103 protein-coding genes and 2 pseudogenes (2 of these 105 running past the window's edge) are annotated in these 114,066 nt (G+C 70.5%); 64 read left to right on the top strand and 41 right to left on the bottom strand.

Translation table 11 applies throughout. The features are described from left to right. The 8 genes from AB0I98_RS11380 to AB0I98_RS11345 form a co-directional block, all read left to right on the top strand. Positions 1-344, top strand: the 3' portion of a protein-coding gene (locus AB0I98_RS11380; protein WP_362938741.1) for a family 2B encapsulin nanocompartment shell protein. It extends 1,060 nt beyond the left edge of the window; only the last 344 of its 1,404 coding nucleotides appear in the window; its start codon lies off the left edge, out of view; its stop codon occupies positions 342-344. A gap of 111 nt (positions 345-455) precedes the next feature. Next, complete coding sequence (locus tag AB0I98_RS11375; RefSeq protein WP_362938738.1) at positions 456-1,595, top strand: family 2 encapsulin nanocompartment cargo protein polyprenyl transferase; 1,140 nt, start codon at positions 456-458, stop codon at positions 1,593-1,595. Between the two features lie 253 nt (positions 1,596-1,848). After that, a complete protein-coding gene (locus AB0I98_RS11370; protein ID WP_362938735.1) occupies positions 1,849-2,457 on the top strand; it encodes a GNAT family N-acetyltransferase in 609 nt (202 codons plus the stop codon). 292 nt (positions 2,458-2,749) lie between these two features. Beyond that, on the top strand, positions 2,750-2,974 hold the full coding sequence (locus tag AB0I98_RS11365; RefSeq protein ID WP_362938732.1) for a hypothetical protein: 225 nt from the start codon (positions 2,750-2,752) through the stop codon (positions 2,972-2,974). Between the two features lie 87 nt (positions 2,975-3,061). Then, positions 3,062-3,475: a YciI family protein gene (locus AB0I98_RS11360; RefSeq protein WP_362938729.1), complete on the top strand. Its 414-nt coding sequence runs from the start codon at positions 3,062-3,064 to the stop codon at positions 3,473-3,475. Positions 3,476-3,477: 2 nt separating this feature from the next. After that, positions 3,478-4,677 carry a sigma-70 family RNA polymerase sigma factor gene (locus AB0I98_RS11355; protein WP_362938726.1) on the top strand — a complete coding sequence of 400 codons (1,200 nt, stop codon included), beginning with the start codon at positions 3,478-3,480 and terminating at the stop codon, positions 4,675-4,677. 9 nt (positions 4,678-4,686) lie between these two features. Continuing rightward, positions 4,687-5,010 carry a DUF952 domain-containing protein gene (locus AB0I98_RS11350; protein WP_362938723.1) on the top strand — a complete coding sequence of 108 codons (324 nt, stop codon included), beginning with the start codon at positions 4,687-4,689 and terminating at the stop codon, positions 5,008-5,010. Further along, on the top strand, positions 5,007-5,246 hold the full coding sequence (locus AB0I98_RS11345) for a hypothetical protein (RefSeq protein ID WP_362938720.1): 240 nt from the start codon (positions 5,007-5,009) through the stop codon (positions 5,244-5,246). Before AB0I98_RS11350 ends, AB0I98_RS11345 begins: the two co-directional genes overlap by 4 nt. Here the strand turns inward: AB0I98_RS11345 and AB0I98_RS11340 are convergent. Further along, positions 5,243-5,977: a VOC family protein gene (locus AB0I98_RS11340; RefSeq protein WP_362938717.1), complete on the bottom strand. Its 735-nt coding sequence runs from the start codon at positions 5,975-5,977 to the stop codon at positions 5,243-5,245. The genes AB0I98_RS11345 and AB0I98_RS11340 overlap by 4 nt on opposite strands. A gap of 147 nt (positions 5,978-6,124) precedes the next feature. Between AB0I98_RS11340 and AB0I98_RS11335 the strand changes: the two genes are divergently transcribed. The 5 genes from AB0I98_RS11335 (at position 6,125) to AB0I98_RS11315 (ending at position 11,171) form a co-directional block, all read left to right on the top strand. Beyond that, positions 6,125-7,276, top strand: a complete 1,152-nt coding sequence (locus AB0I98_RS11335; protein ID WP_362938714.1) for an inorganic phosphate transporter — start codon at positions 6,125-6,127, stop codon at positions 7,274-7,276. Between the two features lie 15 nt (positions 7,277-7,291). Beyond that, the gene (locus AB0I98_RS11330; RefSeq protein WP_362938711.1) at positions 7,292-7,525 is read left to right on the top strand and encodes a hypothetical protein; all 234 of its coding nucleotides are present in this window, start codon (positions 7,292-7,294) and stop codon (positions 7,523-7,525) included. A gap of 27 nt (positions 7,526-7,552) precedes the next feature. Continuing rightward, positions 7,553-8,440, top strand: a complete 888-nt coding sequence (gene ppk2 / locus AB0I98_RS11325; protein WP_362938708.1) for a polyphosphate kinase 2 — start codon at positions 7,553-7,555, stop codon at positions 8,438-8,440. 164 nt (positions 8,441-8,604) lie between these two features. Next, a complete protein-coding gene (locus AB0I98_RS11320; protein ID WP_362938705.1) occupies positions 8,605-10,371 on the top strand; it encodes a histidinol-phosphate transaminase in 1,767 nt (588 codons plus the stop codon). Further along, positions 10,368-11,171 carry a phosphatidate cytidylyltransferase gene (locus tag AB0I98_RS11315; protein ID WP_362938702.1) on the top strand — a complete coding sequence of 268 codons (804 nt, stop codon included), beginning with the start codon at positions 10,368-10,370 and terminating at the stop codon, positions 11,169-11,171. The genes AB0I98_RS11320 and AB0I98_RS11315 overlap by 4 nt, the downstream gene beginning before the upstream one ends. Before the next feature lie 211 nt (positions 11,172-11,382). On the opposite strand, the gene AB0I98_RS11310 is transcribed toward AB0I98_RS11315, so the two are convergent. Then, entirely contained in the window at positions 11,383-12,408 is a 1,026-nt protein-coding gene (locus AB0I98_RS11310; RefSeq protein WP_362938699.1) for an Lrp/AsnC family transcriptional regulator, read from the bottom strand. Positions 12,409-12,523: 115 nt separating this feature from the next. On the opposite strand from AB0I98_RS11310, the gene AB0I98_RS11305 reads away from it, so the two are divergent. The 3 genes from AB0I98_RS11305 to AB0I98_RS11295 all read left to right on the top strand — a co-directional run bounded on the left by AB0I98_RS11305 (position 12,524) and on the right by AB0I98_RS11295 (position 16,375). Beyond that, positions 12,524-14,077, top strand: a complete 1,554-nt coding sequence (locus AB0I98_RS11305) for an AbgT family transporter (RefSeq protein WP_362938696.1) — start codon at positions 12,524-12,526, stop codon at positions 14,075-14,077. Positions 14,078-14,134: 57 nt separating this feature from the next. After that, positions 14,135-15,322: a M20 family metallopeptidase gene (locus tag AB0I98_RS11300; protein WP_362938693.1), complete on the top strand. Its 1,188-nt coding sequence runs from the start codon at positions 14,135-14,137 to the stop codon at positions 15,320-15,322. A gap of 234 nt (positions 15,323-15,556) precedes the next feature. Further along, the gene (locus AB0I98_RS11295) at positions 15,557-16,375 is read left to right on the top strand and encodes a class I SAM-dependent methyltransferase (protein WP_362938690.1); all 819 of its coding nucleotides are present in this window, start codon (positions 15,557-15,559) and stop codon (positions 16,373-16,375) included. A 114-nt stretch (positions 16,376-16,489) separates the two neighbouring features. Here AB0I98_RS11295 and sodN read toward each other — a convergent pair whose 3' ends face one another. After that, complete coding sequence (sodN, locus tag AB0I98_RS11290) at positions 16,490-16,885, bottom strand: superoxide dismutase, Ni (RefSeq protein WP_020123534.1); 396 nt, start codon at positions 16,883-16,885, stop codon at positions 16,490-16,492. A gap of 145 nt (positions 16,886-17,030) precedes the next feature. Between sodN and sodX the strand changes: the two genes are divergently transcribed. Then, on the top strand, positions 17,031-17,465 hold the full coding sequence (gene sodX / locus AB0I98_RS11285) for a nickel-type superoxide dismutase maturation protease (protein WP_328371928.1): 435 nt from the start codon (positions 17,031-17,033) through the stop codon (positions 17,463-17,465). On the opposite strand, the gene AB0I98_RS11280 is transcribed toward sodX, so the two are convergent. Further along, positions 17,369-17,998 carry a CGNR zinc finger domain-containing protein gene (locus AB0I98_RS11280; protein ID WP_210572423.1) on the bottom strand — a complete coding sequence of 210 codons (630 nt, stop codon included), beginning with the start codon at positions 17,996-17,998 and terminating at the stop codon, positions 17,369-17,371. The genes sodX and AB0I98_RS11280 overlap by 97 nt on opposite strands. Positions 17,999-18,112: 114 nt before the next feature. Here AB0I98_RS11280 and AB0I98_RS11275 point away from each other — a divergent pair, with 114 nt between their 5' ends. Continuing rightward, positions 18,113-18,886: a class I SAM-dependent methyltransferase gene (locus tag AB0I98_RS11275; protein WP_362938687.1), complete on the top strand. Its 774-nt coding sequence runs from the start codon at positions 18,113-18,115 to the stop codon at positions 18,884-18,886. A gap of 79 nt (positions 18,887-18,965) precedes the next feature. On the opposite strand, the gene AB0I98_RS11270 is transcribed toward AB0I98_RS11275, so the two are convergent. Genes AB0I98_RS11270 through AB0I98_RS11260 form a run of 3 tightly spaced genes read right to left on the bottom strand, consistent with a single transcriptional unit; the run spans position 18,966 to position 21,656 of the window. Next, a complete protein-coding gene (locus AB0I98_RS11270; protein ID WP_362938684.1) occupies positions 18,966-19,733 on the bottom strand; it encodes an amino acid ABC transporter ATP-binding protein in 768 nt (255 codons plus the stop codon). Positions 19,734-19,736: 3 nt separating this feature from the next. Continuing rightward, the gene (locus AB0I98_RS11265; protein WP_362938681.1) at positions 19,737-20,666 is read right to left on the bottom strand and encodes an amino acid ABC transporter permease; all 930 of its coding nucleotides are present in this window, start codon (positions 20,664-20,666) and stop codon (positions 19,737-19,739) included. 33 nt (positions 20,667-20,699) lie between these two features. Beyond that, positions 20,700-21,656, bottom strand: a complete 957-nt coding sequence (locus AB0I98_RS11260; protein ID WP_362938678.1) for an ABC transporter substrate-binding protein — start codon at positions 21,654-21,656, stop codon at positions 20,700-20,702. Between the two features lie 559 nt (positions 21,657-22,215). Here AB0I98_RS11260 and AB0I98_RS11255 point away from each other — a divergent pair. The 4 genes from AB0I98_RS11255 to AB0I98_RS11240 all read left to right on the top strand — a co-directional run bounded on the left by AB0I98_RS11255 (position 22,216) and on the right by AB0I98_RS11240 (position 25,481). Next, the gene (locus tag AB0I98_RS11255) at positions 22,216-23,439 is read left to right on the top strand and encodes an NADP-dependent malic enzyme (RefSeq protein WP_362938675.1); all 1,224 of its coding nucleotides are present in this window, start codon (positions 22,216-22,218) and stop codon (positions 23,437-23,439) included. A gap of 194 nt (positions 23,440-23,633) precedes the next feature. Continuing rightward, positions 23,634-24,599: a zinc-binding dehydrogenase gene (locus AB0I98_RS11250; protein ID WP_362938672.1), complete on the top strand. Its 966-nt coding sequence runs from the start codon at positions 23,634-23,636 to the stop codon at positions 24,597-24,599. A gap of 106 nt (positions 24,600-24,705) precedes the next feature. Beyond that, the gene (locus AB0I98_RS11245; protein WP_210572430.1) at positions 24,706-24,915 is read left to right on the top strand and encodes an HTH domain-containing protein; all 210 of its coding nucleotides are present in this window, start codon (positions 24,706-24,708) and stop codon (positions 24,913-24,915) included. Further along, positions 24,915-25,481 carry a Clp protease N-terminal domain-containing protein gene (locus tag AB0I98_RS11240; protein WP_362938669.1) on the top strand — a complete coding sequence of 189 codons (567 nt, stop codon included), beginning with the start codon at positions 24,915-24,917 and terminating at the stop codon, positions 25,479-25,481. Before AB0I98_RS11245 ends, AB0I98_RS11240 begins: the two co-directional genes overlap by 1 nt. A 121-nt stretch (positions 25,482-25,602) precedes the next feature. Here the strand turns inward: AB0I98_RS11240 and AB0I98_RS11235 are convergent, their stop codons facing one another. After that, complete coding sequence (locus AB0I98_RS11235) at positions 25,603-26,664, bottom strand: helix-turn-helix transcriptional regulator (RefSeq protein ID WP_362938666.1); 1,062 nt, start codon at positions 26,662-26,664, stop codon at positions 25,603-25,605. Between the two features lies 1 nt (position 26,665). After that, complete coding sequence (locus AB0I98_RS11230; protein ID WP_362938663.1) at positions 26,666-27,715, bottom strand: hypothetical protein; 1,050 nt, start codon at positions 27,713-27,715, stop codon at positions 26,666-26,668. A 146-nt stretch (positions 27,716-27,861) separates the two neighbouring features. Between AB0I98_RS11230 and AB0I98_RS11225 the strand changes: the two genes are divergently transcribed. The 9 genes from AB0I98_RS11225 (at position 27,862) to fxsT (ending at position 40,705) form a co-directional block, all read left to right on the top strand. Further along, the gene (locus AB0I98_RS11225; protein ID WP_362938660.1) at positions 27,862-28,695 is read left to right on the top strand and encodes a hypothetical protein; all 834 of its coding nucleotides are present in this window, start codon (positions 27,862-27,864) and stop codon (positions 28,693-28,695) included. 150 nt (positions 28,696-28,845) lie between these two features. Next, positions 28,846-29,028: a DUF6104 family protein gene (locus tag AB0I98_RS11220; protein WP_362938657.1), complete on the top strand. Its 183-nt coding sequence runs from the start codon at positions 28,846-28,848 to the stop codon at positions 29,026-29,028. 89 nt (positions 29,029-29,117) lie between these two features. Beyond that, a complete protein-coding gene (locus AB0I98_RS11215) occupies positions 29,118-29,528 on the top strand; it encodes a CU044_2847 family protein (protein ID WP_362938654.1) in 411 nt (136 codons plus the stop codon). Continuing rightward, a complete protein-coding gene (locus AB0I98_RS11210; protein WP_362938651.1) occupies positions 29,525-31,597 on the top strand; it encodes a trypsin-like peptidase domain-containing protein in 2,073 nt (690 codons plus the stop codon). Before AB0I98_RS11215 ends, AB0I98_RS11210 begins: the two co-directional genes overlap by 4 nt. A gap of 157 nt (positions 31,598-31,754) precedes the next feature. After that, entirely contained in the window at positions 31,755-32,771 is a 1,017-nt protein-coding gene (locus tag AB0I98_RS11205; protein ID WP_362938892.1) for a MoxR family ATPase, read from the top strand. 7 nt (positions 32,772-32,778) lie between these two features. Beyond that, the gene (locus tag AB0I98_RS11200; RefSeq protein WP_362938648.1) at positions 32,779-35,967 is read left to right on the top strand and encodes an SAV_2336 N-terminal domain-related protein; all 3,189 of its coding nucleotides are present in this window, start codon (positions 32,779-32,781) and stop codon (positions 35,965-35,967) included. Between the two features lie 91 nt (positions 35,968-36,058). Beyond that, complete coding sequence (locus AB0I98_RS11195) at positions 36,059-36,334, top strand: hypothetical protein (RefSeq protein ID WP_362938645.1); 276 nt, start codon at positions 36,059-36,061, stop codon at positions 36,332-36,334. Then, positions 36,331-37,626 carry an HEXXH motif-containing putative peptide modification protein gene (locus AB0I98_RS11190; RefSeq protein ID WP_362938642.1) on the top strand — a complete coding sequence of 432 codons (1,296 nt, stop codon included), beginning with the start codon at positions 36,331-36,333 and terminating at the stop codon, positions 37,624-37,626. Before AB0I98_RS11195 ends, AB0I98_RS11190 begins: the two co-directional genes overlap by 4 nt. Before the next feature lie 76 nt (positions 37,627-37,702). Beyond that, positions 37,703-40,705: an FxSxx-COOH system tetratricopeptide repeat protein gene (gene fxsT / locus AB0I98_RS11185; protein WP_362938639.1), complete on the top strand. Its 3,003-nt coding sequence runs from the start codon at positions 37,703-37,705 to the stop codon at positions 40,703-40,705. 96 nt (positions 40,706-40,801) lie between these two features. Here fxsT and AB0I98_RS11180 read toward each other — a convergent pair whose 3' ends face one another. The 4 genes from AB0I98_RS11180 to AB0I98_RS11165 form a co-directional block, all read right to left on the bottom strand. After that, positions 40,802-44,575 (bottom strand): multifunctional oxoglutarate decarboxylase/oxoglutarate dehydrogenase thiamine pyrophosphate-binding subunit/dihydrolipoyllysine-residue succinyltransferase subunit, encoded by a 3,774-nt coding sequence (locus AB0I98_RS11180; RefSeq protein ID WP_362938637.1) that lies wholly within the window; start codon positions 44,573-44,575, stop codon positions 40,802-40,804. A 281-nt stretch (positions 44,576-44,856) separates the two neighbouring features. Continuing rightward, positions 44,857-45,963, bottom strand: a complete 1,107-nt coding sequence (locus AB0I98_RS11175; RefSeq protein ID WP_362938635.1) for an ATP-binding protein — start codon at positions 45,961-45,963, stop codon at positions 44,857-44,859. Then, positions 45,960-46,700, bottom strand: coding sequence for a response regulator transcription factor (locus AB0I98_RS11170; RefSeq protein ID WP_155056874.1), 741 nt, complete (start codon positions 46,698-46,700; stop codon positions 45,960-45,962). Before AB0I98_RS11170 ends, AB0I98_RS11175 begins: the two co-directional genes overlap by 4 nt. Before the next feature lie 124 nt (positions 46,701-46,824). After that, positions 46,825-47,502, bottom strand: a complete 678-nt coding sequence (locus AB0I98_RS11165; protein WP_362938632.1) for a spermidine synthase — start codon at positions 47,500-47,502, stop codon at positions 46,825-46,827. 229 nt (positions 47,503-47,731) lie between these two features. Between AB0I98_RS11165 and AB0I98_RS11160 the strand changes: the two genes are divergently transcribed. Both AB0I98_RS11160 and lon read left to right on the top strand, forming a co-directional pair. Further along, positions 47,732-48,460: a rhomboid-like protein gene (locus AB0I98_RS11160; RefSeq protein ID WP_362938629.1), complete on the top strand. Its 729-nt coding sequence runs from the start codon at positions 47,732-47,734 to the stop codon at positions 48,458-48,460. A gap of 255 nt (positions 48,461-48,715) precedes the next feature. Further along, complete coding sequence (gene lon, locus AB0I98_RS11155) at positions 48,716-51,130, top strand: endopeptidase La (RefSeq protein WP_362938626.1); 2,415 nt, start codon at positions 48,716-48,718, stop codon at positions 51,128-51,130. A 76-nt stretch (positions 51,131-51,206) separates the two neighbouring features. On the opposite strand, the gene AB0I98_RS11150 is transcribed toward lon, so the two are convergent. Next, positions 51,207-52,049 carry a lysozyme gene (locus AB0I98_RS11150; protein ID WP_362938623.1) on the bottom strand — a complete coding sequence of 281 codons (843 nt, stop codon included), beginning with the start codon at positions 52,047-52,049 and terminating at the stop codon, positions 51,207-51,209. A gap of 260 nt (positions 52,050-52,309) precedes the next feature. On the opposite strand from AB0I98_RS11150, the gene AB0I98_RS11145 reads away from it, so the two are divergent. Next, positions 52,310-52,801, top strand: coding sequence for a MarR family transcriptional regulator (locus AB0I98_RS11145; protein ID WP_362938620.1), 492 nt, complete (start codon positions 52,310-52,312; stop codon positions 52,799-52,801). 33 nt (positions 52,802-52,834) lie between these two features. On the opposite strand, the gene AB0I98_RS11140 is transcribed toward AB0I98_RS11145, so the two are convergent. Continuing rightward, the gene (locus AB0I98_RS11140) at positions 52,835-53,620 is read right to left on the bottom strand and encodes a protein phosphatase 2C domain-containing protein (protein WP_362938617.1); all 786 of its coding nucleotides are present in this window, start codon (positions 53,618-53,620) and stop codon (positions 52,835-52,837) included. 392 nt (positions 53,621-54,012) lie between these two features. Between AB0I98_RS11140 and AB0I98_RS11135 the strand changes: the two genes are divergently transcribed. From AB0I98_RS11135 to AB0I98_RS11115, 5 genes are read left to right on the top strand one after another with little or no spacing between them, the layout of a single operon-like run. Next, positions 54,013-56,826, top strand: coding sequence for a nitrate- and nitrite sensing domain-containing protein (locus AB0I98_RS11135; RefSeq protein WP_362938614.1), 2,814 nt, complete (start codon positions 54,013-54,015; stop codon positions 56,824-56,826). Further along, on the top strand, positions 56,823-57,335 hold the full coding sequence (locus AB0I98_RS11130) for a roadblock/LC7 domain-containing protein (protein ID WP_362938611.1): 513 nt from the start codon (positions 56,823-56,825) through the stop codon (positions 57,333-57,335). The genes AB0I98_RS11135 and AB0I98_RS11130 overlap by 4 nt, the downstream gene beginning before the upstream one ends. Further along, on the top strand, positions 57,332-57,754 hold the full coding sequence (locus AB0I98_RS11125; protein ID WP_328438591.1) for a DUF742 domain-containing protein: 423 nt from the start codon (positions 57,332-57,334) through the stop codon (positions 57,752-57,754). The genes AB0I98_RS11130 and AB0I98_RS11125 overlap by 4 nt, the downstream gene beginning before the upstream one ends. Continuing rightward, positions 57,735-58,385, top strand: a complete 651-nt coding sequence (locus AB0I98_RS11120) for an ATP/GTP-binding protein (RefSeq protein ID WP_362938608.1) — start codon at positions 57,735-57,737, stop codon at positions 58,383-58,385. Before AB0I98_RS11125 ends, AB0I98_RS11120 begins: the two co-directional genes overlap by 20 nt. A 48-nt stretch (positions 58,386-58,433) precedes the next feature. Beyond that, positions 58,434-59,681, top strand: coding sequence for a styrene monooxygenase/indole monooxygenase family protein (locus AB0I98_RS11115; protein WP_362938605.1), 1,248 nt, complete (start codon positions 58,434-58,436; stop codon positions 59,679-59,681). Here AB0I98_RS11115 and AB0I98_RS11110 read toward each other — a convergent pair. The 4 genes from AB0I98_RS11110 to AB0I98_RS11095 all read right to left on the bottom strand — a co-directional run bounded on the left by AB0I98_RS11110 (position 59,678) and on the right by AB0I98_RS11095 (position 62,894). Then, complete coding sequence (locus AB0I98_RS11110) at positions 59,678-60,790, bottom strand: NlpC/P60 family protein (protein WP_362938602.1); 1,113 nt, start codon at positions 60,788-60,790, stop codon at positions 59,678-59,680. The genes AB0I98_RS11115 and AB0I98_RS11110 overlap by 4 nt on opposite strands. Before the next feature lie 103 nt (positions 60,791-60,893). Then, the gene (locus AB0I98_RS11105) at positions 60,894-61,196 is read right to left on the bottom strand and encodes a hypothetical protein (RefSeq protein WP_362938599.1); all 303 of its coding nucleotides are present in this window, start codon (positions 61,194-61,196) and stop codon (positions 60,894-60,896) included. A gap of 10 nt (positions 61,197-61,206) precedes the next feature. After that, complete coding sequence (locus AB0I98_RS11100; protein WP_362938596.1) at positions 61,207-61,851, bottom strand: helix-turn-helix domain-containing protein; 645 nt, start codon at positions 61,849-61,851, stop codon at positions 61,207-61,209. A 104-nt stretch (positions 61,852-61,955) separates the two neighbouring features. Then, positions 61,956-62,894: a diiron oxygenase gene (locus AB0I98_RS11095; RefSeq protein WP_362938594.1), complete on the bottom strand. Its 939-nt coding sequence runs from the start codon at positions 62,892-62,894 to the stop codon at positions 61,956-61,958. An 89-nt stretch (positions 62,895-62,983) separates the two neighbouring features. On the opposite strand from AB0I98_RS11095, the gene AB0I98_RS11090 reads away from it, so the two are divergent. Continuing rightward, positions 62,984-64,093 carry a ferritin-like domain-containing protein gene (locus tag AB0I98_RS11090; protein ID WP_362938592.1) on the top strand — a complete coding sequence of 370 codons (1,110 nt, stop codon included), beginning with the start codon at positions 62,984-62,986 and terminating at the stop codon, positions 64,091-64,093. On the opposite strand, the gene AB0I98_RS11085 is transcribed toward AB0I98_RS11090, so the two are convergent. From AB0I98_RS11085 to AB0I98_RS11055, 7 genes are all read right to left on the bottom strand, one after another. Beyond that, a complete protein-coding gene (locus AB0I98_RS11085; RefSeq protein WP_362938590.1) occupies positions 64,090-64,599 on the bottom strand; it encodes a DUF3291 domain-containing protein in 510 nt (169 codons plus the stop codon). The two genes, AB0I98_RS11090 and AB0I98_RS11085, sit on opposite strands and share 4 nt — an antisense overlap. A gap of 66 nt (positions 64,600-64,665) precedes the next feature. Next, entirely contained in the window at positions 64,666-66,123 is a 1,458-nt protein-coding gene (locus AB0I98_RS11080) for a penicillin-binding transpeptidase domain-containing protein (protein ID WP_362938587.1), read from the bottom strand. Beyond that, positions 66,120-67,484, bottom strand: a complete 1,365-nt coding sequence (locus AB0I98_RS11075) for an FtsW/RodA/SpoVE family cell cycle protein (protein ID WP_362938584.1) — start codon at positions 67,482-67,484, stop codon at positions 66,120-66,122. The genes AB0I98_RS11080 and AB0I98_RS11075 overlap by 4 nt, the downstream gene beginning before the upstream one ends. A gap of 43 nt (positions 67,485-67,527) precedes the next feature. Next, a complete protein-coding gene (locus AB0I98_RS11070) occupies positions 67,528-67,965 on the bottom strand; it encodes an SH3 domain-containing protein (protein ID WP_362938581.1) in 438 nt (145 codons plus the stop codon). Positions 67,966-68,167: 202 nt separating this feature from the next. Continuing rightward, positions 68,168-69,403: an ATP-binding protein gene (locus AB0I98_RS11065; protein WP_362938578.1), complete on the bottom strand. Its 1,236-nt coding sequence runs from the start codon at positions 69,401-69,403 to the stop codon at positions 68,168-68,170. Beyond that, on the bottom strand, positions 69,400-70,116 hold the full coding sequence (locus AB0I98_RS11060) for a hypothetical protein (protein ID WP_362938889.1): 717 nt from the start codon (positions 70,114-70,116) through the stop codon (positions 69,400-69,402). The genes AB0I98_RS11065 and AB0I98_RS11060 overlap by 4 nt, the downstream gene beginning before the upstream one ends. Before the next feature lie 139 nt (positions 70,117-70,255). After that, a complete protein-coding gene (locus AB0I98_RS11055; protein WP_362938575.1) occupies positions 70,256-70,762 on the bottom strand; it encodes a dual specificity protein phosphatase family protein in 507 nt (168 codons plus the stop codon). A gap of 98 nt (positions 70,763-70,860) precedes the next feature. Here AB0I98_RS11055 and AB0I98_RS11050 point away from each other — a divergent pair, with 98 nt between their 5' ends. Next, complete coding sequence (locus tag AB0I98_RS11050; protein ID WP_362938572.1) at positions 70,861-71,664, top strand: nuclease-related domain-containing protein; 804 nt, start codon at positions 70,861-70,863, stop codon at positions 71,662-71,664. A gap of 78 nt (positions 71,665-71,742) precedes the next feature. On the opposite strand, the gene ligD is transcribed toward AB0I98_RS11050, so the two are convergent. Beyond that, positions 71,743-72,627 carry a non-homologous end-joining DNA ligase gene (gene ligD / locus AB0I98_RS11045; protein ID WP_362938569.1) on the bottom strand — a complete coding sequence of 295 codons (885 nt, stop codon included), beginning with the start codon at positions 72,625-72,627 and terminating at the stop codon, positions 71,743-71,745. A gap of 138 nt (positions 72,628-72,765) precedes the next feature. On the opposite strand from ligD, the gene AB0I98_RS11040 reads away from it, so the two are divergent. The 4 genes from AB0I98_RS11040 (at position 72,766) to AB0I98_RS11025 (ending at position 78,769) form a co-directional block, all read left to right on the top strand. After that, positions 72,766-73,734 carry a glycosyltransferase family 2 protein gene (locus AB0I98_RS11040; protein ID WP_362938566.1) on the top strand — a complete coding sequence of 323 codons (969 nt, stop codon included), beginning with the start codon at positions 72,766-72,768 and terminating at the stop codon, positions 73,732-73,734. Then, on the top strand, positions 73,725-75,122 hold the full coding sequence (locus tag AB0I98_RS11035) for a polysialyltransferase family glycosyltransferase (RefSeq protein WP_362938563.1): 1,398 nt from the start codon (positions 73,725-73,727) through the stop codon (positions 75,120-75,122). The genes AB0I98_RS11040 and AB0I98_RS11035 overlap by 10 nt, the downstream gene beginning before the upstream one ends. Before the next feature lie 95 nt (positions 75,123-75,217). Beyond that, positions 75,218-77,296: an arabinofuranosyltransferase gene (locus AB0I98_RS11030; RefSeq protein WP_362938560.1), complete on the top strand. Its 2,079-nt coding sequence runs from the start codon at positions 75,218-75,220 to the stop codon at positions 77,294-77,296. Between the two features lie 174 nt (positions 77,297-77,470). Further along, positions 77,471-78,769, top strand: a complete 1,299-nt coding sequence (locus AB0I98_RS11025; RefSeq protein ID WP_362938557.1) for an ArsB/NhaD family transporter — start codon at positions 77,471-77,473, stop codon at positions 78,767-78,769. 18 nt (positions 78,770-78,787) lie between these two features. Here the strand turns inward: AB0I98_RS11025 and AB0I98_RS11020 are convergent, their stop codons facing one another. From AB0I98_RS11020 to AB0I98_RS10985, 8 genes are all read right to left on the bottom strand, one after another. After that, positions 78,788-79,534: a DUF4142 domain-containing protein gene (locus AB0I98_RS11020; RefSeq protein ID WP_362938554.1), complete on the bottom strand. Its 747-nt coding sequence runs from the start codon at positions 79,532-79,534 to the stop codon at positions 78,788-78,790. 112 nt (positions 79,535-79,646) lie between these two features. After that, a complete protein-coding gene (locus AB0I98_RS11015; RefSeq protein ID WP_362938551.1) occupies positions 79,647-80,123 on the bottom strand; it encodes a CBS domain-containing protein in 477 nt (158 codons plus the stop codon). Between the two features lie 105 nt (positions 80,124-80,228). Next, positions 80,229-81,287, bottom strand: a complete 1,059-nt coding sequence (locus AB0I98_RS11010; RefSeq protein ID WP_362938548.1) for a helix-turn-helix domain-containing protein — start codon at positions 81,285-81,287, stop codon at positions 80,229-80,231. Positions 81,288-81,513: 226 nt separating this feature from the next. Next, positions 81,514-82,173: a DUF305 domain-containing protein gene (locus tag AB0I98_RS11005; RefSeq protein ID WP_362938546.1), complete on the bottom strand. Its 660-nt coding sequence runs from the start codon at positions 82,171-82,173 to the stop codon at positions 81,514-81,516. 96 nt (positions 82,174-82,269) lie between these two features. Next, positions 82,270-82,698 (bottom strand): hypothetical protein, encoded by a 429-nt coding sequence (locus tag AB0I98_RS11000; RefSeq protein WP_362938543.1) that lies wholly within the window; start codon positions 82,696-82,698, stop codon positions 82,270-82,272. A 59-nt stretch (positions 82,699-82,757) separates the two neighbouring features. Next, the gene (locus tag AB0I98_RS10995; protein ID WP_362938540.1) at positions 82,758-83,804 is read right to left on the bottom strand and encodes an ABC transporter ATP-binding protein; all 1,047 of its coding nucleotides are present in this window, start codon (positions 83,802-83,804) and stop codon (positions 82,758-82,760) included. Beyond that, entirely contained in the window at positions 83,801-85,369 is a 1,569-nt protein-coding gene (locus AB0I98_RS10990) for an iron ABC transporter permease (protein WP_362938537.1), read from the bottom strand. Before AB0I98_RS10990 ends, AB0I98_RS10995 begins: the two co-directional genes overlap by 4 nt. 14 nt (positions 85,370-85,383) lie before the next feature. Continuing rightward, complete coding sequence (locus tag AB0I98_RS10985) at positions 85,384-86,403, bottom strand: iron ABC transporter substrate-binding protein (protein WP_362938534.1); 1,020 nt, start codon at positions 86,401-86,403, stop codon at positions 85,384-85,386. 267 nt (positions 86,404-86,670) lie between these two features. Here AB0I98_RS10985 and AB0I98_RS10980 point away from each other — a divergent pair, with 267 nt between their 5' ends. The 8 genes from AB0I98_RS10980 to AB0I98_RS10945 all read left to right on the top strand — a co-directional run bounded on the left by AB0I98_RS10980 (position 86,671) and on the right by AB0I98_RS10945 (position 97,814). Continuing rightward, positions 86,671-89,259: an AMP-binding protein gene (locus tag AB0I98_RS10980; protein WP_362938531.1), complete on the top strand. Its 2,589-nt coding sequence runs from the start codon at positions 86,671-86,673 to the stop codon at positions 89,257-89,259. Between the two features lie 63 nt (positions 89,260-89,322). Beyond that, entirely contained in the window at positions 89,323-90,546 is a 1,224-nt protein-coding gene (locus AB0I98_RS10975) for a cytochrome P450 (protein ID WP_362938528.1), read from the top strand. A 204-nt stretch (positions 90,547-90,750) separates the two neighbouring features. Then, on the top strand, positions 90,751-91,392 hold the full coding sequence (locus tag AB0I98_RS10970) for a choice-of-anchor M domain-containing protein (protein ID WP_362938525.1): 642 nt from the start codon (positions 90,751-90,753) through the stop codon (positions 91,390-91,392). Between the two features lie 50 nt (positions 91,393-91,442). Beyond that, the gene (locus AB0I98_RS10965; protein WP_362938522.1) at positions 91,443-93,044 is read left to right on the top strand and encodes a choice-of-anchor M domain-containing protein; all 1,602 of its coding nucleotides are present in this window, start codon (positions 91,443-91,445) and stop codon (positions 93,042-93,044) included. A 100-nt stretch (positions 93,045-93,144) separates the two neighbouring features. After that, entirely contained in the window at positions 93,145-94,677 is a 1,533-nt protein-coding gene (locus AB0I98_RS10960) for an anchored repeat ABC transporter, substrate-binding protein (RefSeq protein ID WP_362938519.1), read from the top strand. Next, entirely contained in the window at positions 94,677-96,185 is a 1,509-nt protein-coding gene (locus tag AB0I98_RS10955) for a TIGR03773 family transporter-associated surface protein (RefSeq protein WP_362938516.1), read from the top strand. The genes AB0I98_RS10960 and AB0I98_RS10955 overlap by 1 nt, the downstream gene beginning before the upstream one ends. 37 nt (positions 96,186-96,222) lie before the next feature. After that, positions 96,223-96,945, top strand: a complete 723-nt coding sequence (locus AB0I98_RS10950) for an anchored repeat-type ABC transporter ATP-binding subunit (protein WP_362938886.1) — start codon at positions 96,223-96,225, stop codon at positions 96,943-96,945. Further along, a complete protein-coding gene (locus AB0I98_RS10945; RefSeq protein WP_362938513.1) occupies positions 96,942-97,814 on the top strand; it encodes an anchored repeat-type ABC transporter permease subunit in 873 nt (290 codons plus the stop codon). Before AB0I98_RS10950 ends, AB0I98_RS10945 begins: the two co-directional genes overlap by 4 nt. A gap of 22 nt (positions 97,815-97,836) precedes the next feature. Here AB0I98_RS10945 and AB0I98_RS10940 read toward each other — a convergent pair whose 3' ends face one another. The 4 genes from AB0I98_RS10940 to AB0I98_RS10925 all read right to left on the bottom strand — a co-directional run bounded on the left by AB0I98_RS10940 (position 97,837) and on the right by AB0I98_RS10925 (position 100,263). After that, on the bottom strand, positions 97,837-98,157 hold the full coding sequence (locus AB0I98_RS10940; RefSeq protein ID WP_362938510.1) for a transcriptional regulator: 321 nt from the start codon (positions 98,155-98,157) through the stop codon (positions 97,837-97,839). Beyond that, complete coding sequence (locus AB0I98_RS10935; protein WP_362938507.1) at positions 98,154-98,645, bottom strand: hypothetical protein; 492 nt, start codon at positions 98,643-98,645, stop codon at positions 98,154-98,156. The genes AB0I98_RS10940 and AB0I98_RS10935 overlap by 4 nt, the downstream gene beginning before the upstream one ends. A 201-nt stretch (positions 98,646-98,846) precedes the next feature. Then, entirely contained in the window at positions 98,847-99,713 is an 867-nt protein-coding gene (locus AB0I98_RS10930; protein WP_362938504.1) for a GNAT family N-acetyltransferase, read from the bottom strand. A gap of 76 nt (positions 99,714-99,789) precedes the next feature. Continuing rightward, the gene (locus AB0I98_RS10925; protein WP_362938501.1) at positions 99,790-100,263 is read right to left on the bottom strand and encodes a pyridoxamine 5'-phosphate oxidase family protein; all 474 of its coding nucleotides are present in this window, start codon (positions 100,261-100,263) and stop codon (positions 99,790-99,792) included. Positions 100,264-100,797: 534 nt separating this feature from the next. Here AB0I98_RS10925 and AB0I98_RS10920 point away from each other — a divergent pair. The 7 genes and pseudogenes from AB0I98_RS10920 (at position 100,798) to AB0I98_RS10890 (ending at position 106,783) form a co-directional block, all read left to right on the top strand. Further along, the gene (locus AB0I98_RS10920) at positions 100,798-101,001 is read left to right on the top strand and encodes a cold-shock protein (RefSeq protein WP_014670069.1); all 204 of its coding nucleotides are present in this window, start codon (positions 100,798-100,800) and stop codon (positions 100,999-101,001) included. A gap of 405 nt (positions 101,002-101,406) precedes the next feature. Next, on the top strand, positions 101,407-101,988 hold the full coding sequence (locus AB0I98_RS10915; RefSeq protein WP_362938498.1) for a hypothetical protein: 582 nt from the start codon (positions 101,407-101,409) through the stop codon (positions 101,986-101,988). Between the two features lie 420 nt (positions 101,989-102,408). Beyond that, positions 102,409-103,314: a nuclease-related domain-containing protein gene (locus AB0I98_RS10910; RefSeq protein ID WP_362938495.1), complete on the top strand. Its 906-nt coding sequence runs from the start codon at positions 102,409-102,411 to the stop codon at positions 103,312-103,314. A gap of 45 nt (positions 103,315-103,359) precedes the next feature. Further along, a pseudogene (locus AB0I98_RS10905) lies at positions 103,360-103,572 on the top strand (site-specific integrase); the annotation flags it as partial. Positions 103,573-103,914: 342 nt separating this feature from the next. Further along, positions 103,915-104,589 carry a DUF2637 domain-containing protein gene (locus AB0I98_RS10900; RefSeq protein WP_362938492.1) on the top strand — a complete coding sequence of 225 codons (675 nt, stop codon included), beginning with the start codon at positions 103,915-103,917 and terminating at the stop codon, positions 104,587-104,589. Positions 104,590-105,140: 551 nt separating this feature from the next. Then, the gene (locus tag AB0I98_RS10895; RefSeq protein ID WP_362938883.1) at positions 105,141-106,424 is read left to right on the top strand and encodes a recombinase family protein; all 1,284 of its coding nucleotides are present in this window, start codon (positions 105,141-105,143) and stop codon (positions 106,422-106,424) included. Further along, positions 106,313-106,783, top strand: coding sequence for a hypothetical protein (locus tag AB0I98_RS10890; protein WP_362938489.1), 471 nt, complete (start codon positions 106,313-106,315; stop codon positions 106,781-106,783). The genes AB0I98_RS10895 and AB0I98_RS10890 overlap by 112 nt, the downstream gene beginning before the upstream one ends. Positions 106,784-107,124: 341 nt before the next feature. On the opposite strand, the gene AB0I98_RS10885 is transcribed toward AB0I98_RS10890, so the two are convergent. Both AB0I98_RS10885 and AB0I98_RS10880 read right to left on the bottom strand, forming a co-directional pair. Beyond that, positions 107,125-108,252 (bottom strand): DUF4185 domain-containing protein, encoded by a 1,128-nt coding sequence (locus AB0I98_RS10885; protein ID WP_362938486.1) that lies wholly within the window; start codon positions 108,250-108,252, stop codon positions 107,125-107,127. Positions 108,253-108,394: 142 nt separating this feature from the next. After that, a pseudogene (locus AB0I98_RS10880) lies at positions 108,395-108,601 on the bottom strand (ISKra4 family transposase); the annotation flags it as partial. A gap of 344 nt (positions 108,602-108,945) precedes the next feature. Here AB0I98_RS10880 and AB0I98_RS10875 point away from each other — a divergent pair. From AB0I98_RS10875 to AB0I98_RS10860, 4 genes are all read left to right on the top strand, one after another. Then, entirely contained in the window at positions 108,946-109,632 is a 687-nt protein-coding gene (locus tag AB0I98_RS10875; protein WP_362938483.1) for an alpha/beta hydrolase, read from the top strand. Positions 109,633-109,701: 69 nt separating this feature from the next. Continuing rightward, complete coding sequence (locus AB0I98_RS10870) at positions 109,702-110,928, top strand: acyl-CoA dehydrogenase family protein (RefSeq protein ID WP_362938480.1); 1,227 nt, start codon at positions 109,702-109,704, stop codon at positions 110,926-110,928. A gap of 78 nt (positions 110,929-111,006) precedes the next feature. Next, entirely contained in the window at positions 111,007-111,651 is a 645-nt protein-coding gene (locus AB0I98_RS10865; RefSeq protein ID WP_362938477.1) for a TetR/AcrR family transcriptional regulator, read from the top strand. Between the two features lie 679 nt (positions 111,652-112,330). Continuing rightward, on the top strand, positions 112,331-114,066 hold the 5' portion of the coding sequence (locus AB0I98_RS10860; protein WP_362938474.1) for an AAA family ATPase. 1,018 nt of this gene lie beyond the right edge of the window; 1,736 of the gene's 2,754 nt are visible here — the first part of the coding sequence; its start codon is at positions 112,331-112,333; the stop codon falls past the right edge of the window.

Raw genomic sequence — 114,066 nt, 5'->3', positions numbered from 1 at the left:
GCGAGCTGAACAAGCGCGGACTGGTGCCCGAGACCATCGACATCGGCGGCAACCGCATCCCCACCTGGCGTGGTGTCCCGGTGTTCCCGTGCAACAAGATCCCGGTCACCGACGCCCGTACGACCTCGATCATCGCGATGCGTACCGGCGAGTCCGAACAGGGCGTCGTCGGTCTGCACGCGACCGGGATCCCGGACGAGATCGAGCCGAGCCTGTCCGTGCGCTTCATGGGCATCAACGAACAGGCGGTCATCAACTACCTGGTGACGGCGTACTACTCGGCCGCGGTCCTGGTGCCGGACGCGCTCGGCGTCCTGGAGAACGTCGAGATCGGCCGCTGGTGACCGTCCCCGTCCGCACGCGGTGTCCCCGCCCGCCAGGGCGGGTACACCCTCGGGGTACGCGCCCAGCCGTAGCGGAAGCGCCACCGCCCGCAGACTCTCCGAGGCGATCCCATGGGTGAGTTCATGACGGAGGCGAAGCAACGCGCCCCTGGACCAAGGCGGTTCACCGAGACACCGGAAAGGCAAGGGCCCATCGCGAAGCGGACGGACTCCGGGCCCGACCGGCTCGACGGGCACGAGGCGCCGGCGATCCTGGAGCGCGCCCGGACCTCGGTCGACCCCGAACTGCGCGCCGCCGTCGAGTCGCTGCCCGGCTCCATGCGCCGTATCGCGCTCTACCACTTCGGGTGGGAGCACGCGGACGGCACACCGGCGGCGGGCAACGGGGGCAAGGCGATCCGTCCCGCACTCGTCCTCACTGCGGCCGCCGCGCTCGGCGGACCCGCGGCCCGGACGGCGGCCGTGCGGGCGGCCGCCGCGGTGGAGCTGGTCCACAACTTCACGTTGCTGCACGACGACGTGATGGACCGGGACACCACCCGACGGCACCGACCCACCGCCTGGACCGTGTTCGGCGACGCGGACGCGATCCTCGCCGGGGACGCCCTCCAGGCGCTCGCGCTGCGGCTGCTCGCCGAGGACCCGCATCCGGCGTCCGCGGCGGCCGGGGCCCGGCTCGCGGACTGCGTCGTCGAGCTGTGCGAAGGCCAGCACGCGGACGTGGCCATGGAGCGGCGCGGCCCCGACGAGGTCGGCCTCGACGAAGTGCTCGCCATGGCCGAGGCGAAGACGGGCGCGCTGCTCGGGTGCGCCTGTGCGCTGGGCGCGCTGTATGCGGGGGCGGCGAAGGAGGACGTCGAGGCGCTGGACGCGTTCGGTCGGGAGGCCGGGCTCGCCTTCCAGCTCATCGACGACGTGATCGGCATATGGGGCGACCCGTGCCGCACCGGCAAGCCGGCCGGAGCGGACCTGGCCGTCCGCAAGAAGTCGCTGCCGGTGGTCGCCGCGCTGGTCTCCGGCACCCCGGCCGCCGCCGAACTCGCCGAGCTCTACCGAGGGCCGTATCAGGAGGCCGACCTGGAGCGCACCGCACTGGCCGTGGAGCAGGCGGGCGGCCGTGACTGGGCGCAGGCCCAGGCAGCCGACCGTATGGCCCACGCCATGCGACAGCTCTCCCGGGCGGTCCCGGACCCGGAGGCGGCGGGCGGGCTGCTCGCGCTGGCGGAGTTCGTGACGCGGCGGAGCAGTTGAGGTCGGCCGACGTCACAGTGACCGGTCCTCCCGGAATGACCCCGGAGCCTCCGGGCCCGCGCGGCTCCTGACCCCGCGCGGTCGCCGGAGGCTCCGGTACGGCGGGCCCCGCGCATCCCCACGGTGCGCGGGGCTCGTCGATTACCGGCCAGAGGAGGGGAGCCCGGCCCTCTTGCCGCCCGAGGGCCGGGCGTGAACCGGATAGGCTTCAACGGCCATACGATCAAGGTCGGTTGAGGTGAAGGGGCGACACATGGGCGTGGCGATCCGGACGGCGGGCGAGGGCGACCGGGACCTGGTGGTCCGGCTCCTGGACGAGGCCTTCCAGGACGACCCGGTCAGCAGCTGGATCTTCCCCGGCGCCGCCTACCGCCGTACGACCCACCCCAAGCTGATGGCGGCCTTCACGGACGTCGTGCTCGCCGAGGGTCGGATCGACGTCACCGAGGACGGCACGGCCTGCGCGCTCTGGCTGTCCGTGCCGGCGGCGGACGAGGCGGACCCGGTCGACGCCCACGCCGACGACGACGAAGCCGCCCAGTTGCGCGAGGCTGTCGACCCCGACAACGAGCGCGTCGAGCTGATCGCGCGGCTGACGGCCGAGATCCACCCAGCGGACCGGGCCCACGCCTACCTGTGGATGATCGGCGTCGCGCCCGGTCACCAGGGCAAGGGCCTCGGCACCGGCCTCATCGCCGCGACCCTCGACCGCTGCGACCGTGAGGGGGTGCCCGCGTATCTGGAGGCGAGCAACGCACGTAGCCGCGGGCTGTACGAGCGGCTTGGGTTCGAGTTCACCGGCCGGGCGCTCGTCCTGCCGGACGGGCCGCGGATGTGGCCGATGTGGCGTGAACCTCGCTGAGTGCTCCGCTGGATGTGCGGTTCGTTTGCTGCGGGCCGGTGGGGGCTGGTCGCGCAGTTCCCCGCGCCCCTTCGGGGCGCTGTACCGCACCGGACTTGACAGGGCCCCGGGCCCGCTGATCACGTCTCCGGTGGCACCATCGCCGGGCGGCCGGCGTCGCGGGAGGACGGCGAGTTCGGCATCTGTCTGTGCGGCGGCTCGCAGATCGCGGGCGAACTGCTCGACGAGAACGGCGCGTCGTGCGGACGTACAGCAGGAAGCGCTGAGGCCCTTACCGCTCTACGCTTGGGACATGGACAGCGAAAAGCATGCCTGTCCCGTCTGTGGACAGCCCGTCGAAACAGTCGTCAAGCGCCACAAGACGCTGGGCGCATGGGTTCCGGTGTGGGTTCCGGGACCGTGCCACAACCCCGAGTGCAAGGCATACGTCGACACGGGCGCCGAGCCCGTCGAGGAGCCTGCGAAGGGCACACCGAAGAAGACCACGCCGACGAACACCGCCGCCAAGAAAAACTGAAGCCCGTGTCGAGAAGCGTCGGCCGGCTCCGACGTCCCCTGTGAGAGCCGCCCATCGGAGGGCGGCCCGAACCGAAGGAGCGGACTGATGAAGTATCTGGTGATGGTGCAGGGCTCGCAGGCGGACTACGAGGCGATGAAGGGCAACGCCTCCGCGCACTCCCCGGCCTGGACCGAGAAGGACATCCAGGCGATGTACGCCTTCATGAACGCGCTCAACGACGACCTCGCCGAGACCGGTGAAATGGTCGACGGCCAGGGCCTGGCCGAGCCCGCGAAGACCCGGCACGTCAGCCTGGACGCGGACGGCAAGCCCGTGATCACCGACGGGCCTTACGGCGAGACCAAGGAGCTGCTGGCCGGCTACTGGGTCCTGGACTGCGCGAGCCTGGAGCGGGTCACGGAGATCGCCGCGCGCATCCAGCGCTGCCCGCAGCCCGCCGGGGCGCCCCAGTACCCGGTGGTGATCCGGCCCATCCAGGACGGCTCCGGAGACATCTGACCGTGAGCGAGACCGTCGAGGACCTGCTGCGCCGGTGCGCGCCGCAGGTCCTCGGCGCGCTGGTCAGGCGGTACGGCCATTTCGACGCCGCCGAGGACGCCGTACAGGAGGCGCTGCTCGCGGCGGCCGGGCAGTGGCCGTCGGCCGGGGTTCCCGACAACCCGCGCGGGTGGCTGATCAGGGTGGCCTCGCGGAAGCTGACCGACGCGCTGCGCAGCGAGGAGGCGCGGCGGGCGCGGGAGGAGCGGGCGGCCGCGCTCGCCGTACGGGAGACGTCCGGCGAGGACCGCGCGCCGCGCGAGGACGACACGCTCTCCCTGCTCTTCCTGTGCTGCCACCCCGATCTGACCCCGCCCGCGCAGATCGCCCTCACCCTGCGCGCGGTCGGCGGTCTGACCACGGCGGAGATCGCCCGCGCCCATCTGGTGCCCGAGGCGACCATGGCGCAGCGGATCAGCCGGGCCAAGCAGAAGGTGCGGGGCGTGCGCTTCGGGCGGCCGGACAACTGGCAGGAGCGGCTGCCGGCCGTTCTGCAGACCCTGTATCTGATCTTCAACGAGGGGTACACGGCGACCTCCGGCACCAGCCTCCAGCGCCGTGACCTCGCCGGTGAGGCGATCCGGCTGACCCGGCGGGTCCACCGGCTGCTCCCCGAGGCCGGCGAGGTGTCCGGACTGCTGGCCCTGATGCTGCTCACCGATGCCCGCCGCGACGCGCGCACCGGCCCGCACGGCGAACTCGTCCCGCTCGACGAACAGGACCGCGAGCGCTGGGACAAGGCCGCGATCGACGAGGGCGTCGCCCTGGTCACCAAGGCGCTGGCGCGCGGACCCGCGGGCCCCTACCAGGTGCGGGCCGCCATCGCCGCCGTACACGATGAGGCGCCGTCCGCGGAGGCGACCGACTGGCAGGAGATCCTCGGCCTGTACGACGTGCTGGTACGGCTGGTGCCCGGTCCCGTCGAGCGGCTCAACCGGGCCGTCGCGGTGGCCATGGTCGACGGACCGTATGCCGGACTCGCGGAACTCGACGTACTGGAAGGGGCCTCCGGGCATCGGCGGGACGCCGTGCGGGCCCATCTCCTGGAGCGGGCCGGTGAACCGGAAGCCGCCCGCGCCGCCTACGAGTCGGCCGCCGCGCAGACCCTGAGCCTGCCGGAGCAGCGCTATTTGCAGGCGCGGACGGCCCGGCTCAGGCCATAGCCTCACTCCATGCCACACATCCTCCACATCACCGAACGCTCCCTCTGGGACGCCGCCCGCGCGCGGGGCACGTACGAGATGTCGACCCGCGGCCGGACCCTCCAGGACGAGGGCTTCATCCACTGCTCGACCCGCGCCCAACTCCCGCGCGTCGCCGAGTTCCTGTACGGCTCGTACGCCGGGCCCGATGAGCTGGTGGTCCTGGTCATCGATCCCGAGCGGCTCGACGTACCTCTGAAGTACGAGGCACCGGAGGGCGAGGGCGAGGAGTTCCCGCATGTGTACGGGCCCGTGCCGGTGGGCGCCGTGGTGGACGTGGAGGTGTGGGGGTGAGGGCTGGACGCCGTCGGTTATGGCGCTGGGCAGTCACCGTGTGGGCGGTCGCCGTCGTCGTCGGGGGTGGGCTGACGCTGTGGCTGCAGGATTCGGCGGAGCCGCCGGAGCCGTACGGCTGGGAGGAGACGGAGGATCCGGCGCCGCTGCTGCGGTCGGACGTGGAGTCTCTCTGCCCGTCTGCGACGTTTCGGCCGGAGGAGGACTTCGTGTGCGCGTACGCGACGATCCGTTAGCCCGGCAGCCCGCCCGTCTCCGGATCGCGGCCGGTCAGGCAGTACGTACCGCCCGCCGGGTCCCGCATCACCGTCCAGTGGCGGCCCGCGGCGACGAAGGACGCGCCCAGGCGCTCGTGCGCGGCGCGGGTCGCCGGGATGTCGGCGCAGGCGAGGTCCAGGTGGGCGGAGGCGGGGCGCTCCTCGCCGAGCCGCTGGAGCAGGATGCGGATCGGCAGCCCGGGCGGCGGCTTGAGCACATGGAACTCGGGGAGGGAGCCGGGCGCCGACGCCCACTCCGCCAACAGGTCGCTCCAGAAGGCGACTTCGAGCTCGTACAGCGATGGCGGTACGTCGACGCAGACCTGGTCGAGCCGGGTGCCGCGCACCACGGGCGGCCGTACCGACTCCCCGTGCCAGGGCACGGCGCAGAACAGTTGCCCGGCGGGGGAGCGGAGCACGGCCCAGTCGCCGTGGTCGGCGAGGACATCCGCGCCCGCTGTGAGCGCCGACGTCACCAAGCTCCGTACGTCGTCCACCGCGAAGTCGAGATGCGCCCCGCCCGCGCCGGAGTCGACCCCCTGGACCTTCACGCAGGCGTCCGCCGCGTCGGGGAGCAGGGTCGCGAACTCCCCGTGGTCGCCCCGTGGTTGTGACAGCTGTGTGTCCGTGACGGCCGTCCAGAACGCGGTGGCGCGGTCGAGGAGCCCGGCGGGGCGGTCGATGAAGGCGTAGGTCCAGCGGATGGTCATGGGGTGATCGTAGGACGGCGGGCCGTAGCCGCTCGGTCCGTTTTCCCGGTGGCCCGACGCTGGAATTTGCGGATGTTAAAGCGGACCCAGACGGAGCCTTTGCCTCCAGTTCGCCGGGTATTGGGAAGCGCTTGCTTTGCTCGAACAATGGATCACATCACGTTCCTCGTGGCGGTCGTCATCGTCACGGCGCTGGCCTTCGACTTCACCAACGGATTCCACGACACCGCCAACGCGATGGCGACGTCCATCGCGACCGGAGCGCTCTCACCACGGACAGCGGTGCTGGTGAGCGGTGTGCTGAACGTCGTCGGTGCCTTCCTCTCCACCGAGGTGGCCAAGACGATTTCCGGCGGCATCGTGGACGACACGCTCGTCACACCCGGGATGATCTTCGCCGGGCTGGTCGGCGCGATCCTGTGGAACCTGCTGACCTGGCTCGCCGGACTGCCGTCGAGTTCCTCGCACGCCCTGTTCGGCGGGCTGATCGGTGCCGTGTGGGTCGGTGCGGGTGCGAACGGCGTGCACTTCGACAAGGTCGTCGAGAAGGTGCTGATCCCGGCGGTGGCCTCGCCGGTCGTCGCCGGTGTCGCCGCGCTGATCGCGACGTACCTCGCCTACCGGCTCACCGCACGGGCCCGGGAGAAGACCGTGACCAAGGGCTTCCGGCTCGGGCAGATCGCCTCCGCCTCGCTCGTCTCCCTCGCGCACGGCACGAACGACGCGCAGAAGACCATGGGCGTGATCACGCTGACCCTGATCTCCGCGGGCGCCCTCGGCCACGACGCCGGTCCGCCGCTGTGGGTCATCGCGTCCGCCGGTCTCGCGATCGGCCTCGGCACCTACCTCGGCGGCTGGCGGATCATCCGCACCATGGGCAAGGGCCTGACCGAGATCCAGTCGCCGCAGGGCTTCGCCGCCGAGACCGCGTCGACCACCGTCATCCTCACCTCCGCCCACCTCGGCTTCGCCCTGTCCACCACCCAGGTCGCCTCCGGCAGCATCCTCGGCGCGGGACTGGGCAGGCGTCTTGCGGAGGTGCGCTGGGGAGTCGCCGGCCGGATGGTGATCGCCTGGCTCATCACGCTGCCCGCCGCGGCGATCGTCGGAGGCCTGGCCGCCGGCCTGGTCACGCACGGCGGGAACGTCGGTACGGCCGTGGTCGCGCTGGTCGCCGCCGCGGTCGCCACCGGCATCGTCGTCGCCTCGCGCCGCAACCCGGTGGACGCGAAGAACGTGAACGACCACCACGAGGTCTCGATCCGCACGGCGCCGGCGAGCGTCGGCACGGCCGCCTGAGCAAGGGGAGTTGACATGGAGCTGGACTGGAGCGCCCTCGGTCAGGTGGCCGCGGTGAGCCTCGGCGTCACCGTGGCCGTGGTGGTCGTCTTCGCCCTCGGTGTACTCGGGCTCGCCCGCGTCGAGGGGACGAGGGAGACTGACGAGGGTACCCATGCGCTCGGCCTCGCCCAGGCCGGACTCTGTTTTCTCGCCTGCGCGGCGGTCGTCGCGTACGGCATCTACCTGATCGTGCCGCAATTCCACTGAAGCGCCGAAGCCGGGGAGGGCGACAGGATGACCACGCCACTGCTGTCAGGACTGACGGTCGACTACAGCGACCTCGACGAGCCTGTTCTGATCAAGCCGGACGGAAACCCGGTCGAGACCTGGCGGGAGAACTACCCGTACGCCGAGCGCATGGAGCGCAAGGAGTACGAGTGGCACAAGCGGCTCCAGCAGATCGAACTGCTGAAGCTGCAGAGCTGGATCAAGGAGACCGGCCGCCGGCTCGTCATCGTCTTCGAGGGACGGGACGCGGCCGGCAAGGGCGGCACGATCAAGCGCTTCACGGAGCACCTCAATCCGCGCGGCGCACGGGTCGTGGCACTGGTGAAGCCCACGGAGCGCGAGCGCGGGCAGTGGTACTTCCAGCGCTACGTCGAACACCTGCCGACCGCGGGCGAGATCGTCCTGTTCGACCGCTCCTGGTACAACCGGGCCGGTGTGGAACGGGTGATGGGCTTCTGCTCGGACGACGAGTACTGGCGCTTCATGCGCCAGGCCCCGCTGTTCGAGCGGATGCTGGTCGACGACGGCGTGGACCTGATCAAGTTCTGGTTCTCGGTCTCGCAGAAGGAACAGATCACCCGCTTCACCATCCGCCAGGTCGACCCCGTACGGCAGTGGAAACTCAGCCCGATGGACCTGGCCTCTCTGGACCGCTGGGACGACTACACCGCCGCCAAGGTCGCCATGTTCCGCGAGACGGACACCGAACAGGCGCCCTGGACCGTGGTGAAGTCCAACGACAAGAAGCGCGCCCGCGTCGAGGCCATGCGCAGCGTCCTGGCCCGCTTCGACTACACCGACAAGGACCACGAGATCGTCGGCACGCCGGACCCGCGCATCGTGGGCGCGGCGGCGAACCTGCTGGAGGCGGGGGAGGACGACACGGAGCGCTGATCCGCCCCGGAAGGAAACGGGAAGGGCCCGGTCGGACACCCGACCGGACCTTTTCCATACGACGCCTGAGTACGCGTACTCAGGTCGGCTGCGTCGCTTCGCCCTGGCTCGCCCGGTCCGCGCTCCGCACTATGTGGGTGCTCCCCGTGTCGAGAGAGGTGCTTATGGGCCCTGACCTGGTACAACTGCGCGCCGCCACTGCGGAGGATCTGGAGTGGATTCATGAACTCCGTCACCGGGTCTACGCACGGGAGTTGGGCCAGCACGCGCCGGATCCGTCCGGGCGGCTGCGCGACGGGCTGGACGGCGACAACGTCTATCTGGTCGCCGCTCGCGGCGCGGCCCGGATCGGCTTCGTCAGCCTGACTCCGCCCTGGCTGGGGCGGTACGCGCTGGACAAGTACCTGACCCGCGACGAACTGCCGCTGCTGACCGACGGCGACCCGTTCGAGGTGCGCATCCTCACCGTCGAACCGCACCGGCGGTCCACCTCGGCGGCGGCCCTGCTGATGTACGCGGCCCTGCGCTGGATCGCCGCCCGGGGCGGTCGCCATGTGGTGGCGATGGGGCGTACCGAACTGCTCGACATGTACCGGGCGGTCGGCCTGCGCCCGGTCGGCCGTACGGTCCACAGCGGGGCGTTGACCTTCGAGGTGCTGACCGGCAGCGTGGCCGAGCTGACGAAGGTCGCGAGGGACCGTTACCGCACCACGCTGGAACGCCTGCGGTCCACCGTGGACTGGCAGTTGGACGTGCCCTTCGCACCCCGACCGGACGGCTGCGAACACGGCGGGGCCTCGTTCACCGCCATCGGCACCGACTTCCGCAGCCTGCACCGGCGCCACCAAGTGGTCGCGGCCGACGTGCTGGACGCCTGGTTCCCGCCGGCCCCCGGTGTGCGGGCGGCGCTGGCGGACGACCCGGCCTGGGTCGCCCGGACCTCCCCGCCGACCGGCGCCGAGGGCCTGTTGGCGGAGCTCGCCTCGGCCCGGGGCCTGCCTACGGAGACGCTCGCGGTCGGGGCCGGTTCGTCCGACCTGATCTTCCGGGCGTTCGGCCAGTGGCTGACCCCCGAGAGCAGGGTGCTGCTGATGGACCCGGGCTACGGCGAATACGCCCACGTCACGGAGCGGGTGATCGGATGCCGGGTGGACCGGTTCCGGTTGCGCCGCGAGGAGGGCTGGCGCATCGATCCGGACCGGCTGTCCGCCGCCGTCGCCTCGGGCCGCTACGACCTCGTGGTCGTGGTCAACCCGAACAACCCGACCGGCCGCCACGCGCCCGCCGCGGAACTGCGCTCGCTGATCGCCGCCGCACCGGCCCGGACCCGCTGGTGGATCGACGAGGCCTACCTGGGCTACGTCGGCCCGACCGAGTCGCTCGCCGACCTCGCGGCGGTGGACCCGCGGGTCGTGGTCTGCACGTCACTGTCCAAGATGTACGCGCTGTCCGGCATGCGGGCCGCGTACCTGGTGGCCGAGCCGACCACCACGGCGCGGCTACGACGATGGACTCCGCCTTGGCCGGTCAGCCTCCCGGCCCAGCTGGCCGCGGTCGCCGCCCTGCGCGACCCGGCGTACTACAGCGACCGCTGGCTCCGCACCCATGCGCTGCGACGGCAACTGGCCGCCGACCTGGGTGGGTTGGACGGTCTCGGCATGGTCGAGGAGGCAGTGGCCAACTTCCTCACCGTGACCTTGCCGACCGGTGGGCCGAGCGCGGCGGAAGTGGTGAGCGAATGCCGGCGCCACGATGTGTACGTACGCGATCTGTCGCCGCTGTCGCCGCGGTACGAGGGACGTACCGTCCGGATCGCGGTCAAGGACACGGTGGAGAACGCGCGCATCGTGGCGGCTTTTGAGGCCGCGCTGGACGCGCTGCGGCCTGGGCGGGCCTCGCTCTCCACCCTGGCTGCCGGATCCACTCGATGATCACTGTCGCCTCACTGGCGCCCTTCCTCGGTGGGGCGTTGGTGCTGGGCGGTATCGCGGTGGCGGTATCTCGGCGTCGCGAGCTGCTGATCCGGTGGTGCGCCTGGGCGGTCGGAGTGCCGCTGGTCACCGGTGCGTTCTGGCTGGGCCACCCGGGCACCGCGTCGATCGCCATCGTGGTGGGCGTGATCGGAGTGCTGGAGTTCGGCGGGCTGATGCGGCTGGCCTGGGTCGACCGGGTGGTCCTGGCCGCGGCGGTGACAGGCGTCGTGCTGGCCGCGTGGCTGGCACCCGGAGAGGTGCTGCGGGTGCTGGCGATCGGAGCGCTCGCGGTGGCCGCGGTGCCCCTGCTGGCCGGCGACGCCGACCACGGCCTGCGCCGGCTCTGCGCCGGTCTGCTCGGACTGGCCTGGCTGAGTGTGCTCGCCGCGCTGGTACCGCTCGGGGCAAGCGGGTTGGCGCTGTTCGTGGCGGTCTCGGTCGCCGACATCGTGGCGTACTTCGCCGGTCAACGGCTGGGCGGGCCACGGCTGTCCCCTCTGTCACCGGCCAAACGCTGGAGCGGAACACTCGCCGGCGCCACAGCCGGCGTCGGCACGCTCGCCGTGCTGTCGGCGCTGAGCTGGCCGATGGCGGTCGCGGTGGCGGTCGGAGGTCCGGCCGGTGACCTTCTCGAGTCCATGGTCAAGAGGGGTGCGCAGACGAAGGACGCGGGGCAGTGGCTGGCGGGGTCCGGGGGCCTGCTGGACCGGATCGACTCGCTGCTCATCGCGTTGGCGGTCCTGCTCGTGCTGCACTGACGGCACGTCAAGCCGCACCCGTAGGCGGGTGTCCTGCGGACTGTGTGCGGACGGACTGTGGGCGCGAACCGGAGTGCTCCTGGAGTCAGGCGGCAGCCGAGGCAGTATCACGGAAGGGCAGGACGCCCAGGGTCCGGCGGTCTCGACGTCGACGAGGACGGTCCCTCGGGTCCGCCCTGCAGGCCCATTACTCATGAGGACCCATGAGGTCTCACAGCAGCGTAGGCGCGTGGAATTCACCGAGGCCGGAGGCCAGGTCACGGTCCAGCCAGTAGCGGCGCGGCTCGGCGAGCATGACGTCGACGCTGACGGTGAGGATGCCGGGGATCTTGGCCAGCTCGTGGTCGATGAAGTGCGCCACGGCGGAGCGGTCGGTGACCAGACCGGTGGCGAGTACGGACATGTCGCTGGCGACGTGTGCGGCGAGCCGGGTCTGCGGGAGCCGGTCGATACGGCGCATGACGTCGGGGGTCTCGCCGGGGGCGACCCGCAGGCGGAGCATGAACGGGGTCTGGAAGCCGAGCCATTCCGAGACGATCTCCAGGCGTGGTTTGACCCATCCCTCGTCGAGGACCCGGCGGACGACGCGGTGCGCGGTGGAGGTGGCCAGGCCCGCGGCACGGGCGATGCTCGCGGCGGATGCGCGGCTGTCCTGCATCAGCTGGGCGACGACGGTGCGTTCGGCTTCGCTGAGCGGCTTGGCGGGGGGTGTCGCGGTCGCGGTGCCCTCGGGGCGGGCGTCGGCGAGTTCCAGCAGGTCGGCACGTTCGGTGTCGGTGAGGAACTGAGGGTCCCAGGTGTGGCCCCGGCGATGGGTGCTGAGGGCGGGCAGCGCTTTGACGCGGCGCACCCCGGGGACGGAGAACATCCGGTCGATCGCCTCGCTGGTCGCCGCCTCGGAGGGGGCGTGGACGACGGCGTAGAGGGGGTGGTCGCCGGAGATCTGTGCCAGGAGCTGGAGGTGGGGCAGGTCCTGGAGCCGGCGGAGGACGGCGAGCGGGGTTTCGCCGGTGATGTCCAGGAAGACGTGGACCGGCATCGCCGTGGAGTGCATGCCCCAGTCGGCCTGTCCGATCACGCGGATCATCCGGGCCTCGTACAGCCGGTCGTAACGGCGCTTGAGCGTGCTGGGGTCGGCGGACAGGATCCCGCCGATGTCGTCCCAGGTGGCGCGGGGTGCCAGGTGCAGCGCTCCGATGAGTCGACGGTCGAGATCGTCGAGGAGAGGGCGGGTCATAGTGCCTCACCTTAGACTGCCGATTAATCCCACTGTTACATCGAGGGTCTAGAGAATCTCTCATTCGACTGCCATTGTTCGCAGGAACATCCCTCAAGCGCACGAAGAGGTACCGATGAGTGCCACCGCGACCCCGCCCCAGCCGACCGAGCCACAGTCGAGAGTCCTGCGCGCCGCGTTCCGCGCGTTCGCGGGGATCGAGAGGGTCGGCAACAAACTGCCCAACCCGTTCTGGCTGTTCTGGATCCTCGCGGGGGTCGTCGCCGTCCTCAGCGCCGTACTGGCGGCGGTCGGCGTCAGCGCCGTGCACCCCGGCACGGACGAGACCATCAAGGTGGAGAACCTGCTCAGCAGGGACGGCATCACCATGGCCGTCGAGGGGGCCGTCGACAACTTCGCGGCCTTCCCGCCGCTGGCCACCATCCTCACCGTGATGTTCGGCATCGCCGTCGCCGAGAAGAGCGGGCTGTTCTCGGCCCTGCTGCGCCGGATGGTCGCGCGGGTGCCGGGCAAGTACCTGACCTTCGCCCTGTCGATGACGGCCATGGTCAGCCATGTGGCCGGCGACGCCGCCTACGTCACCCTCATCCCGCTCGGCGCACTCGTCTTCCGCGCGGCGGGCCGCAGTCCGGTGCTCGGCTGCATCGTCGCCTACGTCTCGATCTCCGCCGGCTACGACGCCTCCCCCTCGCTCACCACCACCGACGTACTGCTGTCGGGAATCTCCACCGCCGCCGCCCACACCATCGACGCGGACTACGTCGTCACCCCGGTGGCCAACTATTTCTTCGGCCTCGCTTCCTCGGTCCTCGTCGCCCTGGTGATCACGCTCGTCGTCGACAAGGTCCTCGCCCGCCGTACGGACCTGGAGCCCGACGAGCCGGTCGCCGCACTGAACGCCGACGAGCTGGAGGCGATCGAGGTCACCGAGCAGCAGCGCCGTGCGCTGCGGGTGACCGGGCTGGTCGCCCTGGGCTTCATCGCGTTCCTGGTGGTGGCGATGATCCCTTCGTCCTCAACGCTGCGCGGCGAGCACGGCGGCATCGTCGACTCCTCGCTGATCGGCGGGATGGCGCTCGTCCTGGGCCTGTTCTTCGCCGTGCTCGGCACCGTCTACGGCCGGATGACCGGCACCTTCTCCGCCTCCCGCGACATCATCGCCGCGATGGTCGACGGCACCCGCTCGATGGCCCCGATCCTCGTCCTCTTCTTCGCGATCTCCCAGTTCCTCGCGTACTTCAAATGGACGAACATCGGCGACATCCTCGCCGTCAAGGGTGCCGAGACGCTGCGTGACCTGGACATGAGCGGCTGGACCGTGCTGGTCGGCGTCGCCGTGCTGATCACGTTCATGAACCTCGTCATCACCAGCGGCTCCGCTCTGTGGGCACTGGCCGCGCCGGTGATCGTGCCCATGCTGATGCTCGTCGGCATCGACCCCGAGACCACCCAGGCCGTCTACCGCGTCGCCGACTCGGTCACCAACTGCGTCACGCCGATGAGCCCGTACTTCGTGATGGCGCTGGGATTCATCCAGCAGCATCGCAAGTCCGCCGGCATCGGCACCCTGGCCTCCTTCACGATCCCGATCGCCGCCGTCGTCTGGGTCGTCTGGGTCGCGTTCTTCGTGGCTTGGTACCTGCTGGGCATCCCCTTCGGCGTCAGCTGAACCCGCCCTGCCGCCAAGAAGCACCACCCCCCACACCTTCGTACGAGAAAGCAGATCATGACCGCATCGCCCGCTGCCGCCCTCACCGCCCGTGCCCAGGAGGTCGCGTCGGAGACCGTCACCGACATCCTGACCCTCGTCCGCCACGAGACCAGCAGCTACGACCTGCCCGCCCTCGCTGCGGGCCTGGACCTCCTGCGCGAACTGGCCGTCCACCGGCTCGGCCGGCCCGACCACGAACAGCGCCACCCCGGCGGCGAGTGCGGCGACACCCTCACCCTCACCTACACCGGCACCGGCCCCGGGCACGTCGCGCTTGTCGGCCACTACGACACCGTATGGCCGACCGGAACGTTCGCCGGATGGGAGCAGCCGGAGGCGTCCGAGGACGGTCGGGAGAAGCTCAGCGGGCCGGGCATCTTCGACATGAAGACCGGCCTGGCCCAGGGCATTTGGGCCCTGAAGCTCGCCCGCGAGAGCGGCGCCCCGGCCCCGGTCCCCACCGTCACCTTCCTCTTCAACGGCGACGAGGAGATCGGCTCCCTGTCCTCCCGCCCAGTGATCGAGGAGATCGCGCAGAAGGCCGACGTCACGCTGGTGCTGGAGCCGACCGCCCACGGCGCGGTCAAGACCGCCCGCAAGGGCTCCGGGATCTTCAAGGTCACCGCCACCGGCGTCGAGGCACACGCCGGGCTCGCGCCGCAGGACGGGGCGAGCGCGATCACCGCGCTGTCCGAGTTCGTCCTCGCCGCCGCGGCCGTTGCTGCCCCCGGGAGGGGTACGACGATCAACACCGGGCTCATCAGTGGTGGTTCGGCCACCAACGTCGTGGCCGGACAGGCCACCGCGAGCATCGACATCCGGGTCAGCAGCGAGGCCGAACAGGCCCGTGTGGACGCCGAGTTCGACGCCATCAAGGTCAGCGACCCCCGAGTCCGCATCGACATCGACCACGCCTGGAACCGCCCACCCATGACCCTCAACGCCGCCTCCGCCCCCCTCCTCGACCTCGCCCGCGAAGTCGCCCGCGCACAGGGCCGCGACGACCTGCCCGACGCCGCCGTCGGCGGCGCCAGCGACGCCAACTTCGTCGCCGCCCTCGGCCTGCCGGTCCTGTGCGGCATGGGCGCGGTCGGCGACGGCGCCCACGCCCGGGGCGAATTCATCTACCCCGACACCGTCCCCGCGCAGACCGCCCTGGTCGCCGGCCTGCTGGCACGACTTGCCCAACCCCTGCACGGCTGAGCCATGGCCCACCCTGGCAACCGGGCGGCCTCCCGCGAGGTGATCGGTGGAGGGTGCTTGAGGTGGTGTCCACGAAGTTCTCCGGGACTGCGTCGGCTCGCACCTGGACACGATTGTGGCTTGGGCCGGACAGTGAATGGCGGACACCTCAGCGGCTTGACCGCTCTCTGCAGGCTTCCGCCAGCAGTGGGTAAGGCTGGTACGACTCCTCGCCGTAGCCCCGGAGGTCCTGACGTGACCGAACTTTCCTCCGCGCAAGACGCCGCCGTCACCGACCGGGCCCTCCTCGCCGGGCGCGCGTACAGCAGCGACCGGGACCTCGCCGCACGTCAGGCGCTCTACGAGTGGAAGACGCCCCGTTACGACCTGCCGGGCATCGTCGCCGAGCAGTTGAGGGAAGTGCGGGGACGGGTCGTCGATGTCGGCTGCGGCAACGGCCTGTACGTTCGACGACTCCGCCGGGACAGGCCCGACCTGGCCGTGCTGGGCCTGGACATCTCTCCAGGCATGCTCGCCGGTGTGCCTGGCCCGGTCGTCGGGGCGGACGTTACCCATCTGCCGCTGCCGACGGCGAGCGTGGGCGCGGCGTTGGCGATGCACATGCTCTACCACGTCCCCGACATCGCCCGGGCGGTCCGGGAGTTGGCCCGCGTCGTCGGGGGTGACGGGCTGGTCGTCGTCTCCACCAACAGCGACCGCGACAAGCCGGAGCTCGAGGACCTGTGGCAGCGGGCCGCCGGCGACGTCCTCGGCACCGGACGCGGCCCGGCCCGTATCGCGCTCAGTGCCCGCTTCTCGCTGGAGAAGGCCCCGGCCTTCCTCGGCGAGGAGTTCCGTCGCGTGGAGACGATCGAGCTGCCCGGCACCATCACCGTCCGCGAACCCGAGCCCGTCATCGCCCACATGGCCTCGTATCAGGCGTGGGCCGACCAGCACGACGTACCGTTCGAGGAGACCATCGACAGGGCTCGTGTCATCCTCGCCGAGCACATCGCGCAGCAGGGCGCCTACGAGATCAACTGCCGAGCCGGCATTCTCGTTTGCCGTCGCTGAAGGGACGCACGCGACGCCGAAGGGGCCCGGTCGGACAGCCGACCGGGCCCCTTCATGCTGCTCGTCGACCCGCGATGGTGCACCGATCGCCGGTCGATCGAAGCCGACTTGACGTCAGGCCTTCTTGGTCTCCCAGAAGATCTTGTCGATCTGGGCGATGTAGTCGAGGGCCTTCTGGCCGGTCGCCGGGTCGGTGGAGGCCTTGGCGGCCGAGAGGGCCTTCAGGGCGTCGTTGACCAGCTGGTGCAGCTCCGGGTACTTCTCGAAGTGCGGGGGCTTGAAGTAGTCGCTCCAGAGCACCGAGACGTGGTGCTTGGCGAGTTCGGCGCGCTGCTCCTTGATGACGGTGGCGCGGGCCTGGAAGTGCGGGTCGTCGTTGGCGGCCATCTTCTCCTGCACGGCCTTCACCGACTCCGCCTCGATGCGGGCCTGGGCCGGGTCGTACACACCGCAGGGCAGGTCGCAGTGTGCGCTGACCTTGACCTTGGGGGCAAACAGGCGGGAAAGCATGGAGCATTCCTTCCTCGTGATCGTCTTCTCAGGTGGGACATTACTCCCTGCAAGACGGGTTTTCGCGGGTGCCCCCATGGGCTTAGGACAAAAGTCCCGGGTGAGACTGAGACTGGTGGAGGATCGAACCGGGGAGGTGCCGGGCATGCCGGAGCTGTCGCAGGAGACCGAGCGCGGGAGGTCGTTCCTGCCATTCGGGGTGGCCGAGGTGACCGGGCCGTCGATGGTGCCCACGCTGTATCACGGAGACCAGCTGGTGGTGCAGTGGGGAGCCAGGGTCGGGCCGGGTGACGTCGTCGTCCTGCGGCATCCGTTCCAGCAGGACCTGCTCGTCGTCAAGCGGATCGCGGAGCGGCGCGAGGGCGGCTGGTGGGTGCTCGGGGACAACGCGTACGCCGGGGGCGACAGCACGGATTACGGGGCCGTCCCCGAGGAGCTGGTGCTCGGAAGGGTGCGTTTTCGGTACCGACCGCTCAAGCCCGGTCAGCGCTCGCCGTTCGCGCTGGTGCGCTGGGCGGTGTCGGCCGCCAGGCCCGTCTTCTCCGACCGGTCGGCCTCCAGGCGCTTGCGGGCGCGGTAGGCGGCCACGTTGGCGCGGGTGGCGCAGCGGTCCGAGCAGTAGCGCCGGGAGCGGTTGGTCGAGGTGTCGAGGTAGGCGTTGCGGCAGGGTGCCGCCTCGCACAGGCCGAGCCGGTCCACGCCGTACTCGGTGAGGTGGAAGGCCAGGCCCATCGCCGCGATGGCCGCGTAGCCCGCCGTCGCGTTCGACGGGTGGTCCGCGAGGTGCATGTGCCACAGCGGGCGGCCGTCGTCGTCCCGGAAGTCGTGTCCGGAGATCTGCGGGCTCACCGGGAACTCCAGGAGCAGGGAGTTCAGCAGGTCGACGGCCAGGGTCTCGTCGCCCTTGTCCGCCGCCTCGAAGACCGCGCGCAGCCGCCCCCGGACCGAGCGGAACCGTGTCACGTCCGCGTCGGTGGCCCGGCGGGCCGCCGACTGGTTGCCGCCGAACAGGTCGCGGACGGCCTCGACCGAGGTCAGTGAGTCCTTGCCCCGGGCCGGTTCCTCGCTGTTGACGAGACGGACGGCGTAATCCGAGTAATAGGCCAGTTCCACTTGTAGTCCTTACGGAGGCGTTCTATGGTCATGCTGCGGTCGGGGTAACAGCCGGTCGTGCTTCCAGGGTATTACGTGACGGGTATCACGTGACATGGGCGACGGAGGGTCTCGATGACGGACACCGACACCACCACCACGACCGGGGCCGACTGGCAGGCCTGGCAGGAGAGCTGGGACCGGCAGCAGGAGTGGTACATGCCGGACCGGGAGGAACGCTTCAGGATCATGCTCGACATGGTCGAGGCCCTCGTCGGCCCCGCCCCACGCGTCCTCGACCTCGCCTGCGGCACGGGAAGTATCACGGCCCGGCTCTTCGCCCGGTTCCCGGACGCCACCAGCACCGGCGTCGACCTCGACCCGGCGCTCCTCGCCATCGCCGAGGGCACCTTCGCGGGCGACGACCGCGTCACCTTCGTCACCGCCGACCTCAAGGACCCGGACTGGCCGGCGAGGCTGCCGCATCAGTCGTACGACGCCGTCCTGACCGCCACGGCCCTGCACTGGCTGCACAGCGAACCCCTCGCGGCCCTCTACGGTCAGGTCGCGGGTCTCGTCCGCGACGGTGGTGTCTTCATGAACGCGGACCACATGATCGACGACGCGACGCCCCGGATCAACGCCGCCGAGCGGGAGTTGCGGCACGCGCGCATGGATCAGGCCAAGGCCGACGGCGCCCTCGACTGGGCCGAGTGGTGGCAGCTCGCGGGCAAGGACCCCGTCCTCGCCGAGCCCACCGCCCGCCGCTTCGAGATCTACGGCGAACACGCCGACGGCGACATGCCGTCCCCCGCCTGGCACGCGCGCGTACTGCGCGAGAAGGGGTTCGGGGAGGCACGGGCGGTGTGGTGCTCGCCTTCGGACACGCTGCTGCTGGCGCTGAAGTAGAGCCCCGAACTCCGCTGAAGCGGCCACATGCCAAAGGGGCGGTACGGAACCTCCGTACCGCCCCTTTTTCGTACGACCGTCAGAGCACCTTCGACAGGAACGCCTGCGTCCGCTCGTGCTGCGGGTTGGTCAGGACCTCGCGCGGGTCGCCCGACTCGACGACCACGCCGCCGTCCATGAAGACCAGGCTGTCGCCGACCTCGCGGGCGAAGCCCATCTCGTGGGTGACGACGATCATCGTCATGCCGGACTCGGCGAGGTCGCGCATGACGTCGAGGACGTCGCCGACCAGCTCCGGGTCGAGGGCCGAGGTGGGCTCGTCGAAGAGCATCAGCTTCGGGTCCATCGCGAGGGCCCGGGCGATGGCGACGCGCTGCTGCTGGCCGCCGGAGAGCTGGGACGGGTAGCTCTTCGCCTTGTCGGCGAGGCCCACCCGCTCAAGCAGCTGGCCCGCACGCTCCCGCGCCTCGGTCCTGCCAACGCCCTTGACCTGCACCGGCGCCTCGATGATGTTCTCGAGAGCCGTCATGTGCGGGAAGAGGTTGAACCGCTGGAACACCATGCCGATGTCCCGGCGCTTCAGCGCGACCTCGCTGTCCTTGAGCTCGTACAGCTTGTCCCCCTTCTGGCGGTAGCCGACCAGCTCTCCGTCGACGTACAGGCGACCGGCGTTGATCTTCTCCAGGTGGTTGATGCAGCGGAGGAAGGTCGACTTGCCGGAGCCGGAGGGGCCGATGAGGCAGAAGACCTCGCCGGACTTCACCTCCAGGTCGATGCCCTTGAGGACCTCGACCGGGCCGAAGGACTTGTGGACGCCTTCGGACTTGACCATTGCGGTGGTGCTCATCGGTCAACGCCTCCAGGCCGAGAGGGACAGCATGTTCGCCTTGATCTTCTGGAACGGCGTGTCCGGGAGCGTACGGCTCGAACCGCGGGCGTAGTACCTCTCCAGGTAGTACTGGCCGACGCTGAAGACCGAGGTCAGCACCAGGTACCAGGCCGCGGCGAGGAACAGCATCTCGGCCGGGGCGCCGGAGGTCTGGCCGATGTCCTGCGCGACGCGGAGCAGCTCCGAGTACTGGACGACCGACACCAGCGAGGTCGTCTTCAGCATGTTGATGACCTCGTTGCCCGTGGGCGGCACGATCACGCGCATCGCCTGCGGGACGACGATCCTGCGCAGCGTCTTGCCGTGGGTCATGCCCAGCGCGTGCGACGCCTCGGTCTGGCCCTCGTCGACCGAGAGCAGACCGGCCCGGCAGATCTCCGCCATGTACGCGGCCTCGTTGAGGCCGAGGCCGAGCAGCGCGGTCAGGAACGGGGTCATGAACTGCGACCACTCGTCCTTGTAGACCGGCCCGAGGTTGATGTACTCGAAGACCAGGCCCAGGTTGAACCAGACGATGAGCTGGACCAGGACCGGGGTGCCGCGGAAGAACCAGATGTAGAACCACGCGATGGACGAGGTGACCGGGTTCTTCGACAGGCGCATCACCGCCAGCAGAATGCCGCCGACGACGCCGATCAGCATGCACAGCACCGTGAGCAGGAGCGTCTTGCCCACGCCGCTGAGGATGCGGTCGTTGAAGAAGTAGTCCGGGATCGCGCCCCAGTTGATCCTGCCCTGGGAGAACGCGTAGATGACCCCGCCCAGCAGGGCGAGGGCGATGACGGCGGAGATGTACCGCCCGTAGTGACGGACCGGAATGGCCTTGATGGCCTCCGGGCCGGCCGGCGGGGTGTCCGCCGGCCCGTCCGTCTTGTCGATGTCAACAGTCACGGATGTTGCCTTTCAGTGCCCGCAGTCCTGCGGTCACTTGCCGCCGTTGATGGTGGCTTCCTTGACAGCGCCGTCCTCGACGCCCCACTTCTTGATGACCTTGTCGTACTCGCCGTTCGCGATGATCGCGTCCAGCGCGGCCTTCAGCGCGTCCCGCAGCTCGGTCTGGTCCTTGGCGACCGCGATGCCGTACGGCGCCGCCTCGACCTGCTCGCCGACCAGCTGGAAGTCCTTGCCGCCGCCGGAGGTCTTCACGGCGTACGCGGCGACCGGGAAGTCGGAGGAACCGGCGTCGGCGCCGCCCGCGCGAAGGCGGGTCTGGGCCTGCTGGTCGTTGTCGAACGACTCGATCTTGATCGTCTTGCCGCCGGTGCACTTCTTCGCCTCGGCCTTGGCGAGGTCCTCGGAGACCGTGCCGCGCTGCAGCACGATCGTCTTGCCGCACAGGTCGGACCAGGTCTTGATGCCCTGGTCGTCGCCCTTCTTCGTGTAGATCGAGACACCGGCTGTGAAGTAGTCGACGAAGTCCACGCCTTCACCGACCTTCTTGCCGGTGTCCGAGTCGATGCCCTCCTGGCGGTCCTTCGTGTCGGTCATCGCGGACATCGCGATGTCGTACCGCTTGGAGCGCAGACCCGTGATCAGGGTGTCGAAGGTGCCGTTCTCGAACTCGAACGTCACACCGAGCTGCTTGCCCATGGCGGCAGCCAGGTCCGGGTCGATGCCGACCGTCTTGCCGGAGCTGTCCTTGAACTCGACCGGCGCGTACGCGATGTCGGAGCCGACCTTGATGACGCCCTTGTCGCGGATTTCCTTGGGCAGCCGGTCGGCCAGCGGGGCGGACACGGCGGTGTCGCCGCCGTCCGAGCCGGCGTCCTCCGTCTGGTCACCGCAGCCGGTGAGCAGTAGTGCGCCTGCGACCGCGATCGAGCCGACCGCTGCCAGGCGGGAGCGCGTGGCGGTCGTGCGACGGGTGGAGCGTGCGGTCATGGTGGGTTCCTCCGGCGGATGGGTGGAGTTGCCGATGGGGCGGACGGCTGCCGATGGGCTCGGTAGTCGCCTGGGTCTTGGGTCGACCAGAGCACACCGATCGACGAGAGCACTCGCCTTCGAGTGTCGCGACCTTGTGTGATTACGGCATCTTGCCATTCGGACTACGCCATTCAGGGCGCCCCTCATGTCAAAATCGGATAACGGGTGACCCCCGAACCGCCCCAGGTCGGACATCGTGGCCGGACCTTCTGCGGGAATCCCTCGTTCCGGCCGGAAGATCTTCGGTGTCAGACGGTGGCCCAGGACTTGTCCCGATATGGAGCCATGAGTCATGTCACCGGCATGTGACCTTCGCGTTATGGACTCGTCGTCGGCACGGTGTGTCCGGTAAGAAGGTTCTTTACACCCCTCATCCGGGGCTCAGGGCGCGTGTGCGGCGCGCCCGTCGCGTATGTGCCCGTACGCATCACCTGACAAGGGCCTTACGCGGTGCCCGCCCGCTCCTCAACCAGGAGTGGCCACCCTCAAACCATGAAGACCTAAGGGGTAAACCAACGTGGCAGCGGAGATCGTCAATCCTCGCAGCGACAGCACTACGGACCAGGACGGAGGGGGCGAGCCCCTCGATTCCTTCGATCCGGCATTCGCGCTGCACCGCGGCGGCAAGATGGCCGTGCAGGCCACCGTGCCGGTCCGGGACAAGGACGACCTGTCCCTCGCGTACACGCCCGGCGTCGCCCGCGTGTGCACCGCCATCGCCGAGCAGCCGGAACTGGTCCACGACTACACGTGGAAGTCGTCCGTGGTCGCGGTGGTGACCGACGGTACGGCCGTGCTGGGGCTCGGCGACATCGGGCCGGAGGCCTCCCTTCCAGTGATGGAGGGCAAGGCGATTCTGTTCAAGCAGTTCGGCGGCGTGGACGCGGTCCCGATCGCGCTGGACTGCACCGGTGTCGACGAGATCATCGAGACCGTGGTGCGGCTCGCGCCGTCGTTCGGCGGCGTGAACCTGGAGGACATCTCGGCGCCCCGGTGCTTCGAGATCGAGCGGCGGCTGCAGGAGCGGCTGGACATCCCGGTCTTCCACGACGACCAGCACGGCACGGCGGTCGTGACGCTGGCGGCCCTGCGGAACGCCGCGCGGCTGACGGGCAAGGGGCTCGACGAGCTCCGGGCCGTCATCTCCGGTGCCGGGGCCGCGGGTGTAGCCATCGCGAAGATGCTGGTCGAGGCCGGGATCGGGGACGTCGCGGTGGCCGACCGCAAGGGTGTCGTCTCCGGTGACCGGGAGGACCTGACGCCGGTCAAGCGGGAGCTTGCCGAGCTGACGAACAAGGCCGGGATCACCGGGTCGCTGGAGGCGGCGCTGGAAGGCGCGGACGTCTTCATCGGGGTCTCCGGCGGTACGGTCCCGGAGGCGGCGGTCGCTTCCATGGCCGAGGGTGCGTTCGTGTTCGCCATGGCCAACCCGAACCCCGAGGTGCACCCGGATGTGGCGCACAAGTACGCGGCGGTCGTCGCGACCGGGCGCTCGGACTTCCCGAACCAGATCAACAACGTGCTGGCGTTCCCGGGGATCTTCGCGGGCGCGCTGCAGGTGCGGGCGTCCCGGATCACCGAGGGCATGAAGCTGGCGGCCGCCGAGGCGCTGGCCGCGGTGGTCGGGGACGACCTCGCCGCCGACTACGTGATTCCGTCGCCCTTCGACGAGCGGGTCGCTCCCGCGGTGACCGCGGCGGTGGCCGCGGCTGCCCGGGCCGAGGGCGTGGCTCGTCGCTGAGGCAGGTGTGAGGTTTTGGCCCCGTCCGGTTGGGCGGGGTCATTTCTTTTCTCTTTTCTTTGCCTGGTCGTGGGGCCGTTCGGGTGGTTGTGGGGTGCCGCCGTGCCACACGCCCGTGCGCGTTCGTGCAAGAGGGCAAGTGTCACAGGGCCCTGTTGTTCCGTGGGCCCCGCACGCCCCCTATCGTCGAGCCCATGTTCGCCGCATACGCTGCCCGAATCGACCGTGACCAGCCGCTGACCGGCCTGGAGTTGGGGGAGCGTCCGGCTCCCGAGGCTCGTGCCGGCTGGAGCGTCGTCAACGTCAGAGCCGCCTCCCTCAACCATCACGACCTGTGGTCCCTGCGGGGCGTGGGCCTCACGGACGACCTGCTGCCGATGATCCTCGGATGCGACGCCGCGGGTGTCGACGAGGACGGCAACGAGGTCGTGCTGCACTCCGTCATCGGTCAGAGCGGGCACGGGGTCGGCCCCAAGGAGCCGCGCTCCATCCTCACCGAGCGGTACCAGGGAACCTTCGCCGAGCAGGTCGCCGTACCGACGTGGAATGTGCTGCCGAAGCCCAAGGAGCTGTCCTTCGAGGAGGCCGCCTGTCTGCCGACGGCCTGGCTGACGGCGTATCGGATGCTGTTCACCAATGCCGGGGTGCGGCCGGGGGACTCCGTGCTCGTGCAGGGGGCCGGCGGCGGGGTCGCCACGGCCGCGATCGTGCTGGGTAAGGCGGCGGGGCTTCGGGTCTTCGCCACCAGCCGGGACGAGGCCAAGCGGAAGCGGGCCGTGGAGCTGGGGGCGGTGGAGGCCGTGGAGTCGGGGGCGCGGCTGCCGCAGCGGGTCGATGCCGTGATCGAGACCGTGGGCGCCGCCACCTGGTCGCACTCCGTGAAGTCGCTGCGGCCCGGGGGCACTCTCGTCATCTCCGGTGCGACGAGCGGTGACCGTCCTTCGCATGCCGAACTGACCCGGATCTTCTTCCTGGAGCTCAAGGTAGTGGGGTCGACGATGGGGACCAAGGACGAGCTGGAGGATCTGCTCTCCTTCTGTGCCGCCACGGGCGTGCGTCCCGTGATCGACGAGGTGCTTCCGCTGGACCGCGCTCGCGAGGGCTTCGAACGGCTGGAGTCCGGTGAGCAGTTCGGCAAGGTCGTGTTCACGAACGGCTGACGGTTTCGTTTTCGCTGTACGCCAAGGGCCGACCCGATACCGGGCCGGCCCTTGGCGTGTGTCAACCATGGTTGACAAGTGGGTGATGTCAACGTAGGTTGACGTCATGACCGAAGCAACGGATCTCGCCGAGCGTGCGGGTGATCGCGACCCCCGGGTCGGGCTGCGGGCCGTCGCCGCACTGCGCCGGCTGCTGGAGCAACTGGAGGCGGTGCAGGTGCGCAGTGCGCGCAATCAGGGCTGGTCGTGGCAGGAGATCGCCGCGGAACTCGGTGTGAGCAGGCAGGCCGTGCACAAGAAGTACGGGAGGAATTGATGTTCGAGCGGTTTACGAAGGACGCCCGGGCAGTGGTGGAGGCGGCGGTCGGGCACGCCGAGCGGGAGGGGGCGTCGCACGTCGACACCGAGCACATGCTGCTCGCCCTGCTGGACCGGGAGGGCAGCCGGGGCTCCTTCGCGCTGGCCTCGCTGCTCGGCAACGCCCCGGACGGCAAGGAGTCGGTGCGGGGTGCCGTCGTCGAGGCGCGGCGGCTGGGCGGGCTGTCGCGGGCCGACGCCGACGCGCTCGCGGGACTGGGGATCGACGTCTCGGAGATCGTCGCCCGGGTCGAGGAGGTGCACGGTGTCGGGGCGATGTCCGGAGATCGGCGCAGCAAAGGGTGGTTCGGGCACCGTCCCTTCAGCCGGGCTGCCAAGGACACGCTGGTGGAGGCCCTGCGGGTCGCTACCGGGCGCCGCGACCGGCACATCGGCGACGAGCACCTCCTCCTCGCTCTGGCCGCCCGGCCCGGCGTCCCCGCCGAGGTCCTCGCCGATCACGGAGCGACGTACGAGGCGCTGACGCGTGTGCTGTACGGCGGGGGAGAGGCGAAGGCCGGCTGACGGGGTGGGGCGCCCGGCGGGGAGCACCGGGCCGGGCCGGGTCGGGCCGGCGATCAAGGAGGGGCGTTTCCTTCGGCAGTGCGGCTGACCCCGGTCGCCGCACTGCCGAGGGAGGGAGGCCTCATCCCTTCGGTGTCCGCAGCAGCGCCCCGATATGTGCCGCCGCCGTCGACAAGTGGCGGCGGGTGTCGCGGAGTTGGTCGGCCGTGACGCCATGGTCGCGGGCCGCGTCGCGGATGTCGTCGCGGAAGCGGTCCAGCAGACGGTCGAGGTCGCGGGCCGGGTCGCCGGTGGGGGCCTCGTGGGCCCAGGAGGGTTCGAAGTCGGCCGGGAAGTCCTCGGGGGTGTCGGAGTACTCCGGCTCGGCCGGCTCCGACTTGGCGGTGCCGGTCCGGCCGAAACCGAAGTCCCTGCCGAACTCCTTGCCGTAGTCCTTCCCGAACTCGCCGAACTCCCTGGCCAGTTCCGTCAGGCCTTCGCGCACGCCCGTCGGCCAGTCGCCCCGTGCGAAGTGGTCCTGCACCTGCTCCTGGACCCGTCGGGCGATGCGCTGCACCTCCTCCTGCGCCTGCGCCCGGGCCCGGTCCTGGGCCTCCTTGGCCTGGCGCCGGGCCCGCTGGGCCTCCTCGCGGGCCCGGCGGCTCTCGTCCTTGGCACGCCTGGCCTGCTCCTTCCACTCCTGCTTGACGCGACGCATCTCCTCCTTGGCCGCGCGCCAGGACTCCTTGTCGGCGTAGTCCGCGAAGTCGCCGAGCGGGCCGTCCTGTTCGGCGTGCGCCTGGGTGCCGGTGCCCCGGCGGGCCTCGCTCGCCGCCGCTCGCATCTCGCGCCGCAGGTCGCCCGCCGCGCCGCGCACATCGGCCTGGATCTCGGCGGCGAGTTCCGCGACGGACTCCCGGATCTCCAGCTCCAGGTCGGCCAGTTCACCGCTGCGATCGGCCAGTTCGGCGCGGCCCGCGTCCGTGATGGCGTACACCTTGCGGCCGCCCTCGGTGGTGTGGGTGACCAGGCCCTCGGCCTCCAGCTTGGCCAGGCGCGGGTAGACGGTGCCCGCCGAGGGGGCGTACAGGCCCTGGAAGCGGTCTTCGAGGAGCCGGATCACCTCGTAGCCGTGGCGCGGCGATTCGTCCAGCAGCTTCAGCAGGTAGAGGCGGAGGCGGCCGTGGGCGAAGACGGGAGGCATGTCAGAGCACCTTCTTGTCGGTCGTGCCGTCGGCCGGGGCGCTGGTGGCGCCGGCGCCCGGACCGGAAACGGAATTGTCCCCCGAGCCGGCCTGTGGTCCGTCCGCCGGGTCATCGTGTGGACGGTTCGCCGATTCGTCGTGTGGACGGTCCGCCGGGGTGCTCTGTTGCCCGTTTGCCGGGGCGGCGTCCCTCGGGATGTCCGCCGGTCCGGCCGGTGAGTCCCACGGCTCTTCCTCCTCGTCCTCCCTGGGCGGGCGGGGCAGCAGTGCGATGGAGCCGGAGACGGTGGTCGCGCGGAGCTTGCCGTTGCCCGGGCCGAGGCGGCCGGTGATCTTGTGGGCGCCCCACTGGCCGTGGACGCGGAGTCCTTCGAAGGCGTTGGAGATCGTCCCGCTCGCGGTGTTCGCCTCGACCTCGGCGTCCGCACGCTGCGGCAGCCGGATGGCGATCTCGCCGGAGACGCTGGTCAGCCGTACATCCGTGGGGCCTTCGGGATCCAGGTCGACGATCATGGAGCCGCTGACCGAGTCGGCCCGCACGGAGGAGCCCGAGCCCTCGACCACGGTGAGGTCGCCGGAGACCGAGTTGAAGCGCAGATCGCCGGTGACGGCCTGGGCCTCCAGATTCCCGGAGACCGTGTCCGCGCGGACCGGGCCGGAGAGCCGGACCAGGGCGGTGTCGCCATTGACGCCCTTCACCACCGAGGGACCGTCGATCCCGGAGACGACCGCGCCCGCGCCGACCACCCCCACCTCCACGCGCGTGGACGCCGGAACGGCCAGGGAGACCACGGCACTGCGGCGCCAGCCCTTGCGGTCCAGCCACTTGAGGAAGCCCTTCCAGGGCAGGTCGTCGTACGCCACCGTCAGCGTGCCGTCCTGCTGGGTGACCATCAGGGGCGGGCCCTCGATCTCGGACGCCTCCAGGCGGGCGGAACCCTCGTCCGTCCCTACGACGTTCACCGTTCCGTTGACGATGCGCACATGGAGCTCGCTCACCGGCTCGTCGAAGGTGAGCTTCCTGGGCTCGGTGACGGACCACTCGGACATGGTGCTGACCTCCTCGCGGCGACGCGTCATATCGCGTCTCTTGCTATTCAAGATATATCGCGGATGAGGAAAGTCAAGACACTCGTTCCGGGGATGCGTGTGCCCTCAAAATGCCCAAACGGGGTGAATCGTCCTAACGTGTGATCATGTCGACGGAAGCCTCCCGTACCGCTCCCGGGCCGGGCGCCCTGCTGCTCTGCCGGGCGGAGCCCGAGTCCGTCGGCCCCGCCGCTCAGTTGCTGCACGAGCGCATGCTGCTCACCCCGGCCGGTCCGGAGTGGAGCGTTCTGGTGCCCGAGGGCACGCCGTGGCTGCGCGGCGGTGAACCCGTCGACCGCGTCGTCACCGGCTGGGCCACCGCCCTGGCTGTCGGCGCCCCCTGGCCCGTCCTCGCCGTCTGGTGGGACGCCGACCGCAGCGGTTTCACCCTCGCGTCCGGCTTCCGCCGCCCCGTCGGCTACGACTGGCTCAGCAAGGGCGTCCCGGCCGGCGAGGACGAGGCCATGCGCACCTTCGCCGCCCGTCTCGGGCTCGACCCGGTGCTGGACATGCAGGCCCTGGAGGCCCTGACGAAACCGGACGCCGCCGCAGACGCGCGCGCACGCGTGCGTGGACTGCTCGCCGTCCTCACGCGCGCGGGAGTGGCCCTTCCCGCCGGCATCGCCCCCGGCGACCCCGCCGACCGGCTGAGCGAAGCGGCCCGCGCCCACCCACAGACGCGGATCGTGGAATGGCCGGGCGGGCGCGAGGCCGTGCGCGCGGGACTGGCCGCCGTCGATCGCGGCCCTCTGGGCCCCTGGCTGCCCTGGTCCGGCGGCCCCAAGGCCCGTGCCCTCGCCTTCGCGCAGGTGGCAGTAGGGCTCCCGCTGACGGTCTGGGGTGTACGGCGGCGCAGTGGCGGGTGGGTCGTCGCGGGGGCGCTGCTCGTCGCGCACGGCGCGTTCGGGCTGACGTACGAGATCGTGCGCCCGCGCGACTGACGCGGGGCGCCCGCGCCCGAGCGGCCGACGCACGCGCGTGTGCACCGCGCTCCAGCCGCGCTCCGGGACCGGCGGAAACCGTACAGACCCCCGATTACATAGGCTGTCCTTCACTGCCCGACCAGGACGTATGACGACGGAGAGCACCCCATGTACTTCACCGACCGCGGCATCGAGGAACTGGAGAAGCGGCGCGGCGAGGAAGAGATCACCTTCGAGTGGCTTGCCGAGCAGCTGCGGACGTTCGTGGATCTCAACCCGGACTTCGAGGTGCCGGTCGAGCGCCTGGCGACCTGGCTGGCCCGGCTGGACGACGACGAGGACGACGACTAGATCCCGATCGCCAACTGGCCCCTCTCGCCCTGGACTTCATCCGGAGTTAGCCTTCTTCCTTCTCTTGCGGAGCGGAGGACGGGGGCGCGATGGGTGGAGGGGTTGAACGGATACGGCTCGACGACGGGTCCGTCGTATGGGCCAGAATCGGCGCGGCGGACGAGGCCGCGCTGGAGCGGGACGGTTATCAGGACACCGGGATCGGGGGCCGGATCACCGACATGGCGGACGGCCTCTCCGGCACGGTCGGCGGTGTCGTGCGCTCCTTGCGCGCCGGTCTCGACCTCACGGCGCCGGTCGAGGTGGCCGTGACCTTCGGCATCGAACTGTCGGCGCAGTCGGGCAGGATCGTGAGCGCCATCGCGGGAGCCGGCGGTCAGGCCGCGCTGACGGTGTCCCTGACCTGGACCGAACCGGCACGGGAGGACGGCGCCCCGGATCCGCGGCCGGGAGACGGCGGCGACGCGTCGAACGGACGCCCGGCCTCCGGCGCCGAATGAGCGCCCTTGAAGTCGTGGTGCGCCCCTCCCTCGCCCGCATCGAGGAGCCGGGCGCCGGGTATGCAAAGGGCTACTGGGGATCAGGCTTCTTCATCGCCCCGGGCTGGCTGCTGACCTGCGCTCATGTCGTGGGAAAGGGGGGAGCTGCGGTGTTGCGAGGGCAGGCTGCCGTCGGTGTCACCTGGGAGGGCGACGCCGGCACCGGTGCGTCGAGCGCCACCACCGGCGAAGTCGTCCTCGCCAAGCCCCGGCCCGACGCACCCGAAAGGGCCGGCAGCAGTTGGCCGTTGCCGGACATCGCGCTCGTCAGGGTCCCCGCCGCGACGGACGCGCGGTGTGTGTGGCTCACCGACCGCGAGCCCGGCATCCCCGGCCCGGTCGGTCTGCACGGCTGGTCACGGCAGACCGGCGACGTCGGCATACGGGGCGGCGTCGGCGAGGCCCGCGGCTGGGACGCGGGCGCGATGGTGATCGGCGACAGCCTGCCCGTCGACGGACTCTCGGGCGGACCCGTGGTCGATCAGAGGTACGGCGCCGTCGTCGGCCTGAACAAGGGCCGCGGCCGGGACGAAGGGGTCGCCGTCCCGATCACCGCGCTGTACCAACTGCTCGAGCTGCCCGGCGGCGACATCCTGCACACCGTGCTGCGCGAACACGACCTGTACCACCTCGGACGGCTGTCCGACGGCCGGCCGGCGGATCCGGACTGGCCCTCCGCGCAGGCCGACCTGCCGGGGCAGCGCGGCTCGGCCGTCACCCCCGAGCTGCGCATCCGCCTCCACGGCCACCTCGCCCACCTCCCGCCGCCCGCCCGTACGGGCGACGTCATGCGGCTGGTCCACGAGGTCAGGCGCCTGGTGACGGGCGAGCGGTCCCCGTCCCCGATCCTGCACGAACCGCACACATGGCGGGAGGGCACCGGACTGCTGACGGGCCTGCGCGCCCCGGGCCGTGGCGACGGGAGGTCCCGCGTCGATCTCGAAGCCGTCCTGCTGTACGCGGCGATGGTGACCCTGCACTGCGTCCGCGAGCGCCCCGCCGAGGTGGCGCGGGAGCCGCTGCGCGCGTTCACCGACTGGATCACCGAGCAGGCCCGCCACCACGACCACTGGGCGGTGCGCGAACACATCGGCCGGCTGCTCGACGGCCTCGGCCGCTCACCTGGATCCCGGCAGGCCCCGGCGCCGCCCCCGACCCGCATCGACGTCCTCGTCACCATCGGCGACCGCCTCTACGGCGACCGCTACCCCTGGCGCGTCCAGCTCCTGTACGACGGCCGCGACGTCACGCCGGTCGACGGCGACGACCGCGGCGTGCCCCTGGAGCGGCTGCACGAGTCCCTGCGGGAACCCCTCGCGCGCGCCCTGAGCCAGGGCGACCACGGTGAACACCTGGCCGCGGTCGAGGTGTTCCTGCCACGCCGGCTGTTCGACCTCCCGGTCGACGAATGGCAGCTCGCCCCGGACGACCCCGAGGACGACGAGGCCGACCTGTTCGACGAGCGCTCCGTACCGCTCGGACTGCGCAGAACCGTCGTCATCCGCGACCTGAAGCGCAACAGCGGCGTACCGAAGCCCGACTGGCGCCACCGCTGGCGGGGCACGCAACGCGGGCGGCTGTCCGCCGAACCGCTGTACGCCGACGCCCGGGAGGACGGCGGCACGGCCGGCGGACAGCAGCGCAAATGGGCTGTCTACGGCCGCATGCTGGGCATGGCGGAAGGGCGGGTCCCCGTGCTCTGCGGCCCCGTCGGCAGCGGGGACGCCCGGGTGGCCCTGGAGGCGGCGCTGATGACCGGTCACTCCGTGGTGCTGTGGCGCCGGGACGGCCACGACCACGACGAGTGCCGCGACTTCCACGGACAGGCCGCCGGTCTGCTGGAGTCGGCCGGCCGGGTGGACGCCCTGCACGCCCCGGTGCGCGAACTGCGCATCCGGGCGGCCGATCTCGACACCGCGCGGGCTCAAGGCCTGCGGGGCAGAATCGCCGTACTCCTTGATCCACCGGACCGTCCGCCCTACGGAAGGGAGCCCATGCGACCGCCGTCACCGGCCGGACCCGACGGCTGAGCGGGCCGTCAACCGGCAGATGAGACAAGGGCGTTGGCCGACCGGATCGGAACTCCGGGCGCCCTGGAACCTCGGCAGGCACGGTGGTTGGGCGGTAACGTCATACGTCGAACGGCCGGGCCCGCTGCATGATCACCAGAGCCGGGAGGAGCCCATGGTGAACGACTGGCGGATCTACCGAGGAGTGGGTCAGCCGCACGACGGCGTACGGCAGTTGCCTGCCCCGCCGCCGTGGCGCGACTTCGAGGGCGCGCGCAGCGGCCCGGAGCCCGGCGACGAGGACCCCAGCAGCGCCCGCCGGCTCGGCGTCCGCCGCCGCCTCGTGGAGAACTACGCGCCGCGCGCCGCCGAGGTCGACGCGGTCAACGCCGCCCTCTATCTGCGCCGCCCGCTCCTCGTCACCGGCAACCCGGGCACCGGCAAGTCCACCCTCGCCTACGCGGTGGCGCACGAGCTGGGCCTGGGGCGGGTGTTGCGCTGGCCGATCGTCAGCCGGTCCACCCTGCAGGACGGCCTGTACCGCTACGACGCGATCGGCCGGCTCCAGGACGTCCAGCTGGAGCGGGCCCAGGGCGGCGCCGGACCCGCGGCGGCCCCCTCCGGCATCGGGTCGTACATCCGGCTCGGCCCGCTCGGCACCGCGCTGCTGCCCGCGGAGCGACCCCGCGTCCTGCTCATCGACGAACTCGACAAGAGCGACCTCGACCTGCCCAACGACCTGCTGAACACGCTGGAGGAGGGCGAGTTCGCCATCCCCGAGCTGGAGCGGCTCGCGGACCGCGAACCCGTCGTGGAGGTGCTCACCCACGACGGCGAGCGCGTGTCCGTACGCGACGGACGGATCGCCTGCACCGCCTTCCCGGTGATCGTCCTGACGTCCAACGGCGAACGGGACTTCCCCGCCCCGCTGCTCAGGCGCTGCGTCCAGCTCGAACTGGAGCCGCCCGGCGAGGAACAGCTCACCGCCATGGTCGAGGCACACCTCGGTGACGAGGGCCTCGCCGCCGGCCGCGACCTGATCACCCGGTTCCTGGACCGCGAGCCCGGCGAGGTCGTCGCCGCGGACCAGTTGCTCAACGCCCTCTTCCTCACCCAGCACGCACCGAACACGGAACGCCTCACCCGGGAGCGCATCGCGGACCTGCTGATGCAGCCGCTCGACCGTACGAGGTGAGGGACGGATGCCGGGAATGCGTCTGGACGAGCTGATACGCAGGCTGCGCCGCGGCGGCCTCGACCTGACCGCCGAACAGGTCGCGGACGCGGTCTGGCTGGCCCGGCGGCTCGGCGCGGCGGCTCCCCGCGACGACTCCGGCGGCGCACAGGACGTCCCGGAGCCGACGCACGTCCCGCCGGAGGAGCGGCCGGAACGCTCCGGAGAGCCGGCCCCGTCCGTCGGAGGGCGGACCGGCAACGACCGGACCCCGTCCACCCCGGTCCCCCTGCACACGGCCGCCGGAGCGTCGGGCGCCCTGGCCGACGGCACCCAGCACGTCTTCCCGGTCCGTGCTCCCGCCGCCACCGCCCTGCCCGGGCTGCTCGGCCTGGAGAAGGCGTTACGGGCCCTCGGCCGCTACCGGGTCGACGCCTCCGCGACCCAGGAAGCCGGGATCGACGAGGAGAAGACCGCCGAACACGCCGCCGCGAGCGGGCTCCTGCTGCCCGTGCCACGGCTCGGCCGCCGACACCGCTGCGACGTCCAGCTGCTGATGGACACGGGACCCGCGATGGCCGTATGGGGCCGGCTGGTCGAGGAACTGCGGCAGGCCTGCCAGCAGTCCGGCGCCTTCGCGTCCGTACGCGTCCACCAGCTGTACGACGACGGATCCGGTACCCCCCTCGTCGGTACGACCGCCGGGCCCGCCCGGCACACCCGGCTGCGCTCGGCCGACGAACTGCACGACCCGTCGGGCCGCTGCCTCACCTTTGTGATCAGTGACTGCGTCGGCCCGCTGTGGCAGAACGGCGCCGCACAGCGGCTCCTGCACACCTGGCCCCGTGCCTCGCCGCTCGCGGTGATCCAGCCGCTGCCGCCGCGCCTGTGGGGCCGTACCGCCCTGCCCGCCGAACCGGGCCTGCTGCTGCGGCCCGCCGAACTCGGCGGCCGCATCGCCTTCCTGCCCGACGACGAGCCCTGGGACGAACCGGCCGCCGACGCCCGGCCCGTGCCGGTGCTCCAGCCGAGTGCCGAGGCGTTCGAGGCGTGGGCACGGCTGTTGTCGGGCACCGGGCCGACCCGGGAGCGGGCGTGGGCCGCCTGGACGACCCCGGAGGTGCCGTCCGAGGCCGGTGCCTCCCCGCCTAGGCAGGGCCCGCGTGGTGACGACGAACTCCTGCGCGCCTTCCGGGCCGGCGCCTCGCCCGGCGCGCTCCGGCTGGCCGTGTACCTCGCGGCGGCGCCGCTCACCCTGCCGGTCATGCAGCTCGTCCAGCGGGCCATGCTGCCGGACACCGGACCCATGGAGCTGGCCGAGGTGCTGCTCGGCGGACTGCTGCGGCAGCTGCCCGGCACCGAGGCCCAGCCCTGCTTCGCCTACCCGGGCCGGGTACAGGACCTGCTGCTGTCCTCCCTCGACCAGGACACGGCCGGACTGGTCCTCAAGCACTGCTCCGCCTACGTCGAACGGCACTTCGGCAAGGGGACCCGCAACTTCGCCGCGTTCGCCGCGGCCCGGCTCGCCGACCACGCTCCCACCGTCGGCGGCCCGTTGCTGGACGCCGACGGCCCGCGGGACGCCGAAGGGGGAGTCGAGGCCGAGCTGTTCGCCCGCATCCCGGCGCGGGTGCTGCGCTTCTACCTGCCCGATCTGGTGACGCCCCGGCCCGTCGAGGAGGCGGAGCGGCTGTTCGGCCAGTGGCAGGCGCTGGCCGACCCGGAGGTGCTGCACCGGGCGCGGGAACAGGCGGAGGCCGCGGTACGCGTGCCCGCGCCGGCCGCGGACGACGGCGTACGGGCCCGGCTGGTCCTCGGCCGGGTGCTGCGTGCCGAGGCCGGGACGTCGGCGGCGCGCGCCGGAGGCCGCCGGACCGAGCTGCTGCGCACGGCGGTCGAGGAGCTGGCGACGGCCCATTCCGCGGCCTCGGCGGACAGCGCGGAACAGGCCGACGCCGCGCTCGAACTCGCGGCGGGCCGCCATGAGCTGTGGCGCCTGACGGGCGAGACCGAACAGCTCACGGCCGCGCTGGACGTCCTCGCCCCCGAGACCGCTCCCTGGCCCACGGTGGCTCGACCGGCCCACGAGGGGAGGGTGGAGGCCGCGGCGCTGAGCGAGCGGGCGGACGCCGGGCGTTTCCAGGTCGCGCACCGGGCCCGGTTGCTGCGCCGCGGGCGGATCCTGCTCGATCTGGCCCGACCCGTTGCCGCCGTTCCCGAACTGGAAGAAGCCTGCGCTCTGTTGGACCTCGACGGCGCTCCCGGCGCCGTACGCAGTCCCGCTCTGCTCGACCTGGCGCGGGCGCTGCGCGGGGCCGGAGCCGAGGACGCGCAGACGCGCCATGCCCTCGTCCGGGCCGAACACGCCGCGGGCGACGACCCTGACCTACTGCTGCCCTGCCTGGCCGTCCTGGCCACGTTCCACGACGCGGCGGGCGAGAGCCGGGAGGCCGACGAAGCGTACGAGAGGGCCGCCCTGCTCGCCCCGCCCGACAGCCCGCGGCGCTGCGAACTTCTCACCGCCTGGGGCGAGTCGCTGCTCAGACGCGCTTCGGCGGGGGACGGCGCGCGGATCGTGGACCGCGCCGAGAACGTGCTGCGCGAAGCGCTCAAGGCGCTGCCCGCGTGGTCCGAGCAGCGCGGCCGGCTGCAGGGGCTCGTCGGCAGCGCGCTGGCGCAGCGGTTCCGTCATCTGGGCTTCCTGCCGGACCTGTTCGAGAGCCGGCATCTGCTGACCCAGGCGGTGCGCGCCGCGGCCGACGCCGGAGTGCGCGCCGAGGCCTGGCTCCAGCTCGGCCGGGTGCGCCTCGAAGGCTGGTACCGGGCCGGGGCGCCCGTCCTCGTCGACGCGCTCCAGGCGTACGAGAACGCCGAGCGCGAGGCCGGGGCGGCCCACGGCACCGATCCGGGCTCGGTGACGGCGGCCCGGGCCCGGCACGGACGCGGCGCCGTCCTCGTGCTCATGGGGCGGCCGGGGGCGGCCCTGACGGCGTACCGGTCGGCCCGGGAGCGGTGGCAGGGGCTGGTCGCCGCGTTGCGCGAGGTCGACTGGGCCGACGTGGAGTTGACGCGGCGCGCGGAGGAGGAGCTCGCGGCGGCACCGGACCGGCCGGGCGGGACACGGGACATGCCGGAGCAGGCGTGGGAGCGGGTGGCGCCGCCGTGGTGGCCGTGGTCGCAGGAGTGGATCAACACCGGCGAGCTTGACCGGAGTTGATCCGCACAGGGTTTCTGTTTCCGGCCCGTCGGGAAGAAGACGGCAGCTACGGCGACTGGGCGGGGCAGGCGCGGGCAGGGAGGAGCCGAGGGTGGCGGAGCAGCGGAAGAGGGCGGTCGGCCCCGGTGAGGACGCCGGACGTACCGCGCCCCTGCCCGACCTCACCGACATAGACCTGCGGACTTTGCGTGCCATGGACGATCCGGAGCTCAGCGCGGCCGTCGAGCAAGTGCTGTGCGGCGCCACCGAGTTCCGGGAGGTCTGGTACGGGGACGGCGACGGCGAGATCAGTCCGCGCGAGCCTGGTGAACGAACGTTTTCAGTCGGACTCGTCGAGATCGGGCGGGCCGAGGGCAACCGGGGATGACCCGGGCTCCGGTCTCCGCCGAAGTCTTCACGGCGCTCGCGAGGACCCGGCCCGCGCCGAACGCCACCGCCGCACTGCGTGGCGCACTCCACGCGCGTCGCATGCTGCTCGTCAAGTCCCTCCTCGTCCGCGTCGACCGGCAGTCCGCCGTGCTCGCCCCGGCGGTCCGGCGTCGCTTCGAGCGGGACTGGGCGCTGCTGGTGCGGGCGGAGCGGGCCGATGCCGCCGCGGTCCGGGAGGTCGTCGACTACCCGATGACCGGCGCCTGGCTCACGGAGGCGCTCGCCGCACCGGACGGCCCGGCCTTCGCAGTGCGGCTGGCGCATGTGGGCGGAGTGGCCGTCGCGGCGGCCGTCCGTGCGGGCTGCCCGGTCGACGGCACGCTTCCGACGCCCTCGGGAGCGCTGGTGCTGCCCGGCCTCGGCGTGCTCCGCTGCCCGTCCGGGCATGCGCGGCTGAGCGGGCAGCCGGGGCTGGTGCGGATCACGGACGACGCGGGCCACAACGACGTCCTGCTGCCGCGGCCGGTGGCCGGGCCCGGGGGCGGCGCACCCGGCGGAATCGGGCGCGGACCCGGCTGGTCCGCGCTGCGCACCCTGCCCGGCAGCACGGTCGTCCTCGACGACCTCGACCCGTACCGGGTGCCGCCGTCCGGCATAGGGCCGCAGTCCCTGCTCGCGGCCGAACGCCCCTACAGCTCCTACCGGATGTGGGCCCGTCGATGGCGCGAGGCCTCGGCGCTGCTGTCGGCGACGGATCCGGACCGTGCCGTCGAGCTGCGGGGGCTGCTGCGTGCCGTGGTGCCGCTGGCGGCCGCGGAGCGCCCGGGGGGCACCTCGATGGGCGCCACCCTGCGGTCCGCCCCGGGTGCCGCGCTGACCCAGCTGCCCGACGAGGGGCGGGAGCTTGCCGAGTCCCTGGTGCACGAGACGCACCACAGCAAGCTCGCCGCCCTCGACGAACTCGTCCCGCTGTGCCGTCCCGGCAGGGGCACCGCGCACCACCGGGTGGCCTGGCGCTCCGACCCCCGGCCCGTTCCGGCGGTTCTCCAGGGCGCCTACGCGCATCTGGCCCTCACCGACCTGTGGTGGCGGGCAGGCAATGGATCCCGGGCTCCCGCGGACTGGCGGCTCAGGGCCCGGGAACGATTCGAAGCGCAGCGGGAAGAGGTCGGCGAGGCCTTGTCCGTCCTGCTCGAATCCGATGAACTGACCTGTGCGGGCAGGGAGTTCGTCCAGGAGATGGGAAGGCACCACGCGAGTCTCGGGGTGACGGCCCGAAACCTTCTGTGACACTTCGTGTGCGTATGAGTGCATTGCGTTAGCGTGTGGCGCGAGAAGCGGCAGACGCGGGAACAGGGAGCGTGCGATGGCGGAACAGCGGCGGTCGGGCGGGGACGGTGCCTCGGCACCCGACCGCGTCCTGGTGGTCTTCCCCGGCTACCACCGCTCGTGGGCGACATGGATCGCCCAGTGCCTGGAGAGTCACGGAAACCAGGCCACCCTGCAGCGCTGGGACCCGCCCCGCGAAGTCCCGTTGGAGGACTCGCTCGGCGACCTGCTGCTGGCCTCCGGTCCCGTGCTCCTCGTCCTCGACGACTGGTTCTTCGAACTGGGCCCGCGCCCGGCCGGCGAGTGGAACGACGTGCTGCGCGGCTTCGTCGCCGCTCACGCCGACCGGTTCGCCGCCGTCAACCTCACCAACCGGCCGCTCCTGCCCGCTACCGCGGTCCTCGAACCGGCCAGCCTGTGGGGGCTCAGCGAGGAAGCGGCCGAGGACCGGCTGCTGCGGCGGCTGGGCCTGGAACGCCGCCGCAACCCCAGGCCCCCCGCCATCCGGGTCCGCTACCCCGAGACACGGTGCGAGATCTGGGGCGAAGTGCCGCGCCGCAACCCGCGGTTCACGGGCCGCGACGATCTGCTCACCGGCATTCACCAGCGCCTCGCCGACGCCGACCGCGGTGCCGCCGTATGCACCCTGCTGGGCATGTCCGGCATCGGCAAGACCCAGCTCGCCGCGGAATACGCGCACCGGTTCAGCCCCGACTACGACGTGGTCTGGTGGGTCAACTCCGACGACCGCAACATCCAGCGGGACCGGCTCGGCGAACTCGCCGTGGAACTCGGGCTGCGCATCGGCAGCGAGCCCGGCGAACGCATCCGCGCCGTGCGGGACGCCCTGCGACGGGGCGAGCCGCACGCCAACTGGCTGCTGATCTTCGACGGCTGGGACGACACCGACGGGATCAACGCGCTGCTCCCGCAGGGCGCCGGACACGTCCTCGTCACGTCCCGCAACCGCGCCTGGAGTGAGCACAGCGACGTCCTCGAAGTCCCTGCCTTCCTGCGCCCGGAGTCCACCGGCTATCTGATGCGCCGCGCCCCTCACATCACCGCGGCCCAGGCGGACGAGGTCGCCGCCGAGTTCGGCGACGTACCTCTGCCCCTCGTTCAGGCGGCCTCCTGGCTCGGCGAGTCGCGTATGGAGGTGCCGGAGTACCTGCGGATGGTCCGCGAGCGCAGGCTCTCCACCGTGGACGAGCCCGTCACCGGCGACGGCTTCCCTCAGTCCTCCATGACCTCCTGGTCGATACTGCTCAACCGCCTGCGCAATGCCCAGCCGCAGGCCATCGACGTCCTGGGCCTGTGCACCTCGTTCGCGCCCGGACGCATCCCGCTCGGCCTCATCCGCGCCTACCCGCAGGCCGACCTCCCCGAGGAACTGCGCTGGATGTCGACCGACCTGGCCGCCTGGACCCGTGCCCTGGACACCCTGGTCAACTACTCGGTGCTCACCCGTGAGACCCGCGGTCCGGTCGGCGCGGAGATGGGCCCGCACCAGGAGTCGGTGCACATGCACCGGCTCGTCCACGACATCGTCTCCAAGCTGACCAGCGAGGACAGCCGCGCCACCCATCGCAGGGCGGTGCGCATCCTGATCGCGCAGGCCGACCCCGGCAACCCGCTGGACAGCAGGAACTGGCCGCTCTACGCCGAGCTGGTGCCGCATCTGGAGCCCTCGGGCGCGCTCAGCAGCACCCAGCCGCGGGTGCAGGAGACCGTCCTGAACTGCCTGCGGTACTGCTTCCGCAGCGGGGAGTACAAGAGCGGCCTCGACCTGGCCCAGCGGATTCGCGACCACTGGTCGCAGTTCATGGATCCGCTGGCCCCGCCGATGCTCGCCCTGACCACGCAGGAGGGCAACATCCTGCGGGCCAGGGGACAGTTCCGCGACGCCTACGAGCTGGACCGCGGCGTCCATGAGCGGCTCAGCACCGCCGAGCCGCGCAACGAGCTGGCTCAACTGTCCACCAAGGGCGCCATGGCCGCCGGCCTGCGTCACCTGGGCCGGTACGGCGAGGCACACGAGCTGCAGCGAGAGGTCCTCGACGGCTACAGCCGGCAGCTCGGCACGGACGAGGCCGTCACGCTGATCGCCCGGCACAACCTCGGCGTGGGCCTACGCCTCCTCGGCCGGTACCAGGAGGCGTACGACCTCGACCTGGAGACCCTCGCCCGGCGGGAGAGCGTGCTGCGCGCCCGGCACATCAGCACGCTCAGCTCGGGCAACGCGGTCGCACAGGACCTGCGCTTCCTCGGCCGCTGGCGCGATGCGCTGACCCGCCAGGAGCCCGTGGTCCGTATGCATGTGCAGGTGCTCGGGCCGCAGCATCCGCAGACGCTCTCCGCCCGCGGCCAGCTGGTCATGTGCCGCCGCCGTGAGGGCGGCCAGACCCAGGACGTGGGCCCCGAGATGGCCAGCCTCCTCGAGCAGCTGGCGCAGGTGCACGGCCGCGATCACTACCGCACCCTGGCCTTCATCTGCAACTACGGCAACTATCTGCGGGAACACGGTGACCTCAGCCAGTCCCGCGAGCTGATCGACGAGGCGGAGGCGGGCTACCGCTCGCTGCTCGGTCCCGCGCACCCGGTCGCCACCGGCATGCTCTCCAACAGCGGCCTCGTCATGCAGGCCGCCGGTGAACGCGCCGAGGCCATGTCGATGTTCGAGGCCGCGCTGGCCGGCCTCACCGCCACGCTCGGCCCGGACCACCCGTGGGTCCTGGGCTGCGCCCTCAACGCCGCGAGCGGGCGGAACTTCAACGGCCGTATCGCCGAGGCCGTCGAGCTGAGCCGGGACACCCTGCGCCGTGCCCGGCACGCGCTGGGCGACGAGCATCCGCTCACGCTGTCCGGGCAGGTGGCGCTGGCCGCGGACCTGCGCGCGGCGCGCGAGCAGGAGGAGGCCGGGAAGCTAGAGGAAGACGGCCTGCTGGCCCTGACCCGGACGCTCGGCGCACAGCACCCGCACACCATCTCGGCCCGCCAACGCACGCGCCCCTACTGGGACTTCGAGCCCTTCCTGGGGTGATCGCAACGCCTGACCGTACGCCGAAGGGCCCGGCCCCGGAGAAACTCCGGAGCCGGGCCCTTCGCCGTTTGCTGTCGTGCGTGCCGTCCGCGAGGACTACGCCTCGAACACCTCACGCACCAACTGCTCCTGCTCCGCCTGGTGCCGCTTCGCGGAGCCGACCGCCGGGGACGAGCCGTGCGGGCGCGAGATGCGCCGCAGGCGCTCGCCGTGCGGGATGTCGGCGCCGACCGCGAGGTCCAGGTGGTCGATCAGGTTGAGGGCGATGAACGGCCAGGCACCCTGGTTCGCCGGCTCCTCCTGGGCCCAGAGGTACTTCTCGGCGTTCGAGTACTTGGCGATCTCGGCCTGGAGCTCGGCACCCGGCAGCGGGTACAGCCGCTCGATGCGGATGATCGCCGTGTCCGTGGCGCCGCGCTTCTGCCGCTCGGCCTCCAGGTCGTAGTACAGCTTGCCCGCCACGAAGACGACCTTGCGGACCGCGGCCGGATCCGCGGTCGCGTCGCCGATGACCGGGCGGAACTGACCCGACGTGAACTCCTCCGTCTTCGACGCGGCGGCCTTGAGGCGCAGCATCGACTTCGGCGTGAAGACCACCAGCGGCTTGTGGTGCGGGTTGTGCACCTGCCACCGCAGGAGGTGGAAGTAGTTCGACGGGAGCGTCGGCATCGCGACCGTCATGTTGTTCTGGGCGCAGAGCTGGAGGAAGCGCTCGACGCGGGCCGAGGAGTGGTCCGGGCCCTGGCCCTCGTAGCCGTGGGGGAGGAGCAGCGTCACGCCGCTCGTCTGGCCCCACTTCTGCTCCGCCGCCGAGATGTACTCGTCGACGATCGTCTGCGCGCCGTTGACGAAGTCGCCGAACTGCGCCTCCCACAGCACGAGCGCGTCGGGACGGGCCAGCGAGTAGCCGTACTCGAAGCCCATGACCGCGTATTCGGAGAGCAGGGAGTTGTAGACGTTGTACCGCGCCTGGTCCTCGGCGAGGTACTGCAGCGGGGTGTACTCCTCGCCCGTCTGACGGTCGATGAGCACCGCGTGGCGCTGGCCGAAGGTGCCGCGCTGGGAGTCCTGGCCGGACAGGCGGACCGGGGTGCCCTCCAGCAGGAGGGAGCCGACCGCGAGGGTCTCGCCCATGCCCCAGTCGATCGTGCCGTCCTCGACCATCGCCGCCCGGCGCTGCAGCTGCGGCAGCAGACGCGGGTGGACGTTGAAGGAGTCCGGGATGTTGACCTGGGACTCGGCGATCCGCTTCACGACCTCCGTGGAGATCGCGGTGCCCACGGCGACCGGGAAGTCGGCCTGCGGGTCCGACACCGGAGCCGCGGCCGGCTGCGAGATCGCCTCACGGACCTCGGTGAAGACCTTCTCCAACTGGCCCTGGTAGTCCTGCAGCGCCTGCTCGGCCTCTTCCAGGGTGATGTCGCCGCGACCGATGAGGGACTCGGTGTAGAGCTTGCGCACCGAGCGCTTCTTGTCGATCAGGTCGTACATCAGCGGCTGGGTGAAGGCCGGGTTGTCCGACTCGTTGTGACCGCGGCGGCGGTAGCAGATGAGGTCGATCACCACGTCCTTGTTGAACGCCTGGCGGAACTCGAAGGCCAGCCGCGCGACGCGCACGCAGGCCTCCGGGTCGTCGCCGTTCACGTGGAAGATCGGGGCCTCGATCATGCGCGCCACGTCGGTGGCGTACATCGACGAGCGGGACGACTCCGGCGCGGCGGTGAAGCCCACCTGGTTGTTGATGACGACGTGGACCGTGCCACCGGTGCGGTAGCCGCGCAGCTGCGACATGTTCAGGGTCTCGGCCACCACGCCCTGGCCCGCGAAGGCCGCGTCGCCGTGGATCGCCACCGGCAGGACCGTGAAGTCCGTGCCGCCCTTGTTGATGATGTCCTGCTTGGCACGGGAGATGCCCTCGATGACCGGGTCGACCGTCTCCAGGTGGGACGGGTTCGCGGCCAGGGAGACCTTGATCTGCTCGCCGTCCAGGCCCGTGAACGTGCCCTCGGCGCCCAGGTGGTACTTCACGTCGCCGGAGCCGTGCATCGACTTCGGGTCGAGGTTGCCCTCGAACTCGCGGAAGATCTGGGCGTACGACTTGCCGACGATGTTCGCCAGCACGTTCAGCCGGCCGCGGTGGGCCATGCCGATGACGACCTCGTCCAGGCGGGACTCGGCGGCCGAGTCCAGCACCGCGTCCAGCAGCGGGATGACGGACTCGCCGCCCTCCAGGGAGAAGCGCTTCTGGCCGACGTACTTCGTCTGCAGGAAGGTCTCGAAGGCCTCCGCGGCGTTCAGCCGGCGCAGGATGCGCAGCTGCTCCTCGCGCTCCGGCTTGGTGTGGCCGCGCTCGACCCGGTCCTGGATCCACTTGCGCTGCTTGGGGTCCTGGATGTGCATGAACTCGATGCCGGTGGTGCGGCAGTACGAGTCGCGCAGCACGCCGAGGATGTCGCGCAGCTTCATCATCGACTTGCCGGCGAAGCCGCCGACGGCGAACTCGCGCTCCAGGTCCCACAGGGTGAGGCCGTGCTCGACGATGTCGAGGTCGGGGTGCTTGCGCTGGCGGTACTCCAGCGGGTCCGTGTCGGCCATGACGTGGCCGCGGACCCGGTAGGAGTGGATCAGCTCGAAGACACGGGCGGCCTTCGTCACGTCGTCGTCGTGCGACGCGTCGATGTCCTTGAGCCAGCGGACCGGCTCGTACGGGATGCGCAGGGCCTCGAAGATCTCGTCGTAGAAGCCGCTCTCGCCGAGGAGGAGGTTGGCGACCTGGCGGAGGAACTCGCCGGAGGCCGCGCCCTGGATCACCCGGTGGTCATACGTCGACGTGAGCGTCATGACCTTGGAGATGCCGAGCTTGTTCAGCGTGTCCTGGGAGGTGCCCTGGAACTCCGCCGGGTAGTCCATCGAGCCGACGCCCATGATGACCGACTGGCCGGGCATCAGGCGGGGGACCGAGTGGACGGTGCCGAGACCGCCGGGGTTGGTCAGCGAGACCGTGACACCGGTGAAGTCGTCCATCGTCAGCTTGTTGTCGCGGGCGCGACGGACGATGTCCTCGTAGGCCTGCCAGAACTCGAAGAAGTTCAGCGTCTCGGCCTTCTTGATGGCCGCGACGACCAGCTGGCGGTCGCCGTTCGGCTTCACCAGGTCGATGGCGAGGCCGAGGTTGATGTGCGCCGGCTTGACCAGCGTCGGCTTGCCGTCCTTCTCGCCGAACGCGTAGTTCATCGACGGCATGGCCTTGATGGCCTGCACCATCGCGTAGCCGATCAGGTGCGTGAAGGAGATCTTCCCGCCCCGGGCGCGCTTGAGGTGGTTGTTGATGACGATGCGGTTGTCGAACAGCAGCTTCACCGGGACCGCGCGCACGGACGTGGCCGTGGGCAGCTCCAGCGAGGCGTTCATGTTCTTGGCGACCGCGGCGGAGGGGCCGCGCAGCGTCACGTACTCCGGGCCGTCGGGGGCCTGAGTCGCGGGCGCGGCCTTGGGCGCGGCGGCCGCGGGCTTGGCGGGCGCCTTCGCCGGGGCGGGAGCCGCGGCGGCGGGCTTCGGGGCCGCGGGTGCCGGAGCCGGGGTGGCGGGAGCGGCCGGTGCGGCCGGGGCCTGCGCCGGCTGAGCCGTGGTGGTGGTGCCCGCGGCCCCCGCGGCCGCGGTACCCGCCGGAGCCGACGGGGCGGCGGCCCCGGGCTTGTAGTCGGCGAAGAAGTCCCACCAGGCGCGGTCTACGGAATTCGGGTCCTGGAGGTACTGCTGATAGATCTCGTCGACGAGCCACTCGTTCGGCCCGAACGCGGCCGCGGGGTTCTTCCCCGCTTGGTCGGTGTCGGTCGAGATGCTCGAGTTACTGGGGGACTGTGGCGACACGGCGGCAACCGCCCTCTTCCGCTTCACAAGGTGATGGACAGCGGGAATCAAGGCTACGCCTCCATGGCCGCGAAGGTCAGTCCGGGCCTGCCCATCGTCGTGTAAGTCACACTGAACCGCGTGTTTCGGTGGTGGAAATGGCGGGAAACAAGCGTGGTTCCGGTGCGGAAGGGATGGTTCGACCCCAACCCGGCGCGATCAAGGCGCGGGCCTCTGCCTGATCACACGTGTCCCGCAGCGGGGACCGACGTGGATCTTGTGGCTCCGGTTCGAACTTTACGTCAACTTGGCATGGATGGCTCGCCCGGAAGGGTGATCAGAATCCGGCAACCTCGCTGGGATTCGGCCACGCCGATCCGGCCGCCGTGCAGATCCACCGCCCAGCGGGCGATCGCCAGGCCCAGCCCCGTGCCACCGTCGCTGCCGGGTCCGTGCGGGCGGTTCACGGCTCCCCGGTTGAACCGCTCGAACACGCGGTGCCACTCCGACCTGGGGATACCGGGCCCCTCGTCGAGGACCTCCAGCTCCAGCGACTCGGGGTAGTTCCCGCGCCGCGCCTTCACCGTCACCCGGCCGTGCGGCGGGCTGTGCTTGACCGCGTTGTCGATCAGGTTGGAGACGACCTGGTGGATCCGCTCCGGGTCGGCGTGCGCGGTCAGCTCCGGCGGGGAGACATCGAGGTGCAGATGGACGTCCGTACGGGTGTGGGTGCCGGATCCGGAGGCGATGCCCGCGCGGACGGGGGCGACCATGTTGGCTTCCTTGAGCACGCCCGACAGATACGGCCACACCTCGAAACGCCGCTTCTTCAGCGGTACGACGCCGTTGTCGAGCCGGGAGAGGTCGAGCAGGGTCTCCACCAGCCGACCGAGCCGCTCCGTCTGCTTCAGGGCCGTCCGCATGGTCTCCGGGTCGGCCTCGGTGACGCCGTCGACGATGTTCTCCAGGACCGCGCGCAGGCCCGCGATCGGCGTCCGCAGCTCGTGCGAGACATTCGCCACCAGCTCCTTGCGCTGGCGCTCCTGCTCCTCCAGCTCGTCGGCCATGGCATTGATCGTCTCGGCCAGATCGCCCAGCTCGTCACGCCGGTTGTCCCGCACCCGGCGTGTGTAGTCGCCCTGCGCGATGGACCGGGCCACCGCGTTCATCTCGTCCAGCGGCGCGGTCAGCGAGTGCGCCACGAACTGCGTGATCAGCAGGGTGGCGATCATCGAGAAGACCGTGATGAAGCGCAGCTCGGTCTCGGTGCGCATCGCGATCATCATCAGACCGGTGGTGATCAGGACCGAGATGACGACGAGCGCACCCAGCTTGGTCTTGATCGAGAACGGACGTACGCCGCCCCAGGATTCCCCGGGGCCTCTGCGCGGGGCCGGCCCGTCGGTCATGGCGTCGGCGTCTCCAGCGCATAGCCCACGCCGTGCACCGTCCGGATCCGCTCGGCGCCGATCTTCCGCCGCAGCGCCTTGATGTGGCTGTCGACGGTCCGGGTGCCGGAGGCGTCCGCCCAGTCCCACACCTCGGCGAGCAGCTGCTCACGGGAGAGCACCGCGCGCGGGGTGTTCGCCAGGCAGACCAGCAGATCGAACTCGGTGGGCGTGAGATGCACGTCCTCGGACCTGACCCGCACCCGGCGCTGCGCGTGGTCGATCTCCAGCTCGCCGAGGCGCAGGATGCCGCTGCGCGGCGTGGAGGCGGCGATCGCGGCCCGCTCCACCCGGCGCAGCAATACGTGCACCCGGGCGGCCAGCTCCCGCATCGAGAACGGCTTGGTCATGTAGTCGTCGGCACCGACGCCGAGCCCGACCAGCATGTCCGTCTCGTCGTCACGTGCCGTGAGCATCAGCACCGGCACCGGCCGCGCGGCCTGTACGCGCCGGCAGACCTCCAGGCCGTCGAAGCCCGGCAGCATGATGTCGAGGATCAGCAGATCGGGCTGCCAGGCCTCGGCCGTGTCGACGGCGGCCGGGCCGTCGCCCGCCGTCTGTACGAGAAATCCTTCGGCACGCAGGCGGGTGGCGATGGCGTCCACGATCGTGGGGTCGTCCTCGACCACCAGCACCCGGCGCTGTGCGCCCGGGGTGGCCGTTGCCGTGCCGTTGTGGGAGGTGTGTGTCTGCTCCATCGCCCGCCCCTGAAGTTGCTTTCCGGAATCCGTGGGGTGATCCCTTATGACTGCGCATGTCTGCGATTGACGCTTGAATGATCGGCGTCAGGGAAGCAGAGTACGGGGAGTCACCGGCCGTTTGCTATCCAGGTCGGACGCCGAGATGCACGACGTCCGGAACGCCCCGGGCAACCGGGATCTCATCGGTACGCACCTGTTGGAAACCGGCATTCCATAGGGTTCCTTCAAATTCCGGAGAGGGCTTCGCCGACCATACGGCCAGGACGCCCCCTGGCCTCAACACCCTTGCGCAGCCCGCCAGTCCGGCCGGTGAGTACAGTCCGTCGTTGTCCTCGGTGACGGTCCATTCGGGCCCGTTGTCGATGTCGAGGCACAGTGCGTCATACGTGTCGGAAGTCTCATTGACGTAAGAGATCAGGTCACTTTCAACGATCTCCGTGCGGGGATCCGCGAGTGCCTTTGCGGACACTTCGGACAGAGGACCTTCGCGGTGCCAGTCGATGACGGCCGGTTCGCGTTCGACGACGGTAATGCGGCCCCAGCGCCGGTTCTCCACGGCGTGTGCGAGCGAGAAGCCGACGCCCAGGCCTCCGATCAGCACGTTCGGCCGCTCACGGGCGTCCAGGGCATCGAGTGCGACATCGACGAGCCGCCGCTCCGAGCGGCCGTCGGAGGTGTCCATCAGGAAGCAGCCGTTCGCGATGATCTGCAGCAGTTCGCCGTGGCGGCGCAGGACGACCTCTCCGTACGGGCCCTCACGACGGTCCAGGACTTCGGGCATGTCGTATGCGGTGGGCATCGACCCATCGTGGCACTTCTCTGACGGATTGTTGATGGAATTGCGGACATCGTGTTGACGAGACATGAACCGGAGGGCGCTGTTCGGCACTACACCTTCGGGCGACCCCGGCAACGGCAGCGGGGTCGTCTGAGAGTTCGGTGTGAATCGGCTGCGAGGTGGCGTCCGTCACAGACAGCGGTTCGCGAGGGCGCGGAGGGTGGGGGTGCAACGGAAGGAGCGCCGCACGGTGGAACGGATCGCGCCGACGACGTCTCCTGACGTCCTCCCCGAGGTCTCCGGCCTGCTGAACGGGATGCCGCGGCAACGGGGCCCGATACCGGCGCCCCCTCGCAAGCGCGCCCCCGGTCCATGGCAGTTGCTGCCCACCCCCACGGGAACCCCCTTCACCTTCACCTACGCGGCCGTGCTGGCGGGCACCTCGCTGATCATGGAGTACGCCGACCCTGCCCTCGTCCACACCCTCGTCCAGGGCTCCAGCACGGACGTGGCGCACCTCGTCGCCACGCCCGTGTTCGTGCTGCTGGCCAGCGCGCTGTGGGTCGCGGGCGGGTTGCTGTCGCCGTTCGCGGTGGCCTTCCTGCTCGTCCTCACCGCCCTGGAACGGCGGATCGGCGGCGCGCGCACGGCCGTCGTGTTCCTGGCCGGGCATGTGCTGGCCACCCTCGCGACCGAAGTCCCCATCGGCCTCGCGGTACTGGCGGGCCATCTGCCCGACTCCTCGCTCCATCGCCTCGACTACGGCATCAGCTTCGGCGTCGCGGCGTCGATCGGCGCGTTGGCGGGGCTGCTGTCGCCGTGGTTGCGGTGGCCGTTGCTGGGTCTCTTCGGCTGGGTGCTGGTGGATGACCTGATCGCGTTTCTGGATCCGATGTCCAACTGGGGGCATTTGATCGCGCTGGGGGTCGGGATCGGGATGTGGCCGATGATGCGTTCGTGGGTGGGGCGCAGTACGTGATCTGCGGGCCGGTGGGGGCTGGTCGCGCAGTTCCCCGCGCCCCTTCAGCGCGTCTGCCCGTTTCGGGCGTCGTGTGGCACCGGGAATTCGCGGGCTCCTGTGGCGCTTCCCCGTATGGCCCACTTTCCCGTGCGCCCCAACCCCTTCACCAGCACCGTCACTTCGATCGCTGACAGCGAACACATGCTGGGGAACATTCGGAGGCTCACGAGCATTGAGTCGGCATAGCTCAACTTGACTGCCGAAGGGGAGATCATGGCTTCGACGTCCTCACCGCTCACCCTGCCCGTGCTGCCGCTCGACGACGAGGTCGTGCTGCCCGGGATGGTGGTGCCGCTGGACCTGAACGACACCGATGTACGGGCCGCGGTGGAGGCCGCCCAGGTCGCCGCGCGGTCGGAGCCGGGGAAGCCGAGGGTGCTGCTGGTGCCGCGCATCGACGGGACGTACACGGGCACGGGTGTGCTCGGGACCGTCGAGCAGGTCGGCCGGCTCGCCGACGGTGACCCGGGTGCCCTCATCCGGGGGCGCGGGCGCGTGCAGATCGGGGCCGGGACCACCGGGCCGGGCGCGGCGCTGTGGGTCGAGGCGACCAGGGTCGACGAGAGCGTGCCCGAGCCGCTGCCGGGCCACGTCACCGAACTGGTCAAGGAATACAAGGCCCTCGCCACCGCCTGGCTGCGCAAGCGCGGCGCCTGGCAGGTCGTGGACCGCGTGCAGGCCATCGACGATGTCTCCGCGCTCGCCGACAACTCCGGCTACTCGCCCTTCCTCACCACGGAACAGAAGATCGAGCTGCTGGAGACCGGCGACCCCGTCGCCCGCCTCAAGCTCGCCACCCAGCAGCTGCGCGACCACCTCGCCGAGCAGGACGTCGCCGAGACCATCGCCAAGGACGTCCAGGAGGGCGTCGACAAGCAGCAGCGCGAGTTCCTGCTCCGCCGTCAGCTGGAAGCCGTACGCAAGGAACTGCGCGAGCTGAACGGCGAGAAGGACGGCGAGGAGTCCGACGACTACCGCGCCCGCGTCGAGGCAGCCGACCTCCCCGAGAAGGTCCGCGAGGCCGCGCTCAAGGAGGTCGACAAGCTGGAGCGGTCCAGCGACCAGTCCCCGGAGGGCTCCTGGATCCGCACCTGGCTCGACACCGTCCTCGAACTGCCGTGGAACGAACGGACCGAGGACGCGTACGACATCCAGGGCGCGAAGGAGGTCCTCGACGCCGAGCACGCGGGCCTGGAGGACGTGAAGGAGCGGATCACCGAGTACCTGGCGGTGCGCAAGCGGCGCAGCGAGCGTGGCCTCGGTGTCATCGGCGGACGGCGCGGCGGTGCCGTACTGGCCCTCGTCGGCCCACCCGGCGTCGGCAAGACCTCGGTCGCCGAGTCGGTGGCGCACGCCATGGGCCGCAAGTTCGTCCGTGTCGCCCTCGGTGGCGTCCGCGACGAGGCCGAGATCCGCGGCCACCGGCGTACGTACGTCGGCGCGCTGCCCGGCCGTATCGTCCGCGCCGTGAAGGAGGCCGGGTCGATGAACCCGGTCGTCCTGCTCGACGAGATCGACAAGGTGGGCTCGGACTTCCGCGGCGACCCGGCGGCGGCCCTGCTCGAGGTCCTGGACCCGGCGCAGAACCACACGTTCCGTGACCACTACCTGGAGGTCGAACTCGACCTGAGCGATGTCGTCTTCCTCGCCACGGCGAACGTCCTGGAGGCCATCCCGGAGGCCCTGCTCGACCGTATGGAGCTGGTCCGCCTCGACGGCTACACCGAGGACGAGAAGATCGTCATCGCCCGCGACCACCTGCTCCCGCGCCAGCTGGAGCGGGCCGGTCTCAACGAGGACGAGGTCGTCATCGACGAGAGCGCGCTGCGCAAGCTCGCCGGCGAGTACACGCGCGAGGCGGGCGTCCGCAACCTGGAGCGCTCCATCGCACGGCTGCTCCGCAAGGTCGCAGCGCAGCACGAACTGGGTGAGCGGAAGCTGCCGTTCACGGTCGGTGACGGTGACCTGCGTGACCTGATCGGCCGGCCGCACCACGTGCCCGAGTCCGCGCAGGACCCGGCGGAGCGCCGTACGGCGGTCCCCGGTGTCGCCACCGGTCTCGCGGTGACCGGCGCGGGCGGTGACGTCCTGTTCGTCGAGGCGTCGCTGGCCGACCCGGAGACGGGCGCGGCGGGCCTGACGCTGACCGGCCAACTGGGTGACGTGATGAAGGAGAGCGCGCAGATCGCCCTGTCCTTCCTGCGCTCGCACGGCGCCGAACTGGAGCTGCCGGTGGCCGACCTGAAGGACCGGGGCGTGCACATCCACTTCCCGGCGGGCGCGGTGCCGAAGGACGGCCCGAGCGCGGGCGTCACGATGACGACCGCCCTCGCATCGCTGCTCTCCGGCCGTCTGGTCCGCACGGACGTGGCGATGACCGGCGAGGTCTCGCTGACCGGCCGGGTCCTCCCGATCGGCGGCGTGAAGCAGAAGCTCCTCGCGGCCCACCGGGCGGGCGTCACCACCGTCGTCATCCCCAAGCGCAACGAGCCCGACCTGGACGACGTCCCCGCCGAGGTGCTGGACAAGCTCGACGTCCACACCGTCACCGACGTCCGCCAGGTCCTGGAACTGGCCCTGTCGCCGGCCACGAGCGACGCGGCCCCGGAGGTTCCGGTCGCGGCGTGACGGGCGCGACCGGCAGGCAAGGCCCGGGTCCCTGTGAGGGAGGCCCGGGCCTTCGCCGTACGACGAGAAGTCAGCGTCAGCCGTTGGCGAGCGCGACGACCCTGTCGAGCGCGCCATTGAATTTGTTGTGGTCCCCGACCGTCGGCCCGGAGGACGTGTACTGCCACATCGTGTAGTACGACCATCCCGCCGGCAGCGTGCCCACGGTCGACGCGTATCGGGCGACCCACAGCGGGTTGGCGGAGGCGAAGCCGGCGTAGTTGCCGGTGCACTGGGTCCACCAGCTGGTCGCGGTGTAGATGACGGCGTCGCGGCCGGTGCGGGCCTTGTACTGGTTCAGGAAGTCACGGATCCAGCTGACCATGCCGCTCTGCGTCTTGCCGTAGCAGGTTGCGCCGTACGGGTTCCACTCGATGTCGAGCGCGCCGGGCAGGGTCTTGCCGTCGCGGGACCAGCCGCCGCCGTGGTCGACGAAGTAGTTCGCCTGGGCGGCGCCGCTGGTGGTGTCGGGGGTGGCGAAGTGGTAGGCGCCGCGCACCATGCCGACGTTGTACGAGCCGGTGTACTGCTGGGTGAAGTAGGGGTTCGTGTAGTACGTCCCCTCGCTCGCCTTCGTGTACGCCCACCGGACGCCGCTGCTCCAGAGGGTGGACCAGGCGACGTTGCCCTGATGGCTGGAGACGTCCACGCCCTCCGTCTGGGTGGCGCGGGTGTCGGCGGGCGGGCCGCCGAGCTGCCCGTCGTGGGCGAGGACGCCCATGCCCATGTAGGCGGAGCCGCGGGCCGGCTTGTCGGCGTCCGGCTCCTCGTCGGCGGTGGCTGGGGCGGCGAGGGCGAACAGGAGAGACAGGGCAGCGAGCAGGGTGCCGACGGCGGAGAGGCGCCGGGGGTGTACCGATCCAGGTCTGTGCACGGTCATAGCGTGCCTCCGAGGGCTCGGTTGTGCTCGGTGGAGAAGGCGATGGGGGGAACGCGGCTGCCGGCGCCGCGTCCGATGCGTATCTGGCGTGGGCATGCCAGGCAAGTTCCTGATAAGGAAGCTACGCACGTCGGGGAGCGGGTGGGAAGGGGGTCCGGGGGCTGCCGTTGGTCTACGCCTGCGAAATACTGACGGAGCTGCGGCTATGACTGCATTTGGCGGAAACTTTCAGGACCGGGAAATTCAAGGTAGGGGCTGACGTGCACGAAGACGGAAACGACGGCGGACGTCGAGTCGAATCCGACACGTCGCCGAGTGGTGTGGACCGGGAATTCCTGTCCCTGGAGCGGGAGTTGACCGTGCTGCTGCGCCGGGCCCGCGCCAACCAGGGCGAGATGGCCCGCGAGGTCCACCCCGACCTGGAGTCCGCCGCGTACGGTCTGCTGGTCCGGCTGGATGAACTCGGCGGCCAGCGCGCCACGGAACTCGCCGCGTACATCGGGGTCGGGAAGGCGACGATGTCGCGTCAGCTGCGGGCGCTGGAGGATCTCGGTCTTGTTGTCCGTGAGCCCGACCCGGCGGATGGGCGGGCCTGGCTCATCCATCTGACGGAGGAGGGTCGTGGTCGGGTGGGCAAGGTGCGGGAGGCCCGCCGGGCGCGGTACGTCAACCAGCTCGCGCACTGGGACCGCGGGGAGGTCGCCGAGCTGGCGCGGCTGCTGCATCAGCTGAACCGGCAAATGGAAAGTTGAACCGGCAGGCGGAAAGCTGATCCGGCGGCGCGCTCACAGCTCCGCGTACACCACCGTCGCATCGTCGTGCGTCTTGCTGCGCCGGAGGTACACCCGCTCCGTGTCCGCCAGTTCCAGTGCCCGTACCCGTGCCACCAACTCCCCGGCCCCCTCCTTGCGTACGAGGTCGAAGCAGTCCACCCAGTCGCCCGCGCCGAACTTCTCCACCCAGCGGGTCGCGCCGTCCGTGAGGGCGGCGAGGGCGCGGACCTCGTGGCGTGGCAGCACCCCCGTCACCGCCCGCGAAGCGACCGTCGGGTCCGCGGCGGCGGTGTAGAAGCCGCCGTCCTTGTTGCGGACGGTGGCGTCGGCGATGGCGTCGGTGGTGAGGGAGGTGCGGGGGAGGCGGGAGAGGCGGTCGTCGAGGAGGGGTGTGATCGTGCCGTCGGGGGATTCCACCAGGAGCGCCGAGTCGGAGAGGACCAGGTACTCCACCGCCTTCGCTGACCACCGCGCCAGGACCACGGTTGCCTGTGGGGTGCGGGGGTGAGAAAGGTCACAGGTTTGCGCGTGGGACTCGGCGGTACGCGCGATGGCGGAGGCAAGGGCTTCGGCCAGCGGAACATCCGGGAGGGAAACGGTCAGTTCGGTCAGGGCGCCGCCGAGACGTGCGCAGTACCAAGGGACGGAATGCAGACAGCCGGTCCCGTCCTTCGGGGGTGTCACGCCGTCCAGGACGACCACAGCGCCGCCCTGTCCGGAGGCCGGGAGGGCGACACTCGCGAAGTCCTCGTTGGGGTGGGTCGGATCGCCGGGCTCCGAGACAACTTCGGTTCGCATTCGGCCAGTCTCCACGAGCTCTTCACGAGGTTCGTCAAAGGGTCGCAACAGTCGCCGAGTTGGCGCACTCGTGCAGGACCCTCGCAGGTCAGAAGCCTGAAATGGGGTGGAATGGTTTCTTCCGGGAAGGCGTGGCGGCACATAGTGCCATCGTGCGCCGCAGACGTCCAACCGGCCCGCCGCCGGGGCCCGTCGGAGGCGCCGCGGGAACTTGCCCGCCCGCTGCCGACCGAGGTTCACTCCTTCGGGTGGCGGGTCAGGTGATGCGCGACCGCTGCCCACCGGCGTGGGAGGGTCGGGATCCGTACCGGGCGGACGTACCGGCTGGGAGCACCAGTTGACGCAGCGCCACCCGGGCCCAGGGGTATCACGAGTCAGGAATGCGAGCACCGGTGCAGAAGACGCGGCCTCGTCGTACAGGCAAGCAGACGGCCTCCCCAGGGGGCACGGAGCACACGTCGGACACACTCGCCGGCCAGGGCCGCCCGACCCACGTACGCAACCGGCTGATCGTCGCTGTCGCTGTGGTGGCCGCCGCCGTCGCCGGGGCCGGAGCGCCCTCGATCGTCGCCGCCTCGGGGCAGCTGAGCGACTCCCAGTCGCTGGTGACGCTCTCCGAGCAGACCGAGAGCGCCCTCACGCTCGCCCACTCGCTGGCCGACGAGCGGGACGAGGTGACCTCGTACATCGCGGCCGGCCGGCCCAAGTCCAAGGCGCCGAGCGAGCAGCGCAGCGTCCGCGTGGACCGGCAGGTCGAGGAGTTGCGCGCCGACCCGGACGCGCCCGCGTCGCTGCGGTCCGACCTCGACGGGATCGCGGCCCTGCGGAGAGCGGCGCTCACCGGAAAGAGCAGTGCTCTCGACACGCACGACGCCTACTCCGCCACCATCGCCGAACTCCACCGCCTCGCCGAGCAGCTGGCCGAGGAGATGCCGCCCCGCGCGGGCTCCGGCGCCTACGCCCTCGCCGAGCTGGACTCCGCCGTCCAGCAGGCCGCCGCCGCCCGCGGACTGCTCCTCGCCGCGCTCAACATCCCGCGCACCACCGAGACGGTCATCGACCCCATCACCGGTCTGGCCAGCACCGTCACCCGGTCCACCGACGCCGACACCAAGCAGCGTGACGCCCTCACCGGCGCCGCCCAGGAGGCCCGGCTGCGTTCCGACGCGGCCCTCGCCGAGTTCCGCGACACCGCGCCCAAGTCGGCCCGTACCTCCTACAGCAACACGGTCACCGGTCCCGAGGTCGACGCCGGCGAGAAGTACCTCGCCTCCCTCACCGACCAGCCCACCCTCTCCGACGGCGAACTCGGCACCAGTACCGAGAAGGCGGGCGCCGCCCTGTCCGCCCGTGTCGACGCGATGCGCGGCGCCGAGTCCGCGCTCTTCGACCGGCGCACCAAGGACCTCGCCCAGCTGCGCGACGACGATGTCACCGAGCTGGAGATCCGGATCGCCGTCCTCGGCGCGCTGGTCCTGCTGACCATCGGTATCGCCACGGCCATGGCGCGTACGCTCACCCGCCCGCTGTCCGTCCTGAAGCGCGGCTCGGCCCGGCTGGCGAACGCGGAGGATCCCGCCGCCGCGGAACCCGTCACCTTCACCGGCCGCAACGACGAGTTCGCCCAGGTCGTCCGCTCCGTCAACGCACTGCACGCGCAGGCCGCCGCCCTCCACGAGCGGGTCGCCACGCTGGAGGCCGACCGCAAGCACCTGGTCGGCCAGCGGCAGAAGATGGCCGACGCCCGCGAGCAGCTGCGGGCCGAACTCGCCGAGTCCACCGCCCAGTTGGACCGGCTGCGGGACAGCATCGGCACCACCTTCGTCAACCTCGCGCTGCGCACCCTCGGCCTCGTCGAACGCCAACTCGGCGTCATCGAGGGCCTGGAGGAGCGCGAGCAGGACCCCGACCGGCTCGCCACCCTCTTCAAGCTCGACCACTTCGCCACCGTCATGCGCCGGCACAGCGAGAACCTCCTGGTCCTCGCCGGCACCGAGCACGTCCAGCACAGCGCCGGGCCCGTGCCGCTGATCGACGTCGTACGGGCCGCGGTGAGCGAGATCGAGCGGTACGAGCGGGTCCGCATCGCCGCGCTGCCGCCGCATGCGCACATCGCCGGGTTCGCCGCGGACGACCTGAGCCATCTGCTCGCCGAACTCATGGAGAACGCCACCTCGTCCTCGCCGCCCGAGTTGCCCGTAGAGATCTCCGGCTGGCTCCTGGAGAGCGGCGAGGTCATGCTCTCCGTCCAGGACGAGGGCATCGGCATGACCGCCGACCGGATGACCGCCCTCAACGCCCGCCTAGCCGACTTCGACCCTGAGGCGTCGTACGACCAGCAGGGCGAGGAGGGTCTCGGCCTCGGCCTGTACGTCGTGGCCCGCCTCGCCCACCGACACGGCGTCCGCGTCCAGCTGCGCGAGCAGAAACAAGGCGGCATCACCTCGGTCGCCGTCCTCCCCAAGCCCCTCCTGGCCACCGCCCCGTCCGTCGAGGTCCCGTCGTCGTCTCCGGGCGCGGACGCCGAGGCCAACTCCAACGTCCTGCACGGCCGTTCGGAGACCGGCACCGACCCACTGGTAGCGCTAGCGGAGAAGGCCGTACGGGAAACGGGGAACGCCGAGAAGTCCGTACCGGATCCGGCGGGCCCAAGAGAGCACCCAACCGAAACAACGATCGAGCTCCTACTCCCCACCTCAACACCGCCCGACCCAGCGCCCGCACCGCCCGAACCAGCGCCCGCACCGCTCGAACCCGAGGCCGCACGGCCCGACCCCACGGCCGCACCGCCCGAACCCGCGGCCGCCGACGGCGAGGACGCCCCACAGGGGCCACCCGCACCCGACCACGAATCCCGCACGGGTGGTGCGGGTGGGAACGAACCCGCCGAAGGCGAAGCCGAGGCGGAACACCACCGCACCCCCGACGAGCCCGAAGACCGCGTCACCGACAAGGGCCTGCCCAAACGCACCCCGAAGATCACCGCACCCACATCGGTGCCCCGCCCGCGCAGCGGTTCCGTAGACGCCGAAGCCCTACGCCGCCGCCTAGGTGGCTTCCGCCGAGGAGCCGAGGCGGGCTACCGCGACGTAGAAGCGGAGATCGCCGAACAAACGGGCCAGCACCACGTACCCGGCGCGCCCACCACACACGCACCACAAGCCGAAGAAGCCACGGGGGGCACCGTCGAGGAGGCAAGCAGTTGACCGCGCCCAGTACCTTCGGAACCTTCGGACTGAGCAGTGAAGCCCGCAACCTGCACTGGCTGCTGACAAACCTGGTCGAGGAGGTCCCGGGCATCGAGTCGGTCGCAGTGGTCTCCTCCGACGGACTCCTGCTGCTCTCCTCCGACCCGGGCCGCAACGCCGCCGCCCGCGAGGCCCTCGCCACCCGCCCCACCGGCCCCCGCGGCTCCTCCGCCGACCTCGCCACCGTCGTCTCCGGCATCGGCAGCCTCACCATCGGCACCGCGAAGCTCATGGAGTTCGGCGCGGTGAAGCACACGATGGTCGCGATGGACGAGGGCAGCCTGTTCGTGATGTCGATCAGCGACGGATCGCTGCTCGGCGTGCACGGCTCGGCGGACTGCGACATGAGCGTAGTGGCATATCACATGGCACTGTTCGTCGGCCGCGCCGGACACGTCCTGACCCCCGAACTCCGCAGCGAACTCCGCCAATCCCTGGAAGCCGAGTCGACCGGGAGTGCCCGATGAGCAGCAGTGGTCCGAAGAGGCTCCCCGTCCGCGGCGCCGACCGCAAGCCCGCCCGCGTACGCCCGTACTCGCTCACCGGCGGCCGCACCCGCTTCGGGCACGTCCTCCTCGTGGAGACGTTCGTGGCGAGCACCGCGGCCATCGAAGCCCCCGAGGAGCGCAGGGAACTGACGAATGGTTCCCTCACCACCCGGGTGATGCCGGAGATGCGGGCCATCGTCGAACTGTGCCGCCGTATGCGCACGGTGGCCGAGATCGCCGCGCTGCTGAAGATGCCGCTCGGCGTGGTCCGCGTGCTCATCAGCGACCTCGCGGACCAGGGAAAGATCCGTGTGTACGGCACCGGAACCGGCCACGGCACCGGCCGGCCGGACCGGGCACTGCTGGAAAGGGTGCTGAGTGGACTCCGTCGTCTCTGACGCCGCGAGAGGCGTCTCCCCCTACGTCGAGCCCGAACCCGAGTCCGACGAGAACCTCCAGTCCTGGCAGACGCAGCTCGCCCGCGCCCCCGTCGCCACGAAGATCGTCGTCGCCGGCGGCTTCGGCGTAGGCAAGACCACCCTCGTCACGGCCGTCTCGGAGATCACGCCCCTCCAGACGGAGGCGCTGATGACGCAGGCCAGCGCGGACACCGACGATCTCACCGGCACCCCGGACAAGCTGACCACCACCGTGGCCATGGACTACGGCCGCCTCACGCTCGACGACGACCTCGTGCTCTACCTGTTCGGCACGCCGGGCCAGCAGCGGTTCTGGTTCATGTGGGACGACCTCGTGCGCGGCGCGATCGGCGCGGTGGTCATGGCCGACACCCGGCGCCTGAAGGACTGCTTCCCGGCGCTGGACTACTTCGAGAGCTGCGGGCTGCCGTATGTCGTCGCGGTCAACCACTTCGACGGCAGCGAGTGGTTCGAGCCGGAGGACGTGCGGGAGGCGCTCACGATCCCCGCGCACATACCTGTCATGATCATGGACGCGCGGCGCCGGATCTCCGTGATCGAGACCCTGCTGTCCCTCGTCGGCCACGCGCTGGACGTCACCCCTGAGTAATCGCTTGAGTAGTCGCGTGAGTAGTCGTTTTTAGGAGTCACCACCCGCATGCGGAAGATACTCGTCGTCGGAGCCGGCCAGTCCGGGCTCCAGCTCGCCCTCGGCCTCCAGTCGCACGGGTACGAGGTCACCCTGATGTCCAACCGGACGGCGGACGAGATCCGCAACGGCCGGGTCATGTCGACGCAGTGCATGTTCCACACGGCTCTGCAGCACGAGCGCGATCTCCAGCTGAACTTCTGGGAGTCCCAGGCCCCGAAGATCGAAGGACTCGGCGTCTCGGTCGCCGCCCCCGGCTCCTGGAGCGAAGGCCCCGCGGCCCGTGCGATCGACTGGGTGGGCCGACTCGACGGGTATGCGCAGTCGGTGGACCAGCGGGTGAAGATGGCCGGCTGGATGGAGACCTTCGCCCAGCGCGGCGGCCAGCTGGTCATCCACGGTGCGGCCGTCTCCGACCTCGACTACTTCTCCCGTACGTACGACCTGGTGCTCGTCTCGGCGGGCAAGGGCGAGCTGGTGTCCATGTTCGCCCGGGACCCCGAGCGCTCCCCGTACAGCGAGCCGCAGCGCGCCCTCGCCGTGGCCTACGTCCATGGCATGGGCCCGCGCCCCGAGCACCCCGAGTACGACGCGGTCCGCTGCAACCTCGTGCCCGGCGTCGGCGAACTGTTCATCATGCCGACGCTGACCACCTCCGGCCGCGCCGACATCCTGTTCTGGGAGGGCATACCCGGCGGCCCGCTCGACGTCTTCACCGGCGTCAAGGACCCGGCCGAACACCTCTCCCTGATCCTGGAACTCATGGAGCGGTTCACGCCGTGGGAGTACGCGCGGGCCACGAAGGTCGAACTCACCGACGCGGGCGGTGTGCTGAACGGCCGTTACACGCCGACCGTCCGCAAGCCGGTCGGCCGCCTTCCCGGCGGTGGGCTGGTGCTGGGCGTCGCGGACGTAGTCGTCGCGAACGACCCCATCACCGGTCAGGGCTCCAACTCGGCGTCCAAGTGCGCGGCTTCCTATCTCGCGTCGATTCTTGAGCACGGGGAGAAGGAGTTCGACGAGGCATGGATGCGGGGGACTTTTGAGCGGTACTGGGATACGGCGCGGCACGTCACCAAGTGGACCAACGCGATGTTGGCTCCGCCGCCTGAGCATGTGCTGAACCTTATTGGGGCGGCGGGGGAGTTGCCGCCGGTGGCGGATCGGTTCGCCAATGCGTTCAATGATCCGGCCGACTTTGAGGACTTCTTCTACGAGCCTGAGAAGACGGCGGCGTATTTGGGGTCTGTGGCCTAGTCGCCGTTGGGGGGTGTGGGGTCTGGCGGCTGCGGGTGCTTTGTGGCTGGTCGCGCAGTTCCCCGCGCCCCTTTGGGGCGTTCGTCTGGGCGTACTGCTCCAAGGATTGGGTTGGATGCGATCGGGGAAAGCTTGATTTTGTCGCCCGGTCTTGGGGCGTGTACGACCTTTCCGTCGCCCAGGTACATCGCTACGTGTGTGGCCTCCGGGAAGTAGATGACCAGGTCGCCGGGGCGCAGCTTTTTGAGGGGGATTCTCGGGAGTTGGGCCCATTGTTCCTGGCTGGTTCTCGGGATGGGTTTCCCGGCGTGGCTCCAGGCCTGGGAGGTCAGGCCGGAGCAGTCGTAGGTCTTCGGGCCCTCGGCGCCCCATTCGTAGGGCTTTCCGAGTTGGCGTACGGCGTAGCGCAGTGCCTCGTCGCCCTTGCGGGAGGGGGGTCGGTCGTCGTTCAGGGCGCCGGAGGCCATGAACTCCCGTTGGGCCTTGTCGGTGCCGCTCTTCTCGAATTCGGTGAGGGCGGTGAGCTGTTCGGCGGTGAGGGAGGCGAGGAGTTTCTCGACGTCGTGGAGCCGGTTGCGTACCTCGTCGCGCTGTTTCTTCTGCCGTGCGGCGAGGGAGAGTTGGCGGTCCAGGGCGGTGCGGGCCTTGTGTGCGAGGTCGTCGGCCTTGCGCTCGGTTCCGGTGAGCCGGTGCAGGGTCTCGGCCCGCTCCCGCGCCACCTGCCCGATCACATGCCCCTGGTCGAGCGCGTGCTGTGGATCGCGGGCCAGGAGGAGTTGTACGTACGGGGAGATGTCGGTGCTGCTCTGGTACTGCTGGCGCGCGAGCCGTCCGGCCGCCCCACGGCTGTCCTGCAGGGAGAGCCGGGCGCGGGCGAGCGCGCGGTCCAGGAGGTCGACCTCGGTGCGCTGCTTCTTCAGCTGCTCCTCGGTGGCGTTGTAGGTCTCGGTGGCCCGCTCGGCCTCCCGGTACAGCCGCTGAAGGTCCGTCAGCAGCCCGGCCACCGCACGGTCGCCAGGCTCAGGTACGGCCGCGGCGGGTACGGCCCCGAGAACGGCCTGGGTCGCCACCGCCGCCGTACAGACCAGACGCAGAAGGCGCCCTGACATGTCATCACCTCCGGTGCGGGGCGGCCCCTCCGCTCCGCACCGCGAGCATCAGACGGCCGCTCGCGTTTCGCGCGCGGGGTGTGCGCGGTTCGGCGCAACCCCGTCACTCGTCGGCGTCATCCCGCTTGCCGCCCGGCGTGGTGTCTGGCTTGGACCACGGCCACCGCAGTCCGCTGGCGCGCTTGCCCTGAGGGTCGTACTCGTACTTCCAGCCCTGCGTCAGACCGAGCCGCTTGCTGTGCCCGCGCGGGACCCTGCGGTAGACCAGCACGGTGGGCTCGCCGCCGTCGGGGGCCGGGACGGGGATGCGGTACGTCTTCGGCGGGTGCCCGGTCATGCCCAGCAGGACGGGCAGGACACGGCCGTCCATCGGGCCGCCCTCGAAGGGGGTGTCTTCGGTCTTCACGGCACCAGTCTCAGCCATCCGCCGCGAGGGCCTCGACCAGGGCGGCGGTCTGCGGATCGCGTGCGCCTGTCACCGTCAGCGCGGCCATGAACTGCTCCACCAGCCAGTCCCGCAGCTCGTCGAGCGGCGGTTGCTTGCCCTCGTCGAGCCAGATGAGCGAGGCCGCCTCCACGGCCGTGATCCACATCCGTACGGTCATCCGCAGCAGCAGGCCGGGCTCGGGGACTGCGAGATGGCTGAGGATGTGCTCGGCGGCGGCCCGGCGTACGCCGTCGACGATGGCCGTCGTACGGGACGTCTCGACGACGCTGCCGCCTTGGAGAAGGGCGCTGAAACCCGTGTCGTGCTCGTCGACGAAGGCGAGGTAGCGGTCGAGGGCCCGTACCAGCCGGGGCAGGCGGGGGCCCACGCGGGGCTCGTCGAAGCACTGCTGCAGTTCGTCGGCGGCGGACCTGAGGGCGGCTTCGTACAGCTGCTGCTTGCCGCCTGGGAAGTACCGGTAGACCAGGGGGCGGGAGACTCCCGCCGCCTCTGCCACGTCGTCGAGGGAGACGTCCTCGGGGGTGCGGTGCGCGAAGAGTTTCAGCGCGGCGTCGAGGAGCTGACTTCGTCGCTCCTCGACGCTGAGGCGACGGTAGGCGGGGGCGGCGGTCATGTGGTTCAGCCTAGTCGCCGTGGGTGGTGCGGATCGGTGGCGGCTGCGGGTGGTTTGTGGCTGGTCGCACAGTTCCCCGCGCCCCTTGAGGTTGGTCAGCGCACCTACGCGAGCAGCCCCGATGCCTTCCATAGCCGCCGCCCCACCCCTCGCAGCACCCCTATGTCGTCCAAGAAGTCCGTCAAGCGCTTCGCGCCCGTCTGCATGACCTCTCGGCGGTGGCCGCTGGCCTTTACCTGGGCCATGGCCTCGCGTTTGTCGAGGCCTACGTTTGTGTAGACCTCGGGGTTCACGAAGGCCACCGAGAAGATGCGGGCGAACTCGCCGGAGGTGACGCGGGTGAATTCCTGGGACCACTTCGGGGCGGTGACCATCTGGCGGCGGAGTTCCTCGCGGGCGTATCGGACGTGGCGGGCCTCCTCGACCACGTGGATGCGCGTGACGCCGCGGACGAGGGGCTGTACTCGCTCGTCCGGGAAGGTCAGCCGCTGCATCCAGTCGAGGACTTCCTCGCCCAGGAGGGTCGCGGTGAAGGAGCCGGGGGTGGTGGAGATGGTCTTGAACAGGCGGCCGAGGTTCTGGTGGACGCGGCTCACGGGGTACCACGGTGTGCCGCCGTGGGTGATCAGGCGGGCGAACATCTTCGAGTGCCGGCACTCGTCCTCGATCTCGGTCAGCGCGTAGCGCACATGCGCGCTCGTCGCCGCCTTGTCGTAGATGTGCCGGGTGAGCAGCTGCATCAGGATGATCTCGAACCAGATCCCGAGCGAGGCGAGCGCGGCGGCCTCGTGCTGGGAGAGCAGGATCCGCTGCTCCTCGCTCATCCGCTTCCACATCGGGGTGTCGTAGAGGGACACCAGTTCCGGCGGCCAGAACCACTTGCCCTCCTCGAAGGGCGCGTCCCAGTCCAGTTCCTTGTCGGGGTCGAAGGAGTGCTTGAGAGACGAGGCGAGCAACCGCTCTGCCACCTGCTCCCGGTCCTTGAGCAGGCCGAGCGCATCGCGCAGCCCGTCGAGCGCGTCGGCTTCGGTCACGGTCGTCATGCGCTTATGAGACCGCTTGTCAGCAAGCTCGTCAATCCCTTGCGCGCGACTTGTTGACCCTGCGTCTACCAAGTAGGAGCCTGCGATGCATGCCGACTGAAGACCTGTACGCCATGGACCCGGGAGACTCCCTCTGGCAGGTGCCGGCGACCGGCGCCGCCCGCTTCAGCTGGGAGTACGACGACGGGCGCGACCGCCTCCTCGCCCTCTACCAGAAGGGCAAGGACAAGCAGTGGGACGGACAGAAGCGGATCGACTGGGACCTGGAGGTCGACCCGTACGACGCGCTCGGCACCCCCGACGAGTCGATCAGCCTCTACGGCACCCCGTACTGGGCGAAGATGACGGACCGCGACAAGGGCGAACTGCGCCGGCACCTCGCGTCCTGGCAGTTCAGCCAGTTCCTCCACGGTGAGCAGGGCGCGATGATCTGCGCGGCCCGGATCGTCGAGTCGGTCCCCGACCTGGACGCGAAGTTCTACTCGGCGACCCAGACCATGGACGAGGCCCGGCACGCCGAGATCTACGGCCGTTTCCTGCACGAGAAGATCGGCCTGCTCTACCCGATCAACGACAACCTCCAGTCCCTGCTCGGCGACACGCTGCGGGACTCACGCTGGGACATGCCGTATCTCGGCATGCAGGTGCTCATCGAGGGCCTCGCGCTCGCCGCCTTCGGCATGATCCGCGACACGACGGACAAGCCCTTGCCGAAGCAGATCCTGGCCTACGTCATGCAGGACGAGGCCCGGCACGTGGCCTTCGGCCGGATGGCGCTGCGCGACTACTACCGGCAGCTCAGCGATGCCGAACTGCGCGAGCGCGAGGAGTTCGTCATCGAGGGCTGCTATCTGATGCGCGACCGGCTGCGGGGCGTCGAGGTGCTGGAGAACTTCGGCATCCCGAAGGCGGAGGCCGAGGAGTACAGCGAACGGTCCGAATTCCTCGCCCTCTTCCGCCAGTTGCTCTTCTCCCGCATCGTCCCCTGCGTCAAGGACATCGGCCTGTGGGGCAAGCGCCTCCAGCAGGCCTACGTCGACATGGGCGTCTTCGAAATGGGCGACTCCAACCTGGACCTGCTGATGGCCCAGGACGAGGAGATCGCGGAGAAGCTGGACGCGGAACGGTTCGCGGCGGAGGAACACGACCGGGTGGAGGAGGTGCGGCAGGCTATCGACCTGGGGGCAACTGATTCCTAGGCCCGGCAGCCGAGGTCGTCCGGGACCTCCAGCGCCACCGGCTGCGCCCCCTGCGCTGGGAACGACGTACGCAGAGTGAACGCGTACGGCGTCGGCCCGTTCGTGCGCAGGTGCAGCAGGCGGGACTCGGCCTCGGCGACCGTGGGCCGGTGGCCCGCCGGGACCCACCACATCGCCATCATCGCCTCCTCGACCCGCTCGAACCACTCCCGCCGACGCGCGAGCATCTCGCGGTGCCGGCCCTGGTACATGTACGCGGTCAGCGCGTCGGCGTCCCGCCACACCGACATGTTGATGATCAGCCACTCGTCGCCGAAGACCTGGATGTCGGTCGCGTCGCCGTCCTCCGACTGGAGCCGCCAGACGAATCCGTCAGCGGCGTCCGCATCCGCGTTGACCGGGTCGAGCGCGTCGACGAAGTCCTTCAACTCCGGGGAGTCCAAGGGGAACTTGAGGCGGGCGATGTTGACCTCGGCGAGTTCGTACGCGATGTCGGCAGTCGTCATGGACCGAACGGTAGGTCGGGAGGAGGGCCCACCGGTACCCCCGTCTCAGTAACCGAGCACGCCCGCCTACGAGTTCAGCACCGCCCGCATCACCGACCGCGCGATCGGCGCCGCGTCCCCGCCCCCGCTGATCTCGCCCCGCCGCGCCGACGCGTCCTCCACCACCACCGCGACCGCCACCTTCGGCTCCAGGTCGCCGTCGGCCTGCGCCCAGGAGACGAACCAGGCGTACGGCACCCCGGAGTTGTCGACGCCGTGCTGGGCGGTGCCGGTCTTGCCGCCGACGGTCGCACCGCGGATGGCGGCGCGCCGGCCGGTGCCCTCCGTGACCACGTCGGCCATCAGCTCCTTCATGCGGACGGCGGTCGACGGGTGCATCATCCGCCGCAGCGGACGCGCCCCGGCCGTCGCCAGCGTCGCCCCGCTCGCCCGGGTGGTCCGCTCGACGAGGTGCGGCGACCGCACCTGCCCGCCGTTCGCCACGGCCGCCGCGACCATCGCCATCTGCAGGGGCGTGGCCCGCGTGTTGTACTGCCCGATCGACGACAACGCGAGCTGCGCCCTGTCCACCGACGTGTCGAAGGTGCTCGGCGCCACCGAGAAGGGGATCTTCACCTCGGTGTCGTTGAATCCGACAGCCTCAGCCGTCCGCGCCATGTCCTCCACACCCACCCGCACGCCCAGCCTCGCGAACACCGTGTTGCACGACCACACGAACGCCTCCCGCAGTGAGGCGTCCCGGCAGCCGTCGGCCTCGTTCGTCAGCGAGGTCCTCGTGCCGGGCAGGGTGTACGGGTCGGGCGAGTCCGTCGGCTCGTCCAGATCCTTCAGCACACCGGCGTCCAGCGCCGCCGCCGCGGTCACCACCTTGAAGGTGGAGCCCGGCGGATACGTCTGCCGCACCGCCCGGTTGAGCATCGGCTTGTCCCGGTCGCCGTTCAGCCGCTCCCAGGACCGCTTCGCCGCCAGCCCGTTCCCGGACAGGACGGCGGGGTCGTACGACGGCGTGGACACCAGCGCCAGAATCCGCCCCGTCGCCGGCTCGATGGCCGCCACCGCGCCCTTGCGCCCGCCGAGCCCGGTGTACGCCGCTGCCTGCGCGGCCGGTTCGATGGTCGTCACGACGTCGCCGCCCGCGTTCTGCGACCGCGTGAGGTCGTTCCACAGCGGGAACGGCGAGAGCATCGGGTCCGTGCCGGACAGGAGGTCGTCCTCGGCGTGCTCCAGGAGCGTCGTGCCGTACACCTGCGAGGCGAAGCCCGTGACGGGCGCGTACATCGGGCCGTGCGCGTACGTCCGCTCGTAGCGGAGCTGCTCGCCGGTGTCCTCCGAGCCGGTGAGGCGGGCGCCGTCGGCCAGGATGTCGCCGCGCGGCTGGCCGTAACGGGCGATGTTCTGGCGGCGGTTGGCCGGATTGTCGTCGTAGGACCGAGCCTGGAAGACCTGGATGCGGGCGGCGTTCACCAGGAGCGCGACCAGGAGCAGGGCGCAGAACACCGCGGCGAGTCTGATGTACCGGGTCATGGGGCGACCTGCCCGTCGTACTGCCGCCGTGCCGAGTCGCTGACCCGGACCAGCAGCGCCACGATCGCCCAGTTGGTGACCACCGACGAGCCGCCCTGCGCCAGGAACGGCATCGCCATGCCGGTCAGCGGGATCAGGCCGGTCACCCCGCCCGCGATCACGAACACCTGGAGCGCCACGATCGACGCGAGGCCGACCGCGAGGAGGCGGCCGAACGGGTCACGCAGGAGCAGGCCCGCCCGGTAGCCGCGCTCCACCAGGAGGCCGTACAGCAGGAAGATCGCGGACAGGCCGGCCAGCCCCAGTTCCTCGCCCGCCGTCGCCAGGATGAAGTCCGACTTGGTGGCGAAGCCGATCAGGATGGAGTGGCCGAGCCCCAGGCCGGTGCCGAGCACGCCGCCCGCCGCGAAGGCGAACAGGGACTGGGCCAGCTGGTTGGCGCCCTGGCCCGCCTCGATCGACGCGAACGGATGCAGCCAGTCCTCGACCCTGCTGTGCACATGCGGCTCCAGCCAGCCGACGGCCACGGCACCGAGCGCGGCCAGCAGCAGGCCGACCGCGATCCAGCCGGTGCGGCCGGTGGCGACGTACAGCAGGACCACGAACAGACCGAAGAACAGCAGCGACGTCCCCAGGTCGCGCTCCAGGATCAGCACCCCGACGCTCAGCAGCCAGATGGCGACGATCGGGCCGAGGACCCGCCCGGTCGGCAGCTGCAGGCGCCAGATGCGGCGGCCGGTGTAGCGCAGCGCGTTGCGGTTGGCGGCGAGATACGCGGCGAAGAACACCGCGAGCAGCACCTTCGCGAACTCGCCCGGCTGGATGGAGAATCCCGCGATCCGGATCCAGATCCGGGCGCCGTTCACCGCCGGGAAGAAGATCGGCAGGGTGAGCAGGGCGAGGGCGGCCACGACACACACGTACGCATAGCGCTGGAGCACCCGGTGGTCGCGCAGCAGCAGCACGACGACGATGAACAACCCCACGCCCAGCGTCGACCACACCAGTTGGGTGGGCGCCGCCCGGTCGCCGGGCGTCTCCAGGTCGAGCCGGTAGATCAGCACCAGGCCCAGCCCGTTGAGCAGCACGCCGATCGGCAGCAGCAGCGGGTCCGCGTACGGGGCCCGCAGGCGGACCGCACCGTGTGCCAGCAACGCCAGCACGCCCAGCCCGGCGCCGTAACCGGCGGCGCCGGGCGGGACGGACCCGTTCTTCGCCAGGCCCACAGCGCAGTAGCCGTACACCGACAGGAGTACGGCGACGACGATGAGGGCGAGTTCGATGCCACGGCGCCGGGGGAGGCGTACGACGAGCGCGGAACGGTCCGTCGCTGCTTCCAAGGTGCTTCCGGCCTTGCTCATGTCCGGAACTTACCCAAATAGCATGTCTTATGGCCCTTCGTCATCAGCACCAGCGCGGCGCAGGCCCGATATTGTCGATGAACCGCGCCGCACCCCAGGCCCAGGTGCCGTCCGTGAGGAGGTACCAGAGCGGGTTGCCCTGGATGCTCTGCCCCGGCGTCTTGCAGAAGATGGACACGACATCGCCCCGGTGAACCGCCCGGATCGGCCGACTGCCCCGAGTCGGCGCACTGCGCAGAATCAGCCGGTCGACGGTGACGACACCCCGGTACCGGCGCGGATCGCGATAAGCCCCCTGGCCACCGAACTCCTCGAATCCATCGTCGCCCTCGAAGCTCGAGTTGCCACTGCTGAACTCCGAGTCACCTCCGCTGCCCCATTCGTCGTCCGCGACGGCGGGTGTGATGGCGGTCGCGCCGGCGAGCGCGACGACAGCAGCAGTCATGGCGAGACGGCGGGTGAGGCGGGTGCGCAGAGACATGGCGAGTACCTCCATAAATGGGGCGAAGCTGACTAGTCGCCACATTAGGAGCGAGGGTGGAGGGCCGCGCGTGCTGATGGGCCATAGGAGAAGCGCCCCGAAGGGGTGCGACTCCTAGGGGCGCGGGGAACTGCGCGACAAGCCTCCACAACCCGCAGACGGCGAACAACCCGTAGTTCCGAGCTCTTGGTTCTCGGCCTTGCTAGCGCAGCGTCAGCGTCGCTACGGCACCCCCATCCGCCGCATTCGCAAACGTCAGCCGCGCCCCCAACACCTCCGCCTGCCCCAACGCAATCGTCAGCCCCAGCCCATGCCCCCTGGTCCCACCCTCCGTACGAAACCGCTGCGGCCCATGCACGAGCAGATACTCCGGATAACCGTCCCCATGATCCCGGACGCTGACGACCGGCCCATTCACCGTGAGAACAACCGGCGGCCGCCCATGCCGGTGCGCGTTGGCGACCAGATTCCCCAGCACCCGCTCCAGCCGCCGCCGATCCGTCTCCACCCGGGCATCCCGGACGACCCTGACCTCCGTGTCGTTCCCGCCCGCCCGCACCACCCGCTCCACCAGCGCCCCCAACTGCTCGGTGTCCAGGTCGAGCCGCTCCCGCCCGGTGTCGAGCCGGGAGATCTCCAGCAGGTCCTCGGTCAGCGTCCGCAGTGCCGCCACCCGGTCCCGTACCAGTTCCGTCGGCCGCCCCGGAGGGAGCAGTTCCGCGGCGGCGTGCAATCCAGTGAGCGGCGTGCGCAGCTCATGCGCCACGTCCGCGGTGAACCGCTGCTCGCTCAGCAGCTTGCCCTGCAGCGACGCCGCCATGGAGTCCAGCGCGGCGGCGACCGCGGCCACCTCGTCCTGCGGGCGGGTCGGATCCTTCGTACGGGGGTCGTCGACGCGTGCGTCCAGGTCGCCGCCGCTGATCTGCCGGGCCACCTGCGCGGTCGTATGCAGCCGCCGCGTCACCCGGGTCACCGCGAACGCGCCCACGAGCAGCGTCGCCCCGATCGCCAGCCCCGAGGACCAGATGATCGCCCGGCCGAGGTCGTCGATGGTGCGCGCCTGCTGCGAGTAGTCGACCTGCACGGCAAGCGCCCGACCGCCGTCGGCCGGGCCCGCCGCCCACATCGTCGGGCGCCCCTCGTGGTCGGCGACCATCGTGCCCCGCTCACCGGCGACCGCCAGCTCACGCAGTGACTCGGGCAGCCCGTCCGGGTCGACGCCCACGCCCGGCATCAGCCTGTCCCCGGCCTCGAACGCGCTGGTCGCCTCGTCCAGCCGGGACAGCGCGAGGTCACGGGCCTGCTCGACCGTCTGGTTCGACACGGACACATGGACCAGGACGCCGAGCAGCGCGGCCAGCGTGCAGCACATCACCGTGATGAACACGGCCGCCTTCACGGCGAGCGTCCCGGACCAGCGGGGGAGCCCCAGCCTCATCGACCACTCGCCGAAGCCGAAGCCGAAGCCGAAGCCGAAGCCGAAGCTGATGCCGACGGCGATGGCCGTGCGCTCCGCTTGGTCGTGCCCGTACGCAGCATCTCGTCATGCGTAAGCAGCATCGCGCGCTGGTTGGCGTCCCAGGTCCACTGGAGGCGGTACTCGTAGCCGGCCACCTCGGACGGCGACCGAATGATCACGGACCGTCCGGCCAGCTCGACCGCGCTCATCGCGTCCTCCCAGCGCATGACCCGCACCAGCCGCCCCTTCTCGACGGTGTAGACGCGTACCGCCGTCAGGGTGCCCGGCAGCTGCCGGAAGCCCAGCGTCAGATCATCGCGCCCGTCGCCGGTCAGATCGCGGTAGTACGGCTTCAGGACCGGGCACCTGGCCCGGTTCCCGCCCGTCGCGCAGTCGGCCATCCGCTCGCCCGTCTCGTGGTACGGCGCCCCGGCGAGGTAGTCGTCCGGGCTCGCGGTGATCTCGGTCCGTACGATCGCGACCGGATCGACCTTGCGGAGGTCGCCGCCCGGCACACCGACGCCCTTGATCACCTCGCGCTCCACCTCACCGATCTCGAAGGCGGGGGAGGACGCCGGCGGCAGCTCGGGCCAGAGCCGGACCGGACTGACCGCGGTCGGGGTCGGGCCCGCGCCGTGCAGCCCCCCGGTGTCGCCGCAGGCCGCGGTCGTCGCCGTGAACGCCGTGAACAGGGCGGCGAGGGCGAGGGCCCGGGCGGGGCGGCTGAGGGGCACGGCACTCCTGTGGTCCTGGATGATCGTGGGCCCCGTACACCTTATTCGCGGGGAAGTCCTTTTTGCGTGCAGGGGCTGTGCGGCCTGCGCACCGGCGTTATTCGGCCAGCTCCTCCAGCAGCCGGGCCGTCGACAGTCCCGCCCGCAGGTACGCGACGAACAGCTCATTGTGCAGTGCCCAGGGCGAGCGATGGGCGCGGATCAGCCGGATCGCCTCCTCGGCGGAGCAGCCCCGCCGGACCAGGGTGTGCGCGATGACAAGGCCGGAGCGGTTGTAGCCGTGATAGCAGCGGACGAGGACGCTGCGGCCGGCGTCCAGCGCCTCGCTCGCGGCCTGCGCGAGCCGCATCACGCCCGCGAGCTGCGTGCCGTCCAGCGGTCCGTCCGGAATCGGCCACACATGGTGCTCCACACCCGGGTCCGGCCCGTGCCCCGGCAGCCGGAGGAGCGTCTGCACGAGATCGAACTCATCATGGACGACGACGAACTCCACCTGGCCCGAGCCGTCCCTGAACTCGTGCCCGCCCATCCACAGGCCGGGCACGATCTCGCTCCACGGGCTGTCCGGAGCAGGTACGTCGGGCTGGTTCCCGCGGGTCCGCAAACGAGCCTCCCCAAACCCATGCCAACTCATCCCAAAGGTAACCGGGTTCTTGCCCCTGGAGCACCCCGCCTGGTCCCATGGTCATGGGGTGATGGTGCATGAGCCGACTGCGCGTCATACCGACCTGGCGGCACGGCCAGGAGCGGCTGTATGTATGCCTCACGGACGGGCGGAACATCGCCTGGTACGACAGGGAGGCGGCCCGGGTCAACCTGCTCAGCGACGACCACAGAGAGGGCGTACTCGAAGCCCTCGGCCCCTTCCTGACCGGCCCCGTCACCGTCGGCCCGCCCCCGGTGCCGACCCCCGCGGAGCTGGCCCGCCTCACCCTCCACCCGGACGACGACCTGGCGCCCAACCGCCCCGGCGAGGCCCTCCACATCGCCCTGGACCGGGACCCCGGACCGGCCCACCGGCTGCGCCCCGACCCGCGCCGCCGGGCACTGGCCGCCGAGCAGGCGGTGGGGGAGGCCCTGGAGCGGCTGGACGGCGCGGGCTGGCACGCCCTGCACTCCATCCCGCTGCCCGGCGGCGACCGCGTCCACCACCTGGCGATCGGCCCCGGCGGACTCTTCGCCATCCACACCGTGTACGCCCGCAAGACGCGGGTCCTGATCGCCGACCCCATGGTCACCCTCGGCCGCCGCGAAGCCCGCCCCCTGCTCCGCCGCGCCCGCGCCGACGCCGACCGCGCCTCCTACGCCCTGACCGCCGAGGTCCACCCGGTCCTGGCCGTGGCCGGCCCCGCAGACGTCCAGATCACCGCCCCCCTCCGCGAAGTACGCGTCTTCCAGGACACAGAACTAGGAGGCCTGGCCCGCCTGGGCGGCGTCCTCAAACCGGCGGACGTGGAGGCGTTGCACGCGATGGCCCGGGACCGCCACACATGGGAACGGGTGTAAAGCGCCCCAAAGGGGCGCGGGGAACTGCGCGACCAGCCACGATGGCGCAGCAGCCGACCGACAACAGATCGCTTTAGTTCATGACGGCACAGGACCGGCGTGGGCCGAGTCGAGCAGTGGCGCCAACAGATCCCCATAGTCCTGCAGCCGAGGTCCGAGATCCGCCGCCGCGAACGCCATCTGCCCCGGCGCCGCACACTGCTCGACCTCCTCCCAGGTCACCGGCGCCGACACCAACGGCTGGGCCCGCGCCCGCAGGGTGTAGGGCGTCGCCGTGGTCTTCCGCGCAGCGTTCTGGCTCCAGTCGACGAACACCTTCCCGGGCCGCAGACTCTTCGTCATCCGGTGCACGACCAGCCGCGGCAACGCCCGCTCCGCCTCCACGGCGAGTCCCTTGGCGTACTCGCTGACCTGCTCGGACGACGCGGACCGCACGGCGGCCAGCAGATGCAGCCCCTTGGCCCCGGACGTCTTCGGCCAGGCCTCGATCCCGTCGGCCGCGAGCCGGTCCCGCAGCCACAGGGCGACCTGACAGCACTCCACGACCGTCGCCGGCGCCCCCGGATCGAGGTCGAACACCAGCCGGTCCGCCTCGCCGGGCGCCCCGATCAGCCACTGCGGGGTGTGGAACTCGGTCACCAGATTGGCGGCCCACATCAGACTCGCCAGATCCTGTACGAGAACCATCCGCGCCGGCCCCTCCATCCTCGGCACCTCGGCGGTGGTGACCCACTCCGGCGTACCCGGCGGCACGTTCTTGGTGAAGAACCGCTGCCCGTCGGGCCCGTCCGGATACCGCAGAAACGACACCGGCCGGTCCCGCAGATGCGGCAGCAGCACGTCGGCGACGGTCGCGTAGTAGTGCAGTACCTCGCCCTTGGTGAACCCGGCGGCCGGATACAGCACCTTCTCCAGATTGCTGAGCGCGACCCGCCGTCCCTCTACCTCGGTGATGGGCGCCATAAGTCGAGTCTCACCTCTGCCGGCCCTTACGGCACCCCGCGCAAGTTCCCCCGAATGCCTCAGTCCAGGTAACCCCCTCACTCCGGTGGCCGTTTGAAAGCGGTACTTCCCTTGAATCAAGGAGCTCCCGAGAGCCCCATGAAACTCACCTCCGTGGTCATCAGCCACAACGTCGCCGACTATCTCCCCGACTGCCTGGGCTCGCTGCGCCGGAACACCGGCCCGGACATCGAGTACGTCTTCGTCGACGACCACTCCACCGACGGCTCCCGCACCCTGCTGGAGCAGGCCGTCGCCCGCATCCCCAACAGCCGGCTCGTCGTCCACCCGCAGAACCGGGGCGCCTCCGCCGCCCGCAACACCGGGATCGACGAGGCACGCGGCGCGTACGTCACCTTCCTCGACGGCGACGACTGGCTGGCGCCCGGCTACTACCCCCGGCTCGCCGAGGCCTGCACCCGGCTCGGCACCGACTTCGTCCGCGTCGACCATCTGCGCGCCCAGGGCAAGAGGCGCACGCTGCAGAGGGCGCCGGAGAGCAGGCGCGGGGTGCCGATCCCGTCGGTCGAGGGCATCGGCGAGGAGAACCGGGAGACCATGGCCGACTACGTCAACGCATGGTCGGGCGGCTTCCGCACCGGGCTGCGGGAGAGCGGGCTGCTGTACTTCGACACCTCGCTCAGGACGTGCGAGGACCGGCTGTGGAACTGGCGGCTGCATCTGCACACCCGGACGTTCGCGGTGGTGGGCCTCGCGGGGCTCTTCTACCGCAGGGACGTCGGCGGCTCCCTCACCAGCGTCGGTGACGACCGGCAGCTCGACTTCCTCCCGGCCTCCCAGCGGATCATCGAGGAGGCCCTCGCCCACTGCACGGACCGGAGCGTGCACCGCAAGGCCGTACGCACCCTGCTCGGCCTCACGCACTTCCACCTCAAGCGGACCGACCGGCTCGACAAGCGGGTGGCCAGACAGTTCCCCGGGCGGTACCGGGCGCTGGCCGCGTCCCTGCCGCAGGACCTGCTCCGCGAAGTCCTCGACGGCATGGACGACCAGCGCAGATCCGACCTGACCGCCCTCTACCGTCCGAGGAAGACCGCGTGCCCCTGAACGTCCCCGTTCCCACGGAGCCCTGTGATCCCGTCCCGGTCCAGCTCGTCGAAGCCTCCACGCTCTACGGCCTCGCCACGGTCTGCGCGGCCCTCGCACAGGGCCTGCTGCCGCTCGCGGAGGGCGGCAGGCGGCTGCTGGTGACGTCCACCAACACCACCGTCCCCGAGGCCCAGCCGCCGTGGGAGGAGCTGCCCGGCTTCGCCCACCTGGCGACGTACTTCGACGCGATCGTCTCCTGGAACGACACGATCTTCCCCAACCACCCCTCGGTCTGGTCGCCCCGCCCCGAGGACCGCACGCTGTTCGAGCAGGCGCTGCGCCGCTCCTGGGGGATCGCCCCCGACGCCCCCGTCGAACTGGTCGCCGAGTCGGTCCAGTCCCCGCCCTCCCTCACTCTGGCCCGCCTCTTCGCCGACGCGACCCTGCACGTCTACGCCGACGGCCTGATGAGCTACGGCCCCCTGCGCACCCGCCTGGAACAGCAGGTCCTGCGCCGCGTCGGCCGGTTCGTCTACCCGGAGCTGGTCCCCGGCCTGCGCCCGCACCTGCTCGACGAGTGGCCCGGCGCCGAGCACCACCCGCTGCCCCCCGACGCACTGCGCCGCACGCTCACCGTCCTCGCCGACGCCGCCAAGGACGAACTGGAAGCGGTACGCGAACTGCCCCAGGGCGGCGCCCTGTTGCTCGGCCAGTACCTCGCCGAGGCCGGCATCCTCAGCGCCGCCGAGGAGGACGCCCTGCACCGCGACATACTGCGCGAGGCGGTACGGGGCGGCGCCGGGTCGATCCTCTTCAAGCCGCACCCCAGCGCACCGCGCCGGCACGCCGAGTCCCTCCGCGGGGAAGCCGCCCGCGCCGGTGTCCCCCTGCACGTCGTCGACCTCCCCGTCCTCGCCGAGGTGCTCTACGAACGGCTCCGCCCGGACGTCGTCCTCGGCTGCTTCTCCACGGCCCTGTTCACCGCCAACACGGTGTACGGCATCCCCGCGGTGCGCGTCGGCACGGACCTCGTCCTGCGCCGCCTGAAGCCGTATGAGAACAGCAACCGCATCCCGCTGGTCATCGCCGACAGCGTGCTGCCCGGACCCGGGGCCGTCGAGGCACGGGGTGAGGTGCAGGGGCTGGTGGCGACCGTCTCGTTCTGCATGCAGCCCATTGCCTACGCCCATCTGCGGCCCGTCGCCGAGGAGTTGCTGTCGGCCGGCCGCTCCAAGGCCGTCGCCGGCCGGTACATGGGCCTGCTCCGGCTCACCAGACTCCGCCTCCCGGGCGGCCTTCCCGCAGCCCGCCTCCTGCTCCCGCTGGCCAGGACCTCGTTCATCAACCGACACCGCGCGACCCTCGCCCGGCTGGCACGCAGCGCACGCGGGACGGCGATCCGGTGACCGCTCACCGGGAAGGGGGCCAGGGAGAGCAGCAGGACGAGGGCGCGATGCCCGCCGGGCGGGGGCGAGTTGAGGGTGTGCGGGACGGTGGTTGGGTGATCGCTCGCCACGAGCGCGTTCGGGAGGCGCAGGAAGGCGCGCGGGTGATCGCTCGGCAGGGGTGGGCCGAGGAAGGGGCGGAGGACGGGGCGTTGATCGCTCCGGTTGCGGCGTTGATCGGTGGGCAGGGATCGGCGGGGCGTCCCGCTCCGTCCCCCGCACCGCCGCGGATGGGGCGGCGGCGTCCCACCGCCGGCCGGTTCGCCGTCGAGCTCGTCCTCGGGGCGGGCATCGCGATCTGCGTGAGTCTCGGCATCCAGTACGTCGTACCGCGGCTGCCGCTGCCCGAACCGTCGCTGCTGCCGACCATCCTGACCACGCTGACCACGACGGCCGTGGTGGTCCTCCTCGCCCTGTCGGTGCCGGCCGCCGGACGGGGCGGCATGGCCGTACGCGGGCTTCTCCACTGGTCCGGCTACGCGCTGGTCTCCGCGCTGCCCACCCTCCTCCTCGCCCTCCCGCTGCACGGCACCCGCTGGTTCCTCGGCGGGCTCGCCTCGGACAACCAGTTCCGTGTCGAGTACCTCACCCGCCTCACCGACTCGCCCGCCCTGGCCGACATCGCCTACCGGGACGTACCGCCGCTGTACCCGCCCGGCTGGTTCTGGACCGGCGGCCGGATCGCCGCGCTGCTGGGCTGGGACGCGTGGGCCGCCTTCAAGCCGCTGTGCATCACCTCGGCCGCGCTCGCGGCGGCGGTGACGCTGGCGCTGTGGCGGCTGCTCGTGCCGCCCCGGATCGCCGTACTGCTGGCGACGGCGACCGTGATGGCCGCCTTTGTCGAGCCGTCCCTCGGTGTCCGCGAGCCGTATGCCTGGCTGGTCGGCTCCGCGCTGGCGCCGCTCACGGTGGTCGCGCTGAAGCTGCTGCGGGCGCCCGCAGTCCGCCCGTGGCCGCTGCTGGCGTTCGGCGTCGCGGTGGGCGCGGCCGTGCTGACGTACACGCTGCTCGCCGCCTTCTGGGTGTTCACGCTCATCGCGATGGTGGTGGCCCTGCTGCTGCACAGGCCGCGGCGGTGGCGCACGCTGCTCGCACGGGTCGCGCTCGCGGGGATCGCGGCGGCACCGTCGGCGGCCGTGATCCTGCTGCCGTACGAACTGGCCGGACGCGCAGCCGGAGGGTCCCCGGACACGACGGCGCTGAAATTCACTCCCTACCAGCAGTTGACGTATCTGCTGCCGATGACGGAGATCACGCCGGGCGGACTGCTGTGCCTGGCCGGCACGGTCTGGCTGGTCGTCCGCTGCCGCACCCGGCCCGTGGCAGCGGGGCTGCTCGCGCTGGTCGCCGGATGCTACGCCTGGTGCGTGCTGTCCCATCTGGCCATCGCGCTCGGCACCACGCTCCTGTCCTTCCGCGTCCATCCGGTCCTGCTCGTCGCACTCCACTGCGCGGGCGTCCTCGCCCTGTGGGACCTGCTGCGGACCGTGCGCAGACGGCACCCCGCGCAGGCCCGGACTGCCACCGGCGCCCTGGCCGTCGTCGCGGCGGTCTTCACCGTCGCCGCCGTCCAGCACGCGCAGAGCGCGCTGGGCCGCGAGGTCGACCTGGCCTACCGGCAGAGCTACCCCCTGGACGACGGCACGGCCCCCTCCCGCACGGCACGCGTCCGGCACCCCGGCACCGAGGACCTGTGGATCCGCCCCCTGGTCCGCGCGATCGCCCGCGGCACCGGCAGGCAGCCGCACGACCTGACCGTCCTGACGGACCATCACCGGCTGCTGTCCGTCGAGCCGTACTGGGCCTATGTCGCCATGACGCCCGGCTACTCCAACCCCCAGGCACGGCACGAGAAGCGCAACGCGGAGGTAAGGCGCTGGCTCGCCGCCCGGGACGCGGACGACTTCGCGCGGCGGCTGCACTCGGGCCGCTTCCCGGCGCCGGACGTGTTCGTCCTGCGGCAGACCGACACCGGCTACGGCCTCTACCTGTTCCGCCACAACTTCCCCCGCGTCCCGGTGACCCGGTCCTCGGAGGTCGTCTTCCCCGTCGACTTCTTCCCGCCGGGGCGCTTCCTGCGGCAGGACGTCGGGCCGTACACCGTGATCACTCGGTACGGCGGCCGGTCCGGGTGAGAACGGTGTGCGGCCGGGCGCGGTCGACCTGTTAACGACGCGTCAAGGGCCGGTAGGGTTCACAGCGGTGTGCCGGGAAGCCTGGTCGGCGAGCAGAAGCAGTCTGTCTTCCGATCGGTGGTGACCCGTCATGGCGCGTGCGTCGATGCCCGTCCACGAGCCCCCGGCGGCGCCGTGAACGACTGGCACAGCTGGGCCGCGCTCGTCGTGTTCGTCGGCGCGTACTCCCTGATCATCAGCGAGAAGATCCATCGGGTCGCGGTGGCCCTGGGCGGCGCGGGCCTGATGCTCGCGATCGGCGCCACCGACGATGTCACGGCGTTCTACTCCGAGGACGCCGGCATCGACTGGAACGTCATCTTCCTGCTGATGGGCATGATGATGATCGTCGGCGTGCTGAAGAAGACCGGCATGTTCGAGTACCTGGCCATCTGGGCGGTGAAGCGGGCGCGCGCCCGGCCCTACCGGGTGATGGCCATGCTCGTCGTCATCACCGCGATCGCCTCGGCCCTGCTCGACAACGTCACCACGGTCCTGCTCATCGCCCCGGTCACCCTGCTGGTCTGCGAGCGCCTCGGCCTGCCCGCCGCCCCGTTCCTGATCGCCGAGGTGTTCGCGTCCAACATCGGCGGCACCGCGACCCTCGTCGGCGACCCGCCCAACATCATCATCGCCAGCCGGGCCGGCCTCACCTTCAACGACTTCCTGATCCACCTCGCCCCGCTGTCCGCGGTCCTGATACTGATCCTCCTGCTGCTGTGCCGCGTGCTGTTCCGCAAGTCCTTCGTGTACGACGAGGACCGCGCCGCCGAGATCATGGAGCTGGAGGAGCGGGAGGCCATCAGGGACCCGCGGCTGCTGATCCAGGGTCTCGTCGTCCTCCTCCTGGTGGTCGCCGGGTTCGTCCTGCACCCCGTACTGCACTACGAGCCCAGCGTCGTCGCCCTGCTCGGCGCCGGGCTGCTCATCGCCGTCTCCGCGGTCGAGACCGGTGACGTCCTCGCCGAGGTCGAATGGCCCACGCTGGCCTTCTTCGCGGGCCTGTTCGTGATGATCGGCGGGCTCATCGACACGGGCGTCATCGACGAGGTGTCCGGCGCGCTGGCCGACGTGATCGGCACCAACGAACTCGCCGGTTCCATGATCATGGTGAGCGCGTCCGCGGTACTGTCCGGGGTCGTCGACAACATCCCGTACGTCGCCACCATGGCCCCCATCACCGCCGACCTCGTGCACAACATGGGCGGCGCCGGCGACCACGTCATGTGGTGGGCGCTCGCCCTGGGCGCCGACCTCGGCGGCAACGCCACCGCCATCGGCGCCTCGGCCAACGTCGTCGTGCTCGGCATCGCCGAACGCAACCGACAGCCCATCTCCTTCTGGCAGTTCACCAAGTACGGCCTCGTCGTCACGGCCGTCACGGTCGTGGTGGCGATGGCGTATGTGTGGCTGCGGTACTTCGGGTGGGGATAGGCGTGGGGTGCGTGGGCGTCACTTCACGGTCGGGCTGGGGGACGGGGTGGGCGCGGACGTCTGGAGGTCCAGGCCCGGGGGCTTCGTGAGGGCGACGATCGGTGCGCCGGGCTGGGGCGGCGGCGGGGTGGTCTGGTCCTGGGGGAGCTTGGGCGGGCTCGTCTGCTGGAAGAGGGCCTGGTCGAAGTTGACCATTTCGGTCTTCTCCAGGACCGAGATGTGGTCGAGGACGGTGTCGTTGGTCAGGTCGGCGAGCTGACGGACCAGCGAGTTCTTGGTGTTGGCGCGGATCTGGGCCACCACCGGGAAGATCCGCCCATGGGCGGTCCGCATGATGTTGACCGCGGTGGTGTCGAACTGCTTGCCGGTCTCGGCCTGGGAGGTCGCCACGAACTGCTGCTGCTGCGGGCTGGGCTGGTTGGGCAGCGTGATGCCCAGCTCGGGCGCGATCTTGCGGCACATTTCGTCGAGCCCGGAGTGCCCGACGACCAGGTGCTCGCCGGCCTCCTTCATCGCCGGGGTCGTCCCGCGCTCCATCGCCATCATGCCGAGCGGGTACTCCCACAGCCCGGCCGCGCGCACCGCGACCACAAAGGACCGGTCCGCCTCGGTGAGCGGACCGTAGGGGGTGTTCGCGATGATGCGATCCTGCGAGCTGGACGTGTTCTCGATCCCGAGCATCGCGGGATACGCGAGTGCGGCGAGGGTCAGACTCAAAGCACCGCCGACGAAGACGGTTCCGACCCTGTTGCGCGACAGGCGCATCGTGCCTCCTGATGTGACCGGACCTGACACCAGGAAGTACGGACCAGAGGCGCCGTCCAATCAGTGTCCCGAGTAAAAGTCACGCAGTGAGCACGTGGCGTACGTCACACCCTCACGTGCCGCTGGATGTACCGGCCGTCGCGAGGAGCTCATGGAGGAGGTGCGAGGCGGTGATCACGCCCAGGAGATGGGTCCCGTCCTTCGCCTTCTCCACCACCGCCACCACCGGGCTGCGGACCTGGGCCATCAGCGCTGCCACCTCCAGCGCGGTGTCGTCGGGGTCCGCGATCGGGGGAGGCGCCGCCTTGCTGGGCAGGCATTCCCCGACTCGACGGCCGACCAGCGCCTGACACAGCCGGTCGGCGTGCTTCTCGTCGACGACCGCGGCGAGTGTCGGGTCCTCCAGCACATACGCCGGAACCAGCACCTTGATCATCTGGGACGCCGGCAGGATCGCCTTCGGCTCACCGCGCTCGTCGAGCACCAGCAGCCCCGGCAACTTGTGCTCGGCCATCAGCCGTGCCGCCTCCAGGGCGTCACTGTCAACGCTCACCGTCTCGTATCCGACCGCCAGGTCACGTGCGCGCACGACGGGCTCCTCATATGCGTCTGCGTCTCTGACATGAAACATACGCGGGGAGTGTGGGTGAGGGAGGGCCGAGGAGACGGGGTGCGGTGCGTGCCCGTGCCCGGGTCAGAGATCCTTCGCCGGCCAGTCCAGCAGGCGGGCGCCGATGACCGCGGTCTGGAGCATGTAGCGGTGGGCCGGGTCCGCGGGGTCGGCGCCGGTGAGCTGGTGGATGCGGGCCAGGCGGTACGTCAGGGCCCGCACGCTCAGTGAGAGACGGCGGGCGGCCTCGGCGGCGACGCAGCCGGAGTCGAAGTAGGCGGTGAGGGTGTCCAGGAGGGGCTCACCGCCGCCGCGGGCGGCGGTGAGCGGGCCGAGGGTCCCGAGAACCAGGTCGGCCATGGCCTGCCGGTCGCGGGTGAGGACGGGGTAGACGAGCAGGTCGGCGGCGCGCAGGACGGGCTCGCCGAGGTCGAGGCGGTCGGCGAGTTCGAGGACGCCCAGGGCTTCCTCGTACGAGTGGACGACGCCACCCGGGCCGGACTGGGGGCGGCCGATGGCGACGCGTCCGCCGTCGGTGGCGGCATGGGCCTGTTTGGCGAAGTGGGTGAGGACGTCGTCCTGGTCGCCGGGCGCGATGCACAGCATGCGCCCGTCCTTGGTGGTGAGCAGGATGCTGCGATCGCCGAAGCGGGCGATGAGTGCCCGCTCCACCTGTCGGGGCACCGGGTCGCCCTCGTCGTAGGCGCCGGCCCCCTGGGCGACGGCGACGGCGTGGGCGTGCGAGAGGCGCAGACCGAACCGTTCGGCGCGTTCGGCCAGCCGGCCCAGGTCGCTGCGGCCGTAGAGCAGATCGTCGATGAACTCACGGCGGGCGGCCTCCTCCTGCCGTACGGCGAGCCGCTGCGCACGCTCGTAGCCCTCGGCGAACGCGTCCACCGCCTGCTGCATCGCCGCAAGCACACTGTCGGCCGAGCCGGGGGTGCCGGGCCAGGCGGCGCGGGTGGCGGCCAGGTGCGCCCCGACGAGCGCGCGCAGTCCGTGCCCGGCCTCCGCGGACTGTTCCCCCAACGCCCGCCGCGACTCGATCTCGTCCCGGCTCAGCCGGCGGCCGGTGGCGGCGACATCGGCCAGGATCCTGGCGTACCCGATCAGATACTTCTCGGGTATCTCCTGCGCCGACATCCCGTCCCCCGGTTCCCTTCCTTGATGCCCCGGTGACGGTTTGTTAGCGGCTCACCGGCACGCAGACCCTAGTGAACACTGCCGGACATCGGCAATGCGCGGTCGTGCCCCCGGCGTGCAGGATGGGCGCGGGGAGCACCACGGATCGGCTCCGGTTCCGGACACCGGCAGGTGTCCGGAACCGGAGCCGAGAGGGTGGTGAGCGGCAGTCAGCCGGTGACGCGGATCAGAGCCGGTCGACGATGCCCTGGAGCTGCTCGACCTCGGCGGACTGACCCTTGACGATGGCGTCTGCCATCTTCTTGGCGTCGGCGTTCTTGCCGTTCTTCTGCTCGTCCTCGGCCGTGGTGATCGCGCCGTCGTGGTGCTCGATCATCATCTGGGCGAACATCTTGTCGAACTCCGCGCCCTTCATGGCCTTGAGGTCTGCCATGCCCTGCTCGGACATCATGCCGTCCATGCCCGAGCCGCCGGAGTGGTCCATTCCCTCCATGGACTCCGCCGCGGTCGGCTTGTTCCAGGACTCCAGCCAGCCCTTCATCGTCTGGATCTCGGGGTCCTGGGCCTCCTCGATCTTCCCGGCGATGTCCTTGATCTCCGCGTCGGAGGCACGGCCGTCGGCCAGTTCGGCCATCTCCAGGGCCTGCTCGTGGTGCGGGATCATCATCTGGGCGAACATGACGTCCGCGTCGTTGAAGTCGCCGGCCTTGGCCCCGGCCTCGGCGGTCGCCGTGGCCGAGGAGCTGCCGCTGCCGTGGTCCATGCCGCTCATGTCGTCGCCGTCGCCGCCGCAGGCGGAGAGCAGCAGGGCTCCCGCCGTGACGATGCCGACGGCCGTGATGTGGCGGGCGGGCTTGCGGCGCAGGGCGCGCGTGAAGGCAGTCATGGTGGATCTCACCTCGTGTTGTCGGTTCTCTGGCTGTGTGGGCGTACGCGAGATCGCGGGGCCGCGCGTGATGCGCGCCCGCGAGGGCGTAGCGGCCTATTGCCGCAGAACCGACAACTGGGTCAGATCAGGTGCGCGAGAGGGTGGAGCGGGGCGCCGCAGGACGGGTGCCTGGGCGAGAACGTCCGCCAGGCAGCCCGGACTGCGGGCGAGCGCCGATCGCAGCATTGCGACCAGCATCCAGGCGGCGAAGAGGACCGCCACGCACAGCGAGGCCATGTCCATGGCCATGAGCGGCATATCCGCGGACGCCGGCTGCACAGGGTCCGCCTGCATCGGGTCCGCCTGCGCCGGATCCATCGCCGCCGACGTGTGGGACCCGGTATCCATCGCCGAGACGGACGAGTGGGATGACTCGTCCGGATGCCCCACGGTGTGCATCACGAACACGCCGAGCGCGAGCACGACGACGAGCAGCAGGTGCCCCAGGGCGCCTCCTGCTCGTACGCAACGGCTCACGTGCACTGCGGGGCCTCCTTCGTCGTCGACACTACATACGGCACTCACGCGCCCCGTACTCAACGTCACGGATGCAGGACGGCTTCTCCCTTGACCCGGATTCCGGTGCGGTCACCGGGCTGTACGGCCACAGGGCCGGGCGCCCGGATGTCCACGGGGTCGTCCAGGCCGTCGACTGTCACGGTGACCATGGCGTCGTGGCCGTAGAAGCGCACGTCGGTGACGGTGCCGCCGGCCGGTGCGGAGGCGGGTTCGGTGAGTTCCAGTTGCTCCGGGCGCAGCAGCACGGTGCCGGAACCCGTAGGTGCGCTCGCGTCCGTGGCGACCGGGATGGTGCCCAGCGCGGTGTCCGCGGTGGCGTCGCCGAGGGCGGTGGCCCGGAGCAGGACCGCGTCGCCGACGAAGCCGGCGACCCAGGGGTCGGCCGGGCGCCGGTAGACCTGTTGGGGGGTGTCGCACTGGGCCACGCGGCCGTCGCGGACGACGGCGACGAGGTCGGCGGTGGACAGGGCCTCCTGCTGGTCGTGGGTGACCAGGACGGCGGTGGCGCCGCTGAGCCGCAGGGCGGTGCGGACGTCGGCGCGAACTCCGGCGCGCAGGGCGCTGTCCAGGGCGTTGAACGGCTCGTCCAGCAGGACCAGTGCCGGGCGGGGTGCCAGGGCGCGGGCCAGGGCGATGCGTTGCTGCTGGCCGCCGGACAACTCGTGGGGCATCCGGTCGCCGTAGCCGGCCAGTCCGACCAGGTCCAGCATCTCCTCCGTACGGTGTCTGCGCGCGGTCCGGTCGAGGCCGGTCAGGCCGAAGGCGACGTTGCGGGCCACGCTCAAGTGCGGGAAGAGCGCGCCTTCTTGGGGGACGATGCCGATGCGGCGCCGCTCCGGGGGCAACTGAACGCCGGGGCCGGTCAGGACGCGTCCGCCGACGGTGACGCTGCCCGCGTCGGCGCGCAGGAAGCCCGCGATGATGCGCAGCAGGGTGGTCTTGCCGCACCCCGAGGGGCCGAGCACCGCGGCCAGGGCGCCGCCGGGGACGGTGAGGTCGAGTCCGTCGAGGACGGGCGGGGCGTGCGGCCCGTAGGACTTGGTCAGTCCCTCAATGCGCAGTTCGGTCATGTGCGGTGCCTGCCGAGGAGGTAGGAGGGGATCGCGGCCAGCAGGATCAGGGCGGCGGCGTAGGGGGCCGCGGCGGCGTAGGAAGCGGTGCCGGTCTCGGTCCACAGGCGGGTGGCCAGGGTGTCCATGCCGGTGGGGCGCAGCAGGAGGGTGGCGGGGAGTTCCTTCATGCAGACCACGAAGGTGAGCGCGGCTCCCGCCGCCACGCCGGGCGCGGCCAGCGGCACGGTGACCTCGCGCAGGACCCGCCAGGGCCCGCGGCCCAACGACCGTGCCACGTCCTCGAGTCCGGGCGGTGCCTGGAGCACGGCGGCCCGTGTGGCGGCGACCGCGACGGGCAGGAACAGGACGGCGTACGCGCCGACCAGCAGCGGGAGTTCCTGGTACAGCGGGTGGGCGTAGCGCACGGCGAAGAAGACGAGCGACAGGGCGATGGTGATGCCCGGCAGGGCGTGGCCCGCGTACGCGGCCTGTTCCAGCAGATGGGCTGCCCGGCCCCGGTGACGGGCGGCGATCACCCCGATGGGCAGGGCGAGCAGGGTGGTCAGCGCGGCGCCCGCGGCGGCGACGCCGAGCGTGGCCGTGGCGGTCTCGGTGAGGCGGGCCGGGTCCCAGGTCGCCGAGTTGCCGACGAACAGCCAGTAGCCGAGCGTGGCGAGCGGGAACGCGATGGCGGCGGCCGTGACGGCGCCGCACCAACTCAGCGACGGCACAAGCCACTTCCCCAAGGGGGCGGGATCCGCCGGGCGTGCGGTTCCCGTGCCGGTTCGCGCGTACCCGGCCCGACCGCGCGTACGTGCCTCGGCTGCGACCAGGGCCACCGTGAGCACCACCAGCACAACGCTCAGTGCAGCGGCCGGGGTTCGGTCGAAGGACGCCCGGTACGAGGTGTAGATGCCGCGGGTGAAGGTGTCGTACCGCATCAGCGAGACCGCGCCGAAGTCGGAGAACACGTACAGCGCCACCAGGACCGCGCCGCCGGCGGCGGCCGGGCGCAGTTGCGGGAGGGTGACGCGCCAGAAGGTGCGCAGCGGCCCGAGGCCGAGCGAGCGGGCGGCCTCCTCCTGCGCGGGGTCGGTACGGCGCAGCGCGGCGGCGACCGGCAGATGGACGTACGGGAAGCTCACCAGGGTCAGCGACAGGGCGGAGCCGGTGAAGCCGGCCAGGTGCGGGGCGGCGGACAGCCAGGCGAAGGCGGCGACGTAGCTCGGCACGGCCAGCGGCAGGGTCACCAGCACCGCCCAGCCGCGCGCCCACGGCAGGTTCGTACGGGTGGTCAGCCAGGCCAGCGAGACGCCGAGGACCAGACAGGCCGCCACCACGACCGCGGCCAGGGCGATGCTGCGGCCGAGCAGCTGGGCGGCGCGTTCGGTGGTGACGATGCTCCAGGCGTAGCCCGGCCCGCGTTCCAGGGCGCGCACGCAGAGGTAGACGAGCGGGAGCAGCGCGAACGCGGCGGCCACCGTCGCCGGAAGGCCCAGCGCCCACGGCACCCGCCCGGCCGGGCGGTGCCGCGGGACCGGGCGGGTGCGGGAGTCCTTCGTGACGGACGTACCCGTCTCCATCGGCTGACCGGGCCTCAGACCAGTCCGGCTTCCTGGAGCATGGCCAGTGTCTCCTTGAGCGAGTCCAGCTCGCCGAGGTTGATCTCGGGTGCCTGGAGAGAGTCGAGCGCGGGCAGGCCCTCCGCCGGAGCGACACCGGCGGCCAGCGGGTACTCCTTGGTCTCGTCGGCGAAGTACGTCTGGGCCTCTTCGCCGAGCAGGAAGTCCGCCGCCTGCTGCGCGTAGTCGGCCTCCTTCTTGTCGGCGCCCTTCAGCAGGCCGACCCCGGCGACGTTGACCAGGCCGCCCGGGTCGCCGTCGGGCAGGAAGTGGAGCTTGGCGGTGAGCTTGCCCTCGCCCTCCTCCGCAGCCTTCTCGTACCAGTAGTAGTGGTTGATCAGGCCGAGAGAGACCTCGCCGGAGTCCACGGCCTCGAGGATCTCGGTGTTCTTCTCGTAAGCCTTCGGGGAGTTGGCCTTGAAGCCCTTCAGCCAGTCGCGGGTGGCGTCGTCGCCCTCCAGGACCCGCATGCCGGTGACGAACGCCTGGAAGGAGGCGTTGTTCGGCGCGAACCCGACGCGGCCCTTCCACTCCGGCTCGGTCAACGCCTGCACGCTGTCCGGGGGCGTGGGGGCCTTGCCCGGGTGGTACGCGAGGACCCGGACGCGCCCGGAGACGCCGACCCAGTCGCCTTCACCGCCCCGGTAGGCCGTGTCGACCTTGTCGAGCGTCGGCTGCGGAAGTGCCGTCAGGACACCTTCCTTCGACAGGGCGCCGAGGGCACCCGCGTCCTGCGAGAAGAACAGTCCGGCCTCGGTCTTGTCGCCCTCCTCCAGGATCTGGGCGGCCAGTTCGGCGCTGTCGCCGTACCGCACCTCGACGTTGGCGTCGAGCTTCTTCTCCAGCTTCTCCAGCAGCGGTTCGACCAGGTCCTCGTTGCGACCGGAGTAGATGACCAGGTCGGCCGGCTCGTCGCTGCACGCCGCGAGGGCCGGGGCGAGCAGGCCGAGGGCGAGGAGCGGTACGGCGAGACGTCTGGCCGAGGGGCGTCGCATGGTGAAGCCTTCCTGACATGGCTCACCTCCGGGGCCGGACAACGCGCCGTGGAGACGGGGAGGGAGAGCGAGCGGGGAGCGGGGAGCGGTGCCGCGAAGGAACCTGTGAACGCCCTATGAATAAGGTAAAGCTAACCTCATCGTCAAGAACGGCTTAATAACGGCGGTTGTCCAGCCTTCCGGATGCGCCCCTGTGAGCCCGCCATGCACTCCTTGTGATGTTTCTGTGTCTTTCCTTTTAGGTTAGGCATACCTAATACTTCGCCTGTGCTCATCCCCTCCGACCTGCTCCCAGGCGTGCCCGGCGCCATCTCGCCGCTGTTCGCCAGACGCCTCGCCGCACACGGCGACCGCGTCGCCCTGCTGACTCCGGACAGCGAACTGACGTACGGCCAACTGGCCGAAAAGGTCGCCCAGATGGTCACACGCCTCGGAGCCCGGCGACGCCTGGTGCTGCTCGCCGGTGCCAACACGGCCGACGCCCTCATCGCCTACCTCGCCGCACTCTCAGCCGGCCACCCGGTCCTGCTGGTCCCCGGCGACAACGACGAAGCCGTGCAGTCCCTGACCGCCGCATACGACCCGGACGTCGTGATCCGCGCCGACCCTTCGGGGAACTGGCGCCTCGACGAACGGCGTGCCGCCTCCGCCCACGAACTCCACCCGGACCTCGCCCTGCTGCTGAGCACCTCCGGCTCCACCGGATCGCCCAAGCTGGTCCGGCTGTCGTACGAGAACCTGCAGGCCAACGCCGAGTCCATCGCCACGTACCTGGACATCAGCCAGGCCGACCGCGCCGCCACCACCCTGCCCATGCACTACTGCTACGGCCTGTCCGTCATCAACAGCCACCTGCTGCGCGGCGCCGCCCTGATCCTCACCGACCGCTCCGTCGCCGACGACGGCTTCTGGGACCTCTTCCGCGCCGCACACGGCACCACCTTCGCCGCCGTCCCCTACACCTTCGACCTGCTGGACCGGACCGGCTTCGCCGACCTGCGCCTGCCCCACCTGCGCTGCATCACCCAGGCAGGCGGTCGGCTCGCCCCCGAACGGGTCAGCCACTACGCCGAGTTGGGCCGACGCGACGGCTGGGACCTGTACGTGATGTACGGCCAGACCGAGGCCACCGCCCGCATGGCCTACCTGCCTCCACACCTCGCCGCCACGCACCCGGAGACGATCGGCGTCCCCATACCCGGCGGCTCCTTCCACCTGGAACCCCACCCGGACTGGCCGGGTCAGGACACCGGCGAACTGGTCTACGCGGGCCCGAACGTCATGCTCGGCTACGCCGAACACCCCACCGACCTCGCACTGGGCCGCACGATCCAAGCTCTCCACACCGGCGACATCGCCCGTCGCACTCCGGACGGGTTGTACGAAATAGTCGGCCGCAGCAGCCATTTCGCGAAGATCCTGGGCCTGCGGATCGCTCCGGACCGTGTCGAGGGGCTGCTGCACCGGCACGGCTTCAGCGCCCTGTGCGCCGGCGCCGACGACACCCTGGTGGTCGCCGTAGCGGGTGGGAGCGACACCGACGCGGGCCGTGCGCGACGCCTCGTGACCGGTGAGTTCGGGCTCCCGCCCCGGGCGGTCGCCGTCCACGTCCTGCCCGAACTGCCCCGGCTGCCCACGGGCAAGGCCGACTATGAGGCCGTACGCAATCTCGGCGGTGCACCCACGCCGAGGCCGGATGAACAGCCGTCGGACCTGGTCCAGTTGTACGCCGACATCCTCGACCGCGCGGACGTCACGGAGAACAGCAGCTTCGTGTCGCTGGGCGGCGACTCACTGTCGTATGTCGAGATGTCGCTCAACTTGGAGCAGGCGCTCGGCCATCTGCCCCCCGACTGGCACACCAGACCCATACGCGACCTCCGCTCGCCGGAGCCCGCCGAGTCCGCACCGGGGAAGGGCTCACGCAGACGACGCACCCTGGAGACCGGCATCGCGCTGCGTGCCGCGGCCATCGTCATGATCGTCGGCTCGCACATCCACGTCTTCTACGTCAAGGGCGGCGCCCACCTGCTGCTGGCGGTCGCGGGCTACAACCTCGCCCGCTTCCACCTCACCCCCTCCGCCGAGCGCCGCGAACGCGTCCGGCACGGACTGCGCAGCCTCGCCCGCATCGTCCTGCCCAGCCTGGCCTGGATCGCCCTCGTCCTGCCGCTCACCGACGACTACGGCCTCACCAACCTCGTCCTGCTGCACAGCGTCCTCGGGCCGCACGACAGCGAGACGGCCATGCACTTCTGGTTCATCGAGGCGCTCACCTACATCCTGGTGGCCGCCATCGCCCTGCTGAGCCTGCGCGTCGTGGACCGCGCCGAACGACGCTTCCCGTTCGCCCTCCCCATGACGATCGCGGCCCTCGGGCTCCTCACCCGCTACGACCTCTTCGGCCTGCGCGACCGGATCCACGTCCCCTCGGCAGCCGTGGTCTTCTGGCTCTTCGCGCTGGGCTGGGCCGCGGCGAAGGCGGACACCACCCGGCAGCGGATGCTGGTGACCGTGGCCGCGGTGGCCACGATTCCCGGCTTCTTCCCCGGCGAGCCGTTCCGGGACGCGGTCATCACGGCCGGCTTCGTGCTCCTGGTGTGGGTCCGCAGCCTGCCGAGCCTGGGGCGGGTCAACACCGTGGCGGGCGTACTGGCGAGCAGCTCGCTGTACATCTACCTGACCCACTGGCAGATCTTCCCCCTGATCGACGACGTCTCCGGATGGCTGGCGCTGCTCGCCTCACTCCTGTTCGGCATCGGATACGCCGCGGTGGCCAACCGGACGATGCGACGACTGTCGGGCCTGCGGGCGCGGCGCCGACGCCAAGGGGCGGCGGGGGAGGCATCCAAGTAGGGGCGATGCGACGGAAAATTACGATCAGACAGATGCGCTCCCCTACATCGCTAGCCTGGGCCTATGCACACCCACGCGTCGCCCGCGTCCATGCTGTCCGCCCTGAGGCCCCGGACCCAAGTACGGCTCTACGACTTCTACAAGGAACTGCGGAGCACCGACGATCTTTTCTGGGACCGCCGCCTGGACGCCTGGATCGCGACCAGCCATGAGGTGGTCAGCAGCACCGCCGGTGACCCGCGGTTCTCCTCGGTGCGCTATCCCGACATCGAGGCCGTCTCCGAGGAACTGCGGCCGCTGGCCCGGGTCCTGAGCCGGCAGATGCTCTACAGCGACGCCCCCGATCACTCCCGGCTGCGTGCCCTGATCAGCAGAGCCTTCACTCCCCGGGCAGTGGCGGCGCTCCGCGACCAGATCTCCGGGGCTGTCGAGCAGATCATCACCCGAGCGGCGCCGACCGGGCGGATGGACATCGTCGAGGACCTCGCCCGCCCCCTGCCGCTGACCGTCATCTGCGATCTCCTCGGTGTGCCGGAACAGGACCGACCCACCCTCTCCTCCTGGTCGGACCCGGTCGCCGCGGCCATCGGCAGTTCCCGGCTCGACGCCGACGACAGCCACGCCGCCTCGCAGAGCATGGCCCGCATGCTCGCCTACCTCCGCGAACTCCTCACCCGCCAGGACTCCCCGCCCGCACCCCACACCCTGCGCGCACTGCTGACCACGCAGGCCGAGAACGCCGACCGGGACTTCGACGAACTCCTCGCCAACTGCGCCCTGCTCCTGATCGCCGGCCACGAGACCACCACCCACTTCATCGGCAATGCCGCTCTCGCCCTGCTGCGCCACCCGCAGGCAGCCGACCAGCTGCGCCGCCGGACCGACCTCATCCCCGCCGCGGTCGAGGAACTCCTGCGCTACGACAGCCCGGTGCAGCTGATGCTGCGCCGGGCGCGGCACGACCTGGATCTGGCGGGCCGCTCCATCGCCGCCGGGCAGGTGGTGCTCCTCGTGTGCGGTGCCGCCAACCGGGATCCGGCCGCTTTCCCGGATCCGGACGTGCTGGACTTCCAGCGGCCCGGCGGACGGCACGTCGCCTTCGGGTACGGGCCCCATTTCTGCCTCGGCGCGGCACTGGCCCGGTTGGAGGGCACCATCGTCCTGGAAGCGCTCCTCACCCGGCTCCCCGGCCTGAGGCTCGACGGCACCGAGCCGCAGTGGCAGCGCAGCCTCAACTTCCGTGGACTGACCCGCCTGGACGTTGCCTTCACCCCTGTCGTCGCGTGATCACCCCGAAGCCGTCCGCGATCTCCTCGTTGGCCTGGAAGTCCCGGATCATCGTGGTGCGGCCCGTGAACAAAGCCGCATAGTCGGCTCCGCCCGGCCAACTGTCACACAGGTATGCGCCAATCTCATTGCCCCTCTTTATGAAAACGATTATCGTCTTATTCGTGCCCGTGCGGGCATGAACATGACCCAGGGGGGTTTCTTTTGCGTACCCGCAGACGCCTGCTGACCGTCACCGGTATCGCCGCCGCCGCGCTCGCCACGGCCGGCCTCAACTCATCCGCCTTCGCCGCCACCACGCTGAGCAGCGGCCACGTCGACGTCCTCGACGCCGAGTGGGACGGCTCCGACCTGCACCTGCACGTCCACGACGAGGAGACCGAGACCGAGTACGAGCCCGCGGACGTCACGCTGGCCGTACCGGCGGCGGCGAAGGTCGCCAACCCGGGCCACGGCTGGCTGGGTTCGGGCAGCCAGATCTGGCTGCTGCCGGACACCGAGGCCGCCGCCGACGCGGCCGGGGTGCTGTTCCCGGGCATCTCCGCCGAGCACCTGACCACGGGTGTGTTCGCCAACAACACCATCAGCTACCGCCTCGTCAGCGCCACCCGCAACGGCGCCACGACCGAGGACTTCAGCGTCTACTCCGGCGGCACCCGCTGGTACGACAGCAACACCGCCACCACCTCCTTCAAGTCCAGGAACTTCGCCGTCGGTGCCCACAACCACGCCAACTGGGCCTTCGAAGAGGCCGGTACCTACCAGCTCACGTTCAGGGTCCAGGGCACGGTGAGCGGCGTGACCGAGTCGGCCACCGCGACGTACACCGTCGTCGTCAGCTCGTGATGCGGGCCCTGACGCGCGACAGACGTGCCTTTACCGGTGCGGCGCTCATCGTGGCGACCGGGGTGCTCCTGAGCGCGGCAGGGCTGGTCGCCGGCGGCAGCGGGGCAGCCCGCGCCGCCGGCGACGCCGTCGTGCTCGACGAGGGCGAACTCGACCTCACGCCCCGACTGGTCGACGGCAAGCTGGAGTTGCAGATCGACGACCGCGGCGGCGACTCCACGGTCGTACGGGAGACGTCCGAAGTCGTGCTGCACGCCGGACCGGCGACCAAGGAAGACCTCATCGGCCCGGCCTATCCGATCCTGGGCGACACACTGCTCTCCGCCTACTTCTTCAACGGCTGGGAGAACGCGGGGCAGATCTTCGCGCCCGAACCGGGCTGGAACGGCACCGAGGCGGGCGCGGACACCGAGGTCCGCCTCGCGGGTTTCGAGGGACCGGGGCGCTTCGCGATGTACACGTACACGCGCGAGATGGACGGCAACGACGAGAGCCCGGTGCAGCACCTCAACAGCGGTGACAGCGCCCACAGCGCGTTCACGCTGGCCAAGGACGAGGAACGGGCCGTGCCCACCTGGGGCTTCACCGAGGAAGGCGTCTACCGCCTGACCCTCACGGTGACCAGCGGCGGTTCCACCGACACCGAGACGCTGGCCGTGGTCGTCGGCGACGACGTCGACCCGGCCGACGTCCTGCCCGGCGACGGCTCCACCCCGACGCCCTCGACGCCCCCCACGTCCACGACTCCCTCGCCCTCGACGCCCACCGCACCGGCCGCCCACGTCATCGACAACGGCCACCTCGATCTGGCCGCCCGCCCGGTGGACGGCTCGCTGCAGTTCCAGATCAAGGAGGGCACGGCCCACAACCCCGCGTGGCACGAGCCCGACGAAGTCGTCCTGCATGTGAAACCGGGCGCCCGCCGGAAGATCACCGAGGGGTACGAGTTCCTGGGCCCGGTCGGCGACCCGGTCTGGTGGCTGCCCATCCAGCAACTCGACGGTCTCATCTGGCCCGGCTGGAGCACCGACCAGTTCAAGAGCTCCGAGATCGACGGCCGCGTCGCCTTCCGGCTCGACGCCGTCCAGGGCCCGGGTGCGCTGAGCATCTTCACCGAGAGTTCGGTCGGCGCGGTGACCATGCACGCCCACAGCGGGGACGGTCTGCCGGACACCTTCGACCTGTCCGTACCGACCCACCGTCACACCGTGTGGACCTTCGCGCAGGAAGGCGTCTACCGCACGACGTTCGCCGTCAGCGCCACACTCGCCGACGGCACGAAGGTCAGCGACACGGAGACCATCGCCTGGGTGGTCGGGGACGACGTGGACCCGTCGACCGTGACGCCGGGTACGGGCGACGAGCCGACGGCGACGCCCACGACCACCCCGTCGCAGTCGGCCTCCACGTCACCGACCGCGACCGCGTCCCCGTCGGCGTCGGCGTCCGCGACCGGCTCGGCGAGTGCCTCGCCCTCGGCGACGGACCCGGGCTTCGCCACTTCCGGAACCGGCGGCAGCGGCACCTCGACGACCGGCGGACTCGCCTCCACCGGTGCGCAGGTCGCCGTGATCGGAGGCATCGCCGTTCTCGCCCTGCTGGTGGGCGGCGGCGCGGTGCTCTTCGTACGACGGCGCCGTACCGCCCAGTGAAAGCCCCGCGTACGACGGACCGGCGCCCGCCCGGCAGCGACCCGGTCCGTCGTACGCGGCACCGACGTGTTCAGACGTGTTCGACAGAAGGAGGAGCCCCATGCGGGGCCACCCCAGACGCACCACCGTCGCAGCCGCGCTGGTCGCGGCGAGCGCCCTGCTCTCCGGGTGCAGCGGGCTTCAATCCGGCTCGTCCGACGCGGAGTTGACCGTGTCGACGACCACCGCGATCATCGCCGACCTCGTGACGCAGGTCGGCGGCGACCGCGTCGACGTCACCTCGATCGTGCCGCACCACGGCGACCCGCACTCCTACGAGCCGAGCCCCGGCGACGCGGCCAAAGTCGCCAAGGCCGACGTCGTGTTCAGCAACGGTCTGCTGCTCGAAGAGCCCGGGATCATGAAGATGGTCCACACCAACGCCCGGAAGTCCGCCCCGAAGATCGAGATCGCCGAGAAGCTGGAGCAGCACGGCGGCACGGTCATGAAGCTGGAGGAGGACCTCGGCCTCGACGTCCTGTGGCTCGGCTGGGCCGTCGAGGGCGAGGTCGAGGGAGACGGTTCCCAAGTCCGTACGACCGCCACGAAGGTGGAGGGACCCGGCGAGCTGCGCGTCTACCTCACCGACACGCTCGGCCGGCCCAAGGTGTACGTCGACTCCGCCGACGGCCTCGACGACGCGGACTCCTTCGCCCTGCCGCCCGAGGCGCACACGCACGTCAACTGGGCGTTCAGCGAGCCCGGCACGTACCGGCTGACCGTCGAGGGGCGGACCGAGACGCTCGACGGGAAGAGCGCGGAGATCGGCAGCGGCACCTTCACCTTCACTGTCGGCGACGACACCGAGGCGCCCGAGGGCGCGAAGGTGCTCGACGGCGGACACGCCGACGTCGCGCTCAACGCCGAGACCGGGAAGGTGTACGTCCGCGCCGACGACGAGACCAGCGGCGAGCCGGCCCGGCTCGCGGCCGAGGACGTGGTGCTCAACGTGCCCGACCGGGCCAAGGGGACCGTGCCGAAGGAGAAGGCGTACTCCTTCCTCGGCCAGGCGGGCGACGAACTGTGGGTGCTCCCGCAGGCCGTGATCGGCAAACACGTGCACGGCGACCTGGACCCCCACGCCTGGGAGGACGTCGCCAACGCGGCGGCGTACGTCCGGCGGATCGAGGCCGAGCTGATCAAGGCCGACCCGGACGGCAAGGCGACGTACGAGAAGAACGCCGCCGCGTATCTGAAGACCCTCGCCGCCCTCGACGAGGAAGTCGCCGACAAGCTCGCCACCGTGCCGGAGAAGAACCGCAAGCTGATCACCACACACGACGCCTTCGGATACCTGGCGAAGGCATACGGCATGGAGATCGCGGGCTTCGTCGTGCCCCTGCCGAACCAGGAGCCGAGCGCGGCCGAGGTGGAGGAACTCGGCACCACCATCCGGGAGAAGCAGGTCCCGTCGGTGTTCCTGGAACCGAACCTCGCGGCACGCGCCGACGTGCTGCGCCGGGTAGCCGAGGACGAGGGCGTCGGCATCTGCACGATCTACGGCGACTCGTTCGACGACAAGGTCGACGACTACGTATCGATGATGCGGCACAACGCGACCGAGCTCGCCAAGTGCCTGGGGGAGGACGCCTGATGAGGAGCGCGCGGAGAATTCAACGGATCGCCGTGGCGGTGGTCCTCGCGGCCACGCTGGCAGGGGGCGGGATCGCCGTCGCGGACGACGGTACGGCAGCCGGGACCGGACTCGGCCGGATCGCCTACGGGGGAGGGGCGCTGACCCTGGATCCGGCGGACCGGGCCCATGTGATCGAGGTCGGGGGTGCGCGGGTGGCCGACGCGTCGGCGCCCGGGTGGGACACCACCGGTGTGCCCGAGGGCGCGGTCGTCGGGGACGCGGTGCGGTGGTCGCTGAGCGGGCTCGATGGGCCGGGTGAGCTGAAGGTGTACTCGGGCGACGAGGGCGTGCCGCTGTTCGACAGTGCCGACGAGCTGCCTGACGAGCGCGAGCTGCCGGCGGGCCAACAGGGGGACACTCGCTGGGAGTTCAGCGAGGAAGGCACGTACCAGGTCATCTTCACCGCGGAGGCTACGGCGGCTGACGGGCGGGAGCTGTCTGTCGGGACCGTGTACACGGTGGTGGTCGGGGCGGCGGACGGGGAGGACGGGGACGGGGACACGGCTCCGGAGGCGCCGGTCGCCGACGAGGGGCAGACTCCGACGGCCGCCGCGAACGCCGTGCCACAGGCGGCCGAGACCGAGCGGCGCACCGCCCTGGCCGCCACCGCAGCTTCCGCTGACGTCGCGTCCGATACGAAGGTCCTCGACGAGGGGCACATCGACTTCGCCGCCCGTGTGGTCGACGGCAAGCTGCAGATCCACGTCAAGGACGGCACGGTCTCAGGGAAGACCACCTGGCGCGAGCCCTCCTCCGTGGTCCTGCACATCAAGCCCGCCGCCAAGAACACCCTGCCGGACAGCGAGGAGTTCGCGTTCCTCGGCAAGGGCGGCGACCCGGTGTGGCTGCTCGACCAGGTGCAGCAGGACGGGCTGCTGTGGCCCGGCTGGTCCACGGACAACATCGAGGCGGGGGCGACCAAGGGGGGCGTGAAGTTCTCGCTCACCGCGGTCGAGGGCCCGGGGACCTACGCGCTCTACACCTACGACGCGATGTCGGGCGCCGACGTGCTGTTCAACAGCAAGGACGGGGTGCCGGACTCCTTCGACGTGGCCGCCAACACGCACGCGCACGGCGGCTGGGCGTTCACGAAGGAGGGGACGTACCGGCTGACCTTCAAGATGAGCGGCACGCTGGCGAACGGCACGAAGGTGTCGGACACGGAGACGGTGACGTTCGTGGTCGGCGACAGCGACCCGTCGGCGGTCAAGCCGGGGGACGGCGGGGGGAAGGGGGGTTCTGGTAGCTCGGGGGACTCGGGCTCCTCGGACTCGACTGGCTCAGCGGCCTCTGACACAGACTCCGACTCCACGGGCGGCTCCTCGGCGGACGGCTCCGACGACGGCTCGATGGCCTCCACCGGCGCGGGTCAGGCGCTGCTGCTGGGAACCGCGGCCGCCGCGCTCACCGCCCTGGGTGCCGCGTCCGTGCTGGCCGCCCGACGCAGGAGGACCGCACGTGGCTGACAGACCGGCCGACGGCGTGCCGGACAGCCCGGGCCCGCTGCTGCGGGTCGCGGGCGCCACCGTCGTACTCGGCGGGAGGGTTGCCCTGGAGCGGGCCGATCTTTCCGTCGACGCGGGCGAGTTGGTCGGTCTCATCGGCCCGAACGGCGCGGGCAAGACGACGCTGCTGCGGGCCGTGCTCGGGCTGGTGCCGCTGGCCGGGGGAGAGGTGACCGTGGAGGGCCGGACCGGTCGCCGGGCCGGGCAGCGCATCGGGTACGTACCCCAACGGCACGAGTTCGCCTGGGACTTCCCCATCGACGTCGCCGGCGCGGTCCTCACCGGCCGCACCCGTCAGACGGGCTGGCTGCGCCGCCCGGGCGCCGCGGACCGGGCGGCCGTGGCCGAGGCACTGGAGCTGACCGGACTCACCGAGCTGCGCCGGCGCCCGATCGGCGAGCTCTCCGGAGGCCAGCGCCAGCGGGTCCTGGTGGCCCGCGCACTGGCCGCCGGACCGCGCATCCTCCTCCTCGACGAGCCGTTCACCGGCGTTGACGTCCCCACCCAGGACCTGCTGAACGAGCTGTTCGGCCGGCTGGCCACGGAAGGCAAGGCACTGCTGATGACCACCCACGACCTGGCAGCCGCCGCCCGCACCTGCCACCGGGTGGCGCTGATCAACCGCACGGTCGTGGCCGACGGCGGTCCCGAACTCCTCGCCGACCCCGACCAGATGCTGCGGGCGTTCGGCCTGGACCGCGCGATCGGAGCCGTAGCGTGATCGAGTTCCTCACGGATCCCTGGCAACTCCCCTTTATGCAGCGGGCGTTCGCCGTGGCCGCGATCATCGGCCTGGTGTGCGGTGTCGTCGGCGTGTACGTCGTGCTGCGCGGCATGGCGTTCATCGGCGACGCGGTCGCCCACTCCGCGTTCCCGGGCGTCGCGCTCGCCTACGCCTTCGAGGGCAACCTCCTCCTGGGCGGCGCCGCGGCGGGCATCACCACGGCCGTTCTCATCGCCTTCGTCTCCCAGAACCGACGGCTGAAAGAGGACACCGTCATCGGCGTCTTCTTCGCCTTCGCCTTCGGACTGGGCATCGTCCTGGTGTCCACACGCGACAGCTGGACGACCGACCTGTCCTCCTTCCTCTTCGGACAGGTCCTGGCGGTCAGCGCCTCGGACGTGTGGACGGTGGCAGCCATCGGTGCCGTACTCGTGCTCGTCGTCCTGGCGATCGGCAAGGAACTGGTCGCCGTCAGCCTGGACCGAGAGACGGCGCGCGCGGCGGGCCTGCCGGTGTTCCGCCTCGACCTGGCGCTCTACGTCGTCGTCACCACGACGATCGTGATGTCCCTGGAAGCCGTCGGCAACATCCTCGTCCTCGCCCTCCTCATCACCCCCGCCGCCACCGCCCGCATGCTCACCGACCGGCTGTGGGCCATGACCCTGCTGGCCTCGCTCATCGGCTGCGCCGGAAGCGTCGCGGGCCTCTACGTCTCGTACGCCTACGACCTCGCCGCCGGCGGCTCCGTGGTCGTGGTCCTCACCGGCGTATTCATCCTCACCTGGTGCGTGGCCCCTCGCCACGGGCTGCTGGCGAGGCTCATCCGCCGCCCCGACCGCGTGGCCCTCGCGGCCGCAGGGAGGTGAGGCCCACCGGCTCCGGTCCTGGTCAGAGAGCCGGATCCGACGGCCCCACGATCGCCCGCAGCGCCGCAAGGTGCCCCCGGTAGGCATCCCGGCCTCGCCGGGTCAGTCGGAGCCACACGCGCTGGCGGGTGTCGCGGACGGCCTTGCGCTGCTCGACGTAGCCGGCGTCCATCAGCACGGTGACGTGCTTGCTCAGCGCGGAGGCGGAGAGGTCGAGTTGCTTCTGGACCAGGCCGAACTCCGCCTCGCCCGCGGTGTCCAGGAGGGCGCAGATGCGCAGACGGTTCGGGGCGTGGATGGTGGTGTCGAACCCCCCCAGCAGGTCGTGGTTCTCGGCGCTCACGCGGTCTTCCGGTGCAGACGGACGAAGGCGACGTGGAAGCCGACGGACACGGCGGCCCCGATCACCGAGGCCGCGATCAGCCAGACCGGCCGCCCCGTGACGCGGAACGCGAACGCCGCCCCCACCAGCAGCACGGGCAGGCCGACCACGAGCGGCACGGTCGCCCGCTTCGGCAGCACGTCGAAACGCAGCGCCACCCCGGTCTTGGCGCGCCACTCCTTCCCCGCGACAGCGAAGAGCGCCAGGTACACCGCAGTGATCGCCAGCATGATGCCCATCCAGGCGGAGCCCGGCAGCAGCCAGTCCGAGTCGGCCACGACGCCTCCGTAGACGATCGGGAGCGCGGCGACATAGAGCGTGAGCGTGATGAAGAACCAGTTCGGCCACGGCGTGGCCGACAGCGCCGCGGCGGAGGCCCGGACGTGCTCGGTATCCGCCAGGGCGGAACGGGCCTGTTCTGGTGTCAGCCGCACTCCGTTAGTTTCCATGACGGAAAGAGTAGCGGTTGGTTTCCAGTACGGAAAGGGGAGAGTTTCCGGTACGGCAAGTGGCCGCTCGGGCAGCGGGGACTCGCACCGGGCTGGTCCAAGGAACGGCCAACTCCTCAATCAGACGGCCGAGATGACATGACAACCCGTCCAACCCGTGTGGCCGTCGGCGCGTCACAGCGATGGCCGGCTCGCATGTCGCTACTCGGCGGGCTCGGCGGGCTCGGCGATCAGCGCGGTGGCTACGCGGCGGAAGCCGAGCCGGGCGTAGATCCGGGCGACGTCGTCATCGCCCGCAGACAAGAAGACGGTCTCGACGCCTCGCGAGCGTGCGTCGGCTATCAGCGCCGCGGTGACCGCGAGCGCAAGACCCCGGCGGCGCGCGGTCGGCAGGGTCCCCACCCCGACGATCTCACTGACCGCCCCCACCGGCTGGTGCTGACCGGCACACAGCGCCATTCCGTCGTCCACAGCGGCGGCAACGCAAGTCAGGCCGGCCAGGATGCGTGCCGCCGCACGTTCCACCGTCCCGTCATCGGCGCGTTTCCGCACAGCCTCACCCAGCTCCGCCAAGCCGGCTGCACCGACACCGGTTCCGGGATCGGCGAAGGCCAGATGAGGGACGGCCAGCGCGCTGGGCAGCACGGGATCGTCCGGTCCCACAGTCCGCACAACCATGCTGCCGGCCAGACCTGGCACGACGGGGACCGGCACGAGGGGGGTCGACACATCAGAGCCGAGCACCATCAATGGGTGTTCGTGCACCACAAGCCCTGTCCGCTCAGCCGCGGCCCGCAGCCCAGGTGTGGTCTCGGCAACCCACTCGAAACTCTCCGGAACGCCCAACTCCCGCTGCCGGGAGCGCACCCGGGCCACATCCGCCGCACTCACCGGCCCGGACCACCCCAGCACGGGACGTGCGTAGAAGGGCCAGCCCTGCCCCTCCCGGACGAACAACCGCAGCGGCCCAAAGTCCTCGCCCCGAGCGCCGGAGCGTGGCACCGCGTCGTAATACCGCTCAAGCCGGTCCAGCAGTCCACGACCACGATCAAGATCCACAGACGTCACGCCAAGCATCCAAGCACCAGCCCGCGAACCACTGCCACCGCATTACCGTCCGGCTACAGCCGTCCTGACATTCGAACTACGCCTGCGCCACCGCCAGCCACACCCCGTCACGCATGACGACCCTGCCCCGCAATTCCGGTTCTCCGCGCCAGGCGCGCACCGTCCGCGGCGCCACGCGCAGGTACAGAAAGGGCGCCTCTTCCATTCGCGGATCCCAGCCGAACTTGCCCGCGAACGCATCCGCGGCACCCTTCGGCACCTCCCGCGCGGGATAGCACTCCGCCTCCCCTTGCAGCAGCACCACATCGAAGGTATCCGCCAGAGCCAGCCGTACACGCGGCTCCTCGCGCACGTTGCGCGCCGTCGCCGACCCCGCACCGGTACACATCCACACCGCCTCCCCGTCCCACAGGAACCACAACGGCGCCTGATGCGGACCGTGTTCGGGGTGGCCCGTCGACACCCACATGTCACGCTCCGCCCCGAGCCGTTCCAGCACGTCGCGCCTACGCTCTGCCACGTCGCGACGAATGATCTCCGCAGATTCCATGACCGCCGACCTTAACCAGCACGGCCACGGTGCACATGGGGCGCAGGTCCTAGGTCCGAGCGCTGGTCCCGGGCGCCCCTGACCTGGCTGGGCCACAACCTCAGCCACGGCATCTACCTGCGGCACTACCGTTAAGGCTCTGCGGCCGTACCCACTCGTCGAGACCGCCGTCCTGCTCAGAGGCCGACGAGTCCGCTCGGCATCGCGACGCTGCGGTGAGTACCCCGACGGCAGCCACCTCCACGACGTGGCCCAACAACCGACTGTGGATCGACGTGTGCGACTCCGGCGGGTCCAAACGACAGCCGATGCCAGGCGTGGACCGACAGGGCGGGCGTGATGCTGCCGTGTTATCCCTAGCGGCTGCCGCTACGCCGGTATAGCGTGCTGATTCAGCAGTCGTGGTTCCGAAGTCCCGTTCGCCCGTGATCGCAATCACGGGCGTTCTTGCTGTTCAGCGCCTCTCCGGACCAGGGCGATCACCTCCCGGGCTTGCAGGGTGCGAGTCCGGCTTTCCCCTCGAAGGAGACAGTCATGGCCAAGGGCACAGTCAAGTGGTTCAACAGCGAGAAGGGCTTCGGCTTCATCGAGCAGGAGGGCGGCGGCCCCGACGTCTTCGCCCACTACTCCAACATCGCCAGCCAGGGCTACCGCGAGCTGCAGGAAGGCCAGAAGGTGGAGTTCGATGTCACCCAGGGCCAGAAGGGCCCGCAGGCGGAGAACATCCGCCCCGCCTGATCCCGCAGCCTCGGTAAGGCCCGGCTTCCCTTGGGGAGCCGGGCCTTACCCCTACGGACGGGCCATTATGGCCGCGATCCGATCGGCGTCCTGACATGCGAGGTGCCCCGATGAGCTATCGGCGGCAGGAGCTCGCGATACGGGTGCGCTGGGATGGGGACAGGGTGGAGAACGGTGCCTGGAACTGGCGCTCAGAGGCGGATCGGGCAGTGAGCGCGACCATGTGCTCGGGGAGCTGACCGACGCCCTTCCGGGACGGGCCCGCCGGCCCCCTGGTTTGTGGGCGCGACCGAGAGCTGGCGACGGCCCCCACACGCCCCACGAAGGACTTCTATTGCCAACTCACTCGGGAAACAGAATCTTCTGTGCAGTCGCACGAAAGGTTGCGCCAGCCATCCTTGCGGCATGCGCGAGCTGCGACGAGAGGTGCCGATTCGTGACGGAACGCGTACGCGAAGCGCTACACGGCACGAACTGCTGCGACTGCTCTCCCCTGCAGCGTCACTGCCAGACTTCTCTGTGCTCGACGCCTCATTGTATGTGCAGGAAACGATCAGACACGAAGTTTGGGGCTGGCATTTCTATGGGCGAGTAAAGCTCTATATCGAGCAAACGATTGACGCTTCATCGTTCTTCCCTGAGCATGGAATTAACGGATTGGTCGACGCGTACAACGGAGGAATCTTGACTGATTCCTTCGAGGGTGCGGTTCAGGCTCCTACATTCTTTCAACCTGGAACTTCGGGAATCGATTGGCGCTCAGATGGGGTCATCGCTCACGGGCCAACTGTTCTCGATGTAATCGTCTTTCAGGACGACAAAGGTAGAATTCCCGAATCGTTGCTTTCGGCGAACGAGTTCAAGCTAAGGCTCTCCTTTGGTGTGGCTGGCGCAGACCGTGCCATCAACCTCGCAGTTGAACTCTCTGCGCCGACGGTCACCGAGAAAGCCGATAGCCGGAAGCTCCAGGCTATCCGCACCAATTAGTCATAGGTCGGTGGAACGACTTTGGCCTGGAGCTGCTTTGGCGCGAGTGATCATGGCCCCGTAAGCTTCCGGCGAGTCGGGCAGTCTGTGGACCTGCCCGTTAAAGCACGACGTTGGGGCCATGATCTTCAAGGCTCGCGCCAAAGTAGCTGGCTATAGTCGTGGAGCCGACCGACCCAGCCACAGCGGGTTTTCTCTCGTCAGCCCGCATGCACGTAGCGCGCCGCCTTGGCGCGGTCAGCCGGGGCGGAGACAGAGGCAGGCCGCGCCGTCGAGGCGCCGCGCGCCCGAGTCGTGCGCGGGCCTTGATGATGTAGGGAATCTCTGACCGCAAGGCGTTCTTGCCGGGTGCCTGGTCGGCTGCTGCCATGTGCGGGGACGACACACGTACTTGAGGGCGGGCCAATGACTGATCTCACGGTGAACCCGTGGAAGTGGCACGGCAAGGATCGGCTGTATGTGAACCTGCCGGACGGAACTGCCGTTGCATGGGCGGACCGTCTGACCAAGGTCATCACGATCAAGGTGGAACAGTACCGGCGTGAGGCCGTGGCCCTGCTGCGTGAACACCTCGGCGACTCGGCGACTGTGCATCCTGCGTCGCCACGCTCCGGCACGGCGTCTCCGGCGCCGTCTGTGAGATCTCCCCGACAGCCTGAGCCGTCTGCCTCGACCCCGCGTGATCGACCGGTAGCCCTTCCCGAGCTGACCGTCGCCGACGACTTGGCGGAGAACCGGCCGGGTGCTGCCGTGCTTGAGTCGATCGCTGCCCGTGGGCCGTCGCCGGCTCAGCGGCTCTGGGCGAAGGCGCTGCGTCGTCCTTCGGAGTGGGACAGCTGGTACACCGGGCTTGAAGGTGAGCGACGCGTAGGCCGGGAGCTGCAACGCCTCTCCAGTCATGGCTGGAAGGTCCTGCACGGCGTGCCCAAGGCCAACGGCGGGGACGTCGATCACTTACTGATCGGGCCCGGCGGTGTCTTCACCATCAACACCAAGCATCACCAGGGCGCTTCGGTCTGGGTCGGCGACACCATGGCCAAGGTCAACGGTGGTGAGCCGGTGCCATACGCGGCGGCTAGCAAGGCCGAAGCTGCTTACATTCTGCGGGTGTTGGAGCGGTACTGTGGGTTCTCTTTGCCCGTGGAACCAGTCCTCGTCTTCGTCGGCGTCGCTTCGCTGGACCGTGCTGCCACGCAGTACACCGTGCGGATCTACCAGGAACGTGAGGTGTCGGCGCTTGCTCTCCTCTCCGGCAAGCTCACCCCCGACCAGCTGGAACGCGTATATGCCGTCGCGCGGCACCGACGTGCGTGGCTCCGCTCCTGAGCGATGGCGTCCCGTGGGCCGGGGACCGGGTGCCGGTTCCGCCAGGCCGTTTCGGCCTCGCCGCCCGCCGCTCGCCCGTACGATCTCCGGCACTCGGCGCTGTCGACCTGGCTCGACTCTGGCGTCGACGCGACCGAGGTCGCCGAGCGTGTGGGCAACAGCGTTGAGGTCCTGCTGAGCCGCTACGCGCAGTGCATCGACGGCCGACAGGAGATCGCCAACTGCAAGATCGAAGAGCTGTTGCGCGAGTACGAGTGATCGCGTGTGAGTAGCGTGTGAGCCTCGCTAGGCTTCAGGCCCCTGGATCTGTCCGGGGGCCTTCGCCGTTCCCGAGGGCTGACCAGGGACGATGCCCCAAGATCCTGTCCACGAACAGTCCACGGACCCCGACATAGGGCCGCTCAGGGCTGCATACGCTTGCACATACGCGAAGACCCCGCACACAGCGAAGTCGCTGGTTACGGGGTCTTAGGGCACCTCATACAGGGTGCCCCCGGCGGGGCCACATGCAGATAGTTGCAGGGCTGACCAGCGGTTTCTTGTGGGGCGGCTCATGGTGAAGGGGCGGTTCTGTCCTGCGGCTTGGGGCGGGGCGGCGGGATGAACGAGTTGGGTACCGAGGCTGTTACGGGTCGGGGCCCGCGTCGGACGGCGAGGCGCGGGTCGCCTGATCTTGATGCGTGGTTGCGCTGTGGCTGTGCGTTGGTGGTCGCGGGGGTGGCGGCGTATGCCGCGTATGTTCATCAGCGGGAATTCGCGCTGCAGGGTGGTGCGGATGAGGTGAGCGCATCACTGTGGCCGTTGTCGGTGGATGGGTTGTTGCTGCTGGCGACGGTCGGCCTGCTGAAACCTTCCGCTAGTGGTGGCCGCCGGGCGCGGTACGCGGTCTGGTTGGCCTTTCTGCTGGGGATTGCGGTTTCTCTGGCGGCGAATGTCGCGGCTGCGCCTGTGCTGGCGTGGAAGCCGGTGCTGGTGGCGGGGTGGCCGCCGGTCGCGTTGTTGCTGTCGGTGGAGCTGCTGGCGCAGCGGCCGGTTGGTCGGGTGGAGGCGGTGCACGTTGGCGGTGAGGACGCGGCGGGCGATAGCGGCAGCGAACCGGTCCTGGGTGATCCGTTGTTGGAGCGTGCTCGGCGTGTGGATGCCCGGCATCGGGAGCTGCATCAGCGCCCGGTCTCGGCTGAGTCGCTGCGTAGAGAGCTGCGGATCGGCGCGGACCGGTCGAGGCAGTTGGTGGCTTTGGTGCGGGCGAGCCGTAACGGCGGCGTCCGAGATTGAGTGCCGACGTCTCACGACTGCCGTGCGGACCGTCGATGCCACCCGTTTGGAGCGGTTTTTTGTAGGGCCCGCGGCGAAGAATTGCAGTAGCTGAAGGTCGATAGGGGCATCCGGGTGGCGCCGGGTGAGGGCGGTGTTGCTGGGCACCATCGGGCCTCGGGTCTTCCGTGTGGGGCGCGGCACCGCTTCTGGATGGCAGGTGCAGTTCGGATGCGTGGTGGCTTGCGCCTGGGTGGTGGGGGAGGTGGCGATGGGTGGGTAGCCCAGAGGCGATTCAGGTATGGGCCGCCTCGCGGCGCGCGGATGGCGCAGAGTCACGTCGCTGGCATGGCGATCCTTGTTTCGGCGCGAGCTCGGCAGGGGTTCTGGTGGCGTGGGTGGGGCGGACGTCGACGTTCGATCAGCAGGATCCGACGTTGTCGTTGCCGAGACAGCTACGGGCGTGTCAGCGGGCCCTGCCGGAGGGTGCGGTCATCACGGCCCACTTCTATGACGTGGAGTCCGGGCGTGCGGAGGTTGCCGACCGCGGTCGTGGTATCGGCCATGAGCGGATGGAGATCCCTGTGCCGCGGGATGGTGGTATCGGGGCGCTGTTGCGGGAGGCGAGCCGTCCGGAGCGGCGGTTCGATGCGGTGATCTGTGAGTCGATCGACCGGATCGCGCGGCACACGGATCTCGCAACGGAGGTTGAGTACCGACTGGAGCAGGCCGGAGTGGTGCTGTGGGCGGCGGATGAGCCGATCCGGGCAACTGGCTGGAGCCGAAGGGGCCGCAGTGCCACGGAGGTGTTGATCCGGAGGGTGAAGCAGGGGGTGGCGGAGTGGTATGTCACTGAGTTGCTGGAGAAATCCTGGGCGGGTTTCGAGATCCATGCCGAGCAGGGCTTCAACGTCGGCAAGCCCTGCTACGGCTATCGCGCCCGGAAGGTTTCGCACCCGGTGCCTGCGCGGCGGGCCAAGAGCGCCTGGAAGACGTTGCTGGAGGTGCATCCGGTGGAGGGGCCGGTGGTGTCCCGGTGCTTTGTCTGGCGGGTGGCGGAGGAGCTCGGATACCGGCAGATCGCGGACCTGCTGAACGCCGATCTGCTGGCCTATCCGCCGCCGGTCCCGGTGGACGTCGGGCGGGCGGCGGGACGGTGGACGCGTTCCAGTGTCCGGGAGGTGCTGACGAATCCGAAGTACACCGGGCACATGGTGTGGAACCGGCGGGCTCGCAAGGGCAACGGCCGGAACCGCCTCAACCCGGTGGAGGAGTGGGTGTGGTCTACCACGCCGGCGCATGCGGCGCTGGTCGATCTGGAGACGTTCGTGCGGGCACAAGAGGTCGCCGAGCGCCGCCAGCGCTCGCGTGGCGCCCCGGGCGCGAACCGGCACCGCAGACCAGGCGCGTCTACCGGCTGCGCGGCTATGTGTTCTGTGTCCTGTGCGGCCGCCGCATACAGGGCAAGCCGAGCGGACGGACCGCCTACTACGTGTGCGCGCCCAAGGCGGAATACCGGCCCGAAGGGCATCCGCCCAGTATCTGGATGCGTGAGGACGCGCTCTTCGACCGGCTCGCAGACTTTCTGTGCGTCCACGTCTTCGGCACGGCACGGCGTCAACTCCTCAAAGCCCACACGGAAGTTCTCGATACGGAGCAACAGCGGGAGCGGCAACACCGGCTGGTGTCCCTGCGGACGACCGTCGCGGACTGTGCGGCCAGGAGCCGGCGCCTGGTACAGAACATGGAACTTCTGGACCGGCCCGACCCGGGCCTCATCCACGAGCTCGCGGCGCGTCATGCCGAACTGCGTGCGCAGCAGTACACCCTCCGGCAACAACTCGCCGCCGAGTTGAAAGCGGAAGACGAACACGAGCGGCATCGGGCGGGGATGGGTAAGCCGCTCAGCCAGGTTCCGGTGGCACCCGGCCAGGTGTCCTGCCTGCCGGACGAGCTATCCCGCGCGCTCTTCGATGCCGTGCGCCTGACGGTTCGCTACGACGGCCGAACCGGCGAAGCCGTGTGCAGGATCGTCCTCCCCTTCCCTGTCACGAATGAAGCGCTACACCACATCGAGGACACCGACGCACGTCCCGTCCGATGCGAAGTCGCTGCCGTGGACGCGGCGGATGCCGAAGCGGTACGGCAGCAGCAGGCCCAGGCGTTGGTGAGGGTACTGGGCTGGCTTGCGGGCCAAGGGGGAGACGGGACGTAGGCTCGGACGAGGCATGCTTTGGGGGTTCATCCTTTGTGCGACGGGTGCGGCTCTTCTACAGGGAAGGGTTGACCTGGGAGAACGCTGATCTGGGGCATCGCCGGGAAGTCTGTCCCATCGGCGCGGCCTACGGCGACGCGTGTCTCGCCGCCGTAGGGACCGGCCTCGCCGCGGAGCCGGACATCGCCGCCTCGAACCCGGTGGTGCACGCCGTCCCGCCGCCGACTGCGAGGAGCTCTCGGCATCTACCGCGCCCTCCACCCCGCCACATGCGAGGCCGCCCACACCCTGGCGGCCCGACAGCGCGGGTCGTCATGACCGGATTGACCCGGCTGACCGGGTCACGGCCACATGCCCTGGATGCGGAACTGCATGACGCGGTAGGGCCAGCCGTCCTCGCTGTGCCACTGGCTGACCGCCAGGTGCAGGTCGTTCAGGGTGGAACCCGGGATGAGGTATCCGCCGTAGAGCTGCGCGACGTGCGTGTCGTCCTCGTTGCCCCAGTCCGCGCCCCAGAGCAGGGTGTGGCGGGGGGCGACGGTGAGGTCGGAGGTCGGGGTGTCCATGATGATGGCGTCGATGCGGTAGTCACCCTTGTTGAACCAGGTCAGGATCCACTTGCCCTCCGCGTGCACCGGGCGCAGGCACAGCTCGCCGAATTGGCCCGCCAGGATGGGCGTGGCCGGGTGTCCCGCATCCGGGTCCCCCCAGGCCCACGCTCCGTTCACGAAGCCCCAGGTCTCGTACGCCGCCGGGTCGGCGATCGCCTCGGCGCGGACCCGCTGCATGATGATCGGCTTGTCCCGCTGGAAGCCGGTGGAGTAGATGTACACGTACCCGTCGCTGCCCAAGCTCCAGCTGAGCTGCTGGAACATCCCGCCGAGCGCGTCCGCGGGCCACTGCGCGCCGGTGTAGACCCAGGTCGCGCCGAAGTCGTCCGAGCGCCACAGCTGCGTCCGTACCACGTTGCCCAGATCCCCGTTGTTCAGGATGACGTGCAGGTAGGTGGTGGTGCCGATGGTGATCCCATCGGTGGGCAGGATCGTGGTGTACTCACCGTTGTTGTGCTCGTAGGGCCACAGCTGCTGCGCGCCCTCGCCGGCGGGGCCGGCCGCGCCGGACCAGGTGACCCCGGCGCTCAGGTCCGTGGTCGTGGAGTACAGCGCGGTCGGGGAACGCCACCAGGCAGGCTGGCCGTCGACGCCCTCGCCGACGCCCAAGCCGTCGAAGCTGTCGCCGAAGAAGAAAATCAAGCGGCCGTCGGCCGTAGGGACGGGGATGCCCAGGTCGGTGGACGTCATGCGGAGGGGGCCGTCCGTGAGGCCGGGCCCGGTGAGGTCGGCGACTTTGTTCACCCGCAACTGCCGCGGGCTGGGCGACGCGGCCCGGGCGGCAGCGGGGGCAAACGCCCCCAGCCCGCCCGCGACGACGGCACCCGCCGCGGCCCTTAAGAACGTAGCTCGTTTCATGTTGCCTCTTTCCTCAGCTCTATCGTGCGGTCAGCCCGTGGCGGGCCCGTGGACACTCCGGGGGACTTATACGGCCGCCCGGACCGGTTATCACGATGAAAGGCCAGACCCGGGACCCCTCCCGAGCGAGTGACGGTCGTATTCAGGCGGTCAGGCGGTCTTCCTGCTGGTCAGGGGTGGGGTAGAGCCGCTGGTGTTCGCGGGCGGTGTGGCAGCACCAGTAGGTGTCGAGGTCGCCGTTGGCGGTCACGGTGCGGAGTCGGAGGACGGCGTCGGCACCGTGAAGGCCCCAGCGGGCGCCGGTGATGTCGAGGCGGTCGGCGATCAGATGTCGGCAGGCGCCCCCGACCTCCGTTGTCCGTGGACGGGCTTCTGCTCCTGGCCACGGTCGGCCTGCCGAAGCCCACGGCACCCCGTACGCGCCGGCGCGCGGCCCGGTGTGGTCCGCCTTCCTGGTGGGGGTAGCGGTCTCGCTGGCCGCGAATATGCACCACCGGCCGGCGTCGCGTACCGCCGGCACCTCCTGAGACCCGCCCCGCAGGCCGTCCTCATCCCTTCCGCCCCGTACCGTTTCTCGCCGCGCTGATTCGTCGGACGTTGCGTTGGACAGTGTGTCCGATTGACTCTAGGCTCTTGCGTGCGGGCGCTGTTGGGTGCCTCACATCGCTGACCGATCGTGAAAGTGGACTATCCGTGGTTGATGGGGCTTCCCGCCCGACCCTGCTCCTGGTGCACGGGGCATGGCACGGCGCGTGGTGCTGGGAGAAGCTGACGTCGGTGCTGCAGGCCGAGGGATGGCGGACGCGAACAGTCGATCTGCCCAGCTCCGGAGGGCTGACCGGGGTAGAGGAGGACGCACAGGCAGTGCTGGGAGAGCTGGAGCTCATCGACGGACCTGTCGTGGTCGTCGCGCACTCCTACGGCGGCATACCCGTCAGCGAGGCCGTGGGCCGGGCGGGGAACGTGGCGCGCATCGTCTATCTGGCGGCGTTCCAACTCGATGTCGGCGAGAGCCTTCTGGGGTTCTACGGCGCACCGGTGTCACCGGAGCCGGGCGGCACCGAAGCCGTGCCGGAGGATCCGGTCGCACTGTTCCACGGAGATGTGGCCCGGCCCGAAGCCGAGGAAGCCGCGGGGCGGCTGGTGCCGCAGAGCGCGAAGTCCTTCGGTGACGCCCTGACACGGGCGGGCTGGCACACCATCCCGTCGACGTACATCGTGTGCGAGGACGACCTGGCCCTGCCCGCGCAGAGACAGGAGGTACTGGCGGCCAGGGCCGGCGCGGTGCACCGGATCGCGAGCGGCCACTCGCCGTTCCTGTCGCAGCCGGTGGAGCTTGCCGCCCTCCTGGCCAAGATCGCGCTCGGCTCGGACAGCTGAGCCCGAGGCCGCGGTCCCACGCGGTCACACACCCCAGACGAATCACCTGGCGCACAGAAGGAGCACGTGGTGAACAACACCAGCCGAGAGGACCGGGCGGATGCGCTGTCCGAGCAGGTCGAGAAGGGGGGCGCGGCTGAGCTCGTGGAGCGGGCCGTCGCCCTGGGGCCGCTGCTGCGGGAGCAGGCGGTGCGCGGCGAGTCGGACCGCGCCCTACCGGCGGAGACCGTCGATGCCCTGGCTGACGCAGGCGTCTTCCGGCTCCTGACCCCCAAGCGGTACGGCGGTCATGAGGCCGACCTGCGCACTCTGACCGAGGTGTCGGAGGCTCTCGGGGAAGCCGACGGCTCGGCGTCCTGGGTCGGGACGATCATCGCGGTGACGAACTGGCTGACGTGTCTCTTCCCGGACAAGGCCCAGGAGGAGGTGTTCGGGGCCGATCCGGATGCCCGCGTCACGGGTGTGGCGGCGCCGACGGGCCTGGGGAAGCGCGTGCCGGGCGGCTGGCGCGTCAGCGGAAAATGGTCGTACAACTCTGGTGCGCCGTACGCTACTTGGGCCGCCGTCGGTGCCCTGCTGCAGGGCGAGAGCGGAACGGTCGAGGACCAGGCGCTCGTCCTTGTCCCCGCCTGCGACCTCAGCATCGAGGACACCTGGCACACCGCGGGAATGAAGGCGACCGCCAGCAACACCCTGATCGGGCGCGACGTCTTCGTCCCCGAGCACCGGGTGCTGTCGGTTCCGGCGGCCGCGGAAGGCGTTTATCCGCGTTCCTTCCGTGACGAGACGCTGTACGGCTCGACATTCGGACCCATGCTGCTGCTGTGCCTGGTCGGGCCGCTGCTCGGACTGGGGAAGGCGGCCATGGACCTGGTGGTGGAGGCGGCCGCGGCGAAACCGCTGTCGTTCACCGTCCACGGCCGGCAGGCGGACTCGGTAGGCGTCCAGATACAGCTGGCCGAGGCCGCACTGAAGCTGGAGACGGCCCGCCTGCACACCTACCGAGCCGCGGACGAAGTGGATCGATCCGCCCGCGCCGGCGCAGCTTTGGACTACGCCGCACGTACTCACATCAGGGCCCGGGCGGGCTTCGCCGCACAGCAGGTGGTCGAGGCGATCAACACGCTGCTGAACGTGCACGGAGCGTCCGGATTCGCCGACAGCGCTCCCCTTCAGCGCATCTGGCGTGACGCCAACGTCGCGGCACGCCACGCCGGGCTGGTCCCGGCGGTAGGCCTGGAGGTCTACGGCAAGTCACTTCTCGGCCTCAGCGAGCGGGTGAGCCTCATGGTCTGAGCCCGGGTCTTGGCGAACCCCTGACCTGCGATGAGCCTGGGCATACGGCCCGGCCGACCGGTTCCCTAGGATGCCTGTATGGCTTCCACTACTCGACGACCTTCCAGCGCGGCCGACCGGCGGGCGGCCCTCGAGAAGCGGATTCTGTCCGTGATCGGGGAGTGTCTGCGGGGTGGTGTGACCTATACCGAGCTGAGCGTGGAGCAGATCGCGAACGCCGCGGGGATCTCCCGGTCGACGTTCTACCTGTACTTCCGCGACAAGGTCGACGTACTGCTGCGGCTCAGCGGCTCGCTCAAGCAGGAGAGCTTCGCGATCGCGGCGTCCTGGAGGCCGACCGGCCCCGGCGGCGGCGTCGACGGCCTCGCCCGTACGTACGAGCTCATCCTGCGGCATTACCGTGAACATGCGGCACTGCTCGCAGCGATCACTGAGGTGGCGGCGTACGACCCCCTGGTCCGAGAGACGTGGACGGTCGACCAGGATCGCTTCATCGACAACCTCGTGACCATCCTGAAAGAGGAGCAGCGGTTCGGCCGGACCCCGGCGGACATCGACCCTCAGCTGGCGGCCAAGGTGATCGTCCAAGGTGGCAGTCAGGTGATCGCCCAGCAGGTGTCGAGCAGCGACGGCGCTGACGACGCCACCGTCGCCCGCGAGTTGGCCCGCGGCTACTGGTACGGCGTCTACCGTCGGCCCGAAGTGGACCCGACTGAAGGCTGACGGTACCGCCGTTCGGCCGGACGCCGGTCGACAGCGCGGCGGTGATCCGTATACGGGTGGCCTGCGGGCCGCACGTGGGTAACAGAGTTGCCGGCCGAAATGGGTAGTCGGTGTGGCACGACCGAATTTTGTTTCAAGAGAATTTATTCACTGTTTCGCGATGTTGCCAGGACGCCTGGAAGGGCCACCTTGTCTGGGCTATCGAGATGACTGGGTGCTATAGACGCGGCGCTTTATGGGACATGCCAAGAGCGCGGTGGTTGGTGCCGGTGATCGCTGGTCACCGGCATTGCAGGCAGGTCATCGGCTCACTCGACTCCGGGTTGTCGCGTGATGCGGAATCTCGTCAACCTCTTCTCTGAGTCTGCCAGTTTCCGGTCGTCGTGACTCCGGACTGCAGCTACAGTGCCGTTTGTACCGGAGAGATTGGGCTCTGGTGCACAGCGGCTGCCGCGCGGCGTTTTTGAGGGAAGGTATCGAGGTGGAGTTCCTAGTTGCCTCCTTTATGTCGACCCACGATCGGTCGGATGTCGGTGCGTCGGCGGCATGAGCAGCTGGAGAGTGCACCCCAGCACCGAGACCGGGTTCACCGACAGGAGGTAGACGCGTGCCGAGGTGCTCCGGACGCAAGCGGTGGCTTCTTGGGTCCACCCGAAGTCGATCGAAAGGCTGACGGCTGGTGACGCAGTCGCGTGTTCCCGGACGCAGCCGTGAATGCGAGCGGCTTGAAGAGCTGCTCGATGCCGTGCGTGGTGGTGAGAGTCGGGCGTTGGTTGTCCGGGGAGAGCCGGGCGTGGGTAAAACCACGCTGCTCGAGTATTTGGTTGAGCAAGCGTGGGGGTTTCACATAGCTCGCGTCACGAGTATTCAGTCCGAAATGGAACTGGCTTTCGCTGGACTGCATCAGCTGTGCACCCCCATGCTGGACCGGCTTGAAAAGCTGCCGCCTGTGCAACGCGATGCGGTCAGTGGGGCGTTGGGCCAGGGCTCCGAACGTGCGCCTGATGGCTTTCTCGTCGCCTTGGGTGTCCTCGGCCTGCTCTCCGAGGTCGCCCGGGACCAGCCGTTGCTGTGCGTGGTGGACGATGCCCAGTGGCTTGACCGTGCCTCCATGCAGACATTGGCATTCACGGCGCGACGCCTCTTTTCTGAATCGGTGGGCATTGTCTTCGCGGCCCGAGTGCCGGACGATGCGCCGCCCGGCACCGCAGAGCCGGTCGGCCTCCCCGAGCTGCTGATCGAAGGACTGCCCGATCGTGAGGCGCGGGCTCTGCTGCGCTCCGCACTGTCCGGCCCGTGGGACGAGGAAGTGCTGGGGCGCATCGTCGCTGAGACGCGGGGCAACCCGCTCGCGCTGCTGGAACTGCCGAAGATGTCCACGCCGGTGGAACTGGCCGGGGGTTTTGGCCTGCCGAGCGTCCTGCCGGTCAGGGACCGGATCCAGGCGGCTTACCTGCAGAGGATCGCAGGGCTTCCGCCAGAGACGCGGAGAATTTTGCTGGCCGCAGCGGCAGATCCAACTGGCGAACCGGCACTGCTCTGGCGCGCGGCTGAGCAACTGGGGATCGACATTGAAGCGTCCGCCCCGGCCATGGCAGCCGGTCTGGTCAACATCGATGACGGGGTGAAGTTCTTTCACCCGATGGTTCGTTCGGCCGTTTACTGGGCTGCATCGCCCGAGGAGCGGCGTAGCACGCACCGTGCGCTGGCAGACGCGACGGAACCAGGAGCAGACCCGGACCGGCGTGCCTGGCATGCGGCGCACGGCGCTTCCGGTCCCGATGAGGCCGTTGCGGCAGAACTCGAGGACTCGGCAGGACGGGCGCGGACGCGAGGCGGGGTTGCGGCGACGGCAGCATTCATGACACGAGCAGCGGACTTGACCCCTGATCCGGCCCGCCGTCAGGAGCGGGCACTGGCTGCCGCGCGAGCCGCGCACGAGGCGGGGAACCCCGACATCGCCCTGCGCCTGCTGTCCCTCGTCGAAGCAGGCCCTCTCGATGAACGACGGCGTGGTGAAGTGGACCTGGTGCGTGCTCTGATCGCGTTCACCACAAACCGGGGCAGTGAGGCTCCCGCTCTGTTGCTCAAAGCCGCGAGCCGGCTCGCGGCTCATGATGTGGCACTCGCCAGGGATACGTATCTTGAGGTCATCAACGCGGCGATCTTCGCCGGCCCTCAGGCCTACGGCGACGGGCAGTACAAAGCCGCCAGGGCGGCACGCGTCCTGGCGACCCCGCATCCCCCTCGTCCGGCCGATCTCCTGCTCGACGGGCTGGCGGAACGGATGATCGAAGGCCATGTCGGTGCAGTGCCCAGCCTGCAACTGGCCCTGGGTGCCTGCCGTGGGCCGGGTCTCTCCCCGGAGGACGGCCTGCGCTGGTTGTGGCTCATTTGTGTGACCGCCGTGGGGCT

The organism is Streptomyces sp. NPDC050211 (assembly GCF_040656035.1).
In the GTDB taxonomy this organism is placed as follows: Bacteria; Actinomycetota; Actinomycetes; order Streptomycetales; family Streptomycetaceae; genus Streptomyces.
Note: the sequence above shows the minus strand (reverse complement) of the source record. Positions and strands in the feature narration are given on the sequence as shown.

Bases quoted from the DNA above. Each gene is read 5' to 3' on its own strand.
- AB0I98_RS11375 (WP_362938738.1), top strand. From the start codon at position 456: ATGGGTGAGTTCATGACGGAGGCGAAGCAACGCGCCCCTGGACCAAGG.
- AB0I98_RS11370 (WP_362938735.1), top strand. From the start codon at position 1,849: ATGGGCGTGGCGATCCGGACGGCGGGCGAGGGCGACCGGGACCTGGTG.
- AB0I98_RS11365 (WP_362938732.1), top strand. From the start codon at position 2,750: ATGGACAGCGAAAAGCATGCCTGTCCCGTCTGTGGACAGCCCGTCGAA.
- AB0I98_RS11360 (WP_362938729.1), top strand. From the start codon at position 3,062: ATGAAGTATCTGGTGATGGTGCAGGGCTCGCAGGCGGACTACGAGGCG.
- AB0I98_RS11350 (WP_362938723.1), top strand. From the start codon at position 4,687: ATGCCACACATCCTCCACATCACCGAACGCTCCCTCTGGGACGCCGCC.
- AB0I98_RS11340 (WP_362938717.1), bottom strand. From the start codon at position 5,977: ATGACCATCCGCTGGACCTACGCCTTCATCGACCGCCCCGCCGGGCTC.
- AB0I98_RS11335 (WP_362938714.1), top strand. From the start codon at position 6,125: ATGGATCACATCACGTTCCTCGTGGCGGTCGTCATCGTCACGGCGCTG.
- AB0I98_RS11330 (WP_362938711.1), top strand. From the start codon at position 7,292: ATGGAGCTGGACTGGAGCGCCCTCGGTCAGGTGGCCGCGGTGAGCCTC.
- ppk2 (WP_362938708.1), top strand. From the start codon at position 7,553: ATGACCACGCCACTGCTGTCAGGACTGACGGTCGACTACAGCGACCTC.
- AB0I98_RS11320 (WP_362938705.1), top strand. From the start codon at position 8,605: ATGGGCCCTGACCTGGTACAACTGCGCGCCGCCACTGCGGAGGATCTG.
- AB0I98_RS11315 (WP_362938702.1), top strand. From the start codon at position 10,368: ATGATCACTGTCGCCTCACTGGCGCCCTTCCTCGGTGGGGCGTTGGTG.
- AB0I98_RS11310 (WP_362938699.1), bottom strand. From the start codon at position 12,408: ATGACCCGCCCTCTCCTCGACGATCTCGACCGTCGACTCATCGGAGCG.
- AB0I98_RS11305 (WP_362938696.1), top strand. From the start codon at position 12,524: ATGAGTGCCACCGCGACCCCGCCCCAGCCGACCGAGCCACAGTCGAGA.
- AB0I98_RS11300 (WP_362938693.1), top strand. From the start codon at position 14,135: ATGACCGCATCGCCCGCTGCCGCCCTCACCGCCCGTGCCCAGGAGGTC.
- sodN (WP_020123534.1), bottom strand. From the start codon at position 16,885: ATGCTTTCCCGCCTGTTTGCCCCCAAGGTCAAGGTCAGCGCACACTGC.
- sodX (WP_328371928.1), top strand. From the start codon at position 17,031: ATGCCGGAGCTGTCGCAGGAGACCGAGCGCGGGAGGTCGTTCCTGCCA.
- AB0I98_RS11275 (WP_362938687.1), top strand. From the start codon at position 18,113: ATGACGGACACCGACACCACCACCACGACCGGGGCCGACTGGCAGGCC.
- AB0I98_RS11270 (WP_362938684.1), bottom strand. From the start codon at position 19,733: ATGAGCACCACCGCAATGGTCAAGTCCGAAGGCGTCCACAAGTCCTTC.
- AB0I98_RS11260 (WP_362938678.1), bottom strand. From the start codon at position 21,656: ATGACCGCACGCTCCACCCGTCGCACGACCGCCACGCGCTCCCGCCTG.
- AB0I98_RS11250 (WP_362938672.1), top strand. From the start codon at position 23,634: ATGTTCGCCGCATACGCTGCCCGAATCGACCGTGACCAGCCGCTGACC.
- AB0I98_RS11245 (WP_210572430.1), top strand. From the start codon at position 24,706: ATGACCGAAGCAACGGATCTCGCCGAGCGTGCGGGTGATCGCGACCCC.
- AB0I98_RS11240 (WP_362938669.1), top strand. From the start codon at position 24,915: ATGTTCGAGCGGTTTACGAAGGACGCCCGGGCAGTGGTGGAGGCGGCG.
- AB0I98_RS11235 (WP_362938666.1), bottom strand. From the start codon at position 26,664: ATGCCTCCCGTCTTCGCCCACGGCCGCCTCCGCCTCTACCTGCTGAAG.
- AB0I98_RS11230 (WP_362938663.1), bottom strand. From the start codon at position 27,715: ATGTCCGAGTGGTCCGTCACCGAGCCCAGGAAGCTCACCTTCGACGAG.
- AB0I98_RS11225 (WP_362938660.1), top strand. From the start codon at position 27,862: ATGTCGACGGAAGCCTCCCGTACCGCTCCCGGGCCGGGCGCCCTGCTG.
- AB0I98_RS11220 (WP_362938657.1), top strand. From the start codon at position 28,846: ATGTACTTCACCGACCGCGGCATCGAGGAACTGGAGAAGCGGCGCGGC.
- AB0I98_RS11215 (WP_362938654.1), top strand. From the start codon at position 29,118: ATGGGTGGAGGGGTTGAACGGATACGGCTCGACGACGGGTCCGTCGTA.
- AB0I98_RS11210 (WP_362938651.1), top strand. From the start codon at position 29,525: ATGAGCGCCCTTGAAGTCGTGGTGCGCCCCTCCCTCGCCCGCATCGAG.
- AB0I98_RS11200 (WP_362938648.1), top strand. From the start codon at position 32,779: ATGCCGGGAATGCGTCTGGACGAGCTGATACGCAGGCTGCGCCGCGGC.
- AB0I98_RS11190 (WP_362938642.1), top strand. From the start codon at position 36,331: ATGACCCGGGCTCCGGTCTCCGCCGAAGTCTTCACGGCGCTCGCGAGG.
- fxsT (WP_362938639.1), top strand. From the start codon at position 37,703: ATGGCGGAACAGCGGCGGTCGGGCGGGGACGGTGCCTCGGCACCCGAC.
- AB0I98_RS11175 (WP_362938635.1), bottom strand. From the start codon at position 45,963: ATGACCGACGGGCCGGCCCCGCGCAGAGGCCCCGGGGAATCCTGGGGC.
- AB0I98_RS11170 (WP_155056874.1), bottom strand. From the start codon at position 46,700: ATGGAGCAGACACACACCTCCCACAACGGCACGGCAACGGCCACCCCG.
- AB0I98_RS11165 (WP_362938632.1), bottom strand. From the start codon at position 47,502: ATGCCCACCGCATACGACATGCCCGAAGTCCTGGACCGTCGTGAGGGC.
- lon (WP_362938626.1), top strand. From the start codon at position 48,716: ATGGCTTCGACGTCCTCACCGCTCACCCTGCCCGTGCTGCCGCTCGAC.
- AB0I98_RS11150 (WP_362938623.1), bottom strand. From the start codon at position 52,049: ATGACCGTGCACAGACCTGGATCGGTACACCCCCGGCGCCTCTCCGCC.
- AB0I98_RS11140 (WP_362938617.1), bottom strand. From the start codon at position 53,620: ATGCGAACCGAAGTTGTCTCGGAGCCCGGCGATCCGACCCACCCCAAC.
- AB0I98_RS11125 (WP_328438591.1), top strand. From the start codon at position 57,332: ATGAGCAGCAGTGGTCCGAAGAGGCTCCCCGTCCGCGGCGCCGACCGC.
- AB0I98_RS11115 (WP_362938605.1), top strand. From the start codon at position 58,434: ATGCGGAAGATACTCGTCGTCGGAGCCGGCCAGTCCGGGCTCCAGCTC.
- AB0I98_RS11110 (WP_362938602.1), bottom strand. From the start codon at position 60,790: ATGTCAGGGCGCCTTCTGCGTCTGGTCTGTACGGCGGCGGTGGCGACC.
- AB0I98_RS11100 (WP_362938596.1), bottom strand. From the start codon at position 61,851: ATGACCGCCGCCCCCGCCTACCGTCGCCTCAGCGTCGAGGAGCGACGA.
- AB0I98_RS11095 (WP_362938594.1), bottom strand. From the start codon at position 62,894: ATGACGACCGTGACCGAAGCCGACGCGCTCGACGGGCTGCGCGATGCG.
- AB0I98_RS11090 (WP_362938592.1), top strand. From the start codon at position 62,984: ATGCCGACTGAAGACCTGTACGCCATGGACCCGGGAGACTCCCTCTGG.
- AB0I98_RS11085 (WP_362938590.1), bottom strand. From the start codon at position 64,599: ATGACGACTGCCGACATCGCGTACGAACTCGCCGAGGTCAACATCGCC.
- AB0I98_RS11080 (WP_362938587.1), bottom strand. From the start codon at position 66,123: ATGACCCGGTACATCAGACTCGCCGCGGTGTTCTGCGCCCTGCTCCTG.
- AB0I98_RS11075 (WP_362938584.1), bottom strand. From the start codon at position 67,484: ATGAGCAAGGCCGGAAGCACCTTGGAAGCAGCGACGGACCGTTCCGCG.
- AB0I98_RS11070 (WP_362938581.1), bottom strand. From the start codon at position 67,965: ATGTCTCTGCGCACCCGCCTCACCCGCCGTCTCGCCATGACTGCTGCT.
- AB0I98_RS11065 (WP_362938578.1), bottom strand. From the start codon at position 69,403: ATGAGGCTGGGGCTCCCCCGCTGGTCCGGGACGCTCGCCGTGAAGGCG.
- AB0I98_RS11050 (WP_362938572.1), top strand. From the start codon at position 70,861: ATGAGCCGACTGCGCGTCATACCGACCTGGCGGCACGGCCAGGAGCGG.
- ligD (WP_362938569.1), bottom strand. From the start codon at position 72,627: ATGGCGCCCATCACCGAGGTAGAGGGACGGCGGGTCGCGCTCAGCAAT.
- AB0I98_RS11040 (WP_362938566.1), top strand. From the start codon at position 72,766: ATGAAACTCACCTCCGTGGTCATCAGCCACAACGTCGCCGACTATCTC.
- AB0I98_RS11020 (WP_362938554.1), bottom strand. From the start codon at position 79,534: ATGCGCCTGTCGCGCAACAGGGTCGGAACCGTCTTCGTCGGCGGTGCT.
- AB0I98_RS11010 (WP_362938548.1), bottom strand. From the start codon at position 81,287: ATGTCGGCGCAGGAGATACCCGAGAAGTATCTGATCGGGTACGCCAGG.
- AB0I98_RS11005 (WP_362938546.1), bottom strand. From the start codon at position 82,173: ATGACTGCCTTCACGCGCGCCCTGCGCCGCAAGCCCGCCCGCCACATC.
- AB0I98_RS10995 (WP_362938540.1), bottom strand. From the start codon at position 83,804: ATGACCGAACTGCGCATTGAGGGACTGACCAAGTCCTACGGGCCGCAC.
- AB0I98_RS10990 (WP_362938537.1), bottom strand. From the start codon at position 85,369: ATGGAGACGGGTACGTCCGTCACGAAGGACTCCCGCACCCGCCCGGTC.
- AB0I98_RS10985 (WP_362938534.1), bottom strand. From the start codon at position 86,403: ATGCGACGCCCCTCGGCCAGACGTCTCGCCGTACCGCTCCTCGCCCTC.
- AB0I98_RS10975 (WP_362938528.1), top strand. From the start codon at position 89,323: ATGCACACCCACGCGTCGCCCGCGTCCATGCTGTCCGCCCTGAGGCCC.
- AB0I98_RS10960 (WP_362938519.1), top strand. From the start codon at position 93,145: ATGCGGGGCCACCCCAGACGCACCACCGTCGCAGCCGCGCTGGTCGCG.
- AB0I98_RS10955 (WP_362938516.1), top strand. From the start codon at position 94,677: ATGAGGAGCGCGCGGAGAATTCAACGGATCGCCGTGGCGGTGGTCCTC.
- AB0I98_RS10935 (WP_362938507.1), bottom strand. From the start codon at position 98,645: ATGGAAACTAACGGAGTGCGGCTGACACCAGAACAGGCCCGTTCCGCC.
- AB0I98_RS10925 (WP_362938501.1), bottom strand. From the start codon at position 100,263: ATGGAATCTGCGGAGATCATTCGTCGCGACGTGGCAGAGCGTAGGCGC.
- AB0I98_RS10920 (WP_014670069.1), top strand. From the start codon at position 100,798: ATGGCCAAGGGCACAGTCAAGTGGTTCAACAGCGAGAAGGGCTTCGGC.
- AB0I98_RS10915 (WP_362938498.1), top strand. From the start codon at position 101,407: ATGCGCGAGCTGCGACGAGAGGTGCCGATTCGTGACGGAACGCGTACG.
- AB0I98_RS10900 (WP_362938492.1), top strand. From the start codon at position 103,915: ATGAACGAGTTGGGTACCGAGGCTGTTACGGGTCGGGGCCCGCGTCGG.
- AB0I98_RS10895 (WP_362938883.1), top strand. From the start codon at position 105,141: ATGGAGATCCCTGTGCCGCGGGATGGTGGTATCGGGGCGCTGTTGCGG.
- AB0I98_RS10890 (WP_362938489.1), top strand. From the start codon at position 106,313: ATGGAACTTCTGGACCGGCCCGACCCGGGCCTCATCCACGAGCTCGCG.
- AB0I98_RS10885 (WP_362938486.1), bottom strand. From the start codon at position 108,252: ATGAAACGAGCTACGTTCTTAAGGGCCGCGGCGGGTGCCGTCGTCGCG.
- AB0I98_RS10865 (WP_362938477.1), top strand. From the start codon at position 111,007: ATGGCTTCCACTACTCGACGACCTTCCAGCGCGGCCGACCGGCGGGCG.